The sequence below is a fragment of the Flavobacterium sp. DW-iso2 genome, assembly GCF_058725285.1.
The window spans coordinates 115,343-230,685 of the sequence record NZ_JBZXDY010000001.1 but is presented as its reverse complement, the minus strand read 5'-3'; the positions used below and the strand labels follow the sequence as shown (position 1 = coordinate 230,685).

The 115,343-nt window shown below is 34.5% G+C and carries 97 protein-coding genes (1 of these 97 cut by a window edge); 72 read left to right on the top strand and 25 right to left on the bottom strand.

What is annotated here, in order from left to right; translation table 11 throughout:
* Positions 1-38, top strand: the 3' portion of a protein-coding gene (locus AC4PRO_RS00990; RefSeq protein ID WP_074723062.1) for a hypothetical protein. Its footprint begins 151 nt before the window's first position; the window shows 38 of its 189 coding nt (coding positions 152-189); its start codon lies beyond the left edge, outside the window; the stop codon is at positions 36-38.
* A gap of 62 nt (positions 39-100) precedes the next feature.
* Here the strand turns inward: AC4PRO_RS00990 and AC4PRO_RS00985 are convergent, their stop codons facing one another.
* On the bottom strand, positions 101-2,137 hold the full coding sequence (locus tag AC4PRO_RS00985) for a dipeptidyl-peptidase 3 family protein (RefSeq protein WP_492115956.1): 2,037 nt from the start codon (positions 2,135-2,137) through the stop codon (positions 101-103).
* 247 nt (positions 2,138-2,384) lie between these two features.
* Here AC4PRO_RS00985 and AC4PRO_RS00980 point away from each other — a divergent pair, with 247 nt between their 5' ends.
* The 4 genes from AC4PRO_RS00980 to AC4PRO_RS00965 all read left to right on the top strand — a co-directional run bounded on the left by AC4PRO_RS00980 (position 2,385) and on the right by AC4PRO_RS00965 (position 5,174).
* Positions 2,385-3,626: an SRPBCC family protein gene (locus AC4PRO_RS00980; RefSeq protein WP_492115955.1), complete on the top strand. Its 1,242-nt coding sequence runs from the start codon at positions 2,385-2,387 to the stop codon at positions 3,624-3,626.
* A gap of 64 nt (positions 3,627-3,690) precedes the next feature.
* Positions 3,691-4,233: an RNA polymerase sigma factor gene (locus AC4PRO_RS00975; RefSeq protein ID WP_492115954.1), complete on the top strand. Its 543-nt coding sequence runs from the start codon at positions 3,691-3,693 to the stop codon at positions 4,231-4,233.
* Between the two features lie 33 nt (positions 4,234-4,266).
* Entirely contained in the window at positions 4,267-4,686 is a 420-nt protein-coding gene (locus tag AC4PRO_RS00970) for a hypothetical protein (protein ID WP_074723066.1), read from the top strand.
* Between the two features lie 35 nt (positions 4,687-4,721).
* Entirely contained in the window at positions 4,722-5,174 is a 453-nt protein-coding gene (locus tag AC4PRO_RS00965; RefSeq protein WP_074723067.1) for a sensor of ECF-type sigma factor, read from the top strand.
* 62 nt (positions 5,175-5,236) lie between these two features.
* On the opposite strand, the gene AC4PRO_RS00960 is transcribed toward AC4PRO_RS00965, so the two are convergent.
* Entirely contained in the window at positions 5,237-6,301 is a 1,065-nt protein-coding gene (locus AC4PRO_RS00960; protein WP_492115953.1) for a WD40/YVTN/BNR-like repeat-containing protein, read from the bottom strand.
* A gap of 116 nt (positions 6,302-6,417) precedes the next feature.
* Between AC4PRO_RS00960 and AC4PRO_RS00955 the strand changes: the two genes are divergently transcribed.
* From AC4PRO_RS00955 to AC4PRO_RS00945, 3 genes are all read left to right on the top strand, one after another.
* Complete coding sequence (locus AC4PRO_RS00955; RefSeq protein WP_492115952.1) at positions 6,418-7,713, top strand: hypothetical protein; 1,296 nt, start codon at positions 6,418-6,420, stop codon at positions 7,711-7,713.
* Between the two features lie 126 nt (positions 7,714-7,839).
* Positions 7,840-9,801 carry a KUP/HAK/KT family potassium transporter gene (locus AC4PRO_RS00950; RefSeq protein ID WP_492115951.1) on the top strand — a complete coding sequence of 654 codons (1,962 nt, stop codon included), beginning with the start codon at positions 7,840-7,842 and terminating at the stop codon, positions 9,799-9,801.
* Positions 9,802-9,939: 138 nt separating this feature from the next.
* Entirely contained in the window at positions 9,940-11,211 is a 1,272-nt protein-coding gene (locus AC4PRO_RS00945; RefSeq protein WP_492115950.1) for an RsmB/NOP family class I SAM-dependent RNA methyltransferase, read from the top strand.
* Between the two features lie 146 nt (positions 11,212-11,357).
* On the opposite strand, the gene rho is transcribed toward AC4PRO_RS00945, so the two are convergent.
* Positions 11,358-13,097 carry a transcription termination factor Rho gene (rho, locus tag AC4PRO_RS00940; protein WP_074723071.1) on the bottom strand — a complete coding sequence of 580 codons (1,740 nt, stop codon included), beginning with the start codon at positions 13,095-13,097 and terminating at the stop codon, positions 11,358-11,360.
* 183 nt (positions 13,098-13,280) lie between these two features.
* Here rho and AC4PRO_RS00935 point away from each other — a divergent pair, with 183 nt between their 5' ends.
* The 3 genes from AC4PRO_RS00935 to AC4PRO_RS00925 all read left to right on the top strand — a co-directional run bounded on the left by AC4PRO_RS00935 (position 13,281) and on the right by AC4PRO_RS00925 (position 16,291).
* A complete protein-coding gene (locus AC4PRO_RS00935; RefSeq protein ID WP_074723072.1) occupies positions 13,281-13,694 on the top strand; it encodes a DUF4293 domain-containing protein in 414 nt (137 codons plus the stop codon).
* Positions 13,695-13,842: 148 nt separating this feature from the next.
* On the top strand, positions 13,843-14,505 hold the full coding sequence (locus tag AC4PRO_RS00930; RefSeq protein ID WP_492115949.1) for a response regulator: 663 nt from the start codon (positions 13,843-13,845) through the stop codon (positions 14,503-14,505).
* Positions 14,506-14,698: 193 nt separating this feature from the next.
* Positions 14,699-16,291, top strand: a complete 1,593-nt coding sequence (locus tag AC4PRO_RS00925) for a tetratricopeptide repeat-containing sensor histidine kinase (protein WP_492115948.1) — start codon at positions 14,699-14,701, stop codon at positions 16,289-16,291.
* On the opposite strand, the gene AC4PRO_RS00920 is transcribed toward AC4PRO_RS00925, so the two are convergent.
* Positions 16,292-16,792 (bottom strand): metallophosphoesterase family protein, encoded by a 501-nt coding sequence (locus AC4PRO_RS00920; RefSeq protein ID WP_492115947.1) that lies wholly within the window; start codon positions 16,790-16,792, stop codon positions 16,292-16,294. It abuts the gene before it with no gap.
* 317 nt (positions 16,793-17,109) lie between these two features.
* Between AC4PRO_RS00920 and truA the strand changes: the two genes are divergently transcribed.
* From truA to lpdA, 3 genes are all read left to right on the top strand, one after another.
* Complete coding sequence (truA, locus tag AC4PRO_RS00915) at positions 17,110-17,844, top strand: tRNA pseudouridine(38-40) synthase TruA (protein WP_074723075.1); 735 nt, start codon at positions 17,110-17,112, stop codon at positions 17,842-17,844.
* A 163-nt stretch (positions 17,845-18,007) separates the two neighbouring features.
* The gene (locus AC4PRO_RS00910) at positions 18,008-19,762 is read left to right on the top strand and encodes an ABC transporter ATP-binding protein (protein WP_074723076.1); all 1,755 of its coding nucleotides are present in this window, start codon (positions 18,008-18,010) and stop codon (positions 19,760-19,762) included.
* Positions 19,763-20,325: 563 nt separating this feature from the next.
* Positions 20,326-21,714 (top strand): dihydrolipoyl dehydrogenase, encoded by a 1,389-nt coding sequence (lpdA, locus tag AC4PRO_RS00905; protein ID WP_074723077.1) that lies wholly within the window; start codon positions 20,326-20,328, stop codon positions 21,712-21,714.
* A gap of 306 nt (positions 21,715-22,020) precedes the next feature.
* On the opposite strand, the gene AC4PRO_RS00900 is transcribed toward lpdA, so the two are convergent.
* The gene (locus AC4PRO_RS00900) at positions 22,021-23,868 is read right to left on the bottom strand and encodes an adenylate/guanylate cyclase domain-containing protein (RefSeq protein WP_492115946.1); all 1,848 of its coding nucleotides are present in this window, start codon (positions 23,866-23,868) and stop codon (positions 22,021-22,023) included.
* A gap of 5 nt (positions 23,869-23,873) precedes the next feature.
* A complete protein-coding gene (locus AC4PRO_RS00895) occupies positions 23,874-24,311 on the bottom strand; it encodes a hypothetical protein (RefSeq protein ID WP_492115945.1) in 438 nt (145 codons plus the stop codon).
* Between the two features lie 190 nt (positions 24,312-24,501).
* Here AC4PRO_RS00895 and AC4PRO_RS00890 point away from each other — a divergent pair, with 190 nt between their 5' ends.
* The 3 genes from AC4PRO_RS00890 to AC4PRO_RS00880 all read left to right on the top strand — a co-directional run bounded on the left by AC4PRO_RS00890 (position 24,502) and on the right by AC4PRO_RS00880 (position 28,193).
* On the top strand, positions 24,502-25,389 hold the full coding sequence (locus AC4PRO_RS00890; RefSeq protein WP_074723080.1) for a YitT family protein: 888 nt from the start codon (positions 24,502-24,504) through the stop codon (positions 25,387-25,389).
* Between the two features lie 505 nt (positions 25,390-25,894).
* Entirely contained in the window at positions 25,895-27,556 is a 1,662-nt protein-coding gene (locus AC4PRO_RS00885) for a SulP family inorganic anion transporter (protein ID WP_492115944.1), read from the top strand.
* Positions 27,557-27,710: 154 nt separating this feature from the next.
* Positions 27,711-28,193 carry a mechanosensitive ion channel domain-containing protein gene (locus tag AC4PRO_RS00880; protein WP_492115943.1) on the top strand — a complete coding sequence of 161 codons (483 nt, stop codon included), beginning with the start codon at positions 27,711-27,713 and terminating at the stop codon, positions 28,191-28,193.
* Between the two features lie 847 nt (positions 28,194-29,040).
* On the opposite strand, the gene AC4PRO_RS00875 is transcribed toward AC4PRO_RS00880, so the two are convergent.
* Positions 29,041-29,883, bottom strand: coding sequence for an alpha/beta hydrolase family protein (locus tag AC4PRO_RS00875; protein WP_492115942.1), 843 nt, complete (start codon positions 29,881-29,883; stop codon positions 29,041-29,043).
* Between the two features lie 335 nt (positions 29,884-30,218).
* Between AC4PRO_RS00875 and AC4PRO_RS00870 the strand changes: the two genes are divergently transcribed.
* The 5 genes from AC4PRO_RS00870 (at position 30,219) to AC4PRO_RS00850 (ending at position 34,586) form a co-directional block, all read left to right on the top strand.
* Positions 30,219-30,674, top strand: a complete 456-nt coding sequence (locus AC4PRO_RS00870) for a GNAT family N-acetyltransferase (protein WP_074723085.1) — start codon at positions 30,219-30,221, stop codon at positions 30,672-30,674.
* 166 nt (positions 30,675-30,840) lie between these two features.
* Positions 30,841-31,455, top strand: a complete 615-nt coding sequence (locus tag AC4PRO_RS00865; protein WP_492115941.1) for an SOUL family heme-binding protein — start codon at positions 30,841-30,843, stop codon at positions 31,453-31,455.
* Positions 31,456-31,604: 149 nt separating this feature from the next.
* Positions 31,605-33,233 (top strand): long-chain fatty acid--CoA ligase, encoded by a 1,629-nt coding sequence (locus AC4PRO_RS00860; protein ID WP_492115940.1) that lies wholly within the window; start codon positions 31,605-31,607, stop codon positions 33,231-33,233.
* 239 nt (positions 33,234-33,472) lie between these two features.
* Entirely contained in the window at positions 33,473-34,057 is a 585-nt protein-coding gene (locus AC4PRO_RS00855; RefSeq protein WP_175460272.1) for a fasciclin domain-containing protein, read from the top strand.
* Between the two features lie 397 nt (positions 34,058-34,454).
* Positions 34,455-34,586: a hypothetical protein gene (locus AC4PRO_RS00850; protein ID WP_262488755.1), complete on the top strand. Its 132-nt coding sequence runs from the start codon at positions 34,455-34,457 to the stop codon at positions 34,584-34,586.
* 629 nt (positions 34,587-35,215) lie between these two features.
* On the opposite strand, the gene katG is transcribed toward AC4PRO_RS00850, so the two are convergent.
* Positions 35,216-37,435, bottom strand: coding sequence for a catalase/peroxidase HPI (katG, locus tag AC4PRO_RS00845; protein WP_492115939.1), 2,220 nt, complete (start codon positions 37,433-37,435; stop codon positions 35,216-35,218).
* A gap of 527 nt (positions 37,436-37,962) precedes the next feature.
* Complete coding sequence (locus AC4PRO_RS00840) at positions 37,963-38,136, bottom strand: hypothetical protein (protein WP_492115938.1); 174 nt, start codon at positions 38,134-38,136, stop codon at positions 37,963-37,965.
* 342 nt (positions 38,137-38,478) lie between these two features.
* Here AC4PRO_RS00840 and AC4PRO_RS00835 point away from each other — a divergent pair, with 342 nt between their 5' ends.
* The 11 genes from AC4PRO_RS00835 (at position 38,479) to AC4PRO_RS00785 (ending at position 46,638) form a co-directional block, all read left to right on the top strand.
* Entirely contained in the window at positions 38,479-39,030 is a 552-nt protein-coding gene (locus AC4PRO_RS00835) for a GNAT family N-acetyltransferase (protein ID WP_492115937.1), read from the top strand.
* A gap of 184 nt (positions 39,031-39,214) precedes the next feature.
* Positions 39,215-39,838, top strand: a complete 624-nt coding sequence (locus AC4PRO_RS00830) for a murein L,D-transpeptidase catalytic domain-containing protein (protein WP_492115936.1) — start codon at positions 39,215-39,217, stop codon at positions 39,836-39,838.
* 317 nt (positions 39,839-40,155) lie between these two features.
* Complete coding sequence (locus AC4PRO_RS00825; protein ID WP_074723092.1) at positions 40,156-40,470, top strand: HPF/RaiA family ribosome-associated protein; 315 nt, start codon at positions 40,156-40,158, stop codon at positions 40,468-40,470.
* Positions 40,471-41,082: 612 nt separating this feature from the next.
* Positions 41,083-41,562, top strand: a complete 480-nt coding sequence (locus tag AC4PRO_RS00820; protein WP_492115935.1) for a DUF2231 domain-containing protein — start codon at positions 41,083-41,085, stop codon at positions 41,560-41,562.
* Positions 41,563-41,584: 22 nt separating this feature from the next.
* Positions 41,585-42,259, top strand: a complete 675-nt coding sequence (locus AC4PRO_RS00815; protein ID WP_492115934.1) for a response regulator transcription factor — start codon at positions 41,585-41,587, stop codon at positions 42,257-42,259.
* Positions 42,259-43,635, top strand: a complete 1,377-nt coding sequence (locus tag AC4PRO_RS00810; protein WP_074723095.1) for a sensor histidine kinase — start codon at positions 42,259-42,261, stop codon at positions 43,633-43,635. The genes AC4PRO_RS00815 and AC4PRO_RS00810 overlap by 1 nt, the downstream gene beginning before the upstream one ends.
* A gap of 89 nt (positions 43,636-43,724) precedes the next feature.
* Positions 43,725-43,943 carry a hypothetical protein gene (locus AC4PRO_RS00805; protein ID WP_492115933.1) on the top strand — a complete coding sequence of 73 codons (219 nt, stop codon included), beginning with the start codon at positions 43,725-43,727 and terminating at the stop codon, positions 43,941-43,943.
* A 20-nt stretch (positions 43,944-43,963) separates the two neighbouring features.
* Positions 43,964-44,728: a rubrerythrin family protein gene (locus AC4PRO_RS00800; RefSeq protein WP_492115932.1), complete on the top strand. Its 765-nt coding sequence runs from the start codon at positions 43,964-43,966 to the stop codon at positions 44,726-44,728.
* 12 nt (positions 44,729-44,740) lie between these two features.
* On the top strand, positions 44,741-45,232 hold the full coding sequence (locus AC4PRO_RS00795; protein ID WP_492115931.1) for a DUF2231 domain-containing protein: 492 nt from the start codon (positions 44,741-44,743) through the stop codon (positions 45,230-45,232).
* A gap of 84 nt (positions 45,233-45,316) precedes the next feature.
* Complete coding sequence (locus tag AC4PRO_RS00790; protein ID WP_492115930.1) at positions 45,317-45,889, top strand: hypothetical protein; 573 nt, start codon at positions 45,317-45,319, stop codon at positions 45,887-45,889.
* A complete protein-coding gene (locus AC4PRO_RS00785; RefSeq protein WP_492115929.1) occupies positions 45,886-46,638 on the top strand; it encodes a cytochrome c3 family protein in 753 nt (250 codons plus the stop codon). The genes AC4PRO_RS00790 and AC4PRO_RS00785 overlap by 4 nt, the downstream gene beginning before the upstream one ends.
* Positions 46,639-46,964: 326 nt before the next feature.
* Here AC4PRO_RS00785 and AC4PRO_RS00780 read toward each other — a convergent pair whose 3' ends face one another.
* From AC4PRO_RS00780 to AC4PRO_RS00755, 6 genes are all read right to left on the bottom strand, one after another.
* Positions 46,965-48,497, bottom strand: a complete 1,533-nt coding sequence (locus AC4PRO_RS00780; protein WP_492115928.1) for a SulP family inorganic anion transporter — start codon at positions 48,495-48,497, stop codon at positions 46,965-46,967.
* Between the two features lie 710 nt (positions 48,498-49,207).
* Entirely contained in the window at positions 49,208-51,565 is a 2,358-nt protein-coding gene (locus AC4PRO_RS00775) for a response regulator (RefSeq protein WP_492115927.1), read from the bottom strand.
* A gap of 6 nt (positions 51,566-51,571) precedes the next feature.
* Positions 51,572-51,997: a response regulator gene (locus AC4PRO_RS00770; protein WP_492115926.1), complete on the bottom strand. Its 426-nt coding sequence runs from the start codon at positions 51,995-51,997 to the stop codon at positions 51,572-51,574.
* A 28-nt stretch (positions 51,998-52,025) separates the two neighbouring features.
* Positions 52,026-52,436, bottom strand: a complete 411-nt coding sequence (locus tag AC4PRO_RS00765; RefSeq protein ID WP_492115925.1) for a response regulator — start codon at positions 52,434-52,436, stop codon at positions 52,026-52,028.
* A gap of 4 nt (positions 52,437-52,440) precedes the next feature.
* Positions 52,441-53,169 (bottom strand): sensor histidine kinase, encoded by a 729-nt coding sequence (locus tag AC4PRO_RS00760; protein WP_492115924.1) that lies wholly within the window; start codon positions 53,167-53,169, stop codon positions 52,441-52,443.
* 6 nt (positions 53,170-53,175) lie between these two features.
* Positions 53,176-56,694: a PAS domain-containing protein gene (locus AC4PRO_RS00755; RefSeq protein ID WP_492115923.1), complete on the bottom strand. Its 3,519-nt coding sequence runs from the start codon at positions 56,692-56,694 to the stop codon at positions 53,176-53,178.
* Between the two features lie 584 nt (positions 56,695-57,278).
* Here AC4PRO_RS00755 and ppsA point away from each other — a divergent pair.
* The 16 genes from ppsA to AC4PRO_RS00675 all read left to right on the top strand — a co-directional run bounded on the left by ppsA (position 57,279) and on the right by AC4PRO_RS00675 (position 81,057).
* The gene (gene ppsA / locus AC4PRO_RS00750) at positions 57,279-59,693 is read left to right on the top strand and encodes a phosphoenolpyruvate synthase (RefSeq protein ID WP_492115922.1); all 2,415 of its coding nucleotides are present in this window, start codon (positions 57,279-57,281) and stop codon (positions 59,691-59,693) included.
* Between the two features lie 17 nt (positions 59,694-59,710).
* Positions 59,711-60,466: an SDR family oxidoreductase gene (locus tag AC4PRO_RS00745; RefSeq protein WP_492115921.1), complete on the top strand. Its 756-nt coding sequence runs from the start codon at positions 59,711-59,713 to the stop codon at positions 60,464-60,466.
* 27 nt (positions 60,467-60,493) lie between these two features.
* Positions 60,494-61,930: an AMP-binding protein gene (locus AC4PRO_RS00740; protein WP_492115920.1), complete on the top strand. Its 1,437-nt coding sequence runs from the start codon at positions 60,494-60,496 to the stop codon at positions 61,928-61,930.
* Positions 61,909-62,235 carry an AMP-binding enzyme gene (locus AC4PRO_RS00735; protein WP_492115919.1) on the top strand — a complete coding sequence of 109 codons (327 nt, stop codon included), beginning with the start codon at positions 61,909-61,911 and terminating at the stop codon, positions 62,233-62,235. The genes AC4PRO_RS00740 and AC4PRO_RS00735 overlap by 22 nt, the downstream gene beginning before the upstream one ends.
* A gap of 61 nt (positions 62,236-62,296) precedes the next feature.
* Positions 62,297-63,814 (top strand): S1C family serine protease, encoded by a 1,518-nt coding sequence (locus AC4PRO_RS00730; RefSeq protein ID WP_492115918.1) that lies wholly within the window; start codon positions 62,297-62,299, stop codon positions 63,812-63,814.
* A gap of 28 nt (positions 63,815-63,842) precedes the next feature.
* Positions 63,843-64,841: a pyruvate dehydrogenase (acetyl-transferring) E1 component subunit alpha gene (gene pdhA / locus AC4PRO_RS00725; protein WP_492115917.1), complete on the top strand. Its 999-nt coding sequence runs from the start codon at positions 63,843-63,845 to the stop codon at positions 64,839-64,841.
* 81 nt (positions 64,842-64,922) lie between these two features.
* Positions 64,923-65,183: a zinc ribbon domain-containing protein gene (locus tag AC4PRO_RS00720; RefSeq protein WP_074723111.1), complete on the top strand. Its 261-nt coding sequence runs from the start codon at positions 64,923-64,925 to the stop codon at positions 65,181-65,183.
* A 31-nt stretch (positions 65,184-65,214) separates the two neighbouring features.
* Positions 65,215-66,213, top strand: a complete 999-nt coding sequence (locus AC4PRO_RS00715; protein ID WP_492115916.1) for an alpha-ketoacid dehydrogenase subunit beta — start codon at positions 65,215-65,217, stop codon at positions 66,211-66,213.
* Complete coding sequence (locus AC4PRO_RS00710; protein WP_492115915.1) at positions 66,206-67,363, top strand: dihydrolipoamide acetyltransferase family protein; 1,158 nt, start codon at positions 66,206-66,208, stop codon at positions 67,361-67,363. The genes AC4PRO_RS00715 and AC4PRO_RS00710 overlap by 8 nt, the downstream gene beginning before the upstream one ends.
* Positions 67,360-67,617 carry an acyl carrier protein gene (locus AC4PRO_RS00705; RefSeq protein ID WP_492115914.1) on the top strand — a complete coding sequence of 86 codons (258 nt, stop codon included), beginning with the start codon at positions 67,360-67,362 and terminating at the stop codon, positions 67,615-67,617. The genes AC4PRO_RS00710 and AC4PRO_RS00705 overlap by 4 nt, the downstream gene beginning before the upstream one ends.
* 64 nt (positions 67,618-67,681) lie before the next feature.
* Positions 67,682-68,671, top strand: a complete 990-nt coding sequence (locus tag AC4PRO_RS00700) for an NAD(P)-dependent oxidoreductase (protein ID WP_492115913.1) — start codon at positions 67,682-67,684, stop codon at positions 68,669-68,671.
* Positions 68,672-68,914: 243 nt separating this feature from the next.
* Positions 68,915-71,494, top strand: a complete 2,580-nt coding sequence (locus tag AC4PRO_RS00695; protein ID WP_492115912.1) for a cation-translocating P-type ATPase — start codon at positions 68,915-68,917, stop codon at positions 71,492-71,494.
* A gap of 222 nt (positions 71,495-71,716) precedes the next feature.
* On the top strand, positions 71,717-72,814 hold the full coding sequence (locus tag AC4PRO_RS00690) for a M50 family metallopeptidase (RefSeq protein WP_492115911.1): 1,098 nt from the start codon (positions 71,717-71,719) through the stop codon (positions 72,812-72,814).
* Positions 72,807-73,967 carry a phospholipase D-like domain-containing protein gene (locus AC4PRO_RS00685; RefSeq protein ID WP_492115910.1) on the top strand — a complete coding sequence of 387 codons (1,161 nt, stop codon included), beginning with the start codon at positions 72,807-72,809 and terminating at the stop codon, positions 73,965-73,967. The genes AC4PRO_RS00690 and AC4PRO_RS00685 overlap by 8 nt, the downstream gene beginning before the upstream one ends.
* Positions 73,968-74,240: 273 nt before the next feature.
* Positions 74,241-79,493, top strand: a complete 5,253-nt coding sequence (locus AC4PRO_RS00680) for an endonuclease (protein WP_492115909.1) — start codon at positions 74,241-74,243, stop codon at positions 79,491-79,493.
* A 508-nt stretch (positions 79,494-80,001) separates the two neighbouring features.
* Entirely contained in the window at positions 80,002-81,057 is a 1,056-nt protein-coding gene (locus AC4PRO_RS00675) for a reverse transcriptase family protein (protein WP_492115908.1), read from the top strand.
* Between the two features lie 40 nt (positions 81,058-81,097).
* On the opposite strand, the gene AC4PRO_RS00670 is transcribed toward AC4PRO_RS00675, so the two are convergent.
* From AC4PRO_RS00670 to AC4PRO_RS00660, 3 genes are read right to left on the bottom strand one after another with little or no spacing between them, the layout of a single operon-like run.
* Positions 81,098-82,690 (bottom strand): MFS transporter, encoded by a 1,593-nt coding sequence (locus tag AC4PRO_RS00670; protein ID WP_074723118.1) that lies wholly within the window; start codon positions 82,688-82,690, stop codon positions 81,098-81,100.
* A 6-nt stretch (positions 82,691-82,696) separates the two neighbouring features.
* Positions 82,697-83,758: an HlyD family secretion protein gene (locus AC4PRO_RS00665; RefSeq protein ID WP_074723119.1), complete on the bottom strand. Its 1,062-nt coding sequence runs from the start codon at positions 83,756-83,758 to the stop codon at positions 82,697-82,699.
* Between the two features lie 2 nt (positions 83,759-83,760).
* Positions 83,761-85,050: a TolC family protein gene (locus AC4PRO_RS00660; protein ID WP_492115907.1), complete on the bottom strand. Its 1,290-nt coding sequence runs from the start codon at positions 85,048-85,050 to the stop codon at positions 83,761-83,763.
* A gap of 155 nt (positions 85,051-85,205) precedes the next feature.
* On the opposite strand from AC4PRO_RS00660, the gene AC4PRO_RS00655 reads away from it, so the two are divergent.
* From AC4PRO_RS00655 to AC4PRO_RS00605, 11 genes are all read left to right on the top strand, one after another.
* On the top strand, positions 85,206-86,012 hold the full coding sequence (locus AC4PRO_RS00655) for a helix-turn-helix domain-containing protein (protein ID WP_074723121.1): 807 nt from the start codon (positions 85,206-85,208) through the stop codon (positions 86,010-86,012).
* A gap of 257 nt (positions 86,013-86,269) precedes the next feature.
* Positions 86,270-87,178, top strand: a complete 909-nt coding sequence (locus AC4PRO_RS00650; protein WP_492115906.1) for a DnaJ C-terminal domain-containing protein — start codon at positions 86,270-86,272, stop codon at positions 87,176-87,178.
* Positions 87,175-87,468: a chaperone modulator CbpM gene (locus AC4PRO_RS00645; protein WP_074723123.1), complete on the top strand. Its 294-nt coding sequence runs from the start codon at positions 87,175-87,177 to the stop codon at positions 87,466-87,468. Before AC4PRO_RS00650 ends, AC4PRO_RS00645 begins: the two co-directional genes overlap by 4 nt.
* Positions 87,469-87,627: 159 nt before the next feature.
* Positions 87,628-89,130 (top strand): thymidine phosphorylase family protein, encoded by a 1,503-nt coding sequence (locus AC4PRO_RS00640; protein ID WP_492115905.1) that lies wholly within the window; start codon positions 87,628-87,630, stop codon positions 89,128-89,130.
* 5 nt (positions 89,131-89,135) lie between these two features.
* Positions 89,136-90,002 (top strand): ribose-phosphate pyrophosphokinase, encoded by an 867-nt coding sequence (locus AC4PRO_RS00635; RefSeq protein ID WP_492115904.1) that lies wholly within the window; start codon positions 89,136-89,138, stop codon positions 90,000-90,002.
* A 320-nt stretch (positions 90,003-90,322) separates the two neighbouring features.
* On the top strand, positions 90,323-91,114 hold the full coding sequence (locus AC4PRO_RS00630; protein WP_139174224.1) for an MlaE family ABC transporter permease: 792 nt from the start codon (positions 90,323-90,325) through the stop codon (positions 91,112-91,114).
* A 6-nt stretch (positions 91,115-91,120) separates the two neighbouring features.
* On the top strand, positions 91,121-91,873 hold the full coding sequence (locus AC4PRO_RS00625) for an ABC transporter ATP-binding protein (RefSeq protein WP_074723127.1): 753 nt from the start codon (positions 91,121-91,123) through the stop codon (positions 91,871-91,873).
* 8 nt (positions 91,874-91,881) lie between these two features.
* Positions 91,882-92,859, top strand: coding sequence for an MlaD family protein (locus tag AC4PRO_RS00620; RefSeq protein WP_074723128.1), 978 nt, complete (start codon positions 91,882-91,884; stop codon positions 92,857-92,859).
* A 42-nt stretch (positions 92,860-92,901) separates the two neighbouring features.
* Positions 92,902-93,939: a glycoside hydrolase family 130 protein gene (locus AC4PRO_RS00615; RefSeq protein ID WP_492115903.1), complete on the top strand. Its 1,038-nt coding sequence runs from the start codon at positions 92,902-92,904 to the stop codon at positions 93,937-93,939.
* 13 nt (positions 93,940-93,952) lie between these two features.
* Positions 93,953-96,175, top strand: a complete 2,223-nt coding sequence (locus tag AC4PRO_RS00610; protein WP_492115902.1) for a glycosyltransferase — start codon at positions 93,953-93,955, stop codon at positions 96,173-96,175.
* A gap of 223 nt (positions 96,176-96,398) precedes the next feature.
* The gene (locus tag AC4PRO_RS00605) at positions 96,399-97,622 is read left to right on the top strand and encodes a cation:proton antiporter (RefSeq protein ID WP_074723131.1); all 1,224 of its coding nucleotides are present in this window, start codon (positions 96,399-96,401) and stop codon (positions 97,620-97,622) included.
* A 74-nt stretch (positions 97,623-97,696) separates the two neighbouring features.
* Here the strand turns inward: AC4PRO_RS00605 and AC4PRO_RS00600 are convergent, their stop codons facing one another.
* The gene (locus AC4PRO_RS00600; RefSeq protein WP_492115901.1) at positions 97,697-98,821 is read right to left on the bottom strand and encodes a cysteine desulfurase family protein; all 1,125 of its coding nucleotides are present in this window, start codon (positions 98,819-98,821) and stop codon (positions 97,697-97,699) included.
* Between the two features lie 86 nt (positions 98,822-98,907).
* Here AC4PRO_RS00600 and AC4PRO_RS00595 point away from each other — a divergent pair, with 86 nt between their 5' ends.
* Complete coding sequence (locus AC4PRO_RS00595; RefSeq protein ID WP_492115900.1) at positions 98,908-99,870, top strand: hypothetical protein; 963 nt, start codon at positions 98,908-98,910, stop codon at positions 99,868-99,870.
* Positions 99,871-99,955: 85 nt separating this feature from the next.
* Here the strand turns inward: AC4PRO_RS00595 and AC4PRO_RS00590 are convergent, their stop codons facing one another.
* Both AC4PRO_RS00590 and AC4PRO_RS00585 read right to left on the bottom strand, forming a co-directional pair.
* The gene (locus AC4PRO_RS00590) at positions 99,956-100,507 is read right to left on the bottom strand and encodes a DUF8465 domain-containing protein (RefSeq protein WP_492115899.1); all 552 of its coding nucleotides are present in this window, start codon (positions 100,505-100,507) and stop codon (positions 99,956-99,958) included.
* Positions 100,500-100,691: a hypothetical protein gene (locus AC4PRO_RS00585; protein ID WP_074723135.1), complete on the bottom strand. Its 192-nt coding sequence runs from the start codon at positions 100,689-100,691 to the stop codon at positions 100,500-100,502. Before AC4PRO_RS00585 ends, AC4PRO_RS00590 begins: the two co-directional genes overlap by 8 nt.
* Before the next feature lie 102 nt (positions 100,692-100,793).
* Between AC4PRO_RS00585 and AC4PRO_RS00580 the strand changes: the two genes are divergently transcribed.
* On the top strand, positions 100,794-101,072 hold the full coding sequence (locus tag AC4PRO_RS00580) for a DUF2752 domain-containing protein (RefSeq protein ID WP_074723136.1): 279 nt from the start codon (positions 100,794-100,796) through the stop codon (positions 101,070-101,072).
* Positions 101,073-101,102: 30 nt separating this feature from the next.
* Here AC4PRO_RS00580 and AC4PRO_RS00575 read toward each other — a convergent pair whose 3' ends face one another.
* Positions 101,103-101,804, bottom strand: a complete 702-nt coding sequence (locus tag AC4PRO_RS00575; RefSeq protein ID WP_074723137.1) for a DUF1003 domain-containing protein — start codon at positions 101,802-101,804, stop codon at positions 101,103-101,105.
* A 285-nt stretch (positions 101,805-102,089) separates the two neighbouring features.
* Between AC4PRO_RS00575 and epsC the strand changes: the two genes are divergently transcribed.
* Genes epsC through AC4PRO_RS00560 form a run of 3 tightly spaced genes read left to right on the top strand, consistent with a single transcriptional unit; the run spans position 102,090 to position 104,227 of the window.
* The gene (gene epsC / locus AC4PRO_RS00570; RefSeq protein ID WP_492115898.1) at positions 102,090-102,881 is read left to right on the top strand and encodes a serine O-acetyltransferase EpsC; all 792 of its coding nucleotides are present in this window, start codon (positions 102,090-102,092) and stop codon (positions 102,879-102,881) included.
* A 1-nt stretch (position 102,882) separates the two neighbouring features.
* On the top strand, positions 102,883-103,770 hold the full coding sequence (cysM, locus tag AC4PRO_RS00565; protein ID WP_074723139.1) for a cysteine synthase CysM: 888 nt from the start codon (positions 102,883-102,885) through the stop codon (positions 103,768-103,770).
* 4 nt (positions 103,771-103,774) lie between these two features.
* A complete protein-coding gene (locus AC4PRO_RS00560) occupies positions 103,775-104,227 on the top strand; it encodes a GNAT family N-acetyltransferase (protein WP_492115897.1) in 453 nt (150 codons plus the stop codon).
* A gap of 71 nt (positions 104,228-104,298) precedes the next feature.
* On the opposite strand, the gene AC4PRO_RS00555 is transcribed toward AC4PRO_RS00560, so the two are convergent.
* Positions 104,299-104,709: an OsmC family peroxiredoxin gene (locus AC4PRO_RS00555; RefSeq protein WP_492115896.1), complete on the bottom strand. Its 411-nt coding sequence runs from the start codon at positions 104,707-104,709 to the stop codon at positions 104,299-104,301.
* A gap of 299 nt (positions 104,710-105,008) precedes the next feature.
* Here AC4PRO_RS00555 and AC4PRO_RS00550 point away from each other — a divergent pair, with 299 nt between their 5' ends.
* Positions 105,009-105,653 (top strand): SGNH/GDSL hydrolase family protein, encoded by a 645-nt coding sequence (locus AC4PRO_RS00550; protein WP_492115895.1) that lies wholly within the window; start codon positions 105,009-105,011, stop codon positions 105,651-105,653.
* Positions 105,654-105,730: 77 nt separating this feature from the next.
* Here the strand turns inward: AC4PRO_RS00550 and AC4PRO_RS00545 are convergent, their stop codons facing one another.
* Positions 105,731-107,578, bottom strand: a complete 1,848-nt coding sequence (locus AC4PRO_RS00545) for a CocE/NonD family hydrolase (RefSeq protein ID WP_492115894.1) — start codon at positions 107,576-107,578, stop codon at positions 105,731-105,733.
* Positions 107,579-107,880: 302 nt separating this feature from the next.
* On the opposite strand from AC4PRO_RS00545, the gene AC4PRO_RS00540 reads away from it, so the two are divergent.
* The 6 genes from AC4PRO_RS00540 (at position 107,881) to AC4PRO_RS00515 (ending at position 114,724) form a co-directional block, all read left to right on the top strand.
* Positions 107,881-109,410, top strand: a complete 1,530-nt coding sequence (locus AC4PRO_RS00540; RefSeq protein WP_492115893.1) for a carboxypeptidase-like regulatory domain-containing protein — start codon at positions 107,881-107,883, stop codon at positions 109,408-109,410.
* A gap of 359 nt (positions 109,411-109,769) precedes the next feature.
* The gene (locus tag AC4PRO_RS00535; RefSeq protein WP_492115892.1) at positions 109,770-111,089 is read left to right on the top strand and encodes a mechanosensitive ion channel family protein; all 1,320 of its coding nucleotides are present in this window, start codon (positions 109,770-109,772) and stop codon (positions 111,087-111,089) included.
* Positions 111,090-111,200: 111 nt separating this feature from the next.
* The gene (locus tag AC4PRO_RS00530) at positions 111,201-111,650 is read left to right on the top strand and encodes a hypothetical protein (RefSeq protein ID WP_074723144.1); all 450 of its coding nucleotides are present in this window, start codon (positions 111,201-111,203) and stop codon (positions 111,648-111,650) included.
* A gap of 217 nt (positions 111,651-111,867) precedes the next feature.
* A complete protein-coding gene (rlmD, locus tag AC4PRO_RS00525; protein ID WP_074723145.1) occupies positions 111,868-113,280 on the top strand; it encodes a 23S rRNA (uracil(1939)-C(5))-methyltransferase RlmD in 1,413 nt (470 codons plus the stop codon).
* An 84-nt stretch (positions 113,281-113,364) separates the two neighbouring features.
* Positions 113,365-113,886 (top strand): DUF6452 family protein, encoded by a 522-nt coding sequence (locus tag AC4PRO_RS00520; RefSeq protein ID WP_492115891.1) that lies wholly within the window; start codon positions 113,365-113,367, stop codon positions 113,884-113,886.
* Complete coding sequence (locus AC4PRO_RS00515; protein ID WP_492115890.1) at positions 113,870-114,724, top strand: DUF6048 family protein; 855 nt, start codon at positions 113,870-113,872, stop codon at positions 114,722-114,724. Before AC4PRO_RS00520 ends, AC4PRO_RS00515 begins: the two co-directional genes overlap by 17 nt.
* A gap of 326 nt (positions 114,725-115,050) precedes the next feature.
* Here the strand turns inward: AC4PRO_RS00515 and AC4PRO_RS00510 are convergent, their stop codons facing one another.
* Complete coding sequence (locus AC4PRO_RS00510) at positions 115,051-115,287, bottom strand: hypothetical protein (protein ID WP_074723148.1); 237 nt, start codon at positions 115,285-115,287, stop codon at positions 115,051-115,053.
* Between the last annotated feature and the right edge of the window lie 56 nt (positions 115,288-115,343).

The window sequence follows — 115,343 nt, the reverse complement described above, 5'->3', positions numbered from 1 at the left end:
GGATTCTATTTGTAATAAAAGTTTATTTTAAACGCTAAACTCACTTATTAAAACAAAAAATGCCCGCTTCTCAGTGGGCATTTTTTATATTCAATTAATTCTAATTTTCATGCGGTAAAAAGCCAAAATCTTTAGAATAGTTCAACATTTGTTCTGCAAAAGTTTTTGGTTGTTTTACTTCAATAGAAATAATATTTCCTTTTGAATCTAAATTAGGAACCAATACTGGATTTACAAAACCACTATAAGGAGCTGAAGGAAACTTTTTGTTACGTTCCAATACTTCCGCATGTATCTTTTGGTCTACTTTTACACCGTAATTTTCAACTAAATCCTTACCCGCAGTATAATCTCCTTCTGATTTTATACGTTGCACCTCGCGTAATAATTGTCCGAACAAATCATGCAACTTCTCATAATCTGTAATATTGAAATACGTTTTTCCATCACGGGTAATTTTTTCAATTACATTGTCATTCTTTCCTTTTTCGAATGCCCAAGCACTAACCCATTGGCGATTTCTCATGTGGGACTCTTCAATATCTGCACCTAAGTCTAAACGCACTAATTGAGTCATTAAACCATTTCTTATGTAACTGTCATAAGACTCCATTCCGGTTTTTTTCCAATCGTCAACCAAACCTAATTCTTGAATTTTAGCATCGTACAAATAAAACAACCCCACTAAGTCAGCTCTTCCCTCTTCTAGAGTTGAAGCATAACTTTTTAAAGTTTCACGAGGAGTTCCTACACCAGGATTAATTTGTCCTGAAGCATGCCCTACCACTTCGTGTAATGCGGTATGCAATTTATCCCCAATTTCTCCATATTTTCTGGCCAAAGCGATTTCCTCTTCATCATTTGCAAATTCTTCTAATTTTCCTTTTCCGGCAGCTTTAGAATAAGCATCAATAATATTTCCTAAAGAAACTGATTTAGAACCATGCTCTGCACGAATCCAGTCCGCATTTGGAAGGTTTACTCCAATCGGTGTACTTGGTGAAGCGTCTCCAGATTCTCCTGCTACGATCACTGTTTTATAAGAAACCCCAACCACATTTTTCTTTTTATGTTGTTCCATTAAGGGAGAATTGTCTTCAAACCACTGTGCATTTTTAGCAACTTTTTCCATTTTTTTGGACATATCAAAATCCTTAATTTGTACAATCCCTTCATAAGAACCTCTGTATCCTAAAGGATCATTATACACCTCAATGAATCCATTGATATAATCAATATTCCCTTCGGTAGCTGATAACCAGGCAATATTATAATCGTCCCAAATTTTTAAACTACCCGTTTTGTAGTACTTGATTAATAGACCTAAAGCATCTCCTTGTTTTTTGTTTTCAGCTACACTTTTTGCTTTTTCCAACCAAAAGATAATCTTTTTGATTGCATCACTGTACATTCCGTCAGATTTCCATATTTTTTCTTCCAATTGTCCTTTAGAATTGCGAACTAATTTAGAATTTAATCCATAAGAATAAGGTTTAGTTGGATCTGGACTCACTTTTTTAGCATAAAAATTTTCTGCTTCTTTTAGTGAGATTCCTTTATCATAAAAATTAATAGCCGAACCTTCTAATAACCCTTTTGATTCATCTAGATTAACTCTTTTAGCATCTGCATCATTAAAAATAACGGCAACTATAGCAGGTGCTAATTCAGTATTAGTGGCTTTCAAGACAATATCAAGATAATCCTTTGAAAAATCAGGTTTGATTTTATCGCTTGAATAATGGTGGTGAATTCCATTTGAAAACCAAACTCTCTTTAGATAGGTTTCAAAATTTTTCCAATCTGCGGTCGTTTTATCACCCTTGTAATTTTGATAGATATGCTCTAATGCGGTTCTGATCTTTAGGTTGTATTTATAATGTTGATCCCACATAATATCACGCCCTGAAGTTCCAGCTTGTGTAAGGTAATAAACCAATTTCTGTTCTTTTAGTGTAAGATCTTCCCAACCCGGAATTTGATAACGCAACACTTTAATATCTGCAAATTGCTCCACAAGATAATCGAAAGGCTCATTTTGTGACTCTTTTACTGTTGTTGTTTCCACTTTTTGTGCATTACAAACAACCGAAACTGCTAGAGTCAGAAAAATACCTGCGGTTTTAAATAATTTCATTATTAATGATTTTTAGAAGTTTAAAAAATTATAACTTGTCAAATATACATATTCTTTGAGGAAAATATAAAAATCAGTGCTTATTATGCTTCGAGAACAAAACGAAACAAACAAGTAGTACAATTAAGTGAAAATTTCAAAAAACTACTCTTTTAATATATAAAGTTCCTTCTCGATAATATTTTTATGATTCGTCTTACATATTAATAAAAATTCTAACTTTACAGCTGAAAACAATTAATCTATCATGCGGATTTTAAAATATATTTTTCTATTACTTTTACTTAGTTTGGTTGCTTTGTCCATCTTTGTTGCAACACAAAAAGGCGATTTCACAATCGAAAGAAGCAAAATCATCAATTCACCAAAATCAGCCGTTTTTAACTACGTGAATGATTATAGAAATTGGGCTAACTTTGGTTCTTGGACTATTGAAGATCCAGAAATGAAAGTGCTATATCCAGAACTAACTATTGGTAAAGGCGCTTCCTATTCTTGGGAAGGAAAAGACGGAGCTGGTGAAATGCAAACTCTTTTTGTAAAAGAAAACGATAGTATCTCTCAAAAAATGATTTTTAATGGAACAACTTCCTCTGTTTTTTGGAGTTTTAAAGATACCGTTGGCGGTACGAAGGTTACATGGAAAACTACTGGAGAGATGAATTTTCTTTCTAAAGTCTACACTGCTTTAAATGGTGGAGTCGATAAGGTAATTGGAACGATTTATGAAAAAAGTTTAGCTAATTTAGATAAATCTCTCGATTATGAAATAAATACCTTTTCAGTAAAAGTGAAAGGACTCGTGAAAAAACCGCAAACCTTTTATTTAGCCCAAACTTTTACAAGCGAACTATCAAAAATTAATAAAAACACCAAAGTAGTAATTCCTACTTTAGTTGCTTTTTGCGAGGAGAATAATATTGCAACAGATGGTAAAGCATTTGTAATTTATCATACTTATAATACATTAAAAGGAATGGCAAAAATTTCGATTTGTCTACCTATAAAAAACGAAATATTCATTAGTTACGGAAGTGATATCGTTTCTGGAAAACTGGAAGCATCTGAAGGGGCTGAAACAACTCTAACTGGCGACTATTCACATATCAATAATGGATATGAAAAGTCGCTGGAGTTTATTAATAAAAACCAATTAACTAAAGATCCTAAAATTTCACATATCGAAACGTATTCGATTGGAAAAACTGATATAAAAGATCCTTCTAAATGGGTAACTGAAGTTTACATTCCGCTATTACCGAAAATTATACCCGTAAAGACGTATATCCAAACTCCAGTCCAAACGAATATTCTCACTCCAGAACCAACACCAGACAGATCCAGTGCGCCAGCAAAAATTAGTACACCTACTGTGAAACCTGTTACGAAACCTGCGGTAAGTCCTACTGTGAAACCTTTAGTAAAACCAGCGGAAACAAAAAAAACACCTGTAAATAAAACTAATGAAGAAGAACCATCAGAATTTTAATTTTTTTTTAGTTTGTGATTAAACCTATTTCATAAAATCCTATCTAATTCAATAAAATAAAACTTTGCAGGAAGAAGAGGAATTTATACAACAGTTATTAAACCCCAAAACGCAAAACGAAGCGTTCCAAAAACTCTTGTCAACCTATCAAAGACCTTTGTACAATCATATTCGAAATCTTGTTTTGAATCATGATGATACTGACGATGTCTTGCAAAATACATTTATTAAAATCTTTCAAAATTTAAAAAATTTTAAAAGAGAGAGCAAGCTCTTTTCTTGGATGTACCGCATCGCTACAAACGAAGCACTTACGTTTTTAAACCAAAAGGCAAAAAAGGGAGGAATCACATCTGAAACATTACAAAATAAAACAATTGACAATCTTAAATCTGACAGCTATTTTGATGGAAATGAAATCCAAATAAAGCTTCAAAAAGCGATTGTCGCCCTTCCAGAAAAACAGCAGTTGGTTTTTAAAATGAAATATTTTGAAGAATTAAAGTACGAAGAAATATCAGAAATATTAGGTACTTCAGTGGGTGCATTGAAAGCTTCCTATCATCATGCCGTAAAAAAAATAGAAGCATTTGTAACCTCAAATTAAACCTTTTGTCTAAAATTAAGTCCAATACACGTTATGAAAGCATTTAAATTAGAAAACGAGCCGAAAATTGAGTCTGGATTTAAAATTCCAGAGCATTACTTTGAAAATTTTTCAGAAAAGCTAATGCATAAATTACCTGAAAATGAACCAAAGGTAATTTCTCTTTTTCAAAAAAATAAAAAGATATTCATGATGGTTGCCGCTGTTTTAATTATAGCACTACTTGTTCCTGTATTGTACACTAGTACTGTTAATGTAAATAGTAAAGAAATAGACACAGCCACCTTGGAAAGTTATTTAAGTTACCAATCCAATATAAATCAATACGATCTAATTAATGGTTTGGAGACTGATGAAATTAATAATATCAACACTACCATTGCTTTAGAAGATGCTACTATTGAAGATATATTAGTGAGCAATGCTAATTTAGAGCATCTTATAATGGAATAATTCTTGTAAAAAAGTATAATAAAAAATCATAAACAATGAACATCAAAAAAATTATCCCAATACTTCTTTTATTGACTTCCTTTAGTTTTTACGCACAACACTCTGGAATGAAGGACAAAAAAGAGCAAATTAAAGCACTAAAAGTGGCTTTTTTGACTACCGAATTAGACTTAACAACTCGTGAAGCCCAAAAGTTTTGGCCTATCTACAATACGTTTGATGATAAACAATTTGATATTAGGTATCAAAAAATGAGAGATTTTAAAAGCCGAATGAATGATAGTGCTTTAGATGACATGAGTGAAAAAGAAGCAAGTACATTGCTTAACCAAATTGAAAGCGCAGATGAGGAATTATTCTTATTACGAAAAAAATTCACCAAGGATCTAAAAGCAGTACTACCTGCAGTAAAAATTATAAAACTTAGAAAATCTGAAGAAGGTTTCACTAGAAAATTATTGCATCAATACAGAAGTTCAAAAAAATAATACAATATCGCGTTAAAACATCTAAAAACCCTACTCCATGAATCATAGCATAGAATAGGGTTTTATTTTAGAAAATGAATCTGAATCATTTTATTTTTACCAGCAGCAATTGCAGTATGGTTGTCTAAAAATCGAATGGTAAACAAATTCGGATCAGAAGCCAGTTGTTTCCATGTATTCCCGCTGTCATACGAGTAATAAAGACCAGATGCACCTACGCTTACTAATGATTTTCCATGACTATCCGGAATGTATTGTATACAAGAAGCATATCCAAATCCTTGATTTTCAGCTATGAGTTCCCAGGTTTTTCCTCCATCCTCAGTCATGGCTTTGTTTCCGAAATTTTGATTCAGTACCTCATAATCCCCTCCTGCGATAAATCCTCTTTTAGCATCATAGAAGTCGGCCGTAAAAATCCCCGCCATAGCTTTTCCTTGTACGATTGGGGTATTATATACTTCCCAGCTATTCCCTTTATCAGAAGAATAGAATACTCTGGCTTTTTTACCTCCGGAAACGATCCACGTATCGTTTCCTTTTATCACTATGTTAGTATTGCTTGCGGCAAAAGCAGCCTCTCCATCAACAATTTTAGGCAGTTTAGCTGATGAAATTTTATTCCATGAATTTCCACCATCTCTCGTTATTATAATCGAAAGACAATCTTCTATAGGATCGCCCATTGCTATTCCTTCGTTTTTATTCCAAAATTTCATGCTATCGTAAAAAACCTTTTCATTGTTTTCTTGATACACTAAAGTAGTTTTTAAATCCTCCTTGGCAACTTTATAAAGCAAACCCGGATTAGCAACACTCAACAAAAAGATATTTTTTGTGGTTTGAGCAATACTTCTAAATTCTAATTTTAGCGAATCCAAATTGATTTTACTTTCAAATTTTTCGTTTTTATCTAAATCAAAAAAACCAAATTTTGAATTATTCGCTGCATACCAAATTATATTTCCATCAGCTGTAATGGCTCTAATACTGATATTGTCTTGAAACAGCGTGTCTATCTTTACCGTTTTAAAAACAATTGTATCGACACTTGATTTCGTGTAAACTACTGTTTTACATGAATTTAAAAAAATAACAGATACTGCTATTAAAAAAATATTTCTCATTTTAATCTTTTTATTTAAAGCTAATTTACAATTTAATATAGTAATACCAAATGGACTAAAAATTAATTGGCACAGTAATTGGATATCCAATTTTGTTAGAAATAAATACACATACTATGAAAACTAAACTATTATTATTAAGCCTGATGACCTCAGTTTTTATAGTGCAAGCGCAAGATAGAAACAGAGTTAGTGCGATGAACAATGAAATTAGCGATAATTTAGATTTGAGAGTCGTTGCTGATATTTTTGGAGATTCAAGAAATCTACAAGAATTTGAAAGACAATTAAATGACCCTGAGCTCCAAATATCAAATTTAGATTTAAATAACGATAATGAAGTAGATTACTTACGAGTTATAGAAACTGTTGACAACCGAACTCATGTTGTTATAATACAATCTGTACTTGACCGAGATGTTTACCAAGATGTGGCAACAATCGAAATCGAAAAAGACAGATACAATAAGGTGCATCTACAAGTTGTAGGTAATGAATATATGTATGGTCCAAACTATATCTACGAGCCCGTATATTATAGAACTCCCATTATTTATGCTTCATTTTGGTCTTATAGTTACAGACCTTATGTTTCAAATTGGTATTGGAATTATTATCCGTCATACTATTATGCCTGGAATCCATTCCCAGTATATAGGTATCGAAATAATATCCAAGTTAGCTTAAACATTAATAACAACTATAATTATGTGAATTACAGAAGAAGTAATCAAGCTGTAGTAATTTACAATTCAAGACGCTCTAATGGCTATGAAAGACAATATCCTAATAATAATTTTTCAAGAAGAAACGCAAATGTTTCAAATCGTTATGAATTAGAGCAAAGAAGAGGTAATCGCACTACGGGATCAAGAAACGAAGCGGGTTATTCTCAAAATAGAAACCAATCATCGAGAGCGCTTGAATCTCGAAGAAACACTAATCAAAATAGAACTAGTTCTACGAGAGAAAGTGCCCCACAAAGAGCGGGAAATCAAAGAGACTATTCTCAAAACAAAAGTACGCCTTCAAGAGAAAATGCTTCACAAAGAACTGAAACACAAAGAGACTATTCTCAAAACAGATCAAATCCTTCAAGAGAAAATGCCCAACAAAGAACTGAAACGCAAAGAAACGATTCTAAGAACAGAAATAATTCTTCTAGAGAATCTGCTCCACAAAGAAATGATTCGGAAAGAAGCAACGCTCAAAACAGAGTTAATCAACCTAGAGAAAGTGCACCACAAAGAGCGCAAACGCAAAGAGACGATTCTCAAAACAGAGCAAACACTCCTCGAGAAAGTGCTCCTCAAAGAACTCAAAATCAAAGAGGAGATTCTCAAAAGAGTGCTGCACAGCGAACTGAATCAGGTAGAGATAATTCTTCCAGAGGAAACAATAGAAGATCCTAAAAACAGTTAAGTATAGTGATTTTAAACACGACCCAATGGTCGTGTTTTTTTTATCTCTTTTTTTATATTAAACAGGCCTAATTTATTTAAAAAGAGTAAATTTGACGAGTTTTTTAAAAATAATACATGAGCACATCGCATAAAAACTTACATTCAAAATTATCGTTAGGCGGATTATTGATTACATTGGGAATAATATATGGCGACATTGGAACATCCCCTTTATATGTAATGAAAGCTATACTTGGTGAAAGTATTATTAGTGCAGATATTGTTTTAGGAGGAATTTCAGCAGTTTTCTGGACCCTTACCTTACAAACTACCATAAAGTACGTAATTATTACTTTAAGTGCAGATAATCATGGAGAAGGCGGCATCTTTGCTTTATATGCTTTAGTCAAAAAAACAAAGATAAAGTGGTTAATCGTTCCCGCCATAATTGGTGGTAGTGCACTACTTGCAGATGGTATCATAACTCCACCTATTTCTGTTTCCTCTGCAGTAGAAGGAATTAGAACTTATTACCCCCAGATAAACACAATTCCTATCGTTATAGGAATCCTATTCGTTCTGTTTACTATTCAACAATTTGGCACTAAATTAGTAGGGAAGTTTTTTGCTCCCATGATGCTTATCTGGTTTAGTATGCTTGGAATTCTTGGTTTGATACAAATTACAAAACATCCTGAAGTTTTCAAAGCATTTAACCCTTACTACGCCTATCATTTATTATCGATACATCCAGATGGTTTCTTTGTCCTGGGGTTTGTATTTCTGTGTACAACAGGTGCTGAAGCATTATATTCTGATATGGGACACTGCGGAAGAAAAAATATTCGAATCAGTTGGATTTTTGTAAAAATCACATTGGTATTAAATTATTTTGGACAAGCCGCCTATTTGATACATCACGAAGGGGAAACCTTGACCAGCTTAGGAGGGCCAAATGGTAATCCATTCTATCTAATAATGGCTGACTGGTTTCAACCGATAGGAATTGTAATTGCTACACTAGCTGCAGTTATCGCCTCTCAAGCACTTATTAGTGGCTCATTTACATTGATAAATGAAGCCATGCGATTAAATTTTTGGCCAAAAGTCAAAATAAAATACCCTACGGAACTTAAAGGACAATTGTACATACCATCAATAAACTGGTTGTTGTTTTTTGGGTGTGTTGGTATAGTTTTGCATTTTGAAGAATCAGGAAACATGGAACATGCTTACGGTCTGGCCATAATCTTGTGCATGATAATGACCACTATTTTACTGAATTTCTACTTAATCATGAAAAGGGTGAAATTATACATTATAATACCCATAATCACAACTTACCTATTAATCGAATTCAGTTTTCTAGTGGCGAATATTACAAAATTTGCAGAAGGCGGTTATGTAACCTTAATTATTGCCCTCGCTTTAATCTCAATTATGACCATCTGGTATTTAGCGAAGAAAATTAACAAGAGTTACACCAAAATTGTAAAAATTGAAGATTATAAAAAAGTATTGACAGAGTTAGGCGCTGACCTTTCAATTCCTAAATACGCAACCCACTTGGTTTACATGACTAATGCAGGGAGAGCCGATGAGATTGAAGAAAAAGTGATGTATTCTATTTTGCAAAAACGACCAAAAAGAGCTGATATTTATTGGTTTGTTCATGTAAACATATTAGCAGAACCTTATAAAACCGAATATAAAGTAACTGAAATCATTAAGGATGATTTATATCGCGTCGACTTTAATTTAGGATTTAGAGAACCTACTAAAATAAACTTGATGTTCAGGGAAGTAATCAGGGATATGGTAAAAAAAGGAGAGGTAGATATTACCAGCCGATATGAATCTTTAAGCAAAAACAATATAATAGGTGACTTTAAATTTGTATTGTCTGAAAAATTCCTTTCAAACGACAGTGATTTAAGATGGCATGAAAAAATAATAATGAACTCTTATTTCTTTATTAAGAAATTAAGTTTGTCAGAAGAAAGAGCCTTTGGACTTGACAGTAGTTCTGTAAAAATAGAACAATTCCCTATGGTTCTCCACGCTCCTGAAAATATTGGTTTAACAAGAATTAAGTAACTATTACCTTTTAAATTTTTCAAAAACACTGCTCTAATAGCAGTGTTTTTTGTTTAAAAAAAATATAAAACCAACATTCATTATTTAAAATTTAACTTTCGACCAATTAATAGTACCTTTGCACCTCAATTATTTAAAATGAGATTACACAGAAATTTAGTTTATACCACCATTGATTCCCTAAATGCAATATTTAACGAAGGGGAGTATGCAGATAAAGTGGTTGCAAGAGCCTTAAAAAAAGACAAACGTTGGGGAAGCTCTGATAGAAAATTTGTTGCCGAAACCATCTATGAAGTAGTACGATGGAAAAGATTATATGCTGAAATTGCAGAAGTAAAGGCACCTTTTGACAGAGATAATATTTGGAGAATGTTTTCAGTATGGGCTGTATTAAGAGGATATCCAATTCCTGATTGGCGTCAACTAGAAGGAACACCAGAAAGAAAAATAAAAGGTCGCTTTGATGAATTATCAAAAGTGAGAGCCATTAAAGAATCTATTCCAGATTGGATGGACGAATTAGGAGTAAAAGAATTAGGTGAAAAAGTTTGGTCTAAAGAAATTACAGCTCAAAACCAACCTGCTAAAGTTATTCTGAGAGTTAATACGCTAAAAACTACTAAATCGGAATTAAGAGCCATCTTAATGGACTTAGATATTGATACTGATTTGCTAAAAGACCAGCCTGATGCGTTAGTCCTTAAAGAAAGAGCAAATGTTTTTATGACAGACGCTTTCAAGAAAGGATTCTTTGAAGTTCAAGATGCTAACTCGCAACTTGTGGCGGCTTTCCTTGATGTAAAACCGGGAATGCGCATCGTAGACACATGTGCTGGTGCAGGTGGAAAAACATTACATATTGCTGCTCTAATGGAAAACAAAGGGCAACTGATAGCAATGGATTTATACGAAAGTAAATTAAAGCAATTAAAAATAAGAGCAAAACGTGATGGCGCTTTTAATATTGAATATCGTATCATTGACAGCACGAAAGTAATCAAGAAGTTACATCAAAGAGCAGATCGTGTATTGATTGACGCTCCTTGCAGTGGACTTGGAGTTCTTAAGAGAAACCCTGATGCTAAATGGAAATTGCAACCTGAATTTATTGACAATATCCGTAAGATACAGTCAGAAGTTTTAGAGAGTTATTCTAAAATTGTAAAACCAGGAGGAAAACTGGTATATGCAACCTGTTCTATATTACCTTCTGAAAATCAAGAGCAAATAGCTAAGTTTTTAACTACTGATATCGGTAAAGAATTCAACTTTATTAAAGATCAAAAAATTCTGGCTTCAGAATCTGGTTTTGATGGTTTTTACATGGCTCTTTTAGAAAGAAAAGAAGAAGTTTTGAAACCTAAAGAAGTAAAAGCGGCAAAAGAAATAGCAGAAGCAAAACAATAATAGCTATCACTTATATACACAAAACGTCTTCAAATTGAAGGCGTTTTTTATTTGAAAATAATCTAAAACAAAAATCCTCGAAACAGTAGCTGTCTACGTTCGAGGATTTTTTATGTTTGAAAATAAACTAATCTGTTTTCTCTAGTTTAATCGTTCATCGAGATTAAAAACTCTTCATTGTTTTTAGTTTGTCTGAAACGATCATTTATAAAACTCATGGCTTCAACAGGATTCATATCTGCAAGGTATTTTCTCATGATCCACATTCTCTGTAAGGTTTTTTGATCTAATAATAAATCATCACGTCTTGTACTAGAAGATGTCAAGTCAATTGCAGGGAAGATACGTTTATTAGCAATTTTTCTATCCAATTGTAATTCCATATTACCGGTACCTTTGAATTCTTCAAAAATAACTTCATCCATTTTCGAACCAGTCTCCGTTAATGCAGTGGCAATAATACTCAAAGACCCCCCATTTTCAACATTACGGGCAGCTCCAAAGAATCGTTTTGGTTTTTGTAGTGCATTAGCATCTACACCCCCACTCAATACTTTACCTGATGCAGGTTGTACTGTGTTGTATGCTCTAGCCAATCTCGTAATAGAATCTAAAAGAATCACTACATCATGACCACATTCTACTAATCGTTTTGCTTTTTCAAGCACTATATTAGCAATCTTAACGTGTTCTTGAGGTTCTCTATCAAAAGTAGAAGCAATAACTTCTCCACGCACACTACGTTGCATGTCTGTAACTTCTTCTGGACGTTCATCTATTAGTAAAACAATAAGATAAACCTCTGGATGATTAGCAGCAATTGCGTTAGCAATTTCTTTCAACAACATGGTTTTACCTGTTTTTGGCTGTGCGACAATCATACCACGCTGTCCTTTTCCTATTGGAGAAAACAAATCAATAATTCGAGTTGAAATAGTACTTTGTCTTTCTGCCAAATTAAATTTTTCTGATGGAAAAACAGGTGTTAAATGTTCGAATGAAACTCTATCACGAACAACCTGAGGGTCGTGTCCGTTTATTTTTAACACTTTTACTAACGGAAAAAACTTTTCTCCTTCTTTCGGAGGACGCACCACGCCTTTAACTGTATCTCCGGTTTTAAGTCCGAATAATCTAATTTGAGATGTTGATAAATAAATATCATCTGGTGATGCTAAATAATTATAATCTGAAGAACGTAAGAAACCATAGCCATCGGCCATCATTTCAAGAACACCTTCACTTTCTATTATTCCATCAAATTCAAAATCAGAATCCCTAAAGTTACTTTTCTTACTTTTAAAATTCGGGTTTTGATTTTGCTTATTTAATTGATTTGGATTTGCTTTCTTTACCGGCGCTACTATTTCTTGCATTTCAGAAGCATCATTCGCAGCAACCTCTTCAGTTTCCTTATTTAATTCCTTTGCTTCTTCTTTATCCTTTTTTAAAGCAATTTTCTTTTCGTAGGCTGATTTATTAAACTTAATAATCTTACCTACTTTTTTTTCTGGCACTGAAGACTCGTCAAGTGATTTCGTTTCATTCATAGCTTCAACTTGAGAGCGCACTTCTGAAGGAACATCTATCTTAGCTTGAAGATCTGTATCTACTAGAGTATCTTCACTATTAGTAGGAATTACTTTTGCTTTTTGAATGGCTGCCTTTTTCAGAGGAACGATACGGGCTCTTTTAGGCTTATCGTCTTCGACAACAGATTCTATTTTTAAATCTAAAATTGGCTCAACTCTAGTCGTTTGCTGCTCTAAAATCTGACCAATTAAGGTTTCTTTTTTAACACCGTTAAACTTTATAGTTTTAGCTGCTTTAGCTATAGCTTGAAGCTCAGAAAGCTTCATTTCTTTTAATGCAGAAATATCAAACATGAATGTTCTATTGGTTTAATTAAATTGGATAATACTAAAAAGATAGGTAGTAACTATATTATTATGAATTGACCGCAGTATGAAGTGCTTACGGTACTCTTCTGCAATAATACGAATAAAATTTAATGATACAATAGTATTTTCAAAAAAGAAAATATATTTTTGTCAAACAAATTTAACCAAATGATACAAAGAATTCAAACGATATATTTATTTCTTGCTTTTGTAGTGACCGGAATATTGCCTTTTTTATTTCCATTATGGACTATGAACGATGGAAAAGAATATTTTTTTGTGCAAAATCAGTTTTATGTTATACTTTTGGGTTTAAGCACGACACTTGCCGTAGTGAGTATTGTTTCCTATAAAAAAAGACAGAATCAATTTGTTATTGGCAGATTGAATATAATTTTAAATTTAATTTTATTGGGATTATTTGTATATCGTTCACTAAATATATCTGGAGAAACAGTTCTTGTTTCTGAGAAAGGTATTGGGATGTTTCTACCTATTGTTGCTATCGTATTATTAGTTTTAGCTAATAAAGCCATCAAAAAGGATGAAGATCTTGTAAAATCTGTGGACAGATTGAGGTAAACCCATAACATTAGTTTATTATGCGAAGAAAACCCGGATGTAAATTCGGGTTTTTTTGTGCCTATAGCTAAGAATAATTCAATAAATAAAACGGTTTAAATAAACTATTATGCTTTTTTTTCCTATTTTTGATGTAATCTTTTACAGCATGATAGATAAAATACGAATACACCTGGCAGATGATCATCAAGTACTAATAGATGGTATGCGCACGTTATTAAATACAGTCTCTAATTTTGAAGTAATCGGGTTCTCTTTAGACGGAAGCACCCTTTATGATGAAGTAACAAATAATCAAGCAAATATTCTTATTCTGGACATTAGTATGCCAAAAAAAGACGGAATAGAAGTAATAAAAGAGTTTGCTAAAAAAGGCTATCCCTGCAAAGTGATCATCCTTTCCAGTTATGATGACTTAAAGATTATCAAGGAAGTCATGAAATTAGGAGCGAGTGGTTATTTGACAAAACAATGTGCGGGAGAGAATATTGCGGAAGCTATTCAAGCGGTCGCAAATGGAGAAGAATATTTTTGTAAGTCTGTGAGAGAGAAAATATTTAATTCTGCTACAAAAGACAACTCAAAATTAAACAAGGAAAACGCAACAATAGATTCCATCTTGACTGGGAGAGAGGTTGAAATCATTACTCTGATTGCATTAGAACATAGCGGAAAAGAGATAAGTGAAAAATTGTTTATCAGCACTAATACCGTAGAAACGCACCGCAAAAATATAATGAAAAAGCTAAAAGCAAAGAACACCATCAGCTTGGTTAAATTTGCTATTAAAAACAAATTAATTAAATCATAAAGATATAAAACACAATTGCATTTCAGCAACAAATCGTTCCTAAACATTCACTTTATATCACAAAAGAACTTTAACAAACACTATCCCTTCTATGTTTAAAATCAGATTTTTGTTGATTTTTTTATCTCTAACTCTTTTTTGCAATTCCCTATTTTCTCAAAACAAAATTCCGTCCAAAGAAGAAATAAAAGAAATGACAAATGAAGCTACCGTCCTAATGAAAGCTGGTAAATTTGAAAAATCTTTAATAAAATCAAGAACTGCTTTAAAATTAGCAATAGCTATAAAAGATGACAATAGCATCGCAACATCTTATAATACGATTGCCGCTAATTTCGACGAATTGAGTGAATTTGACAAAGCTTTTTTCTACTACCAAAAAGGACTTGTATATGCTGACAGAACAAATAACAGTGAATTAAAAAACTGGCTCTACAACAATTTAGGAAACATCTACTGTTTTGATAAAAAACAATATGAAAAAGGAATTCAATATTATAAAAAGTCACTTGATTATAGCAAAAAAAACAAGGATTCAGTCCAGATTGTTTTTACAAAACTTAATATAACTTGGGCTTATTTTGACATTGGTGATTTTAACAAAGGCATACCTTATCTGAATTTTGTCAATAAATACCATCCGAAATTTGGTGATGAATCAACAATTGTTGCCTTAAACATGCTTAATGGAATGTATTATGACTTTAAAAATCAACCTGAAAAAGCAACTTCATACTTTGAAAACGCCATCTTACTGGGAAATAAAGGAAATGAAAAATCAGATCTATCATTTACACATCAAGAATACTCTAAGTTTTTATTAAAAAATGGCAACTTTAAAAAAGCGTACCAAAATTTAGCCATTTATAATACTCTCACTACAGAACTCAATTATGAAGAAAAGCTTAAGAAAATCAATGTTATCGGAATTAATTTGGAATTAGATGAGTATAAAAGAGAGATTGATAATATCGAAACAAAATACAAAACAAAACAACAGGTACTTTTGGAAAAACAGTCCAAAAACAAACAAATTAGTATCATTATTATCTCCTTGCTTCTAATAATTATAATTCTTTTCTACTTTTTCTTTCAGAACACAAAACTGAAGCAAAAAAACAAACTCAACGACATCCAAAGTAAAATTCAGGAAAATATTATCAATGCGACTATCGATGGTCAAGAGCTAGAACGAAAAAAAATAGCTAATTTCTTGCATGACAACATAAGTGCTTTACTTTCATCGGCTGGTTTACATTTAAGCGTGTTTAGTTCGAAGAATAATATCGAATCAGAAGAAATAGCAAAGACAAAAGCCATCTTAAAACGAGCACATGATAAGGTACGTGATTTATCACATGAACTGCTACCTGCACTTTTGGCGCGTTTCGGCTTATTTTATGCGCTTAATGATTTGTGCGAGAAAAACTCAAATTCCCATCTAAAATTCGAATACTCAAGCACAATCGATGAAAAAACACGCTATAATAATGAATTTGAAATGAAAATGTACTTTATAGTAACGGAGCTACTCAATAACGTTATTAAACACAGTGGTGCCAAAAACACAACACTTAGTTTACAGGAAGTAAAAGATAAATTACTGATTCAAGTTTGGGATAATGGAACAGGCTTTGACACCAATGAATACTATGCTATAGAAGGTTTTGGACTGAATCAAATACGTGCCAGAATAAACAATATGAAAGGCGAAATAGTGATACAGTCCAAGCTAAATTCTGGAACATCTATACATATTAAAGTACCTATTTTATATACGGCCTAGTTATACTCGCTTTTCAATTTCAATAATTTCCAAGTCTTTTATTTTGTCGCCCTCAATTACAAAGCGCAGCATGGTACGTACCTGATGAAACCCACTTTTCCCGCAGGCTCCCGGATTCATATGCAACAAATTATATTTTTTGTCGAACATCACCTTCAAAATATGCGAATGCCCACAAATAAATAATTTGGGTGGATTTGCAGCCATCTCCGCTTTTATGGCGGGATTGTATTTCCCAGGATAACCCCCGATATGCGTAATCCATACATCGACCCCTTCGCACATAAAACGGTTGTGCAAAGGAAACTCCAAACGTGCTTTGGCATCATCAATGTTCCCATAAACCGCGCGCAACGGCTTTAGTTTCTTTAAAGTATCAGTCACGGTTAAATCGCCAATATCACCCGCATGCCAAACTTCGTCAGCCTGAGCGACATATTTCAATATGGTATCATCAATGTGACTGTGTGTATCAGAAAGCAAAAGGATTTTTTTACTCAAAATTGTATATGTTTTTTTAGGCTTTTGTGCACTTTGATTTTTAATTTTCAGGAGCTAATCCAGCTATCCGCTTGTATCTTTTTATTTTTTGAAAGAAAAAAAATAAAAAGGATATCGCTTCCATCTGGGCTATAAATCTTGGTAAAATTAGACATTCCAATTCCAAATAAAAAATAAGTTTTTCTTCAAAAAACAATATGACTTTGCCTCTACTTGAAAAAAATTAAATAAGTATCTTTGCATCTTTAAATGTGTAAACACGGTTTCCTTCAGCGCCATATGATTCTGAAGTATAGTGGGGAAATCTGAAAGTTCAAATGAGGTATTTTATAAAATTAGCATATAATGGAACCCTATATCACGGCTGGCAATACCAACCGAACGCGGCGTCAGTTCAAGAAACGATGAACAAGGCTATTTCTACATTGCTCAACTCAGAAATCAGTATTATGGGAGCCGGACGAACAGATACTGGTGTTCATGCCAAGGAAATGTATGCTCATTTTGATTTTGAAACCCCTTTTGATATTCCGAGTTTAGTTCATAAACTCAATTCTTTTTTACCAAAAGATATTGCGGTTTACGATATTATTGCCGTTCTAGACGAAGCCCATGCTCGTTTTGATGCTTTAAAGAGAACTTATGAATACCACATCAACACTTTTAAGGATCCATTTTTGCAAGAACAAAGTTGGTACTTTTATCAAAAATTAGATGTTGCCTTGATGAATAAAGCAGCAAAATTATTGTTTAATCATATTGATTTTCAATGTTTCTCTAAAGTAAACACGGACGTAAACACCTTTGATTGCACGATTTTTGAAGCTAATTGGAAACAGAAAGGGAGCCAACTTGTATTTACGATTTCGGCCAATCGTTTTTTGAGAAATATGGTGCGTTCTATCGTGGGAACACTTGTTAATGTAGGATTACATAAGATTACACTTGATGATTTTAATACCATCATACTAAATAAGAATAGAGATAAAGCTGGGTTTTCAGTACCGGCGCATGGTTTGTATTTGACTGAAATAGAATACGATTATTTATAAAATAAATGGCATTAAAAAACCATCTATTAATTAGGAACACGAAATAAGTTAGCCCTGATAGCAATGAAAATCCTTTATGTTTTTTCTTTAAAAATATAAAGATTGAAATGAATAGCAGGAAATAGCTCTAAATAAAAACTGAAAGAAATTCAGCTTAAAAAACATGAAAGCAAAAGCATTCGACACCCGATTATTCAAACGAATATTACAATACACCAAACCATATCAATGGCGTTTTAACGGCGTAATTGTGTTTGCCATCTCCTTATCAGTATTTGCTGCGTTGCGCCCGTATTTACTGAAGCAAACCGTAGACGGATACATACAAACTGAGGATGCCAAAGGCTTATTATACTACATCACCTTAATGGGTATTGTGCTTTTGCTCGAAGTTTTCTCCCAGTTTTACTTTGTTTTTTGGGCGAACTGGTTGGGTCAGGACATCGTAAAAGACATTAGAATCAAATTATTCAAACACATATTAAGTTTCAGAATGAAATATTTTGATTTGGTACCGGTTGGTCAACTGGTAACACGATCTGTATCGGATATCGAATCAATCGCGCGTATTTTCAGTCAGGGTTTGTTTATGATTATCAGTGACTTAATGAAAATGGTGGTTGTGCTGTTTTTCATGTTTTACATGAACTGGAAACTGACTTGGATTGTGATTGTTGCGATGCCTGTTTTAGTATTTATCACGAGAATATTTCAACGTAAGATGCAAGTGGCTTTTGAGGATGTGCGAAACCAAATTTCAAACATGAATTCCTTCGTACAAGAACGCGTAACGGGAATGAAGATTGTACAACTGTTCAACAGGGAAGAAATTGAAGCCGACAAATTCAAAGAAATAAATGATAAACATAAAAAAGCTTGGATAAAAACAATCCTTTATAACTCGATTTTCTTTCCCATTGCCGATATTATTTCCTCGTTAACTCTTGGTTTTATTATCTTTTATGGTGGAATCAAGATTCTGAATGGGGATAATTTTACCACTTTTGGAGATTTGTTTTCGTACACGATGTTCATAGGGATGTTGTTTAATCCATTACGCCAGATTGCTGATAAATTCAATGAGATGCAACTAGGAATGATTGCCGCAAATCGTGTTTTTGCCATTATCGATACCGAAGATCAGATTCAAGATACAGGAACTGTTGAAGCTCCTTTATTTCTAGGAAATATTCAGTTCAAAGATGTCCATTTTAGCTACATTCCTGATGAAGAAGTAATAAAAGGAATTGATTTGAATGTCAAAGCGGGAGAAACTGTCGCTATTGTAGGTTCTACAGGCGCTGGAAAATCTACTATTATCAATTTACTAAACCGTTTTTATGAAATTAACAGCGGTACCATTTGCATCGATAATGAGAACATTGAAAACTACACTTTAGGTTCGCTCCGCAAGCAAATTGCGGTAGTATTGCAAGATGTATTCTTATTTGCCGATACTATTTTCAACAATATTACGTTGAACAATCCTGAAATTACGAGAGAAGATGTTTTGGCTGCAGCCCAGGAAATTGGGGTGCATAACTTTATAATGAGTTTACCGGATAATTATGATTTTGATGTAAAAGAACGCGGTGTAATGTTGTCTTCTGGACAACGTCAATTGATTGCTTTTTTAAGAGCTTATGTGAGTAATCCGAGCATTCTTATTCTAGATGAAGCGACTTCGTCGATTGATACGTATTCTGAAGAATTAATTCAACGTGCCACTGAAACAATCACAACAGGAAGAACCTCAATTGTAATTGCCCACAGACTGGCAACCATTATCAATGCTGATAAAATTGTAGTGATGGATAAGGGATTGATTGTAGAACAAGGAACGCATCAGGAATTAATCAACAAAGAAAATGGGTACTATAAGAACCTATATGATTCTCAGTTTTCGGTAGCTAATTAATTTTTTAACCGTAAAAAACACAAAGTTATCGCAAAGGTTCTATTTTTTTTCTTCTATAACGATCGAGAATAAACCGTGAGGTGTGTTTTAAACCTTTTTGATTAATCAATCATTGTATTAAAACTAGGCTTCTATGTAATACTATGAGGAATTAAATATCTTCGTAACAATACCTAAAATCTATGTTTCTATGTGTTTAAAAAAGTCTACCCACATATAACTTAGGCCTAATTAAGTTATAACTTCAAAATAGAACGCGGATAACTCGGATGAAACGGATTCTCACGGATCTTTTTAAAACTAATAAGCAGTGCAGAATCATACTTATATACTACTCTGCAAAGGACTTTTCTAAAACTTATATGACTTATATGATTTAAAAATTTTATGAGCTTAAAGGTAAATTTATCACTTACCCCCTACTTTTACCCCACTACTCTTTTCCCAAACACTCTCCTAAACCCCACTTTTTCAATCTTTAAAACTTTGTTAGTCGGAATCTTTCCCAAAACAGAATAAATTCTTAAATTCGCAATTCAAATTAATTTAGAAAAACTTATAAAATGAAATACGATATCATTGTTTTAGGAAGTGGACCAGGCGGATACGTTACTGCCATTAGAGCATCCCAATTAGGTTTTAAAGTAGCCGTAATTGAAAAAGAAAGCTTAGGTGGCGTTTGTTTGAACTGGGGTTGTATCCCAACCAAAGCATTATTAAAATCAGCTCAGGTTTTTGATTATCTAAAACATGCTTCTGATTATGGATTGACTGTTTCATCATTTGATAAAGATTTCCCTGCTGTAGTACAACGCAGTAGAACTGTTGCTTCAGACATGAGCAAAGGAGTTCAATTCTTGATGAAAAAAAATAAAATTGACGTAATTAATGGTTTTGGAAAACTAAAACCAGGAAAAAAAGTTGATGTTACTGACAAAGACAATAAAGTTACAGAATATAGTGCAGACCATATTATCATTGCTACTGGAGCTCGCTCTCGTGAGTTGCCAAGCTTGCCACAAGATGGCGTAAAAGTGATTGGTTACCGTCAAGCAATGACTTTACCAACCCAACCAAAATCAATGATCATCGTAGGTTCTGGAGCGATAGGAGTAGAATTTGCACATTTTTACAATTCAATGGGTACTGAGGTAACTATTGTTGAATTCATGCCAAATATTGTTCCTGTTGAAGACGAAGACATTTCGAAACAAATGGAACGTTCTATGAAAAAATCTGGAGTAAAAATCATGACCAACTCTTCTGTTGAAAAAATTGATACTACTGGAGCAGGTGTAAAAGCATTTGTAAAAACGGCCAAAGGAGAAGTAATCCTAGAAGCAGACATTTTACTTTCAGCTGTTGGAATTAAAACTAACATTGAAAACATCGGACTGGAAGAAGTAGGAATCGCTACTGACAGAGATAAAATTCTTGTAAACGCATACAACGCAACAAACATTCCTGGATACTATGCCATTGGTGATGTTACGCCTGGACAAGCATTAGCTCACGTAGCTTCTGCTGAAGGAATCAACTGTGTGGAAAAAATTGCAGGAATGCATGTAGAACCTATCGATTACGGAAACGTACCGGGTTGTACTTATGCTACTCCTGAAATTGCTTCGGTAGGTTTAACTGAAAAACAAGCTATAGAAAAAGGATACGAATTAAAAGTTGGTAAATTCCCATTCTCAGCATCAGGAAAAGCAAAAGCTTCTGGAACACCAGACGGATTTGTAAAAGTAATTTTTGATGCCAAATATGGTGAATGGTTAGGATGTCACATGATAGGCGCTGGAGTTACTGATATGATTGCTGAGGCAGTTGTAGCTCGTAAACTGGAAACTACAGGACATGAAATCCTAAAAGCAATTCACCCTCACCCTACAATGAGTGAAGCGGTAATGGAAGCAGTTGCTGACGCTTATGGCGAAGTGATTCACTTGTAGATCTTCGTTGCTAGTTCCGGTAAATATTGGAACGAAGTAATCTCATCTCAATAAATATAGAAATCCGATTGGTGTACATCAATCGGATTTTTTTATGACTATTTTTTCGGCGTATCCCCGCTTCCACTCCGTTGCAGTTCTTATGCACCATCAAAATCTAATAGATTGTACCTGCTATCAAAACAAAAACTGCACTATTAGTTATAATACCATTTTTGTAATTAATTTGAATATTAAATTCTTGTGTTTTTTTTGTAATTTGAAGCAGAATAGCTTCTTTTTCGATTGTTCCAAATTTCAATAAATTCAAATATTTCTAATTTCATTCACAAAATACATTTTCATTCTGCCAATATTTTTTACTTCAATTTCACCTCGATACTCACAGGCAAAACTATCTTTTATCAAGGCATACGTATTCTCAGAAACGTTTATTCTTCCTTCTTCAGAGTTAGACTCCATCCTCGAAGCAATGTTTACGGTATCGCCCCAAATGTCGTAGGAAAATTTCTTGCTACCTACAACTCCTGCTACTACTGGTCCCGAATTAATACCTATACGTATTTCAAAACGGGTTTGACAATTTGAATTATCAGTTAAAGAAGTTTTTACAAAATCATTTATTTCTAGGGCTGCGAAAATCATTTTCTGTGCATGGTCTTTCGTCGGAAACGGTAAACCTCCTGCACACATATAAGAATCACCTACCGTTTTTATTTTTTCTAAACCATATTTCTCCATTATCACATCAAATTTCGAGAAATAATAATCGATACTTTCTACTAATTTTTCTGGAGATAAAATGTTGGCATATTGCGTAAAGCTTTTAAAATCAGTAAAAAGAACGGTAACTGATTCAAACTTCTTGGCTTCAACTCTACCGTTTTGTTTTAGTTCGTGTGCCGTTTCTTCTGGTAGGATGTTTAATAATAGAGTATCTGAACGTTTTTTCTCTTCTTCAATGATGACTTTTGTTTCTTTTATAAATTTATATCTACGGTATAACCCTATGGCTAACAGCATAATTAAAAAACTAGAAAAGCCAATAGCATAGATTAAATTTCTTTGTCTCTTGGTTTTTAAATGTTGTATCTCTTGGTCTTTTTTGAGGAGGTCGACCTGTACTTGTTTTTTGGATACTTCAAAGTTTGTCCTTAAATCAGCCATCTGCTGTACTGCTTTTAGATTCGTAACACTATCGCGGTAGGTAATATGATCTTTATAATATTTTAATGATTGTGAGGTGTTACCCACTTTTTCATAGAGTTCCGATAGTTTAAGATTCGAAACACTAACTTGTTCTTTCAATCCGTATTTTTGAGCTAATTCTAAACTTCTTTTTGCATAATGGACTGCCGTTGGCCAATCGTTCCGTTTTGAATAGATTTCAGCAATATTAATCAGATAATCCGAAATGCCGTAATAATCTTGGTACACTTCAAGCATATTGATGGCTTCGGTTATATTTATCATTGCTAATTTATCTCTACCTTGCTCAGCATAAACCTTACCTATGTTTCCTAAATTATAGGCGGTACCAATCAAGTAGTCTGCTTTTTTGAATAGCGCACCAGATTCGTTAAAATATACTAAGGCTTTATCGTACTTTTTATTTCTAAAAGAGTCATCACCTGCATTTAGTAATGCAGAAGCTAAAGCTATAGCATTATCGGTAGTTCGTAATAAGGCAATCGCTTTGGTATAATAGAGTTCGGCATTTTTGGCATTCCCCATAACAGAATATACATCTGCGATTGCAGAATAACTAACTCCTTCGCCTACCGTATATTTTGCTTTAGTGGCAGCTGTTGCACTTTTAAAGAAAGCAGCTAATGATTTGTTTAAGTCTCCTGCCAGACGATGTTTGTTTCCTTTTTGATAATATCCCCTATGAAGGTACAAATAATTGTTTTCGGCCGAAGAAAGTGCAATAAGTTCATCGGCATAGCGCAGAGATAAATCCAAATCATTTATTTCATTAAAAGAAAGGTTTCTCAATAACTCGAATTTATCCATTTTATTGAGATTTCCTTTCTTATAAATTACTGTAAGACTATCGGCTATCTTTTGCTCTTGGGCCATGATCATTGTAGACAGCAATAATACAAAGCTGCATAATAGTGAGATTTTAATGTAAAGGATATAAAATCTCATTACTACTACGGATTTATTGCTAGTTTTGGATCAATCGGAAAAGATTTAAAGTTATTTCCTGAATCATATACTTTAAAATTTAAAGTATACACATCCAATTTTCCTTTGAGACTATCGTCTTTTTTAACGTTTGCATTTGCGTTTCCAGATCTTCCTCCTGAGCCAGGTATTATAGATACATCAAAAAAATCTACATCTTTACCTTTAGAATCATAGGCAATACTATCGATTGCAATACTAAATCCTTTATCTGGAGTTTCTCCTTTCCATTTTACATTTTTATCTATAAAAACTGTTGATGTAAAATTTTCAATAGGTGATCCTGAACCACCATTGTCATCAGAGAGAGAACAACAAGCACCAATTTGAATTGGTATGGGGTTTAGCAAATTAAAAAGTGTGCTTGCTTGAACAGTTAATGTTATTACTACTGATTTTGCCATAATTAATATATTTAAAGGTTAATAAATACGAATTTATTAAAGACCATTAATTAATTTGGTGGGGCAACACAAATAAGATTTGGAGTAGTATGACCTAAAGCGAATACAAAGATACGGTATGTTTATTAAGAAATTAAGATAGTTTTTCTTAAATTAGTATCTTATTAACGTTTTTAACAATAATAAAAACATGCAACACGAACACCCTCCTATAGATTGGAAAGACATACTCAATCCAAAAAACATTATACTAAACCTAATTGGTGTTTCATTTATGACTCTGGCTTTAAAAGGATTTATGATCCCAAATAAATTTTTAGATGGTGGTGTTACTGGCATCTCTATTTTACTTCATGAAGTTACACATATCTCCTTCGCATGGCTAGTTATCATTATCAATTTACCTTTCTTGTTTTTAGGCAAAAAATTATTAGGAAATACTTTTGCTTTACACAGCTTAGTAACGGTCCTATTGCTTGCGCTTGGGGTAACGTTTGTTCATTTTGAAGCGGTGACTTCAGATCCGTTGTTAATTGCTTTGTTTGGTGGTTGCTTGATTGGCATTGGCATGGGTTTTTGTATCCGTGGCGGTTCTGCTGCTGATGGATTTGAGATATTGGCCGTACTGACTACTAAGAAGATCGGGTTAAATGTTTCCGAAGTTATCTTTGCTATGAATACCTTATTGTTTTTGGCTGCTGCTTGGTATTTTGGGATAACCACAGCTTTATACTCTATTGTTACTTACTTCGCAGCGATAAAGTCGCTAGACTATGTCGCAAATGGCCTCGAACAATATACCGCTTTGAATATTATTTCGGGAAATAGTGAGTTGATTAAATCCCTAATTGTAAATAAGTTTAAAAAGGGTATTACTATTGTCAAAGGCGAACGCGGTTATTTGCCGAAAAGTTTTGATGTGAAACACGATTGCGATATTATCGTAACAATTGTAACTCGTTTAGAGTTATTGCGTATTAAGGAAGATATTTTAAAAATCGACCCGTATGCCTTTATGTATATTCAATACATTAAAGAGGCTAACGGAGGCATACTGCGGAATAGGAAGAAACATTAAAAGAGGATGCGCTGATACTAACTTTATACTAATGTTTTTCTTTAATTAAAAAATAATATTTCCTCTTTTTGGGCGTATCCCGCTTCCACTCCGTTACAGCACCGTCGAGCTGTATGTCACAATCTTTTTTCTATATTTCGCTATAAATCAATAAAATAAAAAATAACTTTCACAACTATCCATTATTTAGCATAAAAAATGATCTATAGGATTTATACTGTTTTATTTATATATTAGCTTAGTAGACACTTGAACTACATAAAAGTTGTACAAATTTGAAGAAACGTCAAGAATAAGAATTAAATACAACAAAATCGACAAATCAATTCAAATAAAAGAGGGTTTAAAAAACTAATATTTTCTTGTTACGTTACTTAAGATTCTAAATTTGATAACTACAATTCTGAATCTGTATGATTTAAATATGTGTATAATAAACCCGTTGAAAAAATTATGGAATGAACTATCGTTTTTCAACATTTACTGAATCAATAAAACTAAACTTATGACATCAAAAATAGTAGATTTCAGCAATTTAAAAGGAGATTTAATTGGTGGTCTAGTCGCTGGAGTGGTGGCCTTACCCCTAGCCCTTGCCTTTGGTGTACAATCAGGAATGGGCGCTACAGCAGGTCTCTATGGAGCTATTATGGTAGGGATATTTGCAGCACTATTTGGAGGTACTCCAACTCAAGCTAGTGGACCAACAGGACCTATGACGGTGGTTTCTGCAGCTTTAGTTGTAGCTGGAATCCAATTGACAGGAAGCCTAGAAGCGGCAATGGGGATTATATTACTAAGTTTTCTGTTAGGCGGAGCCCTACAGATTGTTTTTGGACTCATAAACATTGCTGGGTATGTCAAATATTTTCCATATCCAGTAATCTCTGGGTTTATGAGTGGAGTGGGACTGATTATTATACTTCTTCAATTATTCCCTTTTGTGGGACTTACTTCGGCTAAATCAACCTTTATAATATTGGGAGATTTACCTAGACTTTTTTCAGAATTTAATATTCATGCGCTTGCATTAGGCATTTTAACTGTATTGATTTATTATTTATTTCCGTTAATCACTAAAGCCATTCCAAGTGCACTGGCGGCCTTGGTCATCGCAGCGCTAGCTGGTTATTTTCTAAGTTGGGATGTGCCCATAATTGGAGAAATTCCATCAGGGATTCCGTCTTTGCAAATTGGAACCATGTTTAGCAATATACCATCCGAAGCGTACCCATTAATAATAGAATATGCTGCCGTTCTAGCTGTCCTTGGTAGCATTGACTCCTTATTGACTTCGGTAATTGCAGACAATATGACTAAAACACGCCACAACAGTAATCGGGAATTGATTGGACAAGGAATAGGCAATATGTTGGCAGCTGCTTTTGGGGGAATCCCTGGTGCAGGAGCAACAAAAGGCACCGTAGTCAATATTAATGCTGGAGGTAAAACCCGGATCTCAGGAGCCATTCATGGCTTATTTTTATTAGCCGTTCTTTTAGGTTTAGGCTCATTAGCGGCATATATCCCACTATCAGTTTTGGCAGGGTTATTAATTCCTATTGGCTTCAAAATTATTGATATCAAAGGCTTAAAACATTTGCTGCGAGTACCTAGAGCAGATGCCATCGTTCTAATTTTAGTCCTCTTAATAACTACCTTCGGCAGCTTAATCCAAGCAGTTGGCCTTGGTGTAGCACTAGCATCTATCTTATTTATGAAAAAGGCAAGTGACCTTGGTGAAAAGGGTATTACCATAGAATCTATAGAAAACTTGAAAGATGAAAAACCATGGCAAGATGAATTGTCTTTCTATGATGAATATAAAGATAAAGTAGTAATCAAGCACTTGAAAGGACCACTTTTTTTTGGATTTACAACGCATCTTAAAAATCAGGTTGCCACTATGGATAAAAAGATTAAGTCTCTAATTATTCGAATGGATGAAGTTCCGCTGATTGATCAATCGGGACTTTATACTTTAGAAGATATCGTGTTTGATTTGCAGCAACTAGGAATACAAGTGTTATTAGTCAATCTACAAGAACAACCTATGGATAAATTAAGGTCGATTGATATCATCCCTGATCTCGTGGCAGAAGAGCATCTTTTTGTGAATATAGAAGAAGCTTTTGCTTATATAAAGAAGACAAATAGAATAGATTAAGCATCTCAGGTTTATAAATTTTGACTTTAGAGTCAAATATGCTTTTTGAACGGTTATTATTACTACCGCTATCAATGTGCAAAATGACAATAGCCTCTAGTGACGTCCGAAGCATTTACACAAACTATGTTACACAATTAAAACAAAAAACGATATGGACATTAGAATAATAGAGACAATGCTTGCTGTTACCTCCTTCTTTATTTTAAGATTTGTTACTATAAAATTTCTTTCAAAGATTCAGCATAAATACGAGTATTCAAAATACATAATAAGACCTATTTTGAAGTTTATCAATTTATTCAATTTTGTAATCCTAATAACAATAATAATAGCAATCTGGGGAGTTGAGCAGACAAAGCTTCTGACTTTTATTACTTCTGTTCTCGCAGTTATCGGTATAGCATTATTTGCCCAATGGTCCATTCTTTCAAACATATCTTCTGCACTAATCATTTTCATAAGCCATCCTGTTAAATTGGGAGAATCAATTACAATTATTGATAAGGAATTTGATATTACTGGTAAAGTGTCTGATATAGGGCTATTCTATGTGATCTTGAAGACAGAGACCGATGAAAAAATTATGATTCCCAATAATGTGTTTTTACAAAAAGCAACAAAAATAAATTCATGATAGTAATAGGTATGATTCTATTACTAGGCTTTTTATTTTTCCCCATTTGTTCCTAAAGTGCGGCCACAAAAATTGAGGGAGAATACAGTGACAAACCTAAAATGATTCCATCCTTGCAGATCCAATGGTAAAACAGTCCAAAGAAATGAGTTTAGCGGTGTTTTCATCAAAGCCAAATTCAGACACAATGAGAAGAAATTTACTGTTGAATTCAAGATATTGGGAATTTAACAAGATGTAGATTTTGTAAAAAAAAGAGACATCACTCCTATGAGCCATCACAAAATAAAACGTAATCTTAATTGTCTTTACCAAAAAATAAAAAGGTTCAACTGCAATACTTTTAATTTAAATAGTAAATAGTTTTCTGCTCAGTTTAGTGGATTAAAGCCCAAAAATATTGAACTCGATTTTCACACATTGACCAAGTAAATAGATACTAAAAAAGAAAAACAATCAATTCAAAATTTTCAAATACTATTATCTGAACTTACTCAAATTATAAGAATAAGTAGTTTTGAACCAGATCAAATAATTGAATGGAAAAATTTATAAAAAGTTGTTCATAACAGCTAATGATTCTTTGGACTTTAAAAGCAAACCCCCGAGCTATAGCGAACGGACGAAGTCATGAAGCCTTGATTGAGCGAAACTGATGGTGATTCCACTACTCTAAGCGAAAAATATGGCCGAACTAAATTATTTTATTTTACAGTAAAACTGTTTGAATAAAAAAGTAAAGCCGCTAAGACCGTAAAGCATATCCCAAATACCACTCTCTTAAAGTGCGGTCAGTTTATGGAAGACAATCTTTTTTCTTTATTTCTTTATTGCTCCATAGTACCAGCTACAAGAAAAAATCCTTAGTCACAACCACCAATTCTTTAGTATGTTCTGGTAATACTGTTCCTAAATAAGGATGCGACCCTCCAAAAACATGATTAGCTCCCAAAATAATATGACTTTTTGCTTTGGTAAAATGTTTCTTTAACAAATTGAACTCCTCCATTTTAACGGCTTCATCATTTGTTCCTTGAATCATCAAATACGGAATTCGGAGCTTTTGACTCGCATTAATCAAACTGTACTTTTCTCTATTGGTTTCCAGATCCTCCAAAACTTCTATGTTCAAAGGCATCATTTGATTGGTTCTCGCGTTTTTAATATACTGAACACCTTCAGTTCTCCACTTGTCAATAAATTTTGAATTCCAACTGCGATGAAAATCAAACGGACTCGCCCATGTACATATTTTTTCAATTTTAGTTTCATATTGAGTGCAATACAATAATGCCGAAACACCTCCTTTGCTATGACCGATAATAAAAATTTTATCAGTGTTTATTACTGGCAATATTTCTGGTAATTCGTTGACTATAAATTGTTCCACGCTCCCAATATCTTCCATTTCCTTTCCTAAAGTATTGGTAGCAAATTTATCGAGATCCGTAAACTCGACTGAATCTTCTAGTCCCATTCCGTTATGCGAAAAATTAAACTTTAAGAAAGCAAAACCATTTTCTACGAAATAATTGGCTATCATCTGCCAACAACCCCAGTCTTTAAAGCCTTTAAATCCATGACAAAAAATGATGACCCCTTTTTGTTCCTGAGATTCAGAATAACTTAAATCTATTGTAAATTGCTCTTGTAACGCTCCTTCGAGAATAAAATTTCTATCTAATATCATGATTTTTATTTTTAGGCTTCAATAAAAAAGTAGAACAAAGATAAGAAGTTGATGGAATTATTGTTTCTAAAAAATTCTAGTATTTTAAAATGACAGCATCGAAATCATCGATATCTAGCCATCAAGCAAAGAAAATATCCCGCAGATGATTTGTACTATTTTATTTATATATTAGCTTAATAAATAAATCTGGCTTTGTCAGAGCTATATAAAAGTTATGAGAGACCATTTAAGAACTAATGAAATTGAACTATTTTCTTTCAGCACAAAACACTTATTCCTATAAGTTTGAAAACAGCTAGAGGTGGGAGAACATTGGTATTAATTAAAAAAAAATGAAAATAAGACCTTATATCCAAAATGACAAAGTCGCAGTGATTGAACTTCTAAGGTCAAACACACCGCGATTTTTTGACCCCACAGAAGAAAAATATTTGATAGAATACCTGAATAAAGAGGTAGAAGATTACTTCATAGTAGAAGAAAATCATGAAATTATAGGAGCCGGTGGAATCAACTATTTTCCAGAAGAAAAAACGGCTCGAATTTCTTGGGATATTATTAAACCTGATTCACAAGGAAAAGGAATTGGAAGAAAATTAACTGAATACAGAATAAACCATTTGAATAAAAATATTGAAGTTGATATAATTATCGTGAGAACGACTCAACTCGTTTACAAATTCTACGAAAAGAGGGGGTTTAAACTGATGAAAGTCGAAGAAAATTTTTGGGCAAAGAACTTTGACTTATATCAGATGGAATTAAAGAATAAAAACGGCAAAGAATAGCGTTTTGGTGCTGTAACAAGTTATATGATAGCTTCGATTTTTTCTTCGCAAAAAAACCCTTATCTTTAACAGAAACAAATCAGTCTGCATTTACAGCAAGAGGGCAAAGCTACTGAATGCTGGCGCACATTTAAAATGAAAATAGCTTTATCCTTAAATCCAAAAAATGAAAATACTATTCATCTCACTCGGAGTAATACTCTTAGCCTTTGTTGTTGTTCAACTTTATGCCATGAGAGAACAAAAAAATATTGAAACCTATGCTTATGTAGTCAATAAAAAATACGACACATTTGAAATCCGCAGCTACGAAGCAAGTTTATTTACTTCCGTCAAACTGTCCACAAAAGAATTTAAAGAGGCGTCCAGTAAAGGGTTCTCTATTTTAGCCGGATACATTTTTGGCGGAAATGAAAAGAACGAAAAAATATCCATGACCTCACCTGTAACCATGTCTCTGGGAGATTCTATGACCGTTATGTTTTTGGTTCCAAAGAAATTCAAAAAAGAAATGCTTCCTCAGCCTAGTCAATCCCAGATAGAATTTAGAGAAGAACCGGCAAAAACTGTAGCTGCCATCACCTTTGGCGGTTGGGCTAATGATAAAAAAATAGAAAAGTATAAAGAGAAATTAAAGACTGCTTTAGATGTCGAGGGAATAAAGTACACCAACCGATTTTACTTTTTAGGATACAATCCTCCTTTTGAAGTTTTCAACCGTAAAAATGAAGTTATTGTCGAGTTGCAAAATGACGCTATCGACCCAATTAAAAAACAGTAAACTAGTAATCCGTTTTTACAACATATCATACTTAAAATAAATGATTATGTACTAAAGTTATTGTCAAAAAACGGAGTGTCTAAAATAGGAATCGAATATTCCCTAACCAGTAGCACCACAGCATTAAATAATCATTTAAAATTTTTAGTATGGAAGGCTTAATAATGAATTACCCACTCACAACTACTACTATTCTTGAATACGGAAACAGCGTCTATCACCATAAAAAAATAATAACCTATTTACCAGATGGAACACGACAGGAATATCGCTTTGGTGATCTGTATAAACGATGTAAAAAGTTAGCCAATGCGTTAACCTTAAAATTAGGTATCACTAAAGGGGATATGGTAGGTACTTTTGCATGGAATCACGCGCCTCATGTAGAGCTATACTATGGTATTTCAGGTGTTGGAGCCATTTGTCATCCTATAAATATTAGATTGACAAGCGACCAAACGGAATATATAATCAACAATTCTGAAGATAGAGTCATTTTTGTAGACGCTACTTTAGTCCCTCTACTAGAAAAAATTGCCCCACTACTTGAAACTGTAGAATGTTATGTGTTAATAAATGCACCTAAAGATTTTAAAACCTCGTTACTAAATACAATACATTACGAAGATTTATTGGAAGAGCAATCGGAACATTTTGAATGGCCAACATTAAACGAAAATGATGCCAGCGGAATGTGTTACACCAGCGGAACAACTGGTTTACCAAAAGGAGTTTTATATTCTCATAGGTCTACTTATTTGCATGCTTCTAACATTATATCACCTAATGCAGGGAACTACAGCAATCTAGATACCATTCTATTGATTGTGCCACAATTTCATGTAATGGCTTGGGGATTTCCATATTTATGTCTGTTGTCTGGATCAAACATGGTGCTACCTTCCTCTAATTTACAGCCAGACGTTCTTATTAAAATTCTTCAAGAAGAGCAGGTTACTAAAGCAAACGGAGTTCCTACTATTTGGTTAGGCGTTTATGATGCCATGAAGAAGAATCCACCAAAAGAAAAACTGGCGCTTGAAGAATATATTGTAGGAGGTTCTGCATTACCTAAAAGTCTTATTGAAGGTTTCGAAAAAGATTTTGGAATAAAGGGAGTTCAAGCTTGGGGAATGACAGAAACATCTCCTTTGGGTACCGTTTCACGATTACAATCACTGCATACCCATTTATCAGATAACGAAAAGCTTAACATTCGTGCCAAACAAGGTACTGCTTTTCCAGGTGTTGAATTAAGGATAATGACAGATGAGGGGACTTTGGCACTCGCCGATGGTAAGACCATGGGAGAATTACAAATAAAGGGGGCTTGGGTTATCAATTCTTATTTTAAGACGAATAATCAGGATGGTTTTACTCAAGATGGTTGGTTTAAAACGGGTGATGTCAGTACGATCGATGAAGATGGTTATATGGAAATTAAAGACCGTACCAAAGACCTTATAAAAAGTGGTGGTGAATGGATTTCAAGTGTTGCCTTAGAATCGGCATTAATGGCGCATCCAAAAATTAAAGAAGCTGCAGTAATTGCCATAGCAGACGAAAAATGGATAGAAAAACCTTTGGCTTCCATAGTCTTAGTGAATGAGAAAGATACCATATCAGATAGCGAATTAATTGAATTTTTATCGAGAGATTTTGTAAAATATCAGATTCCCAGAGACTATGTTTACATAAATGAAGTACCCAAAACAAGCGTTGGTAAATTTGACAAAAAAGAGATTAGAAGACTTTTTGCCGAAGGAAAGCTTAGTTAAACAGCATAATTACTACTTAGAATAAGAAACGCCAACAATGGTTATAATTAATTGCTTGTTTTTGGCCTACTTCAAGTAACCCAATCTCAACTCTAAATTAAGAGAATTAATTACAAACAGTACCGGCTATTAGGTCCCTATTTTATTATTTGTTTAATTATTTGTTAAAAAAAATAAACAAAACATATAAATGCTTATATTTGAGTATCTTAATTTAATTTAAACTTAAAATAGTAATTATGAAATTAGTAAAAACAATTAGTGCATTTGTGTTAGTAGGAGTAATAACTGCTTCTTGTGGTCAGAAAAAAGAAGCCGAATCAACAGAGATGGCTGATTCAACAGCAGTAGTAATGGACACAACAGTAGTTGTCGAAACACCGAACATTGTAGGGGTAGCAGCAGGAAATGCAGATTTCTCAACGCTTGTTACGGCAGTGAAAGCAGCTGGATTAGTTGAAACATTAAGTAGTGACGGTCCGTTTACGGTTTTCGCACCAAATAACGCAGCATTTGCAAAACTTCCAGCAGGAACTCTAGACAGCTTATTGAAACCAGAAAGTTTAGACAAATTGCAAGCTGTTTTAAAGTACCACGTAGTAGCAGGGAAGTTTGACGCTGCAACAGTAATTGATGCAATAAACAAAAATAACGGAAAATACACTGTTACAACTGTTCAGGGAGGTACAATAGTTTTAAGCTTGAAAGACGGAAAAGTGATGTTAACTGATGCTAATGGCGGAACTGCAACAGTTGTTCTTGCTGATGTAGCTGCTTCCAATGGAGTTATTCATGCCATCGATACCGTGGTTATGCCAAAGTAAGTTTTAACTTATTCTTTTATAAACCGTTGTAGCAATGCAACGGTTTTTTATATCAACTCAACTAAAGTTAGGTTTAAAGTAAAAATCAGTACGCTATAGCCAATGGTCTTACCACCCTATCTGACAGAAATAGATTTAAAAAGTGGAGTCCAGAACCCACTAAAAAAACGGGGCGTCATCCCGCAAGCCAGACATGTAGGAAAAAATAATTAATAAAATATGTTTTATAAATTTAACTTGACTGATAAATTGCTATTTATTGCGGCATTTGCGTCATTAGTGTACTCTGAGATTTTATTTTTTAATGGATACGAAAATCAAGCGATTTTTATAGGACTCTGGGTACCCTCAATACTTTGTTTTGGAATATACTTACATCTAATAAAAAAAAATAAAAATGATTGATTTTATACCCTATTTCGCCGGAGTAATCACCTTATTATTTGGTGTTGCATTCGCCTATGCTTTAACAAATACTAGTAAAAAAGACGCAGAGTTAGAAAAAAAGATTAAGGAAAGTAAATTATAACTAACTCTCTAATGCGAAAACTTGTTTTGGCGATGGGTGAAATAACTCTTTTTAAGCTTATTGCAAAATTCTAAGTTTTTACTTCCTTTCACCGCGATTGCAAAAAATGGAAATCTACTTAAATACATGGGACATTAAAAAATCAAGCTCTCTAAGCCAAATTAGTTCGTCATTTTATTAGTGCTAATGATTTTGAATTATCCCCTCTTTTTTATTGTAAATTAGGCCTTGAGGATACTATTAGGAGGAATACTATGTGTTTCCGTATTCAAAATGGAAGAATTATCCTTTTATTTTCGAGATGCCTCCGTTAAGTATTGCATAGATAATTCTATACTTTTTTTGGAAGTAGATGTTGTCGATTATTTTTGGGTAGCATTTTTAGCGCTAGATCTTCCGACTGAATATGCAACAGTTCATCATGTTCCCATTGAGGAATATGATTGAAAAAAATGTTTTACCCAAGATCCTGCTGTATTCTATGGCAAATTGGAGAATTTGATAAGTAAACGAATAAGTAGCTAAATGTACAGAATTTGAAAAAGTATTACATAACAAAAAAGTGACTCGTTACCGGGTCACTTTTTTTATTTATAATCTCATTTTCTCATTCTCTATCTTTCGATCTTTTAAATTACGTCAAAACGATCTAGGTTCATCACTTTGTCCCATACAGTTACAAAATCTTTAACAAACTTTTCTAAGGCGTCCATAGATCCATAAACTTCAGCAATAGCGCGAAGTTCTGAATTAGAACCAAATATAAGGTCAGCTCTTGTACCAATTCCTTTTAATTCTCCAGTTGTGCGATTATGCCCTTCGAATAGATCATCAGCCTCAGAAACTGCTTTCCAGGTTGTAGTCATATCAAGAAGGTTAACGAAGAAATCATTAGTTAAGGCCTCTTTACGTTCTGTAAATACACCATGATTAGAATGATCAAAGTTTGTATCAAGAACACGCATTCCACCAAGTAGAACGGTCATTTGAGGTACTGATAAAGTTAGTAATTGTGCTTTATCAACTAACATTTCCTCTGACGATATTGTATATTTAGTTTTTAAGTAGTTACGGAAACCATCCGCTTCCGGCTCTAATACATCAAATGATTCTGCATCGGTTTGTTCTTCTGATGCATCTGCTCGTCCTGCTGTAAAAGGAACTGTTACAGTTTGACCAGCGCTTTTTGCTGCCTTTTCGACAGCTGCGCAACCACCTAGAACGATCAAGTCGGCAATTGATACCTTCTTATCTCCTGATTGTGCCGTATTAAATTCTGCTTGAATATGCTCTAGAGTCTCTAAAACTTTCGCTAATTGAGTTGGATTGTTAACTTCCCAATTCTTTTGAGGCGCTAATCTTAAGCGTGCTCCATTTGCACCTCCACGTTTGTCAGATCCACGGAAAGTTGATGCAGAAGCCCAAGCTGTAGATACTAATTGAGATACAGTTAACCCTGAAGCAAGTATCGTTGCTTTTAATGCAGTAACATCAGCATTATCTATTAATTTGTGTGTTACAGCTGGAATAGGATCTTGCCAGATTAATTCCTCTTTTGGAATATCTTTACCAATATAACGGGTTACTGGTCCCATATCACGGTGCATTAGTTTAAACCAAGCACGAGCAAAAACATCTGCTAAATGATCAGGATTCGCTAAAAACTTTCTTGAAATTGGCTCATATATAGGATCTACTCTTAGTGCTATATCACTAGTTAGCATAAATGGTGCATGAGTTTTTGATGCATTGTGAGCATCTGGTACAGTACCTGCTCCTGCTCCATTCTTTGGTTGCCATTGCTGTGCACCTCCTGGACTTTTAGTTAATTCCCATTCGAAACCAAAAAGGTTTTCAAAGTAATTGTTACTCCACTTTGTTGGTGTAGTACTCCAAGCTCCTTCTAATCCACTTGAAATAGTGTCTTCTCCCTTTCCAGTACGAAAGCTGTTTTTCCAGCCAAGTCCTTGTTGCTCAATACCTGCTGCTGCAGGTTCTGGACCTACATATTTATCAGGATCAGCGGCACCGTGTACTTTACCAAAAGTATGACCACCAGCTATAAGTGCAACGGTTTCTTCATCATTCATCGCCATACGCTTAAAAGTCTCGCGAATGTCACGTGCAGATAAAAGCGGATCAGGATTCCCGTTAGGTCCTTCAGGATTTACGTAAATCAGTCCCATTTGAACTGCTGCCAAAGGATTTTCTAAGTCACGCTCTGCAGTATAACGTTTGTCATCTAACATTTTACCTTCAGAACCCCAATAGATGTCTTCCTCAGATTGCCAGATATCTTCACGTCCTCCGCCAAAACCAAAAGTCTTCAATCCCATAGAATCAAGAGCACAATTCCCAGTTAGAACAATAAGATCTCCCCAAGAAAGTTTTCTACCATATTTTTGTTTTATTGGCCATAATAATAAACGCGCTTTATCTAAATTTGCATTGTCAGGCCAACTATTTAGTGGTGCAAATCTTTGAGAACCAGAACCAGAACCTCCACGACCATCTGCAGTGCGATATGTACCTGCACTGTGCCAAGCCATTCTAATGAAAAACGGTCCATAATGACCGTAATCTGCTGGCCACCAATCTTGAGAGGTCGTCATAACAGCTACAATATCCTTCTTTACAGCATCGAGATCTAATGTTTTGAATTCTTCGGCATAATTAAATTTATCACCCATTGGATTTGATAAATCCGCATGTTGACGTAGAATGTTTAATTGCAACTGATTAGGCCACCATTCCTTATTATTTTTAGCAGTTCCGGCGCTTTGTTTTGCTGCAACTGCACCTCCGCCAAAGGGGCATTTACTTTCACCGTTTGTGTTATTTCCTTCCATAATTTGTAAAATTTAGATTTATTAGTTGTTCAAAGGTACTGTATCTTTTTCGATAATTTTTATCTATAGATTTTATATAATCATAGATAAACATTATAGTTTTAACTTAAATAGCGACGTTACAAGATACGAAATTATTGGTAACCTAGAACAGGTATTCTTAGCTCCAGCTATCATTCAATCCAAATAAACTTATAAAAATGAAGTTGTTACGAAAGCAGTTACTAACAGCTATGTGGAAGTGATGAATCTATTACAGATCAACTACTAAACATTGCCACATTGTTAGATAAATCTATTATTGAAGAGTAAATAATAAACCTTCAGTAGTAACAACAATAGGTTAAAATAGATCTATTACTAAGGATACGGTTTAAAAACTAAACTTTGATTGTAAAATATCTTCCATTACAAATAAGAATTTTAATAGAAGATATTATTGTTACAAGTTCCAGAAAAAAAATCAACAGTTCCGTTATTTATGAGCTAAAACAATTGTAAAAAAACTACTTGAATCAAATAGTTTTTTAAATCTCTCTGAAAGTAGTTCCAGCTGCCAGAACCAAAAATCCAACTAGTAATAGGCCATAATTATATTGACTTAAAATCTGAACATGGGTGAAGTGGCCAATAATTCCAAGGATACCGCAAGCCAAGCCAATGATCCAGGTAATTTTCTTAGGTGAAGAAGGTTTTGTCATAAAAAATATGTTTTTGGTTATTATTTGATAAAAACGCAATGACTTAGAAAAAAGGTTACAACTTGGTTTGTCAAGAAGCCCGATTCCTATTATCTGTATTAAATTATCAAAGTGAAATCAAAAATATACTTTTCTCACTAACTAATTATTATATAATTTTTGCTTTTAATTACATAAATCACAGATGTAGTTTATAATCAAATACTTTTAAAGTTCTAAGAAACGATAGCCTTAAAGAAATTCCAGGAAATTAAATAATCGTCCGATAAAAAGATTTAATTTTGAAGCACCTAATGATAGATTTAACCAAAATTTTGTTTAAGTCAATTGAATACAATAAGAATGAGCAATAAAAATAGGATAGTAGTATCCGAAACTATTACACTAACGGCAATTTCAATTACAGATCAAGAAAAATTGTTCTCCCTAATGTCCAGAATATATCTTCCCGAATACCACCATCTTTGGTTTGATGCTGGTGCGTGGTATATGGATAAAATATATTCCTATGCTAATCTGGAAAAAGACCTCGCTACTCCTAACTCTTCCTATTATTTTGTTCACTACCAATCTGAAACAATTGGGATCTTAAAACTAATCGAAAATGTCCCTTTATTTGAATTTAAAGATAGAAATTCAGCTAAACTGGATCGAATATATCTTGATCCTGATTTCCATGGCAAAGGCATCGGAAAAACCCTTATCCATTGGGTAGAAAATAGATTGGCATCTAATAGTCATTCCATTTTATGGTTGGAAGCAATAGATACACAGGAAAAAGCATTAGTCTTTTATGAAAAAATGGATTACAAAATTTGTGGTACATTCAAATTAAAATATGAACTAATCCATCCCAATTTAAGAGGAATGTACCGAATGTATAAACCTATTTAGAGCTTGGAAAAACAAATCCAGAAGGTAGCCTTCACCTTACATTTGTTAAAATACTGATTTTCAGACCACCACGTATTTGTTTTTCATAACTTTGCAAAGCAGTAGTACCTATTCTAAGTTCTTTTAGCTTTATCGAGTTATAAAGTATTGGTACGAATAAAAGTAAATTTAATACCCTTATAAAATGAGAAAACTATTCTTTGTTACGCTATCAGTAGGATTCCTCTTTTTGAGCAATAATGTTTTTTCTAAAAATATTGTTATAAATCCTTTTGTGCATTCAGAATTGAATAGCGCAACAGAAGAAAAACTCATACAACACGTAATAAGAATTAAGGAATTAGTGAGCCATAATCCAAAATACAATCAAGACATCGCCTTTTTTATAGACATGCATGTGATGTCTGGAAAAAATAGGTTTTTTGTTTATGATCTGAAGAATGATATACTACTAGATCAAGGATTAGTGGCACATGGTTTCGGTTCACGAATTAAAAGTGATGGAGTTCAAAAATTCAGTAATGAAAGTGGTTCTCTTTGCACTTCCTTAGGCAGTTATAGCATCGGACATAGTTATAATGGGCAATTTGGTAAAGCATATAAGTTGCATGGCTTAGATGCAACAAACAACAAGTCGTACTCCAGAAATATTGTTCTCCATAAAAGCAGCGATGTCCCTTATGAAGAACAGAATGGCCAAATAGGATACAGTTTTGGCTGCCCTATGCTTAATGAACAATATTATCAACGAATTGAAAAACGAATTGATGATTCTAAGAGCGATATTATTCTAGATATTTATTATTAAATAAAAGCGGTCTCAATTTCTAGACTTACAATACAGTTTTCTCGATATTCTTCTTATACTCTGCTATGCACTAGGATTACCTAGATGTGTGAATCATGTAATTTATTTTTGGTTAGATGTAACACTTTCTGTCCAAGATTACTTAAGTTTACATTATAACAAACTCAATGTAGAGAAGGTATTTCATAAAAAAATAATTTGCATTTTATGCTTCGTTTAAGGACAAGAGTAATTTTAAACTTAATAAACAACAGCAAGCATTATGTTATTTTGAATATCTTCTTTCGAAAAAAAAATAATAACAAAAAAATACATTTATGACTATTCAATTAAATTCAGACAATAACTTAACATTACACGAAGCATTCAGAGCACAATTAAATACCTTACTATCTGAAGAATTAAGCAGATTTGGTGCACATATTACAAGGATAGAAGCTCATTTTTCAGATGAAAATGGTCAAAAAGAAGGACAAAATGATAAACTATGTAAACTGGAAGCACGTCTTGAAGGGATGAAACCAATTGTTGTTTCCAATAATGGAAACACTCATGAATTAGCAGTAAAAGGTGCAATAAATAAGCTAAAAACATCGCTTGACAGTGCACTTGGTCGTTTGAATAATCATTAATTATCTATGGAATCATAAATAGTCTAACTAATCCTAATTCCCAGATGGTACTTTAGTACAGTTACTCTACTTACAATTAATACGGGAAACGCCTTCATTTAACAAAAATTAATGAGGGCGTTTTTTTTATGCTGATATGTTACCTCTTAAAACAGCAACAAACAAAAAAGTGAACGTACTAACCCATCATATGAGAACGATATTGTAAGCTTACAAGATGATTTTGGACGATAATAATTAAGTTGTGCCTTATATTGAATAATTACAAATCCTTGCTGTTAACTAAAATTATGATACCTATTATTGATAGTGAAGCACAACAAATAGGTATATTTTAAAATCGAAAAATATATTTTTAATCCGCTTATATTAACTTTTTTTATTCAAAAAAAGAATGGACATACTAAATAAGTAATTGTCCCTTATGTTCTAAAAAATTACTATCCTCGTTATTGATGAAAGACCAACAATACTTCGTGGTTTGCAGCAACCAGAATAAGAGCTCTTAAAAAAAATGCTTTTGAACCTAAAAAAACCACTTTAGCGAATCTTAAGAATTCACTAACCAATTCCACATACTTTCTTGTTCATCTTTGCTAAAAACAAAACAGTATGATATCTCCAACACATTTACATGCGATGGCTATACACTTTCCCATTGCATTACTCATGATCGCATTTTTTAGCGAAATAGTAGGCCTTATTTTTAAGAAAACATTTTTCAACAAGGCCGCTCTTTACTTCCTTATATTAGGTACATTTGGGACTATTGTATCTTACCTGTCTGGCGATGCCGCCGGTGAAGGTATTGAAGAGGGAGCACTGGGGAAGGCAATTGCATTGCACGAACAAGCGGCTAGTATAACATTGTGGCTTTCTATTGCTACGACTTTGGTATATGGCGCAGTAGTACTATTTAAGTACCATCATAAATGGACTAAACTAATTATTGTTTTACTGTTTACTGCTTTGATAGCATCTGTTACTCGAACAGGGTATTTGGGAGGACAATTGGTATACAAATATGGAGCTGGTGTAGAATTAGGTTTACCCGATTTTAATGCCCTAGATAGCACATCAAATCAACAGTAAAACAATTTTTAATATTAAAGCAATGAGAATTTTAATCGTAGAAGACGAACCATCTATTTCAGGTTTCTTAAAAGAAGGACTCGAAGAAGAAGGCTTTGCAGTTGACGTTGCCGATAATGGTAAAAAAGGCCTCGAACTAGCTTTAGATTTTATAAATGAATATGATATTATTTTGCTAGATTGGATGCTTCCCGGTCTTAGTGGCATTGAGATCTGTCGTACTATTCGAAAAGTAAATCAACAAGTACCCATAATTTTCTTGACCGCCAAAGATACTGTAGATGATACTGTTTTTGGTTTAGAAACAGGCGCCAATGACTATTTAAAAAAGCCGTTTGCTTTTGAAGAGTTGTTAGCTCGCATACGAGTACTAATGCGAAAATCTACTGGCGAACAGGCTATCTTTTCAACTCGGGATATTAAGATGAATATAGAGGTATATGAGGTAACTAAACCAGGTAAACAAATTATCTTAACTCAGAAAGAATTTGCGTTATTAGAGTTTTTGCTTAGAAACAAAGGAAAAGTTTGCCGTCGCTCCCGCATTATGGAAAAAATATGGGATGTTCATTTTGACAAAGACACTGCTGTCATTGATGTTTTCATAAACGGTATACGAAAAAAATTGGATGATGAAGACCAAGAATCTTTTATACAAACTGTAAGAGGTGTAGGGTATAAAATAAACGAAGACTGATGAAACTAAGCTTTAAAAAGAGAATAGCTACCTATAATTTAATTGCGATTGCTACTTTAACGGCTATCGCATTTATCGCTATTTATGGTGTAGTTTATTATACTTCCTACAAGCACTTAGACGATGACATTATTACCGAAAAAGCGGAAGTGTTTTCAAATTTAGATTGGGATGATGAGACGATCATTATGAACAAAATGCCAGAATGGGAAGAATCTGAGCACAAACAAATTGAGGTTAACCCCACCTTCATACAAATTGTTGATTTGAATGGAGAAACCATTTTCAAGTCGGCTAATCTACAAGAAAACCATTTTCTTTTTAATCCAAAAAATAAGACAACTGTTTTTTACAACGCAACAATTAAATATCAAAAAATAAGACAAGGACAGTTTCCTGTTTTTAATGATAATAATAAAATAATAGGGCAACTTACTATTGGTATTTCTCAGCAAGAATCTTATAATGTATTGCACAACTTAATGATTGTACTTATTGTAACGTATCTTTTTATTATTTCAATTTTATACTTCATTATGATTTTTGTGGCTTCAAAAGCCATAGCACCGATACATCAACTGATTCAATCGGCTTCTCAAATTAATTATGCCAATATCAATTCTAGACTACCATTGCCCGAAAATGAGGATGAAATTCATCAATTAGCTACCACCATTAATGAATTATTAAGCAGATTGGAAAGCAGTTTTTATCAACAAAAACAATTTACCTCTGATGCTTCTCATGAAATGCAGACCCCTTTAGCTGCTATAAAAGGTATTATTGAAGTTCTTTTAAGAAAACCTCGAACGGCGGAACGCTATGAGGAAAAAATGCAAGAGGTATTACTTCAAACCAATCGTTTATCACAATTATATGCCCAATTATTACAGTTGGCTCGATTAGAATCATCCGTTCTTGTAGCTAATAAAGAGAAAATATTTTTGAAAACTACAGTCAGAAAAATGCTCAAAACACATGATGAAATTATCAGAAATAATAACATCAAAATACACGATAACATTCCACCAGAAGCTGTAGTTTGGGCTGATATCCTATTATTGGAAATAATAATAGACAACTTAATTTCTAATGCAATTAAGTATAATAAAATAGACGGAGCGATTTTCTTTAATTGGATTGAATTAACCAAAACGCTTCGTATAACTGATGAAGGCATAGGAATTGACACACATCAATTACCATTGCTGTTCAATCGTTTTTATAGAGCTGATGACTCCCGAAGCGCTCAAATACCTGGAAACGGATTAGGTCTTTCTATAGCCAAACGTTTATGTGATGCGCAAAATATTACCCTCACTGTAACCAGTGTGAAAGGTCAAGGCACCACTTTTCAATTGCAATTTCCTACCTAAAGATTTTAGCTGATTTTAAGATTACACTAAGATAAGGAAAAGACACCTAGTCCGACCTTTACATTGTTATAAATTTTAAAACACATCTTATGAAACCACAAATCATCACATTCGCATTACTTCTTGCTGTTCTTAGTTTTACTTCTTGTAAAAATAACGAAACCACAACGCCGGAAACACCTATTGCCAAAGCAGCAACTACGCAAGTTGACTCTATTAATCAGCTACCTGCAACAGCAGTGAAAGATTACACAAAATCTTCAGAAAAAGAAGAGAATGAAGCGAACGAAAAGAACAAAAATAAATAAATTAAATTAAAAAAGAACTCATGAAACTACAAACTAACGAACTCCGTAAAAACAAACTGTTTAGCGTGAGTAAAAAAAATACAATATTAGTTGCTCTCCTTATAACTGCTGCACTTTCTTTATCTTCTTGCAAAAATGCCGAGGAAAACAAGGCTGAAATGAAACAGCCAACTGAATCTTTGTCTAGTAATAAAACGTCCAGTACTTTAGGATCACTTTCAGTGGCAGAAGCTGAGAAAAAAACCATTGCCAATCTACAAGAGGCTTTTAATGGTGAATCCAATGCCACAGCTCGTTATGCAGCCTTTTCTAAAAAAGCTGCGGAAGAAGGGTATAAGGAAATTGCCTTATTATTCAAAGCAGCTTCATTGGCTGAAAAGATTCACGCAGGCAATCATAAAGGAGTACTCGAAACAATGGGTATTGCTGTAAAACCAGCTACGATTAATATAAAAGTACTTTCTACGAAAGAGAACTTAGAGGCTGCAATTAAAGGGGAAACGTATGAAGCCACAATAATGTATCCCAACTTTCTTAAAGATGCAGATATAGCAGGAAACCAGTTGGCTTTAATTAGTTTAAACTATGCCTATAAAACAGAGAAAAAACATCAAGCATTCTACGAACAAGCTTTAAAAGCGTTGATTAATAATAAGTCAAACACCTTGTCATCTACTTACTTTGTCTGCCCAACTTGTGGGAACACTTATGAAGCTACAGCACCAAAACGTTGCGGTATTTCAATGACAAGCGCAGAAAAATTTATCAAGATTAATTCACTTTAAAGTATAGAAATCATGGATCAAACTCATTTACATTTACTAATTACACATCTCCCCATTTTTGGCTCACTACTTGGCTCATTAGTATTGGGATATGCGATATGGAAAAAAAGTACCACCACCACCCTTGCTGCATATTATCTGCTTATCATTTCGGCAATAGGAACTGTAATAGCTTATCTCACTGGTGAAGGCGCAGAAGAAACTGTAGAAAACATCTCAGGAGTTTCTGAAAACGTCATCGAACAGCATGCTGATTTTGCAACTTATGCCTTAGTAGGACTGATTATAGTAGGTGCTTTATCTTTGATAGGAGTCTTTTTCCAACTTACCAAAAGTACCTTTGCAAAACCTTTGGTTACAGCTACCCTATTTATGGCACTTATCAGTTTTATTTTGGTTGCCCGCACAGGATATTTAGGCGGTCAGATTAGACACACTGAAATTGCGGATGGAGCAACACAAAACATTGGAGAACAAGGCGGTGACGACCACGATGATGATTAAATCTAATTAATGAAAACTAACCCAAAACAAGCATAAAATGAATTTCATAAATGTTTGTTTTGGGTTTTTTAATACTCATCTGTAATGAAAAAAGGAATTATTTTAAAAGATATTATTCCATTCTTACTTTGGTTTTCAACAATGCTCTTCATTGCTATATTAATTGATGTCTTACTTCATTTTTTGAATTTAGGATACGTAGGTACGTATTTAGGATATGTAGGAACTTTTACAATTTTAATTTCCTTTACTTATTCTTTAAAAAAAAGAAATATTATAAATTTTGGTATTCCAAAAGTACTACTTGATTATCATGAATATCTTGCTTTGGCAGGTTCAATTATGATTCTTGTTCATGCAGGAGTTCACATGAATGCGATTTTGCCTTGGCTTGCCATTGCTATACTCTTAATTAATGTTGCTAGTGGATTGATTGGAAAACATATTGTCCAACAAGCACATCAGACGATGAAGGATAGAAAGAAAGAACTTAAACAAGCTGGATTGTCATCGGACGAAATGGAGAAAGAACTCTTTTGGGATACCATTACTATTGAAAAAATGAGACAATGGAGAACAATTCACTTACCTATTACTTACTTTTTAGCACTGTTATCATTAATTCACATAATTGCCGTCCTAATTTTTAACGAATGAAAAACTACCTTTTTATAGCCATCACATTAGTTATTCTGGGACTTGTATATTCTTTTCCAAATCTTATGATTTCACCCGGAAATCTATATCAAAAACATTCAGAGATAAATAATGATTGCTTTGCTTGTCATAAAGTGTTTTCAGGAACTCCAAATGAAAATTGTATTTCATGTCATAAGGTTGCTGAAATCGGCTTAAAATCAAGTGCAAAAAAAGATACAATTAGAACAAACGAAATTTTATTTCATAAAAATCTTCAAAATCAAGATTGCATTTCATGTCATTCAGAACATAAAGGCTTAAATTCTAAGTTAGGATTAAGTAAATTCAATCATCTATTTCTAAATAAAAACGACCAAAAAAATTGTGTAAATTGTCATTCTCAGCCCAAAAATGAACTTCATAATCAAATCGACAATTCGTGTGTAAGTTGTCATTTAACTTCAAAATGGAAACCATTTACATTCAAACATGACAACTATTTTGTTTTAGATAGAAATCATACTACAGATTGTAAAACGTGCCATAATACTACGGCTAAAAACGATTTTAAATCCTATAGCTGTTTTAGATGCCATGAACATTCTAGAAACTCCATTCGCAAGGAACATTTGAAAGAAGAAATAACAAATTTTACAAATTGTGTACTTTGTCATAAAAGTGGTGATGACGATGATATTCGAATGAGTGTTAAAGATGTTAAAAAGTATATGAACAAAGAACTATCAAAAAATAAAGATGATGATTAGATCAGTTCTCAATCCAAACACACTTATTAAAAAAAACAAAATCTCGTACTATTTTATTGAAACTTGGAACAATCAAAAATAATACATTGCCTCGTCAGCTTGTTAACGCTATGGTGTGCTTTGAACTATAAAATGTAGGGTCACTAATAGTACCGTTTTTTGTTTCCACATCCAGTAAACTTTATAGAATAAGTAGCTAGAGACTTTCTATTATGCAAGTATAAATTATTAGAAATATAATTTATAAAAGCTTTTATCAATGGAATTAGAGCTCCTTTCCTCTTATAAAAAAAATAGACTTGAAATTTTTTCAAGTCTATTTTTTTTTAATTAGCCGCTACTTTATAAGTAGGATCTTCCATGATATTAATGTCAATCACATCGTTTGCGTCATGCAGCAACTGGCGACAGTCAGCGCTTAAATGTCTCAGATGGATTTTTTTTCCCACTTTTGCATATCGTTCAGTTAATTTATTTACGGCATCAATTGCGCTCATATCGGTAATTTTGCTTTCTTTAAAATCAACAACTACTTCATCAGGATCATTAAAAACGTCAAATTTTTCAGCAAATATGGTAGTGGAACCAAAAAAAAGTGGGCCATATATTTCATAGTGCTTTACCCCTTTATCATCAATATACTTTCTGGCCCGAATGCGCTTTGCACTTTCCCAAGCAAAAACTAAGGCCGAAATAATAACACCAATCAAAACCGCTAAGGCCAAATTGTGAAGCACAACCGTGATGGCAGCCACCAACAGTAAAACGAAAATGTCATGTTTAGGCATTTTATTTATGATACGAAAGCTAACCCACTCAAAGGTACCTATCGCTACCATTATCATCACTCCAACCAAAGCTGCTATTGGCAATTGTTCAATTACGGGCGCTCCAAATAAAATGATAACAAGAATCGCTAATGACGCGACTATCCCTGACAAACGAGCTCTAGAACCTGCAGAAAGGTTAACTAAAGTTTGGGCTATCATGGGACAACCTCCCATTCCAAAGAAAAAACCATTTAAAATATTAGCGCTTCCTTGAGCAATACATTCCCTGTTACCGCTGCCTTTTGTTCCCGTCATTTCATCCACTAAGTTTAAAGTCAGCAATCCCTCAGTTAATCCTACTGAAGCCATAATTAGAGCATATGGGAAAATTATTTTTAAAGTTTCTAAACTTAAAGTAATATTAGGAATGTGAAATGGTGGAAAACCACCGCTTATGGAAGCAATATCAGCAACTGTTTTTGTTTCAATTCCAAAACCTAAAACCAATCCAAAAACCACAATAATAGCTACTAATGAAGCCGGTACCGCTTTAGTTACTTTAGGAAGGAATATTACAATTGCAATAGTTAAAGCCACTAAACCAGCCATAATAAACATAGGACTACCTGATAACCAAACACTTTCTCCATTTACAATTGTTTTGAATTGCTCCAGTTGAGACATAAAAATAATTATGGCTAACCCGTTCACAAAACCAAACATTACGGGCTGTGGCACCAATCGTATAAACTTGCCTAACTTAAAAAGGCCAATCAAAATTTGTATTATCCCTGTCAAAGCTACGGCTGCAAATACATATTCTAAACCATTTGACTTCATTAAGGCAATTAAAACAATTACTGTAGCCCCTGCTCCACCAGACACCATTCCGGGTCTACCTCCGAACACAGCGGTAACTAAGCCCATTATAAATGCAGCATACAATCCTACTAAGGGTGGAAAACCAGCTAATATAGCAAATGATAATGACTCCGGAATCATGGTCATAGCAACGGTTAAACCGGCTAAAATTTCTATTCTGTAATTTACTTTTTGTTTGAAGTCGAATAAGTTGAAATACTGTTTCATTCTATTTTATAAAATATGTGTGAATTTATGGTTTGAAAACAGATGGTGATTCAAAATGAAACCCTAAAACAGGGCTTAATCATGTTTAACATCTAAGAAAAAAATATTCTTTTGGTCTGCAAATGTACTCGTTTTTAATGGACGCTCAAAAAGTAAAGTAGTCCTCTAAAAATAGTAGAAATAACAAATCAGTAATATTAAGGATTTAAAAATCGTAAATTATTCAAAAACAAGAGATTATATTATTTATGGTTAATTTGTTTTATCCTTTCAAATTACTGTACAAAAAAATCGCTACTCAGTAAGCGATTTGCATATATTAAGAATGGAGTCGTACTGAACTGTCCTTTATACTTTTAACATCGGTCTTTTTATTCTGACAATTAACTCGTTTGGACTAAATGACTTGGTTGTAAAATCATCCGCAATTACTTCAAAAGCATCTAAAAACTATCTTTTCTAAACTAAGACCGGATAATCCTATTATCGAGATTGCTAGATTTAATTCGGTTCGTACTTTTTTCACAATATTAATTCTATAAATATTTGGTATCATAAATGTCTGTAAAAATGACATTTGGATCCTATACTCCTATTTTTATTAATCACTTCTTTGCCATTCGTACATTCACTTTTCGAAACTAAATTGTAAAGGTTAATTCATCTAATTATCAGAATAATATTTTTCTATACAAGTCTTTATAAAAATATTATTTTTTTGAAAAACCGTCCAATGATTCTAATTCAATGAAAACCGACTGGCAAATTTCATTAAGGTGCATCACTTCTTCTTTCCTTTTTTGTCCAAAAGGATTTATATTAATTTCTTCTTCAATAATTTCAATACAATTTGATGCTGATAGAATTCCTAATAAACTAATAGACGACTTAATTTTATGTACTTCATATTTCAGCGTTTCTAGATCATCTGATTCACTTGATTTTAATATTGCTTTTAATGCTATTGGAGAGTTTCGCATAAATAAGTGTACCATTTTTTTAACAAAATCGGCATCTCCGTCAGCAAAATCATTTAAATAAGTAAAATCAATTAAACTTTCAGTTTCGACTATCAACTGATCAGCTGAGTCAGAAGAAATAGTGGTAGGTGTCTTTATTAAATTTTTATATAGTTTTTCAAGTAATACGTTAAACTGATATGGTTTTGATAAATAATCATTCATACCATTATCTATACAACGCTTTTCTTCTTCTAATGTGGCATGTGCTGTTAATGCAATTATTGGGACATTCGATTTAGAACCCATGTGATTTCGAATGTATCTTGTCAGTTCATTCCCATCCATTTCAGGCATTTGAATGTCCATTAAAATAATATCGTAATTATTTGCTTCTATTTTATCAATAGCTATTTTTCCGTTGTCGGCAATATCAATTTCCTTATCCCATTTCTTAAAGACTTTAACGGCTAATAGTTGGTTTAATGCATTATCCTCAACCAATAATATTTTTACGCCCTTAAGGAAATCAGGAGTTAACTGCTCCTTTTTTACTGTAGAAATAGCAGTTGCTCCACTTAAGTCCTTTCTATATTGAATACGAAATGAAAATTCACTTCCTGTTCCAACTTCACTTTTAACGGTTATTGAACTACCGTGCAGTTCGATTAATTTTCGCGTTATCGTCAAACCCAAACCTGTTCCTCCAAATTTTCTGGTCGTTTCATTGGATGCTTGGTTGAAACTTTCAAATATCGAATCTATTTTATCTTGTGGAATTCCGATACCGGTATCTTTGACTGTAAACCTTATAAAAGCCTCAGTTGCAGATTCTCTTTCTTGTGAAATAATTAACTCAACAGATCCTTTTTCAGTAAATTTCAAGGCATTACCTATTAAATTAATTAATATTTGCGATAACCTTGTGGGATCTCCAATCAAGAAATCATTGATATTAGGATCAATTGTATAAAGTAGTTTTACGTTCTTTTCTTCGGCAATTGTAGAAAGTAACTCGATAACAGCGTTACTGTTTTTTGATAGAGAGAAATTTACTTCTTCAATGATCATTTTATCTGCATCAATTTTTGAAAAATCAAGAATATCATTAATAATAACCATTAGATTTTTTCCAGCTCTTTTAATGGCTTTTACACTTTGCTCCTGATCGCTGTTTAAACTTGTTCCTTCTAGAATTCTTGCAAACCCAATAATTCCATTCATTGGGGTACGGATTTCATGACTCATATTAGTAAGAAACTGTTCCTTTATACGTGCCGATTGTTCTGCCAGCTCTTTTGCTTTTATAAGTTCCCTTTCAATATGTTTTTGATCACTGACGTCTTGAATAGTTCCTAATATCTTGAAAGGCACATTATACTCATCATTCAAGCATTTTATATACTCATTAATATATTTAATAGTCCCATTTTTAGCCGGTAAACTATGACTAAACTTAACTTCTAAATTGCTCTTTTCGACCAAATTCAAGTTGTTTTCAAACAGTCTGACATCCTCTGCATTAATTAATCGAGATTTTAAAAGGACCAGTGAGGGAGTACTATCTTTCTCAATTTCAAAAATAGTATAAACTTGTTCTGAGAAAAAAACGGCCTCATCAATTAGGTTTAATTCCCAAAATCCAATTTTCGCAAGTTTTTGAGCTTCTGAAAGTCTGTTAGCATTAATTTTTAAAGCTAATTCTGTTTTCTTTCTTTGTTCAAAGCTTTCATGAAGTTTAAGTGCATTTCTTATACTTTGTGAAACTCCGTCAGGAGTCAGTAATGATTTTGGAATATAATCAGATGCTCCACCTAAAATAGCTTGACTGGCAATTTTTTCATCTCCTTGGGAAGTGACAAAAATTACTGGTGTATCTATCCCCAAATCCTTTAGAATTTTTAGAAAAGAAATCCCATCACTATCGGGCATTAAATAATCCAAAAAGATAAGATCATAATTAAATGCCTTTATTTTTTCAATTCCATCTTTGGCCGAAAAGGCACTTTCCACATCTGCTACTATTCCAGAATGTGAAATAGATCTGATTATAGTAATTAAATCGACCTTGTCATCATCGATCACTAATATTTTTAAAGCTACAGCCATTTTATTTTATTTTTTTTCACTTGAATATTCAATAATATTCCAATAATTATATAGGATTGAAAAAAAATCAAAACTTTTGTCACTCTGAATTGGTTTATGAAGGTATCCGGCAATATTTAAATTTAAAGCATCACTTTTATTTTTTTCATTATCTGTTCCGGTGATCACAAATATTAATATTGATTTTAAATCTTCGTGTTTTCTTATTTTAAGTAATAAATCTATACCCTTAATTCCCTCCTGATTAATATCAATCAAAAGAATTTTAGGTATGGGAGAAATTTTCTGATTCCCCTGAAGCTTATCCCAGGCTTCCAAATCATTTTTAGCAAAATATAATGTATCCTCTAGCCCGAGTATTGAAAATGCCTTTTTCGCGTTTTCAACATCAACTTTACAATTATCTACTACTAAAATGTTTGAATTTATCATAATTTGTAATTATTACTACTATTATAGTTTACATTTCGCACAAGGACCAAAAATCCTTTAGTGTGGCAACAGAAGCGATAAATTTCTCAAAAGATAATGGTTTTAAAATATAGCCCGCGACATTTAGATTATAGGCATTGATTTTATCACTATCCTCGTTTGAAGTAGTCATCACAAATACAGAGATATTTTTAAGCTTTTCATCTTCTCTCATTTCTTTAAGAAATTCTATTCCATTCATCTTAGGCATATTAATATCTAATATGATAATTCTTGGTAATGGAACAATCCCTCCACGTAGCATTTCTAATGCCTCCACACCGTTTCCGGCTACAAAAAGATCATTCTTTATATTGTTTTTTGAGAATGCTCTTTTTACATTCATTACATCCACCTCATCATCTTCAACCAATAAAATATTCACTAATTTTTGTACCATAATATTAATTATTTACTGTTATTGTTTTTGGCCAATTAAATTTAAAAATGGAACCACAATTTAATCCAGGAGCATATTGTATTTTTCCTCCTACCATTTTTATTATTTTATCACATATTGCTAAGCCTGCACCAGTCGAATCAACGACATCCTTAGAATTAGCGGTGTAGAAGATGGAAAATATTTTGTCTTTTACCTCTTCCGGAATACCGGGACCATCATCGGAGATTACAAATTCATAATCGGTTTCATTTTCAATTACTTCAACAAATACATTCTTCTGTACTTTATCATGAAATTGAATCGCATTATGAAGTAAACTATATATTACTTTTTCTAATTTTTTTCCCAAAGTAATGCATTTTTTATCTAATAAATTGTAAGTCAGATGAAATTCTACGTTTATTGTATCACCTAGCATTTCAATACAGTCATTTACTAATTTAGGGATGCTCACTTCAAATAGTTCCATTTTCGTTCTATTAACCCGTGAGAGTTCTAATAAAGCATTCATCATGTTTTCCAGACGTCCTACTCTATTTTTTAATAAATTAAAATTATCTAAAATATCCTTATTAACATGAGGTCCTAAATCATCTTCAATCCAAGTAGCGATATTTACAATAGCTCGCATTGGTGTCTTTATATCGTGGGAAACAATATAAACAAATTCTTCAAATTCTTTCTTAAGCGCTGTTAACTCCTCTTGACATCTTTTTTCTGGCTCTATCATTGTCTATTATTTAGGAATTGTAAAGATAAAACTTGCGCCTTTATTTTCTTCAGAATAAATGCGAATAGTACCTCCCATTTCTTCGATTATCTTTTCTACAATTGACAACCCGACACCTGTACTTTCTTTTTTATCGCGAGCTTCAATGGTTTGAAAAACTTTAAATATTTTTTGATGGTATTCTTCTGCTATTCCGGGGCCATTGTCTTTTATGGTAAATTGGTGAAAATTAGGTAATGATTCATAAAGACATTCGATTTTCCCTATTGGTTTGTCATTATATTTTACTGCATTACTGATAAGGTTAGTGAATATCTGTTGAAATAATATTCTTGCAATCTTAATTTCAGGAATAGTGTCTGCAATATTGACCTCAAACCCTTCAGTGGGTACAATTGTTTCAATAATTAGATGTAACATTATTTTTAAATCAGTTTCCTGCTTTTCAATTAATGTTTTACCAATACGGGAATAATCTAAAACGCCATTAATTAAATTTTCCATACGCATGACACGACCTCGTAGTAAACCAAAATTACTACTTACCTCAGCAGGCATCTCAGGCATATCTTCCATAATCCACTCCGAAAGGTTATTAATCGCCCTCAGGGGAGCCTTTAGATCATGAGAAACGACGTAAGCAAACTGATCTAATTCCTTATTCTTTTTTTCAAGATCAGTTAATGCATTGTTTAAGCTTTCCTGTGCTTGTTTTTGCTCTGTTATATCAGAACTAATTGCAATATATTGATAGGGTTTTCCTTCATTGTTTAAAAAAGGAACAATTGTAGAATAGACCCAGTAGAATGATCCATCTTTAGCAACATTCTTTATTTCTCCGCTCCACACACGCCCGTTACCAATGGTTGTCCATATATTTTTAACGAACCTATTTATTTTATAATATGGATTATCAAGATAATGAAATTGACCAATGAGCTCTTCTTTCGAATATTTAGAAATAGAACAAAATTTATCGTTCACAAAGGTAACCATCCCTTTGTGATCTGTAATTGTCACTATCGAAGATTCATCTAAAGCAGATCTGACATCATTTATTTCTTTTGCTTTTTCGATTATAATTTGTTCAGCAAGTGTTTTCTCTGTAATATCTTGCACAGTACCTTGAATACCGACAACCTCTCCCTTGTCATTTTTATATCCTTTTCCTATTGCCACAATGTATTTCAAGCTACCGTCAGGCAATACTAGTCTATGGTCGTAATGCAAATCTTCTCCTGTTTTTAATGTATGTGCTAAAGCATTATCAAGTCCAACTATATCATCGGGATGAATTCGACTTCTGTACGCATTAAAAAGTTGATCAGAAGGTAATTCTTCCAAATTAAACATTTCATAATGTCCCATAGACCATGTTAAATCATTAGTGATTAAATCAAATTTCCAGCTTCCTATCTTAGCTATACTTTGAGATTCGTCTAATAATTTTTTACTGTTAATTAAATTAAGTTCGGTTTCTTTTTCCTTTGTTACGTCCTGAATTGTCCCTTGCATTCCAATTATTTTCCCTTTTTCATTCTTATAAGGTTGCCCAATTTCTCTGATTTGTTTTATTCTATTGTCAGGAAGTACTACTCTGTAATTTATTTTAAAGTCATTTCCCGTTTCCATCATAATTTTGTCAGACTCATCAAGAATTGATAGATCATCAGGATGAATTCTTGACCTTGCAACAGTATTGAGCTGATTTGAAGGTAATTCTTCTAATTCGAAAATTTGATAATGCCCTTTGGACCAAAATAAATCATTTGTTAGTATATCGTATTTCCAACTTCCTATTTTGGCAATGCTTTGCGACTCGTCTAATAGTTTATTGGCGTTTATTAAATTCTGTTCGGCAATTATTTCATCTGTTACATCCTGGATTGTCCCTTGCATTCCAATTACTTCTCCTCTTCGATTTTTATAAGGTTGGCCTATTTCAACAATTTCCTTTATTCTACCATCAGCTAATACTATTCGATAATTAATTTTAAAATTTTTACCCGTCTTTACGACATTTTCACTTAATTCATCTAAAGAGATCAGATCCTCGGGATAGATCCGATTTCTATAGGCATCGTTAAGCTCGTTTTCAGGCAATTCCTCTAATTCAAAAATATTATAATGACCTTTTGACCAAATCAGATTATCTGTAAGTAGATCATATTTCCAACTTCCTATTTTAGCTATCCGTTGGGATTCATCTAACAAGTTATTGCTGTTAATCAAATTCTGTTCTGCTTCCTTTTCCTTTGAAATGTCCTTAGCTATTCCTAAGTAACCAGTTATCTCCCCTGCGCTATTTTTAATATCAGTAACTGATAATGATACCGGAAAAGTAGTGCCGTTTTTGCTTAAATATGTCCACTCATGAGTATCTGCAATCCCAAATTTTCGAGGTTTAATTACAAACACATCAAATCCTGGCTCCACAAGTTCGCCGAGTTCTTCGCTTAAATCTTGGGAACGTTGTACAACCTCGCTTACAACATGGAAAATACCCGCTGAGGTTTTTCCTACTACTTCGTCTGCTTGGTAACCTAGTAAGTTTTCAGCTCCTTTATTAAATTGTTTGATCGTTCCGTCGAGATCTGTTGAAATTATTGATAATGCAGAAGCATTAAGTATCGCTTTTAATTCATTAGTAGTTTGTACTACAATTTCTTGCTGCTCTCTTTCAAAGGTAATATCTCTTGCAATGCAATATAGATTTCCCGTTTCAGGATCTGGTGATGCATTCCAACTTAAGAGTACATATGCTCCATTATTGCAGCGGTAGCGGTTTTCAAAACTAATTGTTTTGTGCCCATTTGCTAGCTTTTCTACTTCCTTGTAGGTTTTGTCTAAATCTTCGGGATGAATAAAATCTAGAAATAATCTGCCTTCTAATTCTTCTTTAGAATACCCTAAAACAGTCGTAAAAGCTGGGTTTACTTTACGAAATGTAGCATCGACATTAGCAATACAAACTAACTCTTTTGAGAGTTCAATAAAATTCTGGAATTCCAGTTGTGTAGTTTTAAAATCAGCATTTTTTTTTCGCAGATCCAATAATAAAACCACTTGATTAGCTAACAATTGTAGCGCATTTTTCTGCTCATCAGACAATATTCTTGGCTTGGTATCAATTACACAAAGTGAGCCTAAATTAAATCCGTTAGCATCCTGAAGGGGTGCACCCGCATAAAATCTGATGTCAGGATTACTGGTCACTAAGGGATTATTTGCGAAAATTTCATTCTCCAATGCGTTAGTTACCTCATATACCTCTTGTCCCATAATTGCATATTGGCAAAAAGAGATGTCGCGCGGAGTTTCACTTGCCACTAAACCAATTCTTGATTTAAACCATTGTCTATTTTCATCTAATAAACTTATCAAGGCAATAGGAGTACCACAAATGTAAGAGGCTAATTGTGTAATGGAATCATACTCCTTCTCAGGTCTGGAATCCATAATAGAATAACTTTCAAGAGCATTAAGCCGCTCTGATTCATTTAATGGTAATATTGGTTTTTTCATTATTTGGTGCTGGTATTGATTTGGGATCAATCGTTCTAAAAAGCAACTGTTTATTTGAAATATATACTACTTATTTACACATTTCAAACTCATATCTTATTTTAGATTACATACAAAAATATAATAATAATTGATTCAAAATCAAAATTGCCAATTTATTATAAGAACCCACGATACTAACCTCAGCGCTATCTTATTTAACTAGTTCCAAAATCAAGAAACACTAAAATTATTTGAATTTGATTAAAGAGATAAAACTCAAATTTAATAAAACTCAAATGCTATAACCTTCAAAAATTAAAACACAAACTACTGCTAGTTAGCACATTAAATTTAAATACTTTTAAAATAAACGTGATTTTTGTATCAAAAATATTTTTTTTTGATTAAATTAGTAATAGACTAAATCAGTTATGAAGAGCAAACCTACTACGCTTTTCCTTTAGTTCCCAAATCGCACTTATAATTCTAACAATGGGTTTAAAAATCATTTTTTGATTTCGAACAACAAAAGCAGGCTCTAAATATTTTTCTATTGCCTTATTGAAATAAAGCAGTCATCACTTAAATTAAATATATTAAAAATGGAAAATTATAAATACATCTTGTTTTTTAACCAAATTGGTATTACTGCAATAAATCAAGTTGGGGGTAAAAATGCCTCCCTTGGTGAAATATACAATCAGTTGAAGCCCATTGGCGTCAATATTCCTAATGGATTTGCAGTTACCGCAGCTGGCTACCGTCTATTTCGAAAAAAAAACAATTTAGAAAAATCATTAGATGATTTATTGAGTAAACTAGACACAAACCAATACGCCAATCTGTCTGAAATTGGTGAGAAAGCAAGAGCGTTAATTCTATCAGCACTTATTCCTGACGAAATACGTGCCGAAATAAATACTGCCTATCAATCGCTAAGCACGCAAAGTGATACAAAGAACCTTGGAGTAGCGGTACGAAGCAGTGCCACTGCAGAAGATTTACCTACAGCAAGTTTTGCTGGACAAATGGAGTCCTTCCTTAATATAAGTGGTGAAAACCAATTAATTGATGCTATACTTCGTTGTTACGTTTCCTTATTTACAGATCGCGCCATAAAGTACCGTCACGATATGGGTTTTACAAAATTAGATGTTGCTATCTCTGTTGGTGTGCAACAGATGGTGCGAAGTGATAAGGCTTCTTCAGGTGTTGCCTTTACTATTGATCCTGATACTGGTTTTCAAAATACAATCATCATCAACGGTAGTTGGGGTCTTGGCGAGAATATTGTCAAGGGTACCATAACACCAGATGAGTGGATGGTCTTTAAGCCCACTTTAGAAAACCCAAAACTAAATCCCATTCTGAAAAGGCATTGTGGCCGAAAAGAATTTACGATGATTTATGCCGAAAAGAGCGAAGTAACCTCCTCCGAACATACCATAATAAATAATCCCACATCTTTAGAAAAACAAAATCAATTTTCATTAAATGACAAAGAAGTCATCCAACTTTCACAATGGTGTTACAAAATTGAAAAACATTATAAAAAACCTATGGACATCGAATGGGCAAAAGATGGGGTAAACAATCAGCTCTATATTGTTCAGGCGCGTCCTGAAACGGTTCATGGGAAAGATAAAAAACAAGTGCGGGAGATTTACAAACTCAAAGAAAAAGGCACGCTTATCACTCAGGGAATCGCATTGGGAGATAAAATAGCTACCGGAAAAGCGCGCATACTCAATAGCCCGCAGGAAGGAAATCAATTGTTGGAAGGGGAAATTCTAGTTACCGATTTGACAAATCCAGATTGGGATCCAATCATGAAAAAGGCAGCTGCCATTATTACTAATAAAGGAGGACGCACCAGTCACGCCGCGATTGTCGCACGGGAACTTGGCGTCGTTGCCGTGGTAGGTTGCGGTGATGCCACTTCAAAAATAAAAAATGGACAGCAAATCACGGTTTCTTGTGCTGAAGGAAAGAACGGTAACATATATGAAGGTGAGTTAAAATGGGAAGTCACAGAACAGGATTTTAGCCAATTATCCATGCCAGACACCAATCCAATGTTCATTCTCGCGGATCCTGATAGAGCTTTCGAACTGAGCAACTACCCTAATAAAGGGGTTGGTTTGATGCGAATGGAGTTTGCAATTTCAAATAGCATTAAGATCCATCCGCTGGCACTTTGTGAACCCGAAAAAGTGATTGATCAAGCGGTGATCGACCAAATATCAGAATTAACGAAAGGATATACCGATAGCAAAAAATATTTTATTGACAAACTGGCTGAAGCAGTTTCAATAGTAGCGGCGGCTTTCTATCCCAAAGATGTAATTGTGAGAATGAGCGATTTTAAGAGTAATGAATATGCTAATCTCATTGGCGGAAAATATTTTGAACCCGAGGAGGAAAACCCAATGATTGGTTTCCGAGGTGCTTCTCGTTACTACAGCGATTTTTATAGAAAAGGGTTTGCCCTAGAATGCGAAGCGATGAAAAAAGTACGAAACGAAATGGGTTTTCTCAACGTAAAACTGATGATTCCTTTTTGCAGAACCGTAGAAGAAGGACAAAAGGTACTTGCAGAGATGGCCACCAATAAACTAGTACAAGGAGAAAACGGACTTGAAGTTTACGTGATGATAGAAATCCCTAGTAACGTCATATTGGCTGATGAATTTGCGTCTCTTTTTGACGGGTTTTCTATCGGTTCGAATGATTTAACACAGCTTACACTGGGTCTGGACCGTGATTCTGCATTAATCAGTTATTTGTTTAGCGAACAGAATCCAGCGGTAAAAAATTTAATCAGGGAAACGATTCATGCTGCCAAGAGAAATAAAATAAAAGTGGGATTGTGCGGTCAGGCGCCCAGTGACATTCCAGAATTTGCCCAATTTTTAGTAGAGGAAGGAATAGACAGTATTTCATTTAATCCCGATGCCCTTATCAAAGGAATTGAAAATATTTTGGCAACCGAAAAGAAAAATACGGTACGTCTATAAACAAAAAAAATAAAGTTATGGAAACAGCATTCAAAAATAAAGTAGCGATTATTACAGGAGGATCTTCAGGAATAGGAAGAGCCACTGCCTTGGCTTTCGCCAAAAAAGGAGCCAAAGTTGTTGTTGTAGATTGGCATGAAAGTCCGGAAACAATGAAAACTCTTAAAGACTTGGGCGCGGAAGCTATTTTTATTAAATGCGATGTTTCTAAAAGTGTAGATGTAAAAAATATGGTCGAAAAAACCATAACTACTTTTGGACGATTGGATTATGCATTTAACAATGCCGGTATTGAAGGAGATTCCGCTCCCACGGCCGATTGTACAGAGGGAAATTGGGATAAAACCATTGGTATCAACCTAAAAGGGATTTGGCTCTGTATGAAACATGAAATTCCCGAAATACTAAAACAAGGCAAAGGTACCATTGTCAACTGCTCTTCGGTAGCCGGACTTGTTGGATTTTCAGGACTACCTGCTTATGTCGCTTCCAAACATGGCGTAATCGGATTGACCAAAACGGCTGCATTGGAATATGCCGAACAGGGAATCCGAGTGAATGCTGTTTGTCCAGGAGTCATACAAACTCCCATGATGGATCGCCTTACGGGAAAAAAGAAAGAAGCAATAGAACAATTTACAGCTTTAGAACCAGTTGGACGCATGGGCCAGCCAGAGGAAATCGCCAATGCCGTCGTATGGATGTGCTCAGACGAGGCCTCTTTTGTAACCGGACATGCCATGGCCGTAGATGGTGGTTTTGTGGCGCAATAAATAATTTATCCATCTAATTCAACAATTATGTATTCAATCAATAACAGCGAAACTATCCAACATAATCTTAGGGATTATGACAAAGTAAAAGCGACTTTCTCATGGAAATATTGCGCTCGGGAATTAAGTGGACTCCCCGATGGTAAAGGGTTAAACATTGCCCATGAAGCTGTAGACAGACATGCTCAAAACCATCTTAAAGATACGGTTGCCCTGCGTTTTATTCGAAAAGACCGAAGCACAGAGGATTTCACCTATTCCGATTTGAAAATCCAAAGTTCAAAATTTGCCAATGTACTTAAAAAACTGAAGGTTAAAAAAGGGGAACGTGTTTTCTCGCTAACGGGAAGAATTCCTGAATTGTATATTACTGCTTTGGGAACATTAAAATATACCGCTGTTTTTTGTCCTTTATTTTCTGTGTTTGGCCCTGAGCCTATTTATCAAAGAGTAAGCAAAGGCGATGTGACGCTACTGGTTACCACTTCAAAGTTATATGAGAAGAAAGTAAAACAATTGGTGGAGCGACTTCCCTCTCTTCAATATATAATTCTTACGGATGCGACCGAACACCTGTCAGACAAAATACTGTCCTTTTCCACACTCATGGATCAAGCCGGAACCGATTTTAAAATTCCAGAAACAAATCCTGAAGATGCTGCTTTACTTCATTTTACCAGTGGAACTACCGGCATGCCAAAAGGGGTTTTACATGTGCATCATGCGGTTTTTACCCATTACATAACGGGTAAATACGTACTTGATTTTCATGAAGGAGATCGGTTTTGGTGTACTGCCGATCCGGGTTGGGTAACTGGGACTTCCTATGGAATCATTGCACCGCTAGTCTGCGGCGTTACTAGTATCATCGATGAAGCAGAGTTTAATGCCATCAGATGGTATTCTATACTCGAAGAGCAAAAAGTAACTACTTGGTATACTGCGCCCACGGCAATCAGGCGCTTAATGCGTATGGAAGACATAAAGCCCAAAGAAGCATACAATCTCGAAAATCTCAAATCGATTTTGAGTGTGGGAGAACCGCTTAATGCAGAAGCTGTAATCTGGGGTGAGGAAAATTTCGGGTTCCCCATTCTTGACAATTGGTGGCAAACGGAAACGGGAGGTATTATGATAGCCAACTATCCTTCGATGAAAGTAAAACCTGGTTCTATGGGAAAACCTTTGCCTGGGGTAGAAATTGCCATTGCACAGGTCAACGGTAAGCAGCTGAAAATAATAACAGACCCTAACGTTCAAGGTCAATTGGTTTTGAAAAAAGGCTTCCCTTCCCTATTTCGCGCCTATCTGCATGAGGAGGAACGGTATAAAAAAGTTTTATTGGCGAATGGTACCTCAGCGGTGATCTGGCAAAAAAAGATGCCGAAGGCTATTTTTGGTTTATCGGCCGCGCCGATGATATTATCAAAACCTCAGGGCACATGGTGGGGCCGTTTGAAGTAGAAAGTACGTTAATGCGACATCCTGCGGTGGCGGAAGTAGCGGTAATTGGAAAGCCTGAGACCAATATTGGGGAGTTGGTAAAAGCCTTTGTGGTTTTGAAAGACGGAAACGAAGCCAATGAAGAAATGAAGATGGACATTATAGGCTTTGCCCGAAAAGAAATGGGTCCTGCCGTCGCTCCGAAAGAAATTGAGTTTGTCGAAAGCGTTCCCAAAACCCGCAGTGGAAAGATCTTGAGAAGACTGCTGAAAGCACGTGAACTCGGCTTACCAGAAGGTGATATTTCAACATTGGAGGAATCCTGAAATTATAAAAAAACAGGGATCAGTCCTATCAAAAATCAATTTATTAAAATCAATCTCAGCCATGATAGCATTTATAGAAATGAATTTAAAAACGCAAAGGATGTACCTGTTTATTATTCTTCTCTTATTTCAAGGATGTCAAGCACAGGATAAGAAGAATGAAAATGACATGGAAGTAATTCAAAAGAAGACTGCCGCTACACAAGCTAACATATCTTATACTGGGATTGTAGATTTCAGAAATGCTGCTAAAATAGCAACGCCAGGAGTAGTCAACATTAAGAGTAGTTTTACATCACAGATCCAACAATATGAAAATGGCGACCAAAATCAGTTTTATAATTTGCCCAATCCTTTAAAAGAGTTTTTTAAAAACGATCCTTTATTCAGACAATATAAATTTCAGCCCCCCAATTCATCCGAAAATAATTCGATGCCATTAGTTGGAAGTGCTTCAGGAGTAATATTGACCGCTGACGGATATATAGTAACCAACAATCATGTGGTAAAGGATGCCCTCGAAATTAACATCACCTTGTTTGATGGACGTTCTTACACTGCCAAACTGGTGGGTAGTGACCCCCTCACCGATTTGGCACTCCTTAAGATTGATGAAAAAAATCTTTCTTTTATACTATTTGGCGACAGTGACACCATTGAAATTGGAGAATGGGTCGTTGCAGTTGGAAACCCGTTTAATCTGGCATCTACGGTCACAGCTGGAATTGTAAGTGCCAAAGCAAGAAATATAAACATACTCCGGGATCAGGGAGCCATTGAATCCTTCATACAGACCGATGCAGCAGTCAACCCCGGTAATAGCGGCGGAGCCTTAGTGACATTAGAAGGAAAACTGATCGGTATCAATACCGCCATAGCAACTCCCACAGGAGTTTATGCGGGTTATGCTTTTGCGATTCCGGTAGACATCGTAAAAAAAGTCGCCAATGATCTGATGAATTACGGGGCTGTTCAAAGAGCTGTTCTGGGAATCAGTATCCGAGATTTAAACAGTGTACTGGCCAAAGAGATCAACATCGACCGTGCTAACGGCGTTTATGTAGATGCTTTAATCGATAACGGAGCCGCAAAAGAGGCTGGAATCAGGGCAAAAGACGTGATTATCAGTATTGATAATATTGAAACAATAACGGCATCAAAATTACAGGAGATTATCTCTCGCAAACGTCCGGGAGACAAGGTAAAAATTACGGTAATCAGAAATGGTAAAGATAAAAAAGAACTTACGGCAACACTCAAAAAATATACAGCAGCTACCACTGTTGTTCTAAAAACAGATTTATTAAAAGAATTAGGAGTGGAACTTGCAGAAATCGACAAAGACGATCAGAAAAAATACAATGTTAGAAATGGACTAAAGGTCACGAAACTATACGATGGAAAACTGAAAAGTAGCACAGACATTCGGGAAGGATTTGTAATTACTTCTGTCAACATAACACCTATTACTACAGTTCAGTCTTTTATCGAAGCCGTACAAGGACAGCAGCGAGGGATAATGATTGAAGGAAAATATGCTGGTGATCCTACTTTCTATTACTATGCATTTGGTATGTAAAATAATAATAATAATAATAATCGACACTATGTCACAATCAGCCACAATAACGAAACCCATGGAAATAAAAAAAGCATTGCTTCTTTTGTACCAAATGTTGCTCATACGAAGGTTTGAAGAAAAAGCGGCAGAGCAATATACAAAATCTAAAATCCGAGGGTTTTTACATTTATATACTGGTGAAGAAGCGGTAGCGGTAGGAGTTATACAGGCCCTAACAGAGGAAGATAATGTATTGTGTACCTATCGAGAACACGGGCATGCCTTAGCAAGAGGAATCGATGCCGATGTAATTATGGCTGAGATGTATGGTAAAATGGAAGGTTGCTCACTGGGCCGGGGGGGCTCCATGCATTTATTTGATGTTTCAAAAAAATTCTATGGAGGAAATGCTATCGTCAGCGGTCATTTACCACTGGCTGTCGGAATGGCTTTAGCGTCCAAAAAGCAAAAGAAAGAAAATATTACTGTTTGCTTTTTTGGCGAAGGAGCAGCTGCCGAAGGCGAATTTCACGAAGCAATGAATCTCGCGGCACTTTGGAAAGTTCCTCTGTTATTTGTCTGTGAAAACAACCTATACGCCATGGGAACGGCGATTAGGCACTCCCATTCCGAGACCCACATTGAAAAAAAAGGAGCTGCTTACGGTATCGAAGCTGAAGCGGTGGACGGAATGGATCTAATGGCGGTAATCGATGCCGCCAATACTGCCACACAAAAAGTGAGAAGTAGTGGAAAACCATATTTATTAGTTTGCAATACTTATCGTTTTAAGGCACACTCGATGTTTGATGCCGAATTATATCGGGCTAAAAAAGAGGTTGACGAATGGAAAAAAAGAGATCCCATTCCGACATTCAAAAATTACCTATTGAAGCAAAAATGGATTACCCCAGCTGAAATCACTGCATTCGAACAGAAAATTGAAACTAAAGTCCAATTGGCCGTCGATTTTGCAGAAGCGGGAACCTGGGAGCCTATAGCAGAATTGACAAAATTCACTTACAGTGAAAATAAAATGCAATAAAAAACAAACAACCCATCAGGGGCTACAAAACAAAGTAAAACCCTGAAAAGATTTTAATCGAACCCTTTAAAAACAAAAATTATGATAGTAGCAACATTATGTCAAAGTTGTGGAATTCCACTTGACAATGAGCAATTGAAAGGAACAGAAGCAAATGGTTTAAAAACGGATGAGTATTGCAAATTTTGTTACGATGCTGGGTCATTTGTCAAACCCAGTATGACATTTGGCGATATGAAGGAAACGGTAGAGACCCAGATGAAGAAATTGAAACTTTCAGAAAAGCTGATTCAAGACGCCGTAAACATTCTGCCCACTTTAAACCGCTGGAAAATCATTTAACCTAAATCTCTCCAACTCACATATTCTAAAAATGGAAAACGCCACTACAAAAATAAAAACTACCTATCGCGAAGCGCCGAAACAAGGGTTGCGCGAAGCGTTGCAAAATGACGAGCGTGTTTTTCTTATGGGGGAAGACGTGGGACGATACGGTGGCGCTTTTGCGGTAAGCAAAGGACTTTTGCAAGAGTTTGGTGAGGAACGCATCATGGACACTCCGCTTTCTGAAGCAGGCTTCGTAGGGGCAGGAATTGGCGCTGCAATAGCGGGTATGAGGCCCATTGTTGAAGTGATGACCGTCAATTTCAGTTTACTTGCCTTCGACCAAATCGTAAACAATGCCGCCACCTTATTGCACATGTCCGGCGGTCAGGTTCATGTACCAGTGGTTATACGCATTGGATGCGGAATAGGACGGCAATTGGCGGCACAACATTCGCACAGTTGGGAACCTTTTTACGCCCATGTTCCCGGATTAATTGTTCTTTCTGCAGGTACACATGAAGATGCCCGCAACATGTTGCATGCCGCTCTTCAAAGTCCAGACCCCGTGATTCTGTTCGAATATACTTTCTTGTTGAATATGGAAAAAGAAATTCCTGCGGAAGCCACTCCGGTAACGATAACAAAAGCCAAAGTAAGAAGAGAAGGAAAAGATATTTCGATTATTACTTATGGAGCAGCGGTGTATAAATGCTTAGAAGCGGCAACTGAATTAGCCAAAATAGGCATTGAAGCCGAAGTAGTCGATCTCCGCGTTTTACGACCTATAGACGAAGCCACTTTCTTGGCTTCTGTTTCCAAAACACATCGGGCACTTATTGTGGAAGAAGCGTGGCGCTCCGTCAGTATTTCTGCTGAAGTATCGGCCCGAATAATGGAAAAAGTGTTTTATGATTTGGATGCTCCCGTACAACGATTATGTGGTGCGGAAGTCCCTATACCCTACGCCAATCATCTGGAGGAAGCGGCTATTCCTCAGGTAAATGACATTGTAAATACAGTTAAAAAAATGATTCATCATGATTGAATTTAAAATGCCCAGTTTGGGTGCAGACATGGAAGACGGTACATTGATCGAATGGAAAAAAAAACCAGGCGACACGGTGAAGCGCGGCGATATTATCGCTGAGGTGGAAACACAAAAAGGGCTTATTGAAATTGAAATATTCGATGAAGGCATCATTGATAAATTCCTCATTCAGGAAGGAACAAAAGTTCCTGTAGGAGCCGTTATGGCACTACTACAGCCGAGCGGAGTGTCTTTAGAAACAAAAAAAGAAAAAGAACCTGCCCCATTGCAACCAACTGAGGAAAAAACAATCAAAAGTACGCCTATAAGCACGGCTGAAACACGAAAAATAAAAGTATCACCGCTCGCCCGAAGAATTGCCGAAGAGAACCACATCAATCTCGAATCAGTGGCAGGAACCGGTCCTGACGGAGCCATTACCAAAGAAAATGTCGATCACGAAATTGCAAAAATAGAAAAGATTGAACCCGAAAAAATCAATGCTCCAGCAGTAGCAATTCGATCAGCAATAGCCGCTGCGATGAGTAAGTCGAATAGGGAGATTCCGCACTATTATTTAGAAAAAAAGATAGATTTTACAAAAGCATTGGCCTGGTTACAAGAAGCCAATAGTCAACGTTCCATCAAAAAAAGACTGCTACCCGTTGTCCTTCTTATCAAGGCAACAGCGAGATCTTTGGCTGATTTTCCCGATTTGAACGCAATTTGGGAAAACGGTTTACAACAAAAAAAAGATATTAATATTGGGTTTGTTGTTTCGTTGACGACTGGCGGCATTATTGTTCCGGCGATTCATCATACTAATTTAAAAAGTGTTGACGAAATCATGGAGACATTAAATGACATTATTCCAAGAGCAAGAGCCTTTAAATTACGAAGTTCAGAACTGACAGATTCTACTATTACGCTAACCTCTGTTGGAGAAAATGGCGCCGATGTAGTTTATGGCATAATTTATCCGCCTCAGGTGGCAATCGTGGGTTTCGGGACAATTTCAGAACAGCCTTTTGCCGAAAAGGGCATGTTGGGCATTCGGTCTGTTGTGAAGGCCACATTAGCTGGGGATCATCGGGCAACGGATGGACTTATCGGTAGTCGTTTTTTAGCTGCCATAAACAACTATTTACAAAATCCGGATTCATTATGAAAGAAGATGAAATTAAAAAGACCATTTTTCAATTGTTGAAAAAAATTGCCCCCGAAACAGAACCGTCAGAATTGCAAGATGATGATAATATTCGAGAGACCCTTAATATTGATTCGTTTGATGCTTTACAATTTATAGTGGCATTAGATGATAAACTAGGAATTGAAATACCAGAACGAGATTATGGGAAAACCACCACCTTGAAGTTACTTCTTTCCTATATCAAGAATGCAATAGAAAAGCAGAAATCCTGATTTAGAAAATAGAATAGCCAAAAATAACAGCCATCATTCCTTAATTGGAACTAAAAAAAATATCATGAAAATTTTAATGTACAGCATATACGCGTTTGACAAACCATTTATCGAAAATGCCAAACATGGGAAATTAGAAATAGAATATACGAACCAGCCTTTAAATGAAGACACGGTCAAACTAGCAGAGGGTTTTGAAGGTATTTCTCTTTTTACCCCTGATAATGCCTCTGCTATCGTACTGGAAAAATTATATTTCTACGGCGTAAGATATATTGCTTTAAGATCTGTGGGATATGACTATGTCGATTTGAAAAAAGCGAGAGCTTTAGGAATCAAAGTGGCAAATGTACCCGCTTACTCCCACTATTCTGTAGCGGAACATGCCGTAACCTTGTTATTAGCCTTAAATCGAAAGATTATTCTAGGCCAAAAACTCATGCAAATGGGTGACTACCGTCTGGATCATTTGGTCGGTTTTGACTTGCATGGAAAAAAGATAGGAATCATTGGAACTGGAAAAATAGGTACCGCTTTCGCAAAAATAATGCATGGTTTTGGCTGCCAAATTTCAGCTTGTGATCCGCAAGAAAATGAGGAATTAATCCAGCAAATAGATATAAACTATACCACATTGGAAGAGGTTTGTACAACTTCAGATGTGATTTCAGTTCATTGTCCGCTTAATCATGAAACAAAATACATGTTCAACAAAAGCAATTTTAGCCTGATGAAAAAAGGAGTCCTGTTTATTAACACTGCAAGAGGAACTATCGTGAATACAGAAGATCTAATAGATGCACTCAAAATGGGCAATATCGGAGCAGCTGGCTTAGATGTTTATGAAAAGGAAAAAGGAATTTTCTTTGGCAACCACATTAATAAAAAACTGGAGGATCATTTATACACTATACTTCGCTCCTTCCCTAATGTTTTAATTACGGGGCACCAAGGCTTTTTGACTAACGAAGCTTTAGAGGGAATTGCGCAGACCACCATTGTTAATTTTAATGCTTGGGCTTATAATGGTCTCTCTGAAAATGAACTTAAATAAGTTGTTTCGAATAATTGAAAATTTATTTCATTTCATTAATTATTAAACATTTACGAACAATACTTACTATTTATACCTGCTTAAAAATTCGTTATTCCGTTACTTTTAACTTTCAAAATCATAAATCCGTCATCGATTTATGAACGAAAATACTTTTAAATAATTTCTCCTCCGGATTCAATTAATGACTATCTTAATTGAAATTTAAAAAACAGAAAGACCGATTAATTAAAATAAATTCAGATGAACATGAATTGGCATTTACTTTCTCTTTCTGAAGTATCCGAGAAGTTGGACACATCCCCAGCAGGCATTGATGAAAAAACTGCTAATCAACGCCAAGCCAAGCACGGCAAAAACAAGATTGATTACAAAAAAAAGAACACTGTTTTACGGATGGTCCTCCACCAATTGTCCAACTTTATGATTCTAATCCTTATCCTGGCGGCAATTGTCTCAGGTATAATGGGTGACTTAACAGATACCATTATTATTCTTACCATAATTGTAGTCAACGCGGCAATCGGTTTTGTGCAAGAATACCGAGCTGAAAAAGCAATGGAAGCCCTTAAAAACATAATTTCTGAAGAAACAAGAGTAATTCGGGCTGGAAAGACCATAACCATTGCGTCTACTGAGCTAGTTCCTGGTGATGTGGTTTTGCTCGAAGCCGGAAACAGGATCCCCGCTGATGTTCGTTTTATTGAAACCCACCAAATTAAAGTAGACGAATCAACGCTTACAGGTGAATCAAATACCACTGATAAAACAGAGAACAAACTGCCTGACGGTGACTATTCTCTAGGAGATCGCAGCAATTTAGGCTTCAAAGGTACCTTTATTACAAAAGGGCATGGACGTGCCTATGTTACAGCAATCGCTATGGAGACAGAAATTGGTCACATTGCCCAGATGATTCAATTACATGAATCCATAACTCCACTACAAATACGATTAGCTGCTTTTGGTAAGCGGTTGTCTATTGCCATCTTGATAATATGCACTTTAATTTTTATAATAGGTTGGATTAATGGCGAGAATATAATAAGCATGTTGTTAACGTCTATCTCGCTTGCTGTTGCCGCCATTCCAGAAGCCTTACCCGCACTTGTTACAATTGCACTTGCCTTTGGTGCTAAACGATTAGCAAAAAATAATGCCTTAATAAGAAAACTTCCAGCGGTGGAAACACTAGGGTCAGTAACCTATATCTGCACTGATAAAACTGGAACGCTGACCAAAAATCAAATGACCGTTGAAGAAGTTTATGTGACTCCCGGTATAAAAACTGAGACCCCATTTATTAAAAATAATGTCCTGCTCACAGCAATGGTACTCAATAGTGATGTCTCAGCAAAAGAAGACGGAAGCTGGCATGGCGATTCAACGGAGATCGCTTTGGTACAATATGCTTTAAATAAAAACAGTAATAAAAAGGAATTAGAAACAAAATTTCCAAGAGTGGCAGAATTTCCATTCGATTCTTCAAGAAAATGCATGACGACACTACACCAAACAGAAAATGGGATACTCGTCATTACCAAAGGGGCTGTGGATGTATTGCTAGATAAAATAGTTAATGATCAACAGCCACTGGTTTCTGAGTTTGATAAAAAAGCCAACGACATTGCCAATGAAGGGTATCGGGTTATTGGCTATGCCATAAAAGAAATGCCATCCATGCCAGAAACTTTAAATGTAGAGGAGATAGAATCATCATTAACATTTATAGGATTTGCAGGAATGATTGATCCTCCGCGGAGTGAAGCAAAAAAAGCAGTTTCAGCATGCATAAAGGCAGGAATTATTCCTGTAATGATTACCGGAGACCACAAACTCACAGCAAAAGCCATTGCAAAGCAGTTAGGTATAATCACTTCAGAAGAAGACCTTATATTGAGCGGAACAAAACTGGCTGAATTATCAGAAACAGAATTTTCGGATATGGTTGAACATGTACGTGTCTATGCCCGTGTAAACCCAGAGCAAAAATTAAAAATTATAAAAGCGCTGCAAGCAAAAGATCAATTTGTGGCGATGACTGGTGATGGTGTTAATGATGCCCCTGCTCTTAAAAGCGCTAACATTGGGATTGCTATGGGAATCAATGGCACAGCTATTGCCAAAGAGGCGGCCGACATGGTTTTGCTTGATGATAATTTTGCTACCATTTTGATTGCTGTTAAGGATGGACGAGTGATCTTTGATAATATTTTAAAATTTATAAAATACATCCTGACGGGGAATTTTGGGGAAATATGCGCCATTTTCCTTGCTCCTTTTTTTGGTTTACCCTTTCCGCTGCTAGCCATTCACATTTTGTGGATTAATCTCGTAACAGATGGATTACCAGGATTAGCATTGGCGTCTGAACCAGCTGAAGATAGTATAATGAGTCGGTCACCACGAGATCCAACGCAAAATATCTTTGCCGGAAGGATGGCATTACACATACTAAGTGTTGGTTTACTTTTGGGTTTGGTAACTCTGGGTATTCAATATTGGGCAATTAATGCCAATATTCAACATTGGCAAACCATTGCTTTTACAGTCCTTTGTTTTAGTCAAATGGGACATGTAATGGCAATACGTTCTGGAGAAGAATCTCTTTTTAAAATTGGAATTTTTTCGAACAAACCTCTTTTGGGAGCTTTAATGCTGACAGTTTTACTCCAACTGATGATTGTCTACGTTCCTTTCTTTAATATGGTATTCAAAACACAACCGTTGTCGTTGTATGAATTAGCAATAACCCTACTGGCATCAAGCATCATTTTTTGGGCAGTAGAAATAGGGAAATGGATCATTAGAGGTATCAAATAGATTTAATGTGTTGATACTCCATAGATTTAGTATGGATACCTGAAAAACAAATTAATCCTATTCTCACTTTACATCACTTCTTCAAAAAAAAAATTGTACTTTAGTGTAAGGATAAGCCCCTTTTCCTTTTTATATAAAGTCCTACACTTTATTGATTTTAAATAATTTAAGTATTTTTTACCATTATACTGAAATTTATAATATTAAAAAAAAAAATGAAAAATGAAAGGAACATTCAAACTCGGAAAAGTAGCGGGTATTGGCCTATTTATACATTGGACATTTTCGTTACTTATTGCCTTTATTATTTTTATCAATTATCGGACAGGTTATAATGCTGTACAAATACTTTGGTCGGTCATTTTCGTTTTATGCATTTTTGTCACGGTTGTTATGCATGAATTTGGGCACGCACTAGCCGCAAAAAACTATGGAATACAAACAAGAGACATTACATTGCTTCCCATTGGAGGTCTAGCAAGATTGGACAAACTGCCTGAAAAACCTTTAGAAGAATTAGTAGTTGCTTTTGCTGGGCCGCTAGTAAACATTGTTTTGGCATTAATAACTAGTTTTTTTATAACATTTCCAGAAAATGCAGAGGCACTCGCTGCGCAATTATCAACTGGTGTAAATGCCAGTAATTTTTTCCTAAATTTCTTTATTGTAAATATCGTATTGGCCGTTTTTAATTTGATTCCGGCATTCCCCATGGATGGAGGACGCGTCCTTAGAGCACTCTTAGCCTTTAAATTTAGAAGACATGTTGCAACCAGAATAGCAGCAAGAATTGGCCAATTTATAGCAATAGGGTTTATTCTTTTGGGTTTTATTTCCAATCCGTTTTTAATTTTTATAGGGTTATTTGTAATTGTCTCAGCCCAAATGGAAACAGAGCATGCCGCCTCTAAATTCATTCTCAAAGGTTTTAAAGTGCGAGATGTACTGATGAAACAATATCAAACTATCGATGCCAACGCGCCTATAAAAACGGCAATAGCACTGTTACTGGACAGTCAGTCCAAGATATTTATGATTACTGACAATAATGAACCCGTTGGGACGCTAAATCGAGATCAAATGATAGCAGCACTTTCCGAAAAAGGCGAGAATACAGTTATAAGCTCTGCAATGAATAAAAACTTAATTTATTTAGATGTGGAAACCCTACTGGAAGACATTTTTGAATTAGTTTCTGCCAATAAATCCAACTTAATTTTAGTAATGGAAAATGGGATTCTTGTTGGGACTCTTGACACTGAAAATCTTTTGGAGTTTCTTTTAATAAAAGGAGTTAAATCCAAAAACGTCTATGCCTAAAATCCAAAACACAACACATCCTGATTGCCTGGAATTAGTGTATAGCGGCGAGGACTATTTTTCCCGACTGGAACAAATTATTCAAAATGCGAAATCTGAGATTCACCTTCAATTTTATATTTTTGAAAACGATACCACTGGAACTAAGATTATAGAAAAACTTAAAGAATCGGCAGCGCGTGGCGTGAAGGTGTATTTACTATTGGATGGCTTTGGTTCGTTTTCATTTCCTGAACAAGTAGTAAAGGAATTAACGGAAAGCGGAGTCCACTTTCGCTTTTTTTCTCCATTTTTTTCAGCAAATTCTTTTTACATTGGCCGAAGACTGCATCATAAAATTGTTGTTGCGGATGATCAGATGCTATTAATTGGTGGAATCAATATTGCCGATAAATATAATGGCAAACCGGGAAAAGAACCCTGGTTAGACTATGCTGTTCAAATTGATGATATAATAATTGCAAAAAAACTTCAATTGTTATGTAGAGACCTTTTTTTAAAGAAAAGATATTTTTTCAAAAAAAAGATAGAAACTGTTTTACAGACACAGCAAGAAACGGTGGTCAGTATTATTCAAAATGACTGGCTGAAAAGGAAAAACGAAATCTATGACGCTTATATTACATCCTTCACCACCGCTAAAAAAGAAATCGTCATAGTGGGAAGCTATTTCCTTCCTGGCAGAAGAATGAATAACGCATTGAAAAAAGCGGCGAAAAATCAGGTCAAAGTTAAATTAATCCTGGCTGGCATATCAGATGTTGCGCTTTCTAGACGAGCTACCTATCATATATACGCTGCTCTTTTGAAAAACAACATTGAATTATATGAATGGAATAAGACCGTTTTGCATGGAAAAGCAGCGGTTGTTGATGGGCATTGGACCACTATAGGATCTTTCAACTTAAATAATTTGAGCTCTTATGGAAGTCTTGAAATGAATGTTGAAATTAAATCTACCGCATTTTCCAGCAATTATTTAGAACACCTAAACGAAATAATAGCACAATGTCAAAGAATAACTCCAACATCACTTAAAAAAAGAAATAATATCTCTTCCAGTTTTATAAATTGGCTATCCTATTGGACTGCTAGGCTCATACTTAATATAGTTACTTATTTTCCTGAAAACCGTTTCAAAAAATTTTACTGACCCATTTGATTATTCCTTTTAATCCTACAATCATTCAAAAAACGACTGCTATTAGCAACATTTAAGTAGAAATTTATAGCATTATTATTAGTTTTCGAAAATTAAAAAAATGGCAATATATTACGTTTCTATCGCATAAAGCCATGCTTTTTTTTAAATAATCATTTGTTTTTCAGTATATATTATTGATAGTTTTAACAATTTGTTAATACTAATCTAATTATACAAGTGTGAAAATTTATACTTTTACCTCCTAATAAACTTACAAGTACTATGAAACAAATTTACATGAAAAAGCAGCTGCTTCTTGCGACTGTATTTTCTTTTTTAAGTCTCTTATCATTTGGTCAGGTTCCCTCCTATTATAATGGAACCAATCTCACCCAAACGGGAAATGCCTTAAAATCGAGCCTTGCAACTTTAATAAGTAGCAATACGACAATCTTAAGTTATACTCCTGGAGTTTGGGATGCGCTAAAACAAACAGACTTAGATCCTAATGATCCCAGTAAAGTGTTGCTTATCTATGGTTACGATGATACTGATAGCGATATTTCTAATGACCGTACTCGTTCTAAAGATTTAAATGGCGGAAATCAGGGTGATTGGAACAGAGAGCACGTTTATGCAAAGTCATTAGGAAATCCAAATTTGGGAACTGCAGGACCTGGAAGTGACGCACATCATCTTAGAGCTTCGGATATCACCTTGAATTCAACAAGAAATAACTATCCTTATGGTTCTGGTACTGGTAATTCAAAATTAATAAACGGTGCCTATTGGTATCCTGGAGATGAATGGAAAGGGGATGTAGCGCGTATGGTAATGTACATGTATGTGCGTTACGGAAATCAATGTCTCCCTAATGCAGTTACCGTAGGTTCACAAACTTTTAGTGGAGATATTCCAGATATTTTATTGCAATGGAATGTTGAAGATCCTGTTTCCCAAATAGAAATAAACAGAAACACAATATTAGAAGGAGTTCAAGGAAATAGAAACCCTTTTATTGACAACCCCGCTTTTGCAACAACAATTTGGGGAGGCCCACAAGCAGAAAACCGATTTGACGGCAGCGTTGTATTCGATACAGAAGTTCCTTCAGTACCTGCTAATTTATATGCCACAAATACTACTCAAACGGGAACGACATTAACATGGGTTCAGTCTACAGATAATGTGGGTGTTTTAGGATATCGAATTTATAACGGAACGGTACAAATTGCTTCGTCTTTAACAGCTAATTATGTTTTATCAGGATTAACAGCTAATACAAATTATACTTTTTCAATAAAAGCTTTTGATGCAGCTGGAAACATATCAAATGGTAGCAATAGTATTGCCGTGACAACCCTAGCGGGTACTCCTCCACCAACTCCTACAACTTCTGTTGTTTTCATGAATGAAATACATTATGACAATGCTAGTACAGATGTAGGTGAAGGTATAGAAATTGCAGGAACTGCAGGAACGGATTTAACAGGATGGAGTATTATTCCGTATAATGGAAATGGTGGTGCCTCTTATACTCCAGCTGGAAGTTTATCAGGAATTATCCCAAATCAATCCAACGGATTTGGTACCGTTTTCGTTGCTGTAAACGGACTACAAAATGGAGCTCCTGACGGACTTGCATTAGTTAACAATTTAGGAAATGTTATTCAATTTTTAAGCTACGAAGGAACATTTGCAGCGACTAACGGTCCAGCAAATGGAATGACAAGCACTGATATTGGTGTTTCACAAAATGGAACTGAAGCAATTGGTTTGTCTTTGCAATTAAAAGGATCAGGAACTCAATATAGTGATTTTACATGGCAAGCTGCAAGCGCAAGCACCTATGGAAATATTAATAACGGACAGTCATTTTCTACTACTACTGTGCCGCTTACTAATCCAACAAATTTAGCGGCAAGCAACACGACTCAAACAACAACTACCTTGTCTTGGGAAGCAGGAGCAGGTGCCGTATCCTACGAAATTTTTAATGGAACAACAAAAATTGCTGCCACAACGAATACCAACTTTACACTTACTAATCTAACAGCAAATACTACTTATAGAGTTACTGTATTAGCTTTAGATGCCGATGATAATACATCAGATGCAAGTAATGAAATAATCGTAACGACTCTAGAAAACGCAACGACACCTGCACTCGCTGGATCTGTATTTATAAATGAAATTCATTACGATAACGCAGGTTCAGATATTGATGAAGGAGTTGAAATTACAGGACTAGCGGGAACTGACTTAACAGGTTGGAAACTTATTCCTTATAATGGAAATGGAGGAGCAAGCTACACACCAACAGGTACTTTATCAGGAACCATTCCTAATCAATTAAATGGATATGGAACCGTATCAGTGCCTCTTTCGGGATTACAAAATGGTGCTCCTGATGGAATCGCATTAGTAGATGCTGCCAATAATGTAATTCAGTTTTTAAGCTACGAAGGTAGTTTTACAGCGACTAATGGTCCAGCAAGCGGAATGACAAGTACTGATATTGGTATTGCTGAAGCAGGTACTGCGACTTTAGGTACGTCATTACAGTTAGTTGGAAAAGGAACAAAATATGTTGATTTTACATGGGAAGCAGCTGTTAGTACTTTTGGTAAAGTGAATGTGGGACAAAAATTTGGTGATTTAGTATTCATCAATGAGATTCACTATGACAATGCTGGAACAGATCTTGGCGAAGCGGTTGAAGTAGCTGGTTATGCAGGAACTGATTTAACAGGATGGAGCATTATTCCTTATAACGGAACGGGTGGTGCAACATATACTCCTATAGGAACTTTATCAGGAATTATTCCAGATCAATTGAATGGATATGGAACTGTATCTGTATCTATTGCAGGATTACAAAATGGTTCTCCTGATGGAATAGCATTAGTAGACCCTTCTGGTAAGCTAATTCAATTTTTAAGTTATGAAGGTAGTTTTACAGCGACTAATGGTCCGGCGAGCGGAATGACCAGTACTGACATTAGTATTGCTGAAGCTAGTACAGCTGCAGTAGGAACTTCACTTCAATTAACTGGAGCTGGATTCACTTATGCTGATTTTACATGGCAAGCAGCTAACAATACTTTCGGGGCCATAAATGCAGGACAGTTTTTTGGAAATGCAAGTGACATAATTGTAGTACTTCCAATTGCTGAAGCGAGAGCAAAAGCAGATGGTGAAATTGTAACAGTCACTGGCGTTTTGACTGTTTCTGATCAATTTGCAGGATCTGCCTATATTCAAGATGCAACCGGTGCAATTGCCGTTTTTGATAAAACAGTTCATGGCGCTGGTATTTTCAAAATAGGAGATTCAATTACCGTTACTGGAACAAGAAGTTCTTACAGCGACCAACTTCAAATTAGTCCTGTAAGCGCAGTTACAAATAATGGATTGCCAAATCAGGCTATCCAACCTAAGACGATTACTCTAAGCGAAATGGTAAACCATCCTGCGGAATTGGTGCGTATTCAAAATACGACTTTCCCTAAACCGGGCACGATTATGTTTGGCAATTCAAATACAAATATTACTGATGCAAACGGAACGGCTCAATTGCGCATCGACGCTGATGTAAATGATCTTGTAGGTTTTGCCCAACCAGAAACTTGTTCTGAAATTATAGGTGTTGTAGGTAATTATTTTGCAACTCAACAGCTTTTGCCTAGAATGAGGACAGACTTCCCATGTGCTGATAAATACCAACAAACAGGAAGTGATTTAGCTATTTCTAAAGATAAAACTTTAGATATAGCTACTTGGAATGTAGCTTGGTTTGGTGATGAAACAAATTCTCCAGCAGCTGGAAAACCAAACTCAGATATGATACAAAAAGAAGCAGTTAAAAATATATTACAACAATTAGATGCCGATATCTACGCTGTAGAAGAAGTTTCTGATGATGTATTATTGGCTCAAATGGTAAGCGAAATGAATGATTACAGTTTTGTTTTATCTGAAGCTACTTCATATCCTTTTGATGTATCAGGACCAAAACAAAAAGTTGGATTCATTTACAAAAACAAAACGGTAGAAGCAGTTAGTACGAAAGTGTTACTAAAAACAATTCACCCCTATTACAATGGTGGTGATGGATCCGCATTAGCTAATTATCCAAATACTGATAAATCTCGTTTTTTTGCTAGTGGAAGATTGCCTTTTATGTTAACTGCTAATGTTACTATTGATGGTAACAAAAAACAAATTAACATTATTGACCTTCATGCAAGAGCCAATACAAGTGGTGATGCTCAAGGCAAATACGACATGCGTAAATTTGATGTTGAGGTATTAAAAGATACTTTAGATGCACAATATCAAAATGCGAACTTAATCTTACTTGGAGATTATAACGACGATGTTGACTACACAGTTTCAGATGTAACAACGACTGTTTCTACTTATGAAGCTTATGTTAATGATGCTGCAAGTTATAATGTGGTAACAAAAACATTAAGTGAGCAAGGATTTAGATCGTATGCTACTTACGAAAATATGATTGATCACATTACCCTTTCTAATGAACTAGCTGATTTGTATATTGATCAATCAGCAAGAGTACACTATGAGTTTTTCTCTAGTGATTACACAAAAACAGCTTCAGATCACTTCCCGGTAACTGCCAGATTGCAATTAAAATTAATGGAAGTTGAATCTCTAAATGTTACTAATGCAATGTGTAATGGCGAAGCTAACGGAACCGCTACAATAAATGTTTCTGGAGGAATAAGTCCTTATACCTATTTATGGAGCACTAATGCAACCACAAGTACTATTACAGCTCTTACTGCAGGAAACTATAGTGTAGCAATAACTGATGCTTTAAATCATACCATCACTAAAGACTTTACCGTTACTGAAGCTGATGCGATTGATATTCCTTCTGCAGAAGAGGTAACTGTTTATAATGGTTACAAAGAAAAATCTTGTACGACACTTAGTGCGACTGGAATAACTGGAGGTATTCAACCCTACTCTTATAAGTGGAGTAATGGAGCTACAACAAACACAATTAAAGTATGTCCAGAGCAAACAACTACATTTACGTTAACAGTTACTGATGCTAATGGTTGTACTGCTGTTGCAGAAAGAACTGTAAATGTCGAAGATGTTCGTTGTGGGAATAACACCAGAAATCCAAAAGTTGAAATTTGTCATAACGGAAGATCAATTTGCGTCGATGAAAACGCTGTAAAATGGCATTTAGCACATGGGGATACTTTAGGAAGTTGTACGCAACAAGATAATAATCAGGTAAGAATTACTAACGTGAATGTCTTTCCAAATCCATTTGTTAATAATGTAAATGTAAGTCTAACTAGTTCAGTAACTGCTAAAGTTGACTTTTGGGTTTACAACTTCTTTGGTCAGTTAGTATATCAAAGTAGTAACGAAATTAGCGCTGGAAAATCAATTTCAAATTTAGAATTATCGCCGTTAAGAAAAGGATTCTATTTCTTGAAAACCGTTGTAAACGGAAAATTACAAAACATCAAATACTTGGTAAAAAAATAATTTTTCATTAAAAAAATAATCTTCGTAGTTCTCTAAAACCACCAAATTCAATTTTGGTGGTTTTTTTATTTTGGAGTAAAAATAATAGGAACTTAAAATATTTTTTTAAATATTTTTTTGTAACTTTAATTAAGTTAACCCGTTCACTTAAAACATGTTAAAGTAAAAATAGTCGATTTAACGTAAGCTTTATACCGATGGAACAAATTAAAATACAAAGACGAAAAAAAGAAGAATGGATAGCTAAGGATTTAAAAAGTAAAATCCCCAAATTGTCCAGGAAAACAATATATATTCCCCTTCAGAATGAATTACTATTCTAATTCATTTTTTAAAGATTGTGTTAGCTCAGCTAACATCGGAGCAGTGAGTCACTGTTCTGTAATTGAATGCTTTTTCAAGCACTGGGTTTAAAAGATTCTCCGCAGAGCTCCGAACCTTTTAAACCCGTATTCCTAATTGGAGTGAGAGACATAAAAGTCCTCACTCCATTAACGGTTTTAAGGCTATGGATTTTTCAAACTACAAAGATACTTTCACCAACGAGGCTATAAAAAGAGGCTACTCTGAACAGAATATTAAACGCTGTTTGGATTATGCGGCACCTTTATTTTCCAATGATGTTCCTGTAATTTACAATACGTCCCATTTGTCAGTATTAGTGGGCTACAAAAAGGAATATCTTAAGAAAGCCGCTCTTCATACTAAATACTTTTATCGTGATTTTGAAATTGTTAAACGAAACGGTAAAAAAAGACCCATATCAGAACCATTGCCCAGTTTGAAAGAAATTCAGCATTGGATTCTAAAAAATATCTTGTATAATATTCCGGTGAGTCCTTTCGCCAAGGCCTACAAACCAAATATAAGTCTCATCGAAAATTTGAAATTTCATAGAAACCAGCCGAAAGTATTTACGCTGGATTTAGAAAATTTTTTCCCATCCATTACCATAGATAGTGTCGAGAAAATCTTTATTGAATTAGGTTATTCTAAAAGCGTTTCTGATTTGCTGGCTAAACTATGTACTCGTGATGGCACTTTGCCACAAGGTGCCCCAACCAGTCCTTCCCTTTCAAATTTAATTTTTATTGAGGCTGACGCACTGATTGCTGACTATTGCATTCAAAGAAAAATAAGATACACCCGCTATGCTGATGATCTCAGTTTTTCAGGCGATTTCGATGAAAAAGAACTTTTTGATAAAGTAAACGGAATCATTAAAAAAATGAATTTCAACATTAACACTGCCAAAACCAAACTTATGACTCCCGGCAGCCGCCAAACCGTAACCGGCATTGTGGTTAATGAAAAACCACAGGTCGTTTTTCACAAACGTAATGAATTAAGACAAGCCATGTATTACATCCAAAAATTTGGAATTGATGAACATCGCGAATACAGAGAAATTAACCAAAGGAACTTTTTAGAACACCTGCTTGGAAAAATCAATTTTGTTTTGCAGATCAACCCAAAAGACACGGAATTCATTGGTTATAAATCATTTCTTATTGATTTAAAAAAGAAACGGGATTTAAAATCTAATGCGTTAAAAATCATATAGATGTAAAAATATTCCTTTTAATGTATGTCTTACTTTCTTATTAGATTGGAATGAGTCTAGCTCCAATTTTTCGAAAACGAAAATGCAAATGAGGAATTAATGCAATACCTAGCATAATAAAGAATATCACAATCCCCATAAAATAATAGTAATCCCTTGCAAACAGCATATTCGTATGATTTGCTATTGCTTTACCTAATAATCCCTTAGCCATAACTTTAGCTTTCATTGCAGAAGCACCTTTGGCAAGAGCCAAATTTTCATACAATTGTAATCGCTTATTAGATTCAAAGTTTAGACTGGTAACCGTATTCCCTAATGCATGATAATGCACACTTGCTTGTCTTAGATTCATAAATGAAATTAGTGCTAAACTTACTGTAAAAGCAAAAAATCGAAAAGAAACACCACTTAATGAGGCTGAAAAACTTTTGGATTCTGGCACAGATGAAATGGTAAACATCACAATAGAAAGCATTAAAATTCCATTTCCCATTCCTTGAAAAAATAAAGGTAATAAAATACTTTCTTCATTGGCTTGGGAGCCAAAAACAAAAAACATTTGAATATGATAGAGCAGTAAAAATGCAAATCCAGTAAGCCAAATTAACCGCATATTGCGTTTCCTTAAAAGAAATCGAGCTGTTATTGCAATACCAACAAGAATACCTAAAGCATTAAAAAACATAACATAAGCATAATGAAAAGTATCTAACCCCATTTGGTTAAACAAAAATGAATTAGCGACACTTAAATCCCCTTTACAAATATAATATAGTACAAGCAGCAGCCCTCCTATTCTAAAATTGCGAAATTCGTATATGCTTAAATCTATAAACGGTCGTTTCTTTTTTTTCTGCATCAAAATAAAAGTTGCAAACAATAGCATGATTGTTCCGATACAGATCCAAATGCGAATGCTCTCAAACCAATTGTAATATTGACCATATAAAATAACATAGGCAATTAATGATAATAGAGAACTATAAATCAAGAAACTCTTCCAATCTAAATTAAGCAATGGAAACCTTTTAGTATGTAAACGTATATTTGTTTTAAGGCAAAGGAACAGTAACAAAGCGCCGGGAATTTGAACATAAATAATTGCTAAATACAATACATTAAAGTTATAATTTTGAAATATGTAAGCATCAAACAAGTAAGTAAAAGCATTAGAAATAAGTAAAGTTCCATAAAAAACAGCATAACCTAATACTCTAGATCGCTCAGAATGAAATTGAGAAAATAATAAATTTAGTGTCACTCCAATTATAGCAACTGTTATAGCCCCACCTAAAAAACGTAAAACAAAGAAAAGCAATGCATTTTGAGTACTGTACAAAAGCAAATTAATCCCTGTAAATAATAGAACACTCATTAAAAAATAAGTTTTGGAAGCAAAATAACTAAAGAACCTTCTTTCTAATGGAAAAAAACTGGCAATCCCTACATAATATAAAACCATTGAAAATTGAATATCTGTGGGATCAAGCCCATAATAACTAGCCGCGCTTGTAATCCCACCAATATAGCCCGCTAGCATCGATGCTGCAGGGAGAATTACTAAAAAAATAATAACTCTAATAAGCCATTTGGGAACCCAACTTTTAAATATATTTGAAGACTGATTCATGCAAGTTTATAATTTAGGAATCAATACTTCAGCATTCATTCCCGCACGAAGATGATTTGTTTTTTCTACTGCATCAGTTAAAAGGATTCGTACGGGAAATCGTTGCACAATCTTAACAAAATTACCCGTGGCATTATCAGGAGGTAAAAGCGAAAACCGAGACCCTGTTGCTGGAGCAAGAGATTGTATTTTACCATGAAATGTTTCCTTTGAATAGGCATCTACTTTAATTTCTACTTTCTGACCCTCTTTCATGTTTGCAATTTGAGTTTCTTTGAAATTAGCCACAATCCATTTCCCTTGATCCTGATCTACTATAAAACCTATGGTTTGTCCTTTTTGAATTAGTTGTCCCACTTGTATGGTTTTATCACCCATAATTCCATCAGCAGGAGCTGTAATAACAGCATAAGTCAAATTAAGTTTTATAGTAGCTATGATAGCCTCTCTCTGCTGAACATTTGCACTTGCTACTGCTAATTGAGAATCAACATCATTTATTTTCCCTTTAGCAGTTTTATAGGTGTTTTGAACTGCTTTATACTCTGATTTTGCAATTTCAAAGCTCGTTCTTATCGCCTCAAAATGCTGCTGAGTGACTGCTTCCTCGTCCAATAATTTTTTATATCTCTTAAATTCTTGTTCTTGTTGCCACAACTTTGCTTTCGATGCAGCAATACTAGCCTCACTCACTGATGCACTACTAGTTGTTGTTACAGTATTACTTTCAAGGACTAAAAAAGAGGCTTTAGCTGCGCTTAAAGCGGCTTCAGCTTCTTGCAACTGCATCAAGGTTTCATTTTTGTCTATTACAATCAAGGTATCTCCTTTATGGACTATTTGATGATCTCTAAATTTAATTTCTTGCACGAAACCGGTAGTACGACTTAAAATTGGATTAATATATTCTTCTACCTGCGCATCATTAGTTTCTTCATATCGATACATTTTCACTAAGGCATAAGCGCCATACACTAATAATACAATCAATACTAAAAAGGCAATACCGTAGGTAATCTTCACTGTAATCCTGTCAATGCGTTCGTGTTTCTCTGTTATTGTCGCCATAATTATAGGTTTCCTGTATTTTTTAAAAGTTGGTAATAGTGTAACTTTTCTGAGATTTGAGCAGAAATAAGTTCGAATTGTGCTTGCAATAATTGAGCATCTGCGTCAAGCAAATCAGTAATTAAAGACAATTGGTTAAAATAAGTCTGGTTGAGAATACGGTAATTCTCTGTAGCTTGTTTTATACTCAATTGTGACTCTTCAATCTTTTCTTGATCTTCAACATAATGTTTGTAAGCTTTATTGATATCCTTACGCAAATTATCCTGCACGTTTTCTTGAGCTATTTTTTGTTCTTCATATATTATTTTAGCTTCTTCGTCCTTATGAACATCATGATAAATCGACGAAATAGTATATGATAACTTTACTCCTACCACTCCTAATAGGTACGGAGCATTTGCATATGGATACAACTTGATTTGTGGGTACGAATAATTATAATCTCCAAAAAAACCTATTCTAGGCAATTTATCTGCTTTTAATCCTTCTACATTTAATTTGCTTAAGGCTACTTTTTGCTTTGCAATCTTCTGTAATGGCGATTTGTTTATAGCATTATCTATATAATCATCATAGCCCATTAATTTTTGATCTTCTTGAAAACCGATAATATCTATAGGTTTTAAAACTTGATCATCAGGTTCTCCCATGAAGATATTTAATTCCTGCATGGCTAATTGCGCATTATTAAGAATCTCTGTTAAAGATGTTTTTTGCTTAGACAATTGCAGCTGCGCCCGAAGCACATCACTTTTTAAAACCACTCCTCCGGTATGTAATTTCTGGATTAGTTTTAAGCGTTCTTCGTTTTGATAAATATTCTTCTTTACTAATTTTTCAAATTGTAAATATAGTTGCAATTTCAAATAAGCTTGAGCCACTTGATAGTGAATAGATTCAATTGTTTCCTCTTCTATATATTGAGACAACTCTTGTTTGACCGTTTCTTTTTGGATGTTTGTTTTCAGTTTATGCCCATTATAAATATCAAAATAAGCAGCTATTGTAGCTCCATAAATGGAATGGTCTTCTAACGGAATATAATCTGCGTGTTGTAAAATTCCGTTATTAAAAATGGGAATGTTGGCTAATTTGCCATAGTTAGCATTAAAACCTATTTCAGGTAATTGTTTGCTCCTGGCATTTTTTACAGCTTCGGCTCCTGACTGTGTATGCAAATGATTCATTTTAATTTCCTTGCTGTTTACAGCAGCTTTTGCCCAAACTTTTTCTAAAGAAATGGGAATACTATCTATACGGACTTCTTGCGCTTGTACTGATAAGAGCATAAACAAGAATAAAGGCAGTATTATTTTATAACAATTAAAATGCATATTGAGTTCTTAAATTAAAATACAAAATTGGGATATATTTTAAAGTCTTATTTTGTCAATTAAGCCATTTATTTGTTAATTTGAGCCAAATTAACAAATATCTCATATTCATGATAAAAGAGCTAAGTTTTTTAGAAAAAGTAAACCAATACCCAAAGACTACTTATATATATCATACTAAGATTGAAGAGCGTCTGGCTATGCACAGTCACAACAAACATCAACTAACTTATGTAGAAGGCGGAGTGGCCTATCTAAAGACAAATGATAATTCTTATTTCTTACCTGCCAGACATTATGTATGGATTCCTGCGGGCATGGAACATTTTATAGAGCTAAAAACACCGATAAGCATAATACGAAATATTTATATACCAACTCATATTTTAAATAGTAATGAGTTTTATTCGAAAATGGGTATCTATCCTGCATCAAATTTGATTATGGAAATGATCCTATTCACAGAAAATTGGAGTGAGAATATTTTCAAAAAAGAAAAAAGCAAATACCAATATATTAAAACATTAGGAACCATTATTGCAGAGATTAGTAAAAACCCGCTACCTGTAGTTCTTCCGACTACAACAAACGAAAGGTTAAGTCCAATCTTAAAACACATTCATCTTCATTTAGACCAGCCTTTACTTTTAAAAGAAGTTGCGCAACTATTTGGTTTTAGCAGTCGAAGTCTTTCACGCTTATTTAGAGACACTTTGGATATTTCATTCTTGCAGTATGTAAAACTCACTCGAATTATTCGCAGTATGGAGAAACTATTACAAACCGAAATGTCAATAAGTGAGATTGCTTATGTATCGGGGTACAATAGTCCAGCTACTTTTAGCAACACTTTTTATAATTTAGTAAAATTAAGGCCTGTAGATTTCAGGAAAATAAATCGAGAGATTTCAGAATAAAATAGTCCCCTATTCCAAATCTTAAAAAATCATTTCCATCAGTCAGAATTATTTTAAAATAAAAATTAATCTATAAAAGAAAACCACATATTACTCCAGTAATAAACTGAAATAAAACATTTTATTACAATTTGTCATCTAAAAATTGAGTAAATTTGATAGCAACAAGATATCCACTATCCGTTTGCTTTTAACATGCATAATAGGAAGCATTATTGAATATCAATAACTAAAATAGTAATTGAAAACAATCTAAAATGGCATTTATAGACTATTACAAAGTATTAGGGGTCGATAAAAAGGCAACGGAAGCTGAGATTAAAAAGGCGTATCGTAAAATGGCCCGAAAACACCATCCAGACTTGAATCCAAACGACAAGGAAGCCGAAAGAAAATTCAAGGAACTAAATGAAGCCAATGAAGTATTGAGTAGCGCCGAAAATCGTAAAAAATATGATGCCTATGGAGAAAACTGGCAACATGCGGACCAGTATGAACAATCGAAAAGACAGCAGCAGCAATACCAAGGAAGTGGACAACAAGCCGATTATGGAGGTGGTTTTAGTGGCGGTGCGGATTATTCAGATTTTTTTGAATCTATGTTTGGCGGGCGCTCCGCAAGAGGAGGTGGCGCTGGTCGTACTGCGCAATTTAAAGGACAAGATTTTAATGCCGAATTACATCTTGACTTAAAAGATGTTTACACTACTCATAAACGCACGCTAACCATTAATGGCAAAAACATTCGACTTACTATTCCTGCAGGAGTAGAAAATGGTCAGGTTATAAAAATTACCGGACATGGGGCTGCAGGATCTGGAGGTGGCCCAAAAGGAGATTTATACATCACTTTTACCATCGATAATCACACTGCTTTTAAACGAGATAAAGAGAACCTCTATGCGACTGTAGCTTTAGACTTGTACTCAGCCATTTTGGGAGGTGACATTACCGTCGATACTTTTGACGGACAGGTAAAACTGAAAGTAGCGTCGGGAACTCAAAATGGAACCAAAGTTAAACTGAAAGGAAAAGGATTTCCTATTTATAAAAAGGAAGACCAATTTGGTGATTTTTACATCACCTATGAAATAAAAATTCCAACAAGTCTTTCTGAAAAAGAAAAAGAATTATTCACTGAACTTTCTAAGCTAAGAACCTTATGAACATAGAAAACTTCATTCCCTTAAACACATTAGTTACCCATTATAAAGTAGAACTGACCTTCTTTAGCAATCTAAGTGAACTTGGATTATTGGAGATTCAAACAGTGGAACAGGTACAATATATACATCAGGATTCTATCTATGAAATAGAAAAAATGATTCGGATGCATCAGGAATTGGATGTCAACATAGAAGGAATAGACGTTGTTTTTAATTTACTTCAAAAAATAGATGCACTGCAAAAGGAATTAGTCAATGTCAGAAATAGGTTGCGCTTGTATGAAAATTAATTCTCATCAATTATATAAATTACTAAAAGAGTTTAACTCTTTCTCGCATTACTGATTAATTTTTATCTAAATGATTGGTATTTACTTAGAATAATACGGTAATATCTTTAAAAAAAGCCTTAAATTTTTAACTAACATAGCTATCAACTCCTCTTTTTTATGAATACTCCCTTCAATACGTTAAAATTAGTACACCTTGGTATTGACACCCAAAGGGAACATGTCGTTTTCATGCGTAAAGATTGCCATATTTGTATATCAGAAGGATTTGAAGCGCTGAATAGAGTATTAGTAACAGTAAAAGGGAAATCTAAAATAGCCACTTTATACATTATTAATGATGGAATTTTGAAACCTGGAGAAGCGGGATTGTCTGAAAGTGCATGGGGTGACTTAAACGCTAAAAAAGGAGACGAAATTAGTTTTTCGCATGTTCAGCCCGTTAACTCCATGAGAAGTATTAGAGCTAAAATGTATGGTCAAGAACTGAACTATGAGAGCTTACAAAACATTATAAACGATATTGTTAAAGGTGAATATTCTAACATTGAAATTGCAGCATTCATTACGGCTTGTGGTGGTGACAGCCTCAGTATTGACGAAATCATAGGACTCACCAAAGCCATGGTAGTTTCAGGACAAAGACTTTCTTGGAATAAAAAAATCGTCGTCGATAAACACTGTGTGGGTGGACTTCCCGGGAATAGAACAACCCCCATCGTCGTGGCTATCATAGCTGCCTTTGGACTTACGATACCCAAAACTTCATCTCGCGCAATTACATCTCCCGCAGGTACCGCAGACAGCTTAGAAACTATGACAAAAATAGATCTCAGCATCAAACAAATTCAAAAAGTAGTCGAACAAGAAAACGGATGCTTTGTATGGGGTGGTTCGATAAAGCTGAGCCCCGCCGATGATATTTTAATACGTGTGGAAAGAGCACTTGATGTCGATGGTGAGGGTCAAATGATTGCCTCCGTATTATCAAAAAAGATTGCGGCTGGATCGACACACGTAGTTATTGATATTCCAATAGGAAAAACTGCAAAAGTAAGAACAGAAAAAGATGCCGAAAAACTAAAATATTACTTCAATGTCGTAGGCAAAGCAATGGGTATTAATGTAAATGTGCTATTTACTGATGGTTCGCAACCTATTGGTAGAGGAATTGGTCCTGCACTAGAAGCGATGGATGTCTTGAGTGTTTTGCGCAATGAAAAGGACGCACCACAAGATTTAAGAAATAAATCATTACTTCTTGCGGCGAGTATTATTGACATGGTAAATGGCACAAAAAACAAAAGTGGATTACAACTTGCAAAGGAAATTCTTTCATCAGGAGAAGCATATGCAAAATTTATGGCAATATGCCAAGCGCAAGGTGGTTTTAGAGAACCTGAGTTTGCCCCTTATAAAGAAGATGTAAAAGCTGAAAAATCAGGTATTGTAACTGAAATTGATAACAGAAGACTTGCGAAAATCGCAAAACTTGCAGGGGCTCCGCACGATAGCAAAGCAGGGGTGTTACTGAAAACGCCTTTGAATACAAAAGTGCAAACGGGTGATGTATTGTACTGTATTTATTCAGAAACAAAAGGCGAGCTGAAATACTCGATAGATTATATGAAATCTGAAGAGGATATCATTTTAATTCAATAAACATCATGAAAAAAATATATTTTGCTTTACCCGGTAATGAAGATTTGACAGAAATACTTATTCAAAAAGAGAAGGCCGAAAAAGGAATTGTTGAAATCCGTTCTTTTCCTGATGGAGAAACCTATGTTCGGATTATATCGGATGTGAAAGATAAAAAAGTATTTCTAGTTTGTACGCTTGATCAACCGGACACTAAATTGTTACCGCTTTACTTTTTGGCGAAGACCGCAAAAGAATTTGGTGCCAAAAGTATTTGCCTTATTGCTCCTTACCTTGCTTACATGCGTCAGGATAAAGCCTTCAATACTGGGGAAAGTGTTACCTCAACCTATTTTGCAAATTTAATTTCTGGATTTGCAGATACTTTAATTACGATTGACCCGCACCTACATCGAAGAAGCTCTCTATCTGAAATTTACAGCATCCCTACAACAATATCCCATGCAGCTCATCATATTTCAGCCTGGATAAAATATACCATTGACAAACCTATTTTGATTGGTCCCGATGGCGAAAGTGAGCAATGGGTGGCTGAGGTGGCAAAAAATGCCAATGCTCCTTATATCATTTTAGATAAGATTCGTCATGGGGACCGTGATGTAGAAGTATCTATACCCGATCTTGATAAATACAAGGATTATGTTCCTGTTTTAGTTGATGATATCATTTCGACAGGACGAACCATGATTGAAACCATCTGTCATTTGAAAAATGGTGGAATGAAACCCCCTATCTGTATTGGCGTACATGCTGTATTTGCAAAAAATGCTTTTGAGGAAATAAAAAAATCTGGTGCTAAGGAAGTTATTACTTGTAACACGATTCCGCATGAAAGTAACCGAATTGACATCAGCGATTTGTTAATTCTCTAAACTAAAAACACTTGCCATTACTATGGAATTAAGCAAAGTTGTTCTGATGGTCGTTTAAATAAATTGGAGTCAACCATACTTAACTAGATTAGGTAAGTCTTTTGGGCTTCATATGTGTTTGAATACTGAAAAAACTAGTTTGCCATTATTACTAACTACTTTTTTTTGTCTTTTTACAAGAGTGCATTTACTAATTATCTCCAAAACAAGCATTTTATCCCGATTAAATCATCTCAAAATCAGTTATACAACATTAATAATGACTGATAATCAGCAGAATAATCGTATATTTGAGTAGCTACGTATTGGAAAATTAATGCATGACATCTATGAATGCTATTTTTAAAATAATCGAATTGATTAAATCTTTCTTGCTTGAAATGGGGGAACTTTCCTATTTTGCCGCTCGCTTTTTCAGAGAGTCTTTTAGACGTCCATTCGAATTTAAAGAGTTTCTTCGCCAATGTTTTTATATGGGTAATCGCTCTTTATTGCTGGTTGCCGTTACTGGCTTCATAATAGGTTTAGTTTTTACCTTGCAATCACGCCCTACTTTACTTGAATTTGGCGCTGTTTCCTGGATGCCCTCGATGGTCAGTATTTCGATAATTAGAGAAATAGGCCCTATTATTACCGCTTTGATTTGTGCTGGACGTATTGGTTCTGGTATTGGTGCTGAATTAGGGTCTATGCGCGTTACGGAACAAATTGATGCGATGGAAGTTTCTGGTACTAATCCATTCAAGTACTTGGTGGTTACTCGAATAATGGCTACTACTTTAATGCTTCCCATACTCGTTTTTTTCGGAGATGCTATTGCTCTTTTTGGATCGTATCTGGTTGAAAATATAAAAGGACATGTGTCTTTTTTATTGTATTTCAATCAGGTATTTAACGCTTTGGAATTTGGAGACCTTATCCCAGCCACAATTAAAAGCTTCTTTTTTGGATTTGCCATAGGACTGGTGGGGTGCTTTAAAGGATATTATTGCAAAAAAGGAACGGCTGGCGTTGGTCTAGCCGCTAATTCTGCAGTAGTTTATACCTCTATGCTCCTTTTTGTTATTGATTTTATCGCTGTTTTTGTTACTGATATATTTTATGATTTATAACTAATTATGAATACAACAACCCAAAATAGAAATATTATTATAGAGATCAAAGACTTAAAAAAAAGCTATGGAGACAATCATGTCTTAAATGGTTTTAATATGACTTTATATGAAGGGGAGAATTTAGTCATAATGGGGAAATCAGGTTCTGGTAAATCCGTAATGATAAAATGTCTTGTTGGACTGGAAAGACCCGATAGCGGCTCCATCATGGTTATGGGAGAAAAAATTGAAGAACTCGACCGTTCTACCTTGGATGAGCTTCGAACTGAAATTGGATTTCTCTTTCAGGGAAGTGCACTGTATGATTCCATGACCGTTAGAGAAAATTTAGAATTTCCATTGCGCCGTCACACTAAAAAATTTGGCGTTCTAAAGGACACTACTGCCTTAGTGATGGAAGCCCTTGAAAATGTAGGATTGGCGCACACTATAAACTTGATGCCAGTCGAGCTTTCAGGTGGAATGAAGCGTAGGATTGCCTTGGCAAGAACACTAATTCTGCAACCCAAGATCATTCTGTATGATGAACCGACTACAGGATTAGATCCTATCACAGCCAAAGAAATATTAATATTGATGAAATCAATTCAGGAAAAATACAATACGTCAGCTGTAATCATCACCCACGATGTTGATTGCGCCAGAGTGATTTCGAATAGAATGATTTTGCTAGTCGATGGTATTAATTATGCCGAAGGCACATTTAATGAATTATCAACTTCAACAGATCCAAAAATACAAGCTTTCTTTAAATAAGTATAGATATGGAAAAAACGACTTCACAAAAAATAAGATTAGGCCTTTTTGTAATAATTGGGTTATTAATCTTTGTTTTAGCAACCTATTTAATTGGCGATAAGCAAAAAATGTTTGGAAAAACAAGTCATTTAGAGACTATTTTCGATAACGTAAATGGTTTACAAATAGGGAATAATGTGCGCTACTCCGGTGTAAATGTAGGAACTGTACGCGGCATTGAAATGATCAATGACACAAACATCAAAGTGGACATGATTATTGACAAGGATATCTTTAAACACATAAAAAAAGATGCAGTTGCCACGATAGGTTCAGACGGCTTAGTTGGAAGTATGATCATTAACATTCTGCCGGGAAAAGGAACTCAATCTCCTGTTGAACCCGGTGATAAAATCAGCTCTGTAAATCGCATTCGTACAGACGACTTATTGAATACCCTAAATAAAACCAATAATAATGCAGCGCGTCTTACTGAAAACTTACTCATCATCACCGAAGAAATTAATGACGGAAAAGGAACTGTAGGACTTTTATTAAATGATGCTGAAATAGCCAAAGATTTAAAAGAGACCATGCGTTACTTAAAAATATCGGGAAGAGAAACAGCAAATGCTACTAAAAATTTAAATAGACTTCTTGAATCGATGAACAACAAGGACAATGTAATAGGTGTTTTAAATGATAAGGCTGTTGCCAATAGCATAAAGACAATCGTAAGTAATTTAGATAATTCAACTGTAGAAATAAACAAAGTAGTGACTAATCTAAACAAAACCATTCTAAATATAAAAGATGGAAAAGGGGCTTTGAATTATCTTTCTAATGATCCTAAACTTGTAAATAAAATTGACTCTACAATGACTAACGTCACTGAATCTAGTGCTAAACTAAACGAAAATCTAGAAGCTTTAAAACATAATTTTCTCTTTCGAGGATACTTCAGAAGGTTAGAAAGAGAAAAAAGAAAGGAACAAAAAAAATAGCATAAAAAAGATATTGAATCAGAAATTACAAAATAATCTATCATGATTACAATAGAAAAATTAGGGGTCATTCTAAGCCCTACCAATTTAGAATTTGAAAATACCAGCGTTATAAACCCGGGTATTTATCAGGATGGAAATACAGTCCATATTTTATATCGGGCCGTAGAGGAAGGGAACTTATCTACCATAGGCTATGCAAAAATGGACGGACCGACTAAAATAGTGGAAAGAATGGAAACGCCTCTTCTTTTGAGGGAATTTGATTATGAAAAACAAGGAGCCGAAGATCCTAGAGTTGTAAAAATTGAAGATACCTATTACATCACATACACTGCTTATGACGGAATAAATGCTATGGGAGCATTAGCCACTTCCAAAGATTTAATTCATTTTGAAAAGCATGGAATAATAACACCTACCGTGAACTATGAGGAATATGAAAGTTATGTCAATAAGTGTAATACTTCCAAATTAAATCCGAAATACCACCAATATTATAACCTTTTTGCCCAAATTGGGTTAGTTAGTGATGAAACCCGTTTATTACGCGATAAAGATGTACTACTTTTTCCAAGAAAAATAAACGGACAATTTGTTCTTTTACATCGAATTTGGCCAGGAATTCAAATCGTTAAGTTTGACAAGTGGGAAGACCTAACCAAAACCTTTTGGGAGGATTATCTAATGCATCTCACAGATCATATTATTCTGGATCCTAAAGATCCTTATGAAATGAATTATATAGGAGGTGGTGTCCCTCCCATTGAAACTCCTTGCGGATGGTTATTAATTTATCATGGTGTACAGGAGACTACGACCGGAAAAGTATATCATGCTAAGGCTGCTTTAATGCATTTGGACAAACCTGAAATGGAACTGTCGAGATTGCCATACCCTCTATTTTCGCCAACAAAAAAATGGGAAAAAGAGGGGACTGTGAATAATGTTGTCTTTCCCACTGGTTCTGCATTATTTGAAAATGACCTTTATATCTACTACGGCGCCGCTGACACGCATATTGCAGTCGCTAAAATAAACCTCCCCGAATTGCTTGGTGAATTAAGAAAACAACCTTAAATACAATATTACCATGAGATTTGAGAAAGGATTAAAAATGCTGATTGTAAGTTCTTATCCACCTCGAGAGTGTGGATTGGCAACGTTTTCAAATGATATCGTTAATGCCGTAAAAATCGTATTCGGAGATACCCTTTCCGTTGAAGTATGTGCCTTACAAAATAATGGCGTCGAATACAAATACCCTCAGGAAGTAACCTATACCCTACCAGCTGCTAACTTGGATGAATATCGGTCTGTAGCAGAACAAATAAATGAACGAAAAGACATCGGTCTTGTTTGTATCCAACATGAGTTTGGACTTTTTGGAGGTGAATATGGTGATTACATACTTGCCTTTATACTGGCTTTAAATAAACCCATTGCTACAATATTCCATACTGCACTCCCTAATCCTGATGAAAAAAGAAAAAAAATAGTCGACGCAATCGTCGATCTCTCAGACCGCATCATAGTCCTTACCAAAAAATCGCAAGAGATTTTGACAAACTATTATAACTGTCCCATTTCAAAAACTCAAGTAATTCCCCACGGCAACCACAATGTGTTATGGGAACAAAAAGAAAAATTAAAAGAGCGCTACAATTATTCCGATAGGATTGTGTTATCCACTTTTGGATTGATCAGTGAGAATAAAAATATTGAAACAACATTATTCGCTTTACCTGAAATCGCAAAAAAACATCCCAATTTGCTTTATTTGGTAATTGGAAAAACACATCCCGAAATCATCAAAAAAGAAGGGGAAAAATACCGTGAAAAACTAGCTACAATTGTGAAAGATCTCTATTTAGAAGATAACGTACTTTTCATCAATGAATACGTTGAATTGAAACAGCTATTAGAATATTTGACATTATCCGATATTTATTTATTTTCATCCAAAGATCCTAACCAGGCTGTGAGCGGAACTTTTGCTTATGCTATGAGCTGCGGCTGTACCGTAATTTCCACGCCAATTCCCCATGCAGTTGAAATGTTAGCACAAAGTACAGGGGTTCTACTAACTAAATTTGATGATTCTGAAGAGTTTAAAGAAGCAATAGTATGGCTTATTGAAAATAAGGAGAAAAGGGTTAGTATGGGCAAAAATGCTTTTTCACAATCACATGTCACCTCTTGGGGAAATATTGCAATCCAATACAGACTGCTATTTGATCAATTGACAACAAAAGAAGAAAATTTAAATTTCTGCTTTCCACCGATAAAGTTAGATCATATTAAAAACTTAACTACTGATTATGGCATACTGCAATTTTCTAAATTTAGCGAACCTGATCCCGAATCAGGATACACTTTGGATGATAATGCAAGAGCATTAATAAATATGGTTATGTTTTATAAATATAAGCCTAACGACGAAACCTTATCATTGGCAAATACCTATCTAAGTTACATAGAAGGAATCCAAAGACCAAATGGCTGGTTTGACAATTACAAAGACTATAACAACGTATTGACCGCGCAAAATTATGAAGTAAATCTGGAAGACGCCAACGGAAGAGCTTTGTGGAGTCTGGGAACGACCCTAGCACATAAAGAAACGCTTCCAATTGAAATAGTTTTAAGAGCAAAAAGATGTTGGGATAACGCAATTGTAAGAATCGATGATTTTAGTTCACCTAGAGCCATAGCTTATGCTTTAAAAGGGCTCTATAATTATTATTCCGTCTATAAAGAGGATGAAATTGAGAAACAGATGGAAAAACTGGCAGATGAATTATTGCGCCATTATCATATTAATTCAGATGTAAATTGGTGTTGGTATGAAGACTATATGACCTATGCTAATAATGTGTTACCAGAGGCGATGATGTATAGTTATCTGGTTACTGGAAAGATGAAATATAAAAAAATAGCCATAATTACCTTTGACTTTCTGTTATCCCACTACTTCATGAAAGGACAACTTAAAGTGATCTCTAACAGAGGATGGTTTAAAAAAGAAAACGAAAGGTGTTTTTACGGAGAACAACCTATTGAAGTGGCTACTACAATTATTGCTTTAGATTTGTTTAACGATGTAACCAAAAACACAAAATACAAAGACCAATTAAAGTTAGCTTTCGTTTGGTTTTTAGGTAACAATCATCTGAAACAAATTATGTATAACCCCGAAAATGGTGCTTCTTATGATGGTCTTGAAGACAAACACATCAATATAAATCAAGGCGCTGAGTCAACCTTGTGTTTTTTTAAAGCTCGATTAATAATGGAAAAACATGTAGCATTGTAACTCCCTTTCGTTCTTTATAAAAAATAAGAGGCCGATGAAATTAAAAAATAGAGCATTTACGTACAGTCTTTTAGCCTAAAAAAAGAATGCTAAATCACAAATATATTTTTAAATATAAAAATATATTTGTGATTTGACCCGCTAATGTATTATATTACAAAAAATAGATCTCCATTACCGCTTGTGGAAACCATTAAAAATTAAAAAATATAATTAATTTTCTATGACAGTTATAATTTCACTTTGTCTACTGTTGCTTATTGCATACTTATTTGACCTTACGGCATCAAGGACAAAAATACCTTCAGTTATACTATTATTACTTTTAGGATGGATCGTTAGAGAAGTAACCTATTTATTTGATATAAATCTACCAGATCTTTCCCCTACTTTGCCTGTATTAGGTACAATTGGACTTATTCTTATTGTATTGGAAGGATCGTTAGAGCTCGAACTCAACAAATCTAAAGTTGGACTGATAAGAAAATCATCTATTGGCGCTTTCCTTCCTTTGATTGTTTTAGCGTTTTCCCTTGCTTATTTATTGCATTACTATGGAGGCTATTCCTTTAGATCTAGTCTTATAAATGCGATTCCCTTTTGTGTAATTAGCAGCGCCATTGCGATTCCAAGCGTAAGAAACTTGACTTCGAGTCAAAAAGAATTCATTATTTATGAAAGTAGTTTATCTGATATTTTTGGAGTGGTTTTCTTTAATTTCATTGCCTATAACACTAGCTTCGGACTAGAAACATTTGGATACTTTTGCTTAGAGATATTAATTATAATTGCAATCTCTTTTGTAGCAACGATATTATTGTCCTTTCTTCTAAATAAAATTGAACACCATATTAAGTTTGTGCCAATTGTGCTGCTAATTATATTGATATATGAAATATCAAAAATATTCCATTTACCGGCACTTATTTTCATCCTAGTTTTTGGATTGTCGATTGGTAATTTAGATGAATTAAGACATTATAAATGGACACAGCAATTTAGACTTGATTTGTTGAACAAGGAGGTTGTTAAATTTAAAGAATTAATAATTGAGGCTACCTTCTTGGTTAGAGCGCTATTCTTTCTATTATTTGGCTATTTAATCAAAACGGCTGAAATTATAAATCCAGATACGATTATTTGGGCTGTAGGAATTGTGGCAATTCTATTTCTTTTGCGTTTCGTTCAGCTAAAAATTTCTAGAATGCCTTTGTTTCCTTTGCTTTTTGTAGCGCCTAGAGGACTTATTACCATCTTACTATTCCTAGGTATCGCTCCTGAGCATTCCATATTGTTAGTTAACAAATCATTAATTATTCAAGTGATCCTGATGACTGCGATTATTATGATGCTGGGTTTAATGATAACAGCTAAAAAGAAAAAAACAATTCTGGAAGAAAAAAGGAAAGAAAAAGAAGCAGTCCTCGATGAAAATATAACAGTTTAAAAAAATCCGTCTTGTAAACTTACCCAAACAGTATCTAACTTTTTTGAGGCAGTTTACAAGAAGGATTTTGTCATTTAAATACTTTTTAAAGCATCTATCAATAAATCTATGTCCTCTTTCGAATTGTAATGACTGAATGAAATGCGTAAGCTTGGTTTTCTTAAATCTTCATCCGAAAGCATTTCAGCTAATACATGTGATGCTCTGATGCTCCCGCTCTGACAAGCACTTCCTCTGGATACCGCAACCCCTTTCATGTCTAAATGAAATAAAATCATAGCAGTTTTGTCCTTAGAAAAAGGCAACAAAACGTTCAACATATTGTAAAAACCATCTTGACTTCCATTCACCATAAAACCAGGAAAATCAATTTCAAGTCGTTCCATCAAATACTTTTTCAATTCGAAAATCTGAGTTCTTTCGGCATCTAAATTAGCATAGGAAAGTTCCAAAGCCTTTGCCATTCCTGCAATTTGGTGTACTGCTTCCGTTCCGGCTCGCAATCCCTTTTCTTGCTCTCCTCCATAAAACAAAGGCTGCAATCCTGAATTTTTTCGCACAAATGCAAATCCAACCCCTTTAGGACCGTGGAATTTATGGGCACTGGCTACCAAAAAATCAATGGGCAGTTCCTGTAAATCAATTTCTTTCTTTCCAATGGACTGAACTGTATCAGAATGCAATAGCGCATTGTATTGTTTGCATATTGGTGCAACTCTATTCAAGTCTAAAACAGTTCCAATTTCGTTATTAACATGCATTAAACTCACTAAAGTTTTATGATTCTGTGCTAATAATTCCACTAAATCTGTGATGTCTATTTCTCCATTTGGCTTGACTGCAACATAGTCTACCTGAATATCAAACTCTTTTTGCAATTCTTGCACGGTATATAAAACGGCATGATGCTCAATTTTACTAGTGATGATGCGTTTTACTTTCAAATCTGCTACAGCAGAGCGAAGGATCCAATTATTGGCTTCCGTTCCACAGGACGTAAAAATAATTTCTTGTGCAGCAGCATTCAACTGCTTGGCTATTGATTTCCTGGAAAGTTCTAAAACACTTTTAGCATTTCGCCCAAAACTGTGCGTTGACGAAGGGTTCCCAAAATCTTCTACCATTACTTTTGTCATTTCTTGAATAACTTCAGGTCTTATGGCTGTCGTTGATGCGTTATCGAGGTATATTTTTTTCATTACTGCAAAGTTATGAAATATCAATTGTGTATTGTTCAATATCAATTGTCATTTTTTTAGCTATTTTTGTAAAAATATATTTTACGATGAAAAGAGTTTTAAGCCTATTGGTTTTTGTTTTGGTGTTAAATGGTTGTGATGATGGTAATTTAATTCAAGAAGACATTAACTTCGAAAATATAACAACTCAAAGTTGTACTACAAATGACATTATTTTCAAAATAAAAGAAAAAGAAGCTTTGCTACTTGAAATTCCGGCAACTTCTTTTGTAAACGAACCTTCAGTAGTAGGAATACCAACCACAATAGATATCAGTAGTAGTAACCGCGTGGTGTATCGCTTTTATAACGGTGTGGTAGCAAATAACAACATCTGTGAAACTATAGCTCCTGCAACACCCATCGTAACCGATCAATGGGCTGCAACAGCAGGAAAAATACAAATATTTACAAAAGCGATAAAAACATTAAACACGACGGAGAACAGTACCCGAATTACGGGATACAATCATAACATCGTTTTTAAAAACATCACTTTTGCAAAAAGCAACGGAACGCAAGTTTATAAAACTTTCCCTTTTGGAGATTATGTAACAACTTCTAACTCTTTGCCTTTTCTTTTTGACAAAACAGTAGAAAAATGCAGTAGCTCTAACTTAGTTTATAATTATACGAGCAGCGAAGCATTAACATTAGACATCGACCCGAGTTTGATTGCTAATGTAGCTACCCCTTTAAACAGCCCAAGAACTGGAGTCATAGGTACGACCTCAAACCAACTTACTTATCGATTATTTACAGGAGTTCCCTTGACAGGCGATTATTTTTGCGGGACAACAATACCTGCCACACCCACAATAAACCAACAATGGGACGCCGTAAGTGGTGTAAATGGTGTCAGCGGTATTATCGAAGTAACGACAACTACAAATGGACCCAATGCTTTCAAGCACACAATTGTGCTTAAAAAAGTAACATTAAAGAAAGGAAATAGCGATTTTTTATTGGGTGATAATTTTATCTACGGTGATTTGTTGACGACTAATTAAGACACAGATATTAGTAAAAAATAAGCACAAAAAAAGTCCCGTTTGAAATCACAAACGGGACTTTTTTTTATGAATTTAACGTGCTTTATTTACTATTTTGTTTAATAAAAACTTCAGTAGCACCTTGACCATATTTTTGATAATTACCTTCCTGAAAAGCAATGTTGTCATAGCGACCTAATAAAAAATCCAACTCTGCTTTTAACACTCCTTCGCCAACACCATGAATAAAAACAATCTTTGGAATTCGGTTGCGAATCGCAAATTCGATATGACGTTTGGCTGTTTCAGATTGCAAAGTAAGAATGTCATAATTTGACATGCCTTGTTTATTGGGCACCAATTTTTCGATATGTAAATCGAATTCTGGTGCTGATCTTTCGTGTTTGTCTTTGCGTTCTTTTACAAAACTTCTTGGTTTTGGGATCTCTTTTTCTTTTTCTACCTCATCTCTATTAACTCTTCTAATAGAATCCATTAAGTTACTGGTATCGTTTATCTTAAGTAACTCATTGACAAAAAATGTCATCATGAATCCATCCTCTGTTTCTATTGTAACTTCTTTATCTTTGACAGATACTACCACTCCATTTATAGCTTCGTCCAGCACTGAAACTTTGTCTCCTTTATTAAACATCTTTTTCTTCTTTATCTTGATTATCTTGATTTTTACTCGGCGTTTTAGCACTCAACTGCATCATGCCAAACATAAAAAGAGCAATTGCAATTACAGTTATATACACATTTTTTTCGGCACTTACCTGTTCAAAGAAAGCAACAAGTATTGCCACAATCATCATTGGAATTATTAATTTTTTCATTTCTTTACCTATCAGATTCCAAATGTAATAAATTTAAAATTGGCTCCCTTTTTTATTAAATGCTTTACTGAAATTTTGTAAATTGTAAAAAAAATAAAACCATTGGATTTAGAAAAATATATGATTCCTTGTTTAAGTAAAACACTCTTCGGAGTGGAGTGTTTGGGCTGTGGTTTTCAGCGGTCATTCCTATTGCTTTTAAAAGGGGATTTTAACGGTTCTTTCCAAATGTATCCTGCCCTATTTACCTCCCTCTTATTTTTAAGCCTTCTTGGTTTTCATTTAATTTATAAAGGAGTTGTCTCTCAAAAATTTATTCTGGTTGTAGCGCTTATTAATGTACTTTTTATGATTGCTGGTTACTTCTACAAACACTTTTAAATCGCTTCGATTTTTCACATTTCAACTCATCTATTTGTTGATGCTGCTCAAAATATCATTCATTATTTCAATTTGTATTTTTTGAATTTCTATTAATTGTTCTTGTTGATGTCTAACTAAATGGTCCAGTTTTTCATGAAGCATTCTAATTTCAAGTTCTGATTTTAAGTTGATCATATAATCCCTTCTGGCTCTGTCACGGTCTTTTTCTTCTTGGCGGTTTTGGCTCATCATAATAACTGGAGCTTGCAATGCTGCAATACAAGATAAAATTAAATTCAATAAAATAAAGGGATAAGGATCAAATCCTTTATTGTAAAGAATATATATATTTGCTGAAATCCAAAGTAGAATAAAAATCCCAAACAGAACTATAAATTTCCAACTTCCTCCAAAATTAGCCACTTTATCTGCTATAATCTGTCCAAAAGTTCGGGGTTCTACTTTTTCTTCAATTGTGCTAACTAAAGAATCATATTCTTTTAATTCATCGTTAACTTTATTTTCAATATTCGAAAGCACCCCTATTTCATTCAATAAATAGCTTGAAATGTATTTTTGCCTATATAAATTTAGTTCTGAAACGGATAGTGATTGCTCCTTCGAAAAATTCGGAAAATCATTCTGCATCAATGCTAAAATTGGATTTCGAATTGTTTTTCCAGAGATCTTATCCATCAAAGGGAATTCCTTGTTTGAAAGATCACTCTTAAAAGTGGGGACAATAGCCATCTGTATCGTTTTTACTATGCTAATTTACGGATTTAAAAACCTCTTTTATGAAAATAATGAACTCTGAACCCATTTAAATTTAAATCGGTACTCTTCAACTCAGACTATGGCAGTTCTTAGAGTTTAATTGAAAATAGTTCAATATATTTGTTTCGTCTTATTTATTGAGACCAAAAACAAAATAATAAGCAACATGCACCTCCAATTTCAACAGGGAATTATTGTTGCTGTTTCTAATTACTGCGTACTTTAAGCCTTTTCTATTAATCATTCAATCCCATAATCATGACAAAAGATCTGATTATTAAAAATATAATCTCTTTAAAGGGGCAATCCTCCATTAATTACGGAATCAAAACAAAAATAGAAGATTTTACTGAAAAATTATTCTATACTTTATTTGATGCCAATGCGCCGTTGAGCGAAAGTATTGACGAACTTCAAGTTCTTTTCAAAGAAATTTCTGTAATTGCCTGCAAAAAGCCGACAGGAATCTGTGATTCTATTTGGGAACACTATTTAGAAAAACTGCCTTCCGTTCTTGAAAAATTAAATCAAGATGCTAATTATTTTTTGGAAAATGATCCTGCTTCTAATAGTATCGAGGAAGTATATCTTGGCTATCCTGGATTTTATGCTATTGCCATCTATAGACTGAGCCACGAGCTCTATCTTTTAGACCTACTTCTCTTTTCCAGATTGATGAGCGAATACGCACATCGAATCACTGGAACGGACATCCATGCCGGTGCCAAAATAGATTCCCCCATTTTTATAGATCATGCCACTGGTATCGTAATTGGAGAAACTACAGTCATTGAAAAATCTGTAAAAATATACCAAGGGGTAACCTTAGGAGCGCTCAGCGTTAGTAAAGAAATGAAAAATGCAAAAAGACATCCCACAGTGGAGCAAAACGTATGTATTTACGCTAATGCAACCATTTTAGGAGGAAATACTGTAATCGGTAAAAATAGTATCATTGGTGGAAACTCTTGGGTTACTAAATCCATTCCAGAAAATTCACTAGTGACCAACACTACAACCACAGAAGTAAAAATAAAAGAACTAAGATAGCATGGAACCTAAAAAATTATTAGACCTAATTGGGAATACCCCCTTGGTAGAAAGCGTCAATTTGATTAAAAATAAGAATGTAAAATTATTGTTGAAGCTCGAAGGAAACAATCCTGGAGGTTCTGTAAAAGATCGTGCTGCCTATAATATGATTGTATCCGCTTTAGAAAGAGGCGACATCAAAAAAGGAGATAAATTGATTGAAGCCACTAGTGGAAATACGGGAATTGCATTGGCTATGATTGCCCAATTGTTGAATATAGAAATCGAACTTGTATTACCTGAAGATTCAACCAAGGAACGCACCCAAACCATGCGCGCTTATGGTGCGACGGTAATCCTAACTTCTGCAAAAGAAGGAATATTAGGCTCCAGAGATTATGCAGACAAAAAAGTGGCTGAAGGTGGTTATATCATGCTTAATCAGTTTGCCAATGACGATAACTGGAAAGCCCACTATAAAACGACTGGTCCAGAGATCTGGAATGACACGCATGGCACCGTAACTCATTTTGTTGCTGCCATGGGGACTACAGGTACCATTATGGGAACGTCTACCTACTTAAAAGAACAAAATTCAAATGTACAAATAGTTGGTGCACAACCGAGTGATGGCTCTCAAATTCCAGGTATTCGAAAATGGCCTCAGGAATATTTACCTAAAATATTTGATTCCTCAAAAGTAGACCGCATTATGGAAGTAAGCGAAACTGAAGCGCGGGCAATGACAAAACGGCTTGCACTTGAAGAAGGTATTTTTGCAGGAATGAGCAGCGGTGGTTCTGTGGCAGCGGCCTTAAAAATAGCCGAAGAATTAGAATCGGGTGTAATCGTAGCTATAATCTGTGACCGAGGAGACCGCTATTTGTCCTCTGATTTATTTGATTAAATAAATGATAACAATTTTAAGAACAAACCCAGATAATATTGATTTCATCCAATTAATTACGCTGCTTGACAAAGACATCCAGATTCGGGATGGCGAAGAACATATCTTTTATGCCCAATTCAATAAAACTGACAGTATAAAATATGTTGTGGTTGCCTATGATGGCAATATAGCGGTAGGCTGTGGAGCTTTTAAAGTATATCAAGGTGAAACTGCCGAAATAAAAAGAATGTTTGTTAATCCTGAGAACCGCGGTAAAAACATTGCTTCTAAAATATTAGGCGCCTTAGAATTTTGGGCTAAAGAATTGTCGTTTACCAGTTGTATTTTAGAAACAGGCAGAAGATATCCTGAAGCGATTGCGCTTTACAAAAAGAATGGATATTCTGTCACAACTAATTATGGTCAATATGAAGGAATAGACGATAGTGTTTGTTTTAGCAAATCACTATCATAAAAGTTTTTTTACAACAAAAAAGTCTCCATTTTACTCTTTGGAGACTTTTTTATATAATTTAAAATGCTATTTTAAGCCAACGTGGCAGTTGTAGAAATAGCAGCGTTCAGTAATTTAGAAATTGGGCAATTTTTCTCCGCTTTTGTAACTTGTTGTTGAAAAGCATCATCAGATATCCCTTTTATTTTAGCACTTACCGTTAAATGAGAACTAATAACTGCCCCATCCACTAGATCAATGTCACATTTAGTTTCAATACTTTCAATTTCAAAACCCTCTTCGGTAATATAAGCTGAAAGTTGCATCGTAAAACAACCCGAATGGGCTGCAGCTACTAATTCTTCAGGATTTGTACCTACTCCTTCTTCAAAACGAGATTTGAATGAATATTGTGTATTTTCTAATGTTTTACTTTGTGTTGTCAATTTTCCAGCGCCTTCCTTAAGAGAACCATTCCATACTGCGGTTGCATTTCTTTTCATAATTGTGTTTTTTAATTTACTCAAATTTAAGACTTTAAAAATGTAGTATTTTAACTTCATAGATTTTTTAACGAAAATTTAAAAGTTGGTTCAATTTGGAAATACTCTTTTCTTGTTTATAAAAAAAAACTATGTTAAAAGCAATTACAACTTTTTCATAACGGAAAATTGTCAGGGCTACTTATTAATTTAAAATTATTAAATTTGTTCCTTTAAAAGTGTTACTTAATAGTATATAACGACTCTGTTTACTACTAAAGTATTCAAATCACTTTTCACAATTCTATCTATAATTCTTTATGGCACAAAAAACACAAGCTCATGACTGGCCTTATTTGAACAAATACAAAAAAGAAAATGCTGCCATAAAAGACGCTGAAATCGGGAAAAGAAGGGTTGTTTTTATGGGTGATTCCATAACTGAATTTTGGCCCACTGTTAATGCTAATTTTTTTCAAGGAAAACCCTATATCAATCGAGGAATCAGCGGGCAAACGACACCGCAGATGCTGCTGCGTTTTAGAGCCGACGTCATTAACTTAAAGCCAGCATTAGTTGTTATTCTTGCCGGCGGAAATGACATTGCTGGCAACACTGGTCCTTCGACTCTAGAAATGATCCAAAACAATATTTTTTCGATGATAGAACTCGCTCAGGCTAATGGCATCAAGGTTGTTTTGTGTTCTGTTTTACCTGCCAATTATTTTTATTGGAAACCTAAAGAAAAACCTGCAGATACCATTATAGCCTTAAATAAAAATATTGAACATTATACCGAGTCCTATAACATCGCCTATGTTGATTATTACTCCGAGATGGTTGACGATAAAAAAGGCTTGCCCTTTACTTATTCAAATGACGGAGTGCATCCTAACAAAGCTGGTTATCAGGTTATGGAACCGCTTGTTGAGAAAGCCATCCAATTTACACTCGCAACTCAATAATAATCCTCCCCCTAAAAACAAAAAAACCCAATCACTAATGAATAGGATTGGGTTTTTTGTTTGAAAGTAGCAATCTATTATTTCAAAACTGTAAATATAATTTTAGAATCATCATACACGCGTTGTGTTTGCTTTTTAAAATCTTCTGGTTTTGCATAAAAGATGTTCTCTACAAAAGTTTGTGGATTCAAGTCAATCAAAGGAAACCACGTACTTTGAATTTGGATTTGGATTTTGTGCCCTTTTTTGAACGTATGCATCACATCTTGCAATTTAATATTTACCGCTGTTTTCTCATTAGCCACAAAAGGTTCTGGATTGATAAAACTATTTCTAAAACGACCACGCATCACTTCACTTCGTACCATCATATGGTAATTGCTCATTTTTAAATAGGGTGCTACCTCAGCCGTTTCTGGCTCATCACTAGGAAAAACATCAATTACTTTCACAATCCAATCCGAATCTGTTCCTGAAGTGGAAACTTGTAATTGTGCCAAGATATCTCCAGCCAACGTCATATTGTCCTTTAAAATCTCTGTTTCATACACCAATACATCAGGACGGCGGGCTGCAAAACGCTGGTCATCGGTCATGTATTTTCTTGGTGTAATCCCTTTTTGATTGATATCTTCCGTAAAAGGAACAGGCTTTTTAGGATCACTGATATACTCTTGAAAACCAACCTCATTTGATGCTGCCTTCGTTAATTTATCTTGTGCCAAATAAAAGCTTTCTTTTGCTGCATTTTTTGGTGGCCAAACGTCATACGTTTTCCAATCTTTAGATCCTGTATCAAAAACATAAGCTTCTGGTAGTTTGTTTTCTCCTTTACCATTATCTTTTAAGAAATGACGAAAAAAGTTAGCTTCAATATTTTTTTGAAAGAACCCCGAAATACTATCACCAAAATTTATGTTTCCAATAACAGCTTTCGCTCCATCTCTCGCCCAGTCTCCATGACTCCATGGACCCATAACAATTGTATTGTAATTCTTGCTTGTTTTCTCTATAGCTTGATAGGTATTCAAAGGTCCGTATAAATCTTCGGCGTCAAACCAACCACCTACGGTCATCACTGCAGGTTTAATGTCTTTTAAGTGTTGCAGAATCCCTCTTTTTTGCCAGAAATCATCATAACTGGAATGGTCTTTTAGCTGTTGCCAAAATTCATCTTCTTTTCCGTAATATTTATCCAAGTTAGCCAGCGGTCCTGCATCTAGAAAAAACTGATAATCATCTTTGGTTCCTAAATCAGGGAATTTGTACCAAGAAGTGGTTGTGCGTTCTGATTTTTGAATACCAAAAAGTGGTGTCGCTTTCCAATAACTCAATAAATACGCACCGTTATGGTGAAAATCATCAAAGAAAAAATCGCTGATACAGGCCTGAGGAGAAACTGCTTTTAAAGCAGGGTGATTACTCAACAACGAATAAGTGGAGTAAAAGCCCGGATATGAAATTCCCCATACACCTACATTTCCATTATTATTGTCTGCATTTTTGACTAACCAGTCAATGGTATCATAGGTATCTGAAGCTTCATCAACATCCATCTTTGATTTTTTATTAGGAATGAACGCTCGCATATTGTCATACAAGCCATCACTCATCCATCGTCCACGTACGTCCTGGTAAACTACAATATAGCCTTCTTTCATCATAGTTTCGCTAGGGCCAATGCTTTTCTTGAATTGGTCAGGGCCGTAAGGTGCACAGCTGTACGGAGTGCGTTGCATGATAATTGGGTATTTTTTCGAATGGTCTTTGGGCGTGTAGATCGCAGTATAAAGCGATGCTCCGTCACGCATTTTAATGTGTACTTCTCTCTTAGTGTAGTACTGACCAACAGTGCTTGGAGTGTTATCTTGAGCAAAAACACCTGCGGTAATTGCGAAAATCGCAATAAGTAATAGTTTTTTCATTTAAATAAAAGCTAATTATAGAAACGTAAAGATATTATGTTTAATTCTATTTTAAAGTTTAGTTTTAAAAATTTTATAATCAACCTTTTTAGCACTACCGCTGAACGGGATGGGTTTAATTTTCGCACCTAAGTACAAATTTTAATTTAGTAAGAAAATTAACATAAAATTAATAAATACGCTCTAATTCCTATTCTAATAACCTTTACATTTGAAAAATAGAAACATTAATTTTTATCTCAAAAATCAATTTAGTATCTAAAGACAATCATCATAATTAATACAACTAAACATTTTAAAAAATGAAGCAAATTTTAATTAATTCTTTTTTCATTTTATTCCTTTTTCAGCTAGGAGTTGCTCAAAACATAAAAGGTAAAATCATTGATTCCGCAACTGGGGAAAGTATTCCGTATGCTAATATTAAGGTAAACGAATCTGAAAATTTGGTTTCTAATGGTGAAGGCTATTTTACACTCTCAGAAAACAACAGTAAGGACGAAACCCTAATTACAGTTTCCTATTTGGGTTATGTTAATCAGCAATTGACCGTCGCCGAATTAAAAAGACTTGATTATAGCATTAAACTGGCACCTGGTGTTTTTCAACTAAATGATGTTGCTGTATCCAATATAAAACCCAATCCATATGAGATTATGGCTAATGTAAAAGCCAACTTGAGCCGTAATTATACCACTGGCGAAAAAGGGTCAAAAGAAATGTTCTTCTACAGAACCTCTAATTATTTTAATCCTTCCATAATCGATGTGGAGATTAACAAATCAACTGGTTTTAGCAAGCAAGCTTTATTGAAAGTCAACAATGACTTGCAGGGTTTTTCTAAAAAATTAATATCGCATCCGCCGTTATCATTTACCGATATTCTTTGTAACTACTATTCGGTTAAAACCAAAAAAGCTGATAAGTTTGTGTTTACCTCCAAACTAGCTGTTTTAAAAGCTACTGTCTTAAAAAATGAAGGAGAGTCTACGTCCCTAGACGATTTAGAAAAAACAGCTATGAATATGATGTTACAACACTTAGACTCCACTAAATATTATCGCGCAAAAAGTGGACTTTTTGGATCAAGAGATACGATTTCTTTACGTAAAGACTTCAATAAAAAGAAAAACAAAGGTATTGACATAGAAATAGACAGTCAGTTAACTGCTACAAAAAGTAACCTTAGCAGCTTTATGTATCAAACCAATTTGTTAAACAACAAGAAGTTTGATTTTATACAAAAACCAGAGCTGTATGACTATACTTTTGAAGGTACGACTTACACTAATGAAAATGAATTTGCTTACGTTCTTACTTTTAAACCTCGAAAAAGCAAAGCCATGTATGTGGGTAAATTGTATATTTCTGAAACTGATTATGCCGTCCTGAGAACTGATTATGTTTTAGATAACGGTGAAAAGGTGCATAATTTTAACATGAAGTTTCTTTTGGGAATTAAAGTGTCCGAAAATGTTAGTAAAGGAAGCATAATTTACAAAAAAAGAACCGAAGACGATAGCTACTACATGCAATATGCCGCTATTGAGAAAGGAAATTACTTTTATTTAAACCGTCCCGTGAAATTTATAGAATTAACAAGTAGCGAAAAGGATGTGCTTGAATTGGATTTAAAAATTGAAGCCAATACGAGTAGCAAAACGGAATTCCTAAATATGTCTCGTACTACAATAGCCGAAGGGGCGATTGACAAAATAAAGGAAACCGATTTTAAATTTACAACGATCAAATCCTATGATCCTAAGATATGGAAAGATTACAATGCCATCGAACCATTACAAGAGATGAAACAGTTTAAAGCGATTAATTAATGAGGTAAAATTGGTATTGACTTTTGATCGAGTAAATCGTAACATCACAAAGACCTATCAAAATAATTAGCTTTTAATCAAAACATTACCAATGCTCTTCGAAGTCTCCTGACTTCGAAGGTGTTTATTTGCCTATTCAATTAAAACACAAGTCGAGTACTCATTGATACACTAAAATTAGAAATTGAAAGTAATCAGCGTTTTTAACTAGCTGAAGCTTGCAATCCTCGACAATTTATGGCGTAGTGAAAATAGTAGTCTAAAACACAATCCAGTCTTTGTTAAGAAAAAGCCAATCCTTTGGTTCTGTTAGTGTCTTCAATTGTGAATGTTACCTTTGCATAAAACAAATTATAGCAATGATTCTACCTGACGAAAAATATCCCTCCATACAACTAGATCCTAGTTGGTTAACTGATTTTTTTAATATAGATCCTCGAATTGCTCACTACATCAATCTTCCAATACTACTTTTGGGTTTACTTATTCTTTGTTTTATCGCTTGGTTGTTAACCAAAAAACTAATTATTGACTCGATACACAAACTATTTTTAAAAACTAAGATTACCTGGGACGACATCTTAATCGAGAAAAAAATATTTGATAAACTTGCTTATATCATTCCGGCGCTTCTCGTCATTGTCATAGTGCCTTCCATATTTGCGGAGTATCCAACACTTGCAAATTATATCGTTACGCTAGCCATGATTGTAATTCTCTTAGTAATCGTCTGGACGATTATTGCTTTGCTGGCGGTCTTTGATAACATTCTATCCAAGTCGCCTATTTTCATGGACAAGCCCGTTACAAGTTACATTCAAGTATTGAATATCATTGTTTATTTCATAGGTGGAATTCTCATTTTGTCTTTACTTTTAGGAAAGAGTCCTTTTTACTTCCTGGGAGCCATGGGCGCGATGACTGCTATTTTGTTATTAATTTTCAAGGATACTATTTTAGGTTTTGTGGCCAGCATTCAAATGTCCGTATATGATATGGTGCGCGTGGGCGATTGGATTGCCATGCCAAAATATGATGCTGATGGCGACGTCATGTCCATCAATTTAAGCACTGTTAAAGTCCAGAACTGGGATAAAACAATCACTACGATTCCTACCTACGCTTTCATTACTGACTCGTTTAAAAACTGGCGCGGAATGAGTAATTCAGGAGGGCGAAGAATCAAAAGAGCCATTTATCTAAAAGTAAGTAGTTTCTGTTTTTGTGATGATCAAATGCTGGAACAGTTTAAAAAATATACACTCATAAGAGACTACATCCTTGAGAAAGAAAAAGAAATTAAAAAATCCAATTCTGCGTTAATTGATAATGAATCTAACGTAGTTAATGCCAAAAGCTTGACTAATATTGGCGTTTTTAGAGTTTATGCCGAAAACTATATTCTTTCAAATCCAAATATCAATATAGAAATGACAAATATGGTTCGGCAATTAGACCCAACTTCTAAAGGGATGCCGCTAGAAATCTATTGTTTCACTTATGAAAAAGAATGGGAAAAATATGAGGTAGTCAAATCTGATATTTTTGATCATTTACTAACGATTACCTCTCAATTTAAATTAGAAGTTTTTGAAGAACCTACGGGAAAAGATTTTAGAAGTTTAGTTGATGTTTCCCATCAGCCAGTAGATGTTCCTCATTTGTACTCGCAATCCTAACTTCATAAAGAAATCTTGTATTAAGGTTAATCCTTTGCAGAAACAACTTTGCTGTTCACTAACCGTAATTTTGTCTAGTTTTGTCTTTCATTAAAGTAGAAATACGCAATTATGCTTTCTAAAACACAGTTTAAAGAATGGTTTGACCGCTATAAGTATGCCGAGTTGGCAGCGACAACGGCTGCTTTGTTGGGTTCCCAGTTTAGCCGAATCTTTAGTGGTTTGACCACGGCTTACTTAATTACATTTATTGAATATTTTGCCTTCTATAGTGTGATTATCAGCTTGGCGTACTACCACCGTTCCAAAAAGAACAAAGCCATACAAAAAAAGACGACTTTCAGAGACGTGCTGATGATTATCAAAAATCTATTACTGGAATTTGGATATCCTGCCGCATTAGATATTTTATTTATTCGTCCGTTTTGTATGTATTGGTTGCCTATCTTCACTGGAAACGCATTAACTGGTATTATGGCTGGGAAAATTTGTGCAGATGTAGTTTTCTATTTTCTGACGATCGTGAATTATGAATGGATGAAACGTAAAAATCATTTTTAATTCGGAATCTACTCCCTTGCCCCTGATTCTAGCGGAAAACCCGCAGGATGGAAAGCTTTAGAATACTTGCTAGTAAAGAGCGACCGCAGGAAGCTCCTTTACTGGGGTAGTATTCTTGCTTGAAGAACTGGGGATTTGTAGCGGAAAGCGGGAATAGGCACAAATAAAAATCATCTCTTTTTGAAAATATTAAGGTACAAACGCTTATTTTTGCGCCATGGCAAAGAAAAATACAGACAAGGTGGTGTTTCACCAGATAAAAGTCATCGATGCAGGTGCAAAAGGAGTATCAGTAGCAAAGGCCCCTGATGGGAAAGTAGTGTTTATCCCAAATGTGGTTCCGGGTGATGTGGTTGACGTGCAAACTTTTAAGAAGCGCAAGGCCTATTACGAAGGAAAAGCGATTCATTTTCATGAATATTCAGAACATCGTATAGAACCTATCTGTGAGCACTTTGGTGTTTGTGGCGGTTGTAAATGGCAAAATATGAAATACAGCCAACAGTTGTATTACAAACAAAATGAAGTGTTGAACCACTTGCAACGCATAGGAAAAGTAGAACTTCCTGAATTTGAACCAATCTTAGGTTCAGAAAAACAGTTTTTCTACAGGAACAAAATGGAGTTTTCGTTTTCAAACAGCCGTTGGTTGACCGAAGCCGAAATAGGTAGTACGGAAGATTTAGGAAACAGAAATGCATTAGGATTTCATATTCCGAAAATGTGGGATAAAATCCTGGACATCAACAAATGTCATTTACAAGAAGATCCATCAAACGCAATCAGAAACGAAGTACGAGATTTTGCTAATGCAAATGGTCTGACTTTCTTTAACCCTAGAGCACACGAAGGTTTGCTACGTACTTTAATGTTGCGTACTTCTTCTACGGGAGAAATCATGGTGTTGATTCAGTTTTTTGAAAACGACAAAGCAAATAGAGAATTGATTTTGGATCATCTTTATGAGAAGTTCCCACAAATTACTTCTTTGCAATATGTAGTGAATAATAAAGCAAACGATACTTTATACGACACTGACATTAAACTATATAAAGGACGCGATTACATCCTGGAAGAAATGGAAGGTTTGAAATTTAGTATTAATGCCAAATCATTCTACCAAACCAATTCTGATCAAGCGTATGAATTGTACAAAATAACGAGAGATTTTGCCGGTTTAACTGGAAATGAAATCGTTTATGATTTATATACTGGAACGGGTACTATTGCTCAGTTTGTTTCTAAAAAAGCAAAAAAAGTTATAGGTGTAGAAAGTGTCCCTGATGCCATCAAAGATGCTAAAGCAAATGCTGTACGTAATAATATTGATAATTGTGAGTTCTTTGTAGGAGACATGAAAGTCGTTTTTAACGATGATTTCATCGCACAACACGGACAACCTGATGTTATCATCACTGATCCACCAAGAGATGGAATGCACAAAGATGTAATTGAACAAATTATGAAAATTGCTCCTGAAAAAATCGTTTATGTAAGTTGTAACTCCGCTACACAAGCCCGCGATTTAGGCTTGATGGACGAGAAATATAAAGTGGCTCGCGTACGTCCCGTGGATATGTTTCCGCAAACGCATCACGTAGAGAATGTGGTTCTTTTAGAAAGAAGATAAGAGTAAAGTTAGAGTTTAGAGACATTGAGTTTTGCATGTGAATTTGGAATTTGGAATTTTTAAAAATTGGAATTTTACCCATTTATGAAAAAAATAATACTGTTACTGTTTGTTATCACCTTGTCTTTCTCCGGTTGTGAGAAAGACGATATCTGTGATACCAATACGGTTACCACTCCCCGCTTAGTGATTTCGTTTTATGATGTCACGAATTCGTCCGTTTTAAAAAATGTAACGAATTTAAAAATAACCGGCGAAGGAATAACCGATGGTGTTATTTTTAATGGTAGTAGTTTGATTAATGGAAGTACGGTTTCAATTCCTCTGAAAACAGATGCAGATGCGACTACTTTCAGTTTCATTTTAAACTATGGAAGTACAAATCCTGGATTAGTAAACGAAGACATCCTTAAATTTAATTATGTGCGAGAAGAGTTATTTGTATCCCGTGCCTGTGGTTTTAAAACTAATTATACCTTAGATCCTCAAACGCCTTATGTTCATACTGATGCTGCGACAGCAGATAAGAAATGGATTCAATACATTGCAGTTAAAAACAGTAGTATCGCTAACGAAAACGAAACACATCTTGAAATATATTTTTAGTATTTGCCTAGTTTTATCTTTACTTTTAGCTCAGGCGCAAGACACTAGCCAAAAAGGCGAACTGGCGAAGCAAACTACTGCGCTTAAAAATGTGGCTGACAGTACAAGTACTAAAGCTATAATTCCTGATAACGGGAATTTAAAGACAGTGAAATTGCCAGATGAGCAACAAAATATAGCGGTTCCTGTAAAAACAAACCGTTATGGATTGCGAGTGGGTATTGATCTATTCAAAGTAAGCCGTGCCTTGTATGACAAGGATTATAAGGGAATCGAATTTGTGGGTGACTATCGATTGACAAAGAAATATTTTTTGGCTGCCGAAATTGGAAATGAAAATAAAACTACCGATGATTCCCGATTGAATTTTACAACAAAAGGATCATATCTAAAAGCAGGTTTTGATTACAATGCTTACGAAAACTGGTTAGACATGGAGAATATTATCTCTATTGGGTTGCGCTATGGTTTTAGTACTTTTAATCAGGAGTTGAATAGCTATAAAATTTACAACGCCAATCCTTATTTTGGAGAAATACCTGCCATTGCTTCGGGAGCAAAATTTAACGGATTAACAGCCAGCTGGATCGAAGTGGTTGCCGGGGTAAAAGCAAAAGTGTTTGATAATGTTTTTGTGGGATTCAGCTTTCGCTTGAACCGATTGGTTTCTAATAAAGAGCCGGCGAATTTTGAGAACCTCTATATTCCTGGCTTTAATAGAACCTATAACGGTGATTTTGGAGTAGGTTTTAATTATACTGTTTCCTATTTCATTCCTATTTATAAAAAGAAAGTAATACCAGTTGTAGCGCCTAAAAAAGGAGAAAAGAAAAAGTAAAGTTTCTTAATCTTGTTTTTCAACACATAGAAAGGTAGATTTTATTGTGTTTAGAGATAGATTTCATAATTCTAAGCTATCGTTACTTATTCAAAAATAAAAATTTGCGCATTTGCGGTAGGAACATTTTACTTTTCTATGATAGGCTTGTTTTTTAAAACACATAGAAACATAGCCTTTATTGTGATTAGAAAGGCATTTCATTTGACATAGATTACAGAGTTTTAATCTATAGTATTACTAACTCAAAAATAATAAACCGCAGTTCATGATTTTAATAATCAGTGAAGCTGCGGTTCTTTTTTGATGTGTTTTTTGAATAAACGTTATCCTATTTCTTTTACTCCTTTGGTGAAAATCCATTTCATATACAATTTCTCGCCATCCTTAGTTTTAACGGCTTGAAATTTTGGAGACAAAAGCGTCCCAACAACAAAGGCAGTCAAAGGAATCCAGAAGCCTATTAATTCTGTATAACGTTCCACAAGGTAACGTGCTGAAATGAATAGTATGGCAAAACAGCCCAATTGGTATAAAAATGCTCTTACTTGTAATTTACTCATTGTATCTATATTTTATCCTCCCCCCAACCCCCTCCGAAGGAAGGGGAGACTTTGCG

Coding starts and splice junctions, on each gene's coding strand:
- AC4PRO_RS00770 (WP_492115926.1), bottom strand. CDS start 51,997: ATGATAAATTCAAACATTTTAGTAGTAGATAATTGTAAAGTTGATGTT.
- AC4PRO_RS00665 (WP_074723119.1), bottom strand. CDS start 83,758: ATGGCGACAATAACAGAGAAACACGAACGCATTGACAGGATTACAGTG.
- cysM (WP_074723139.1), top strand. CDS start 102,883: ATGGAACCTAAAAAATTATTAGACCTAATTGGGAATACCCCCTTGGTA.
- AC4PRO_RS00585 (WP_074723135.1), bottom strand. CDS start 100,691: ATGAAAAAATTAATAATTCCAATGATGATTGTGGCAATACTTGTTGCT.
- rlmD (WP_074723145.1), top strand. CDS start 111,868: ATGGCAAAGAAAAATACAGACAAGGTGGTGTTTCACCAGATAAAAGTC.
- AC4PRO_RS00980 (WP_492115955.1), top strand. CDS start 2,385: ATGCGGATTTTAAAATATATTTTTCTATTACTTTTACTTAGTTTGGTT.
- AC4PRO_RS00620 (WP_074723128.1), top strand. CDS start 91,882: ATGGAAAAAACGACTTCACAAAAAATAAGATTAGGCCTTTTTGTAATA.
- AC4PRO_RS00625 (WP_074723127.1), top strand. CDS start 91,121: ATGAATACAACAACCCAAAATAGAAATATTATTATAGAGATCAAAGAC.
- AC4PRO_RS00830 (WP_492115936.1), top strand. CDS start 39,215: ATGAGAAAACTATTCTTTGTTACGCTATCAGTAGGATTCCTCTTTTTG.
- AC4PRO_RS00600 (WP_492115901.1), bottom strand. CDS start 98,821: ATGAAAAAAATATACCTCGATAACGCATCAACGACAGCCATAAGACCT.
- AC4PRO_RS00730 (WP_492115918.1), top strand. CDS start 62,297: ATGATAGCATTTATAGAAATGAATTTAAAAACGCAAAGGATGTACCTG.
- AC4PRO_RS00735 (WP_492115919.1), top strand. CDS start 61,909: ATGGTGGGGCCGTTTGAAGTAGAAAGTACGTTAATGCGACATCCTGCG.
- AC4PRO_RS00675 (WP_492115908.1), top strand. CDS start 80,002: ATGGATTTTTCAAACTACAAAGATACTTTCACCAACGAGGCTATAAAA.
- AC4PRO_RS00820 (WP_492115935.1), top strand. CDS start 41,083: ATGATATCTCCAACACATTTACATGCGATGGCTATACACTTTCCCATT.
- AC4PRO_RS00755 (WP_492115923.1), bottom strand. CDS start 56,694: ATGAAAAAACCAATATTACCATTAAATGAATCAGAGCGGCTTAATGCT.
- AC4PRO_RS00520 (WP_492115891.1), top strand. CDS start 113,365: ATGAAAAAAATAATACTGTTACTGTTTGTTATCACCTTGTCTTTCTCC.
- AC4PRO_RS00700 (WP_492115913.1), top strand. CDS start 67,682: ATGAAAATTTTAATGTACAGCATATACGCGTTTGACAAACCATTTATC.
- AC4PRO_RS00945 (WP_492115950.1), top strand. CDS start 9,940: ATGAGATTACACAGAAATTTAGTTTATACCACCATTGATTCCCTAAAT.
- AC4PRO_RS00650 (WP_492115906.1), top strand. CDS start 86,270: ATGGCATTTATAGACTATTACAAAGTATTAGGGGTCGATAAAAAGGCA.
- AC4PRO_RS00550 (WP_492115895.1), top strand. CDS start 105,009: ATGGCACAAAAAACACAAGCTCATGACTGGCCTTATTTGAACAAATAC.
- AC4PRO_RS00965 (WP_074723067.1), top strand. CDS start 4,722: ATGAACATCAAAAAAATTATCCCAATACTTCTTTTATTGACTTCCTTT.
- AC4PRO_RS00540 (WP_492115893.1), top strand. CDS start 107,881: ATGAAGCAAATTTTAATTAATTCTTTTTTCATTTTATTCCTTTTTCAG.
- AC4PRO_RS00890 (WP_074723080.1), top strand. CDS start 24,502: ATGCAACACGAACACCCTCCTATAGATTGGAAAGACATACTCAATCCA.
- AC4PRO_RS00745 (WP_492115921.1), top strand. CDS start 59,711: ATGGAAACAGCATTCAAAAATAAAGTAGCGATTATTACAGGAGGATCT.
- pdhA (WP_492115917.1), top strand. CDS start 63,843: ATGTCACAATCAGCCACAATAACGAAACCCATGGAAATAAAAAAAGCA.
- rho (WP_074723071.1), bottom strand. CDS start 13,097: ATGTTTGATATTTCTGCATTAAAAGAAATGAAGCTTTCTGAGCTTCAA.
- AC4PRO_RS00740 (WP_492115920.1), top strand. CDS start 60,494: ATGTATTCAATCAATAACAGCGAAACTATCCAACATAATCTTAGGGAT.
- AC4PRO_RS00575 (WP_074723137.1), bottom strand. CDS start 101,804: ATGGCTATTGTCCCCACTTTTAAGAGTGATCTTTCAAACAAGGAATTC.
- AC4PRO_RS00640 (WP_492115905.1), top strand. CDS start 87,628: ATGAATACTCCCTTCAATACGTTAAAATTAGTACACCTTGGTATTGAC.
- AC4PRO_RS00840 (WP_492115938.1), bottom strand. CDS start 38,136: ATGACAAAACCTTCTTCACCTAAGAAAATTACCTGGATCATTGGCTTG.
- AC4PRO_RS00970 (WP_074723066.1), top strand. CDS start 4,267: ATGAAAGCATTTAAATTAGAAAACGAGCCGAAAATTGAGTCTGGATTT.
- AC4PRO_RS00900 (WP_492115946.1), bottom strand. CDS start 23,868: ATGAGATTTTATATCCTTTACATTAAAATCTCACTATTATGCAGCTTT.
- AC4PRO_RS00545 (WP_492115894.1), bottom strand. CDS start 107,578: ATGAAAAAACTATTACTTATTGCGATTTTCGCAATTACCGCAGGTGTT.
- AC4PRO_RS00785 (WP_492115929.1), top strand. CDS start 45,886: ATGAAAAACTACCTTTTTATAGCCATCACATTAGTTATTCTGGGACTT.
- AC4PRO_RS00955 (WP_492115952.1), top strand. CDS start 6,418: ATGAAAACTAAACTATTATTATTAAGCCTGATGACCTCAGTTTTTATA.
- katG (WP_492115939.1), bottom strand. CDS start 37,435: ATGGAAGGAAATAACACAAACGGTGAAAGTAAATGCCCCTTTGGCGGA.
- AC4PRO_RS00885 (WP_492115944.1), top strand. CDS start 25,895: ATGACATCAAAAATAGTAGATTTCAGCAATTTAAAAGGAGATTTAATT.
- AC4PRO_RS00935 (WP_074723072.1), top strand. CDS start 13,281: ATGATACAAAGAATTCAAACGATATATTTATTTCTTGCTTTTGTAGTG.
- AC4PRO_RS00895 (WP_492115945.1), bottom strand. CDS start 24,311: ATGGCAAAATCAGTAGTAATAACATTAACTGTTCAAGCAAGCACACTT.
- ppsA (WP_492115922.1), top strand. CDS start 57,279: ATGGAAAATTATAAATACATCTTGTTTTTTAACCAAATTGGTATTACT.
- AC4PRO_RS00615 (WP_492115903.1), top strand. CDS start 92,902: ATGATTACAATAGAAAAATTAGGGGTCATTCTAAGCCCTACCAATTTA.
- AC4PRO_RS00780 (WP_492115928.1), bottom strand. CDS start 48,497: ATGAAACAGTATTTCAACTTATTCGACTTCAAACAAAAAGTAAATTAC.
- AC4PRO_RS00670 (WP_074723118.1), bottom strand. CDS start 82,690: ATGAATCAGTCTTCAAATATATTTAAAAGTTGGGTTCCCAAATGGCTT.
- AC4PRO_RS00850 (WP_262488755.1), top strand. CDS start 34,455: ATGATTGATTTTATACCCTATTTCGCCGGAGTAATCACCTTATTATTT.
- AC4PRO_RS00680 (WP_492115909.1), top strand. CDS start 74,241: ATGAAACAAATTTACATGAAAAAGCAGCTGCTTCTTGCGACTGTATTT.
- AC4PRO_RS00660 (WP_492115907.1), bottom strand. CDS start 85,050: ATGCTCTTATCAGTACAAGCGCAAGAAGTCCGTATAGATAGTATTCCC.
- epsC (WP_492115898.1), top strand. CDS start 102,090: ATGACAAAAGATCTGATTATTAAAAATATAATCTCTTTAAAGGGGCAA.
- AC4PRO_RS00805 (WP_492115933.1), top strand. CDS start 43,725: ATGAAACCACAAATCATCACATTCGCATTACTTCTTGCTGTTCTTAGT.
- AC4PRO_RS00510 (WP_074723148.1), bottom strand. CDS start 115,287: ATGAGTAAATTACAAGTAAGAGCATTTTTATACCAATTGGGCTGTTTT.
- AC4PRO_RS00655 (WP_074723121.1), top strand. CDS start 85,206: ATGATAAAAGAGCTAAGTTTTTTAGAAAAAGTAAACCAATACCCAAAG.
- truA (WP_074723075.1), top strand. CDS start 17,110: ATGAGGTATTTTATAAAATTAGCATATAATGGAACCCTATATCACGGC.
- lpdA (WP_074723077.1), top strand. CDS start 20,326: ATGAAATACGATATCATTGTTTTAGGAAGTGGACCAGGCGGATACGTT.
- AC4PRO_RS00880 (WP_492115943.1), top strand. CDS start 27,711: ATGGACATTAGAATAATAGAGACAATGCTTGCTGTTACCTCCTTCTTT.
- AC4PRO_RS00705 (WP_492115914.1), top strand. CDS start 67,360: ATGAAAGAAGATGAAATTAAAAAGACCATTTTTCAATTGTTGAAAAAA.
- AC4PRO_RS00910 (WP_074723076.1), top strand. CDS start 18,008: ATGAAAGCAAAAGCATTCGACACCCGATTATTCAAACGAATATTACAA.
- AC4PRO_RS00605 (WP_074723131.1), top strand. CDS start 96,399: ATGACAGTTATAATTTCACTTTGTCTACTGTTGCTTATTGCATACTTA.
- AC4PRO_RS00645 (WP_074723123.1), top strand. CDS start 87,175: ATGAACATAGAAAACTTCATTCCCTTAAACACATTAGTTACCCATTAT.
- AC4PRO_RS00765 (WP_492115925.1), bottom strand. CDS start 52,436: ATGGTACAAAAATTAGTGAATATTTTATTGGTTGAAGATGATGAGGTG.
- AC4PRO_RS00535 (WP_492115892.1), top strand. CDS start 109,770: ATGATTCTACCTGACGAAAAATATCCCTCCATACAACTAGATCCTAGT.
- AC4PRO_RS00775 (WP_492115927.1), bottom strand. CDS start 51,565: ATGGCTGTAGCTTTAAAAATATTAGTGATCGATGATGACAAGGTCGAT.
- AC4PRO_RS00870 (WP_074723085.1), top strand. CDS start 30,219: ATGAAAATAAGACCTTATATCCAAAATGACAAAGTCGCAGTGATTGAA.
- AC4PRO_RS00860 (WP_492115940.1), top strand. CDS start 31,605: ATGGAAGGCTTAATAATGAATTACCCACTCACAACTACTACTATTCTT.
- AC4PRO_RS00635 (WP_492115904.1), top strand. CDS start 89,136: ATGAAAAAAATATATTTTGCTTTACCCGGTAATGAAGATTTGACAGAA.
- AC4PRO_RS00715 (WP_492115916.1), top strand. CDS start 65,215: ATGGAAAACGCCACTACAAAAATAAAAACTACCTATCGCGAAGCGCCG.
- AC4PRO_RS00865 (WP_492115941.1), top strand. CDS start 30,841: ATGAAAATACTATTCATCTCACTCGGAGTAATACTCTTAGCCTTTGTT.
- AC4PRO_RS00825 (WP_074723092.1), top strand. CDS start 40,156: ATGACTATTCAATTAAATTCAGACAATAACTTAACATTACACGAAGCA.
- AC4PRO_RS00555 (WP_492115896.1), bottom strand. CDS start 104,709: ATGAAAAGAAATGCAACCGCAGTATGGAATGGTTCTCTTAAGGAAGGC.
- AC4PRO_RS00925 (WP_492115948.1), top strand. CDS start 14,699: ATGACAAATGAAGCTACCGTCCTAATGAAAGCTGGTAAATTTGAAAAA.
- AC4PRO_RS00835 (WP_492115937.1), top strand. CDS start 38,479: ATGAGCAATAAAAATAGGATAGTAGTATCCGAAACTATTACACTAACG.
- AC4PRO_RS00985 (WP_492115956.1), bottom strand. CDS start 2,137: ATGAAATTATTTAAAACCGCAGGTATTTTTCTGACTCTAGCAGTTTCG.
- AC4PRO_RS00710 (WP_492115915.1), top strand. CDS start 66,206: ATGATTGAATTTAAAATGCCCAGTTTGGGTGCAGACATGGAAGACGGT.
- AC4PRO_RS00950 (WP_492115951.1), top strand. CDS start 7,840: ATGAGCACATCGCATAAAAACTTACATTCAAAATTATCGTTAGGCGGA.
- AC4PRO_RS00610 (WP_492115902.1), top strand. CDS start 93,953: ATGAGATTTGAGAAAGGATTAAAAATGCTGATTGTAAGTTCTTATCCA.
- AC4PRO_RS00960 (WP_492115953.1), bottom strand. CDS start 6,301: ATGAGAAATATTTTTTTAATAGCAGTATCTGTTATTTTTTTAAATTCA.
- AC4PRO_RS00630 (WP_139174224.1), top strand. CDS start 90,323: ATGACATCTATGAATGCTATTTTTAAAATAATCGAATTGATTAAATCT.
- AC4PRO_RS00930 (WP_492115949.1), top strand. CDS start 13,843: ATGATAGATAAAATACGAATACACCTGGCAGATGATCATCAAGTACTA.
- AC4PRO_RS00760 (WP_492115924.1), bottom strand. CDS start 53,169: ATGATAGAGCCAGAAAAAAGATGTCAAGAGGAGTTAACAGCGCTTAAG.
- AC4PRO_RS00815 (WP_492115934.1), top strand. CDS start 41,585: ATGAGAATTTTAATCGTAGAAGACGAACCATCTATTTCAGGTTTCTTA.
- AC4PRO_RS00875 (WP_492115942.1), bottom strand. CDS start 29,883: ATGATATTAGATAGAAATTTTATTCTCGAAGGAGCGTTACAAGAGCAA.
- AC4PRO_RS00530 (WP_074723144.1), top strand. CDS start 111,201: ATGCTTTCTAAAACACAGTTTAAAGAATGGTTTGACCGCTATAAGTAT.
- AC4PRO_RS00720 (WP_074723111.1), top strand. CDS start 64,923: ATGATAGTAGCAACATTATGTCAAAGTTGTGGAATTCCACTTGACAAT.
- AC4PRO_RS00590 (WP_492115899.1), bottom strand. CDS start 100,507: ATGTTTAATAAAGGAGACAAAGTTTCAGTGCTGGACGAAGCTATAAAT.
- AC4PRO_RS00690 (WP_492115911.1), top strand. CDS start 71,717: ATGAAAGGAACATTCAAACTCGGAAAAGTAGCGGGTATTGGCCTATTT.
- AC4PRO_RS00795 (WP_492115931.1), top strand. CDS start 44,741: ATGGATCAAACTCATTTACATTTACTAATTACACATCTCCCCATTTTT.
- AC4PRO_RS00560 (WP_492115897.1), top strand. CDS start 103,775: ATGATAACAATTTTAAGAACAAACCCAGATAATATTGATTTCATCCAA.
- AC4PRO_RS00800 (WP_492115932.1), top strand. CDS start 43,964: ATGAAACTACAAACTAACGAACTCCGTAAAAACAAACTGTTTAGCGTG.
- AC4PRO_RS00790 (WP_492115930.1), top strand. CDS start 45,317: ATGAAAAAAGGAATTATTTTAAAAGATATTATTCCATTCTTACTTTGG.
- AC4PRO_RS00810 (WP_074723095.1), top strand. CDS start 42,259: ATGAAACTAAGCTTTAAAAAGAGAATAGCTACCTATAATTTAATTGCG.
- AC4PRO_RS00595 (WP_492115900.1), top strand. CDS start 98,908: ATGAAAAGAGTTTTAAGCCTATTGGTTTTTGTTTTGGTGTTAAATGGT.
- AC4PRO_RS00855 (WP_175460272.1), top strand. CDS start 33,473: ATGAAATTAGTAAAAACAATTAGTGCATTTGTGTTAGTAGGAGTAATA.
- AC4PRO_RS00695 (WP_492115912.1), top strand. CDS start 68,915: ATGAACATGAATTGGCATTTACTTTCTCTTTCTGAAGTATCCGAGAAG.
- AC4PRO_RS00685 (WP_492115910.1), top strand. CDS start 72,807: ATGCCTAAAATCCAAAACACAACACATCCTGATTGCCTGGAATTAGTG.